Origin of the sequence: Amycolatopsis orientalis DSM 40040 = KCTC 9412 (assembly GCF_000478275.1) — a bacterium.
GTDB classification, from domain to species: domain Bacteria; phylum Actinomycetota; class Actinomycetes; order Mycobacteriales; family Pseudonocardiaceae; genus Amycolatopsis; species Amycolatopsis orientalis.
In genome coordinates, this window is the sequence record NZ_ASJB01000009.1 from 57,672 (window position 1) to 172,051 (window position 114,380).

Annotated in this window: 107 protein-coding genes and 1 pseudogene (2 of these 108 cut by a window edge); 36 read left to right on the forward strand and 72 right to left on the reverse strand. The window is 69.4% G+C overall.

Going from position 1 to position 114,380, the window contains the following annotated elements:
- The 13 genes from L324_RS01535 to L324_RS01595 all read right to left on the reverse strand — a co-directional run.
- Positions 1 to 284: the 5' portion of a DUF2469 domain-containing protein gene (locus tag L324_RS01535; RefSeq protein WP_037303500.1), read on the reverse strand. 40 nt of this gene lie to the left of the window's left edge; the window shows 284 of its 324 coding nt (coding positions 1-284); the start codon lies at positions 282 to 284; the stop codon falls past the left edge of the window.
- Positions 281 to 1,060: a ribonuclease HII gene (locus tag L324_RS01540; protein WP_037303502.1), complete on the reverse strand. Its 780-nt coding sequence runs from the start codon at positions 1,058 to 1,060 to the stop codon at positions 281 to 283. Before L324_RS01540 ends, L324_RS01535 begins: the two co-directional genes overlap by 4 nt.
- A gap of 59 nt (positions 1,061 to 1,119) precedes the next feature.
- A complete protein-coding gene (gene lepB / locus L324_RS01545; RefSeq protein WP_037303504.1) occupies positions 1,120 to 2,049 on the reverse strand; it encodes a signal peptidase I in 930 nt (309 codons plus the stop codon).
- A gap of 31 nt (positions 2,050 to 2,080) precedes the next feature.
- Positions 2,081 to 2,449, reverse strand: a complete 369-nt coding sequence (gene rplS / locus L324_RS01550) for a 50S ribosomal protein L19 (RefSeq protein ID WP_005154717.1) — start codon at positions 2,447 to 2,449, stop codon at positions 2,081 to 2,083.
- 183 nt (positions 2,450 to 2,632) lie between these two features.
- Positions 2,633 to 3,397, reverse strand: a complete 765-nt coding sequence (trmD, locus tag L324_RS01555) for a tRNA (guanosine(37)-N1)-methyltransferase TrmD (protein WP_037303505.1) — start codon at positions 3,395 to 3,397, stop codon at positions 2,633 to 2,635.
- Positions 3,397 to 3,909, reverse strand: coding sequence for a ribosome maturation factor RimM (gene rimM, locus L324_RS01560; protein WP_037303506.1), 513 nt, complete (start codon positions 3,907 to 3,909; stop codon positions 3,397 to 3,399). Before rimM ends, trmD begins: the two co-directional genes overlap by 1 nt.
- A gap of 16 nt (positions 3,910 to 3,925) precedes the next feature.
- Positions 3,926 to 4,165 carry an RNA-binding protein gene (locus tag L324_RS01565; protein ID WP_003103110.1) on the reverse strand — a complete coding sequence of 80 codons (240 nt, stop codon included), beginning with the start codon at positions 4,163 to 4,165 and terminating at the stop codon, positions 3,926 to 3,928.
- Positions 4,162 to 4,608, reverse strand: a complete 447-nt coding sequence (gene rpsP, locus L324_RS01570; RefSeq protein ID WP_037303508.1) for a 30S ribosomal protein S16 — start codon at positions 4,606 to 4,608, stop codon at positions 4,162 to 4,164. The genes L324_RS01565 and rpsP overlap by 4 nt, the downstream gene beginning before the upstream one ends.
- 158 nt (positions 4,609 to 4,766) lie before the next feature.
- Positions 4,767 to 5,573: a CPBP family intramembrane glutamic endopeptidase gene (locus L324_RS01575; protein ID WP_037303509.1), complete on the reverse strand. Its 807-nt coding sequence runs from the start codon at positions 5,571 to 5,573 to the stop codon at positions 4,767 to 4,769.
- 57 nt (positions 5,574 to 5,630) lie between these two features.
- Positions 5,631 to 6,380, reverse strand: coding sequence for a CPBP family intramembrane glutamic endopeptidase (locus tag L324_RS01580; protein ID WP_081736163.1), 750 nt, complete (start codon positions 6,378 to 6,380; stop codon positions 5,631 to 5,633).
- 130 nt (positions 6,381 to 6,510) lie between these two features.
- On the reverse strand, positions 6,511 to 7,584 hold the full coding sequence (locus tag L324_RS01585; protein WP_037303511.1) for an amidohydrolase family protein: 1,074 nt from the start codon (positions 7,582 to 7,584) through the stop codon (positions 6,511 to 6,513).
- A gap of 2 nt (positions 7,585 to 7,586) precedes the next feature.
- Positions 7,587 to 9,131 (reverse strand): signal recognition particle protein, encoded by a 1,545-nt coding sequence (gene ffh, locus L324_RS01590; RefSeq protein ID WP_037303512.1) that lies wholly within the window; start codon positions 9,129 to 9,131, stop codon positions 7,587 to 7,589.
- A gap of 111 nt (positions 9,132 to 9,242) precedes the next feature.
- Positions 9,243 to 10,160 (reverse strand): hypothetical protein, encoded by a 918-nt coding sequence (locus L324_RS01595; protein ID WP_235783378.1) that lies wholly within the window; start codon positions 10,158 to 10,160, stop codon positions 9,243 to 9,245.
- 188 nt (positions 10,161 to 10,348) lie between these two features.
- On the opposite strand from L324_RS01595, the gene L324_RS01600 reads away from it, so the two are divergent.
- From L324_RS01600 to L324_RS01615, 4 genes are read left to right on the forward strand one after another with little or no spacing between them, the layout of a single operon-like run.
- Positions 10,349 to 12,748 (forward strand): HAMP domain-containing protein, encoded by a 2,400-nt coding sequence (locus L324_RS01600; protein ID WP_037303513.1) that lies wholly within the window; start codon positions 10,349 to 10,351, stop codon positions 12,746 to 12,748.
- The gene (gene pgsB / locus L324_RS01605; protein WP_037303514.1) at positions 12,745 to 13,926 is read left to right on the forward strand and encodes a poly-gamma-glutamate synthase PgsB; all 1,182 of its coding nucleotides are present in this window, start codon (positions 12,745 to 12,747) and stop codon (positions 13,924 to 13,926) included. Before L324_RS01600 ends, pgsB begins: the two co-directional genes overlap by 4 nt.
- Complete coding sequence (locus tag L324_RS01610; protein ID WP_037303515.1) at positions 13,926 to 14,408, forward strand: poly-gamma-glutamate biosynthesis protein PgsC/CapC; 483 nt, start codon at positions 13,926 to 13,928, stop codon at positions 14,406 to 14,408. Before pgsB ends, L324_RS01610 begins: the two co-directional genes overlap by 1 nt.
- 8 nt (positions 14,409 to 14,416) lie before the next feature.
- Positions 14,417 to 15,421 carry an NlpC/P60 family protein gene (locus L324_RS01615; protein ID WP_037303516.1) on the forward strand — a complete coding sequence of 335 codons (1,005 nt, stop codon included), beginning with the start codon at positions 14,417 to 14,419 and terminating at the stop codon, positions 15,419 to 15,421.
- A gap of 257 nt (positions 15,422 to 15,678) precedes the next feature.
- Here L324_RS01615 and ku read toward each other — a convergent pair whose 3' ends face one another.
- The 5 genes from ku to L324_RS01640 form a co-directional block, all read right to left on the reverse strand.
- Positions 15,679 to 16,551: a non-homologous end joining protein Ku gene (ku, locus tag L324_RS01620; protein ID WP_037303517.1), complete on the reverse strand. Its 873-nt coding sequence runs from the start codon at positions 16,549 to 16,551 to the stop codon at positions 15,679 to 15,681.
- Between the two features lie 50 nt (positions 16,552 to 16,601).
- Positions 16,602 to 16,994 carry a hypothetical protein gene (locus L324_RS01625; protein WP_051173562.1) on the reverse strand — a complete coding sequence of 131 codons (393 nt, stop codon included), beginning with the start codon at positions 16,992 to 16,994 and terminating at the stop codon, positions 16,602 to 16,604.
- A 147-nt stretch (positions 16,995 to 17,141) separates the two neighbouring features.
- Entirely contained in the window at positions 17,142 to 19,457 is a 2,316-nt protein-coding gene (locus tag L324_RS01630; protein WP_037303518.1) for a [protein-PII] uridylyltransferase, read from the reverse strand.
- Positions 19,458 to 19,466: 9 nt separating this feature from the next.
- Entirely contained in the window at positions 19,467 to 19,805 is a 339-nt protein-coding gene (locus tag L324_RS01635; RefSeq protein ID WP_037303519.1) for a P-II family nitrogen regulator, read from the reverse strand.
- Complete coding sequence (locus L324_RS01640; protein WP_037303520.1) at positions 19,802 to 21,196, reverse strand: ammonium transporter; 1,395 nt, start codon at positions 21,194 to 21,196, stop codon at positions 19,802 to 19,804. The genes L324_RS01635 and L324_RS01640 overlap by 4 nt, the downstream gene beginning before the upstream one ends.
- A 175-nt stretch (positions 21,197 to 21,371) precedes the next feature.
- Between L324_RS01640 and L324_RS01645 the strand changes: the two genes are divergently transcribed.
- Both L324_RS01645 and L324_RS01650 read left to right on the forward strand, forming a co-directional pair.
- On the forward strand, positions 21,372 to 22,232 hold the full coding sequence (locus L324_RS01645) for a putative RNA methyltransferase (protein WP_037303521.1): 861 nt from the start codon (positions 21,372 to 21,374) through the stop codon (positions 22,230 to 22,232).
- Positions 22,232 to 22,849: a (2Fe-2S)-binding protein gene (locus L324_RS01650; protein WP_037303522.1), complete on the forward strand. Its 618-nt coding sequence runs from the start codon at positions 22,232 to 22,234 to the stop codon at positions 22,847 to 22,849. The genes L324_RS01645 and L324_RS01650 overlap by 1 nt, the downstream gene beginning before the upstream one ends.
- A gap of 279 nt (positions 22,850 to 23,128) precedes the next feature.
- On the opposite strand, the gene L324_RS01655 is transcribed toward L324_RS01650, so the two are convergent.
- Positions 23,129 to 23,527 carry a response regulator transcription factor gene (locus tag L324_RS01655; protein WP_235783379.1) on the reverse strand — a complete coding sequence of 133 codons (399 nt, stop codon included), beginning with the start codon at positions 23,525 to 23,527 and terminating at the stop codon, positions 23,129 to 23,131.
- 359 nt (positions 23,528 to 23,886) lie between these two features.
- Between L324_RS01655 and L324_RS41240 the strand changes: the two are divergent.
- Positions 23,887 to 24,117 (forward strand): annotated as a pseudogene (locus L324_RS41240) (CoA-binding protein); the annotation flags it as partial.
- Positions 24,118 to 24,121: 4 nt separating this feature from the next.
- Here L324_RS41240 and L324_RS01665 read toward each other — a convergent pair.
- Positions 24,122 to 26,239, reverse strand: a complete 2,118-nt coding sequence (locus L324_RS01665; RefSeq protein WP_161780814.1) for an RICIN domain-containing protein — start codon at positions 26,237 to 26,239, stop codon at positions 24,122 to 24,124.
- A gap of 111 nt (positions 26,240 to 26,350) precedes the next feature.
- On the opposite strand from L324_RS01665, the gene L324_RS43025 reads away from it, so the two are divergent.
- Complete coding sequence (locus L324_RS43025) at positions 26,351 to 26,527, forward strand: hypothetical protein (RefSeq protein ID WP_162835848.1); 177 nt, start codon at positions 26,351 to 26,353, stop codon at positions 26,525 to 26,527.
- Between the two features lie 69 nt (positions 26,528 to 26,596).
- Here L324_RS43025 and alc read toward each other — a convergent pair whose 3' ends face one another.
- Positions 26,597 to 27,613 (reverse strand): allantoicase, encoded by a 1,017-nt coding sequence (gene alc / locus L324_RS01670; protein WP_037303524.1) that lies wholly within the window; start codon positions 27,611 to 27,613, stop codon positions 26,597 to 26,599.
- 1 nt (position 27,614) lies between these two features.
- Positions 27,615 to 28,943 (reverse strand): allantoinase AllB, encoded by a 1,329-nt coding sequence (gene allB, locus L324_RS01675; protein WP_037303525.1) that lies wholly within the window; start codon positions 28,941 to 28,943, stop codon positions 27,615 to 27,617.
- A gap of 103 nt (positions 28,944 to 29,046) precedes the next feature.
- On the opposite strand from allB, the gene L324_RS01680 reads away from it, so the two are divergent.
- The 4 genes from L324_RS01680 to pucL are packed head-to-tail and all read left to right on the forward strand — an operon-like array spanning position 29,047 to position 31,272.
- A complete protein-coding gene (locus L324_RS01680; RefSeq protein WP_037303675.1) occupies positions 29,047 to 29,523 on the forward strand; it encodes a helix-turn-helix domain-containing protein in 477 nt (158 codons plus the stop codon).
- A 58-nt stretch (positions 29,524 to 29,581) separates the two neighbouring features.
- Positions 29,582 to 30,073, forward strand: coding sequence for a 2-oxo-4-hydroxy-4-carboxy-5-ureidoimidazoline decarboxylase (gene uraD, locus L324_RS01685; RefSeq protein ID WP_037303526.1), 492 nt, complete (start codon positions 29,582 to 29,584; stop codon positions 30,071 to 30,073).
- Entirely contained in the window at positions 30,070 to 30,387 is a 318-nt protein-coding gene (gene uraH, locus L324_RS01690; protein WP_037303527.1) for a hydroxyisourate hydrolase, read from the forward strand. The genes uraD and uraH overlap by 4 nt, the downstream gene beginning before the upstream one ends.
- Positions 30,388 to 30,393: 6 nt before the next feature.
- The gene (gene pucL / locus L324_RS01695) at positions 30,394 to 31,272 is read left to right on the forward strand and encodes a factor-independent urate hydroxylase (protein ID WP_037303528.1); all 879 of its coding nucleotides are present in this window, start codon (positions 30,394 to 30,396) and stop codon (positions 31,270 to 31,272) included.
- On the opposite strand, the gene L324_RS01700 is transcribed toward pucL, so the two are convergent.
- The gene (locus L324_RS01700) at positions 31,269 to 32,762 is read right to left on the reverse strand and encodes an alpha/beta hydrolase (RefSeq protein ID WP_037303529.1); all 1,494 of its coding nucleotides are present in this window, start codon (positions 32,760 to 32,762) and stop codon (positions 31,269 to 31,271) included. The genes pucL and L324_RS01700 overlap by 4 nt on opposite strands.
- A 113-nt stretch (positions 32,763 to 32,875) precedes the next feature.
- The gene (locus tag L324_RS01705; protein ID WP_037303676.1) at positions 32,876 to 33,874 is read right to left on the reverse strand and encodes an SGNH/GDSL hydrolase family protein; all 999 of its coding nucleotides are present in this window, start codon (positions 33,872 to 33,874) and stop codon (positions 32,876 to 32,878) included.
- A gap of 133 nt (positions 33,875 to 34,007) precedes the next feature.
- Here L324_RS01705 and L324_RS01710 point away from each other — a divergent pair, with 133 nt between their 5' ends.
- Complete coding sequence (locus L324_RS01710; protein WP_037303530.1) at positions 34,008 to 34,577, forward strand: TetR/AcrR family transcriptional regulator; 570 nt, start codon at positions 34,008 to 34,010, stop codon at positions 34,575 to 34,577.
- Between the two features lie 259 nt (positions 34,578 to 34,836).
- On the opposite strand, the gene L324_RS01715 is transcribed toward L324_RS01710, so the two are convergent.
- The 7 genes from L324_RS01715 to L324_RS01745 are packed head-to-tail and all read right to left on the reverse strand — an operon-like array spanning position 34,837 to position 42,163.
- A complete protein-coding gene (locus L324_RS01715) occupies positions 34,837 to 35,208 on the reverse strand; it encodes an allophanate hydrolase-related protein (RefSeq protein WP_037303531.1) in 372 nt (123 codons plus the stop codon).
- On the reverse strand, positions 35,199 to 36,641 hold the full coding sequence (locus L324_RS01720; RefSeq protein ID WP_037303533.1) for an NCS2 family permease: 1,443 nt from the start codon (positions 36,639 to 36,641) through the stop codon (positions 35,199 to 35,201). Before L324_RS01720 ends, L324_RS01715 begins: the two co-directional genes overlap by 10 nt.
- Before the next feature lie 34 nt (positions 36,642 to 36,675).
- The gene (locus L324_RS01725) at positions 36,676 to 37,170 is read right to left on the reverse strand and encodes a nucleoside deaminase (RefSeq protein WP_081736164.1); all 495 of its coding nucleotides are present in this window, start codon (positions 37,168 to 37,170) and stop codon (positions 36,676 to 36,678) included.
- Between the two features lie 34 nt (positions 37,171 to 37,204).
- Positions 37,205 to 39,490: a xanthine dehydrogenase subunit D gene (pucD, locus tag L324_RS01730; protein ID WP_037303534.1), complete on the reverse strand. Its 2,286-nt coding sequence runs from the start codon at positions 39,488 to 39,490 to the stop codon at positions 37,205 to 37,207.
- Entirely contained in the window at positions 39,487 to 40,836 is a 1,350-nt protein-coding gene (locus L324_RS01735; protein ID WP_037303535.1) for an 8-oxoguanine deaminase, read from the reverse strand. Before L324_RS01735 ends, pucD begins: the two co-directional genes overlap by 4 nt.
- The gene (locus tag L324_RS01740) at positions 40,833 to 41,303 is read right to left on the reverse strand and encodes a (2Fe-2S)-binding protein (RefSeq protein WP_037303536.1); all 471 of its coding nucleotides are present in this window, start codon (positions 41,301 to 41,303) and stop codon (positions 40,833 to 40,835) included. The genes L324_RS01735 and L324_RS01740 overlap by 4 nt, the downstream gene beginning before the upstream one ends.
- Complete coding sequence (locus L324_RS01745; protein ID WP_037303537.1) at positions 41,294 to 42,163, reverse strand: FAD binding domain-containing protein; 870 nt, start codon at positions 42,161 to 42,163, stop codon at positions 41,294 to 41,296. The genes L324_RS01740 and L324_RS01745 overlap by 10 nt, the downstream gene beginning before the upstream one ends.
- Before the next feature lie 136 nt (positions 42,164 to 42,299).
- Here L324_RS01745 and L324_RS01750 point away from each other — a divergent pair, with 136 nt between their 5' ends.
- Both L324_RS01750 and L324_RS01755 read left to right on the forward strand, forming a co-directional pair.
- Positions 42,300 to 43,721 carry a PucR family transcriptional regulator gene (locus tag L324_RS01750; RefSeq protein WP_037303538.1) on the forward strand — a complete coding sequence of 474 codons (1,422 nt, stop codon included), beginning with the start codon at positions 42,300 to 42,302 and terminating at the stop codon, positions 43,719 to 43,721.
- A 1-nt stretch (position 43,722) separates the two neighbouring features.
- The gene (locus tag L324_RS01755; protein WP_037303539.1) at positions 43,723 to 44,205 is read left to right on the forward strand and encodes a MarR family winged helix-turn-helix transcriptional regulator; all 483 of its coding nucleotides are present in this window, start codon (positions 43,723 to 43,725) and stop codon (positions 44,203 to 44,205) included.
- A 2-nt stretch (positions 44,206 to 44,207) separates the two neighbouring features.
- Here L324_RS01755 and dctA read toward each other — a convergent pair whose 3' ends face one another.
- Complete coding sequence (gene dctA, locus L324_RS01760; protein ID WP_037303540.1) at positions 44,208 to 45,485, reverse strand: C4-dicarboxylate transporter DctA; 1,278 nt, start codon at positions 45,483 to 45,485, stop codon at positions 44,208 to 44,210.
- A 92-nt stretch (positions 45,486 to 45,577) separates the two neighbouring features.
- Here dctA and L324_RS01765 point away from each other — a divergent pair, with 92 nt between their 5' ends.
- Positions 45,578 to 46,063 carry a GNAT family N-acetyltransferase gene (locus tag L324_RS01765; protein WP_037303541.1) on the forward strand — a complete coding sequence of 162 codons (486 nt, stop codon included), beginning with the start codon at positions 45,578 to 45,580 and terminating at the stop codon, positions 46,061 to 46,063.
- Positions 46,064 to 46,171: 108 nt separating this feature from the next.
- Here the strand turns inward: L324_RS01765 and L324_RS01770 are convergent, their stop codons facing one another.
- Entirely contained in the window at positions 46,172 to 46,807 is a 636-nt protein-coding gene (locus tag L324_RS01770; RefSeq protein ID WP_037303678.1) for a TetR/AcrR family transcriptional regulator, read from the reverse strand.
- A 105-nt stretch (positions 46,808 to 46,912) separates the two neighbouring features.
- On the opposite strand from L324_RS01770, the gene wzt reads away from it, so the two are divergent.
- Positions 46,913 to 47,659: a galactan export ABC transporter ATP-binding subunit Wzt/RfbE gene (gene wzt, locus L324_RS01775; RefSeq protein ID WP_037303542.1), complete on the forward strand. Its 747-nt coding sequence runs from the start codon at positions 46,913 to 46,915 to the stop codon at positions 47,657 to 47,659.
- Here wzt and L324_RS01780 read toward each other — a convergent pair.
- Positions 47,638 to 48,834 carry a DUF6986 family protein gene (locus L324_RS01780; RefSeq protein WP_037303543.1) on the reverse strand — a complete coding sequence of 399 codons (1,197 nt, stop codon included), beginning with the start codon at positions 48,832 to 48,834 and terminating at the stop codon, positions 47,638 to 47,640. The genes wzt and L324_RS01780 overlap by 22 nt on opposite strands.
- Positions 48,835 to 48,838: 4 nt before the next feature.
- Positions 48,839 to 50,416 (reverse strand): malate synthase A, encoded by a 1,578-nt coding sequence (gene aceB, locus L324_RS01785; protein WP_037303544.1) that lies wholly within the window; start codon positions 50,414 to 50,416, stop codon positions 48,839 to 48,841.
- A 103-nt stretch (positions 50,417 to 50,519) separates the two neighbouring features.
- On the opposite strand from aceB, the gene L324_RS01790 reads away from it, so the two are divergent.
- Positions 50,520 to 51,296, forward strand: coding sequence for an IclR family transcriptional regulator (locus L324_RS01790; protein WP_037303545.1), 777 nt, complete (start codon positions 50,520 to 50,522; stop codon positions 51,294 to 51,296).
- Here L324_RS01790 and L324_RS01795 read toward each other — a convergent pair.
- A complete protein-coding gene (locus L324_RS01795; protein WP_037303546.1) occupies positions 51,286 to 52,011 on the reverse strand; it encodes a TetR/AcrR family transcriptional regulator in 726 nt (241 codons plus the stop codon). The genes L324_RS01790 and L324_RS01795 overlap by 11 nt on opposite strands.
- Positions 52,012 to 52,117: 106 nt before the next feature.
- Here L324_RS01795 and L324_RS01800 point away from each other — a divergent pair, with 106 nt between their 5' ends.
- Positions 52,118 to 53,611 (forward strand): MFS transporter, encoded by a 1,494-nt coding sequence (locus tag L324_RS01800; RefSeq protein WP_037303548.1) that lies wholly within the window; start codon positions 52,118 to 52,120, stop codon positions 53,609 to 53,611.
- A gap of 90 nt (positions 53,612 to 53,701) precedes the next feature.
- A complete protein-coding gene (locus L324_RS01805; protein ID WP_037303549.1) occupies positions 53,702 to 54,277 on the forward strand; it encodes a hypothetical protein in 576 nt (191 codons plus the stop codon).
- On the opposite strand, the gene ftsY is transcribed toward L324_RS01805, so the two are convergent.
- Positions 54,274 to 55,611: a signal recognition particle-docking protein FtsY gene (gene ftsY / locus L324_RS01810; RefSeq protein WP_037303550.1), complete on the reverse strand. Its 1,338-nt coding sequence runs from the start codon at positions 55,609 to 55,611 to the stop codon at positions 54,274 to 54,276. The two genes, L324_RS01805 and ftsY, sit on opposite strands and share 4 nt — an antisense overlap.
- Before the next feature lie 152 nt (positions 55,612 to 55,763).
- Here ftsY and L324_RS01815 point away from each other — a divergent pair, with 152 nt between their 5' ends.
- The 3 genes from L324_RS01815 to L324_RS01825 all read left to right on the forward strand — a co-directional run bounded on the left by L324_RS01815 (position 55,764) and on the right by L324_RS01825 (position 59,189).
- Positions 55,764 to 56,972 carry an anhydro-N-acetylmuramic acid kinase gene (locus L324_RS01815; protein ID WP_051173566.1) on the forward strand — a complete coding sequence of 403 codons (1,209 nt, stop codon included), beginning with the start codon at positions 55,764 to 55,766 and terminating at the stop codon, positions 56,970 to 56,972.
- 9 nt (positions 56,973 to 56,981) lie between these two features.
- A complete protein-coding gene (locus L324_RS01820) occupies positions 56,982 to 58,565 on the forward strand; it encodes a sodium:solute symporter (protein WP_037303551.1) in 1,584 nt (527 codons plus the stop codon).
- Positions 58,566 to 58,655: 90 nt separating this feature from the next.
- Positions 58,656 to 59,189 (forward strand): DUF3455 domain-containing protein, encoded by a 534-nt coding sequence (locus L324_RS01825; protein ID WP_037303552.1) that lies wholly within the window; start codon positions 58,656 to 58,658, stop codon positions 59,187 to 59,189.
- Between the two features lie 212 nt (positions 59,190 to 59,401).
- On the opposite strand, the gene smc is transcribed toward L324_RS01825, so the two are convergent.
- Together smc and L324_RS41245 are read right to left on the reverse strand one after the other, a co-directional pair.
- Positions 59,402 to 63,001, reverse strand: a complete 3,600-nt coding sequence (smc, locus tag L324_RS01830; RefSeq protein ID WP_037303553.1) for a chromosome segregation protein SMC — start codon at positions 62,999 to 63,001, stop codon at positions 59,402 to 59,404.
- Between the two features lie 88 nt (positions 63,002 to 63,089).
- Positions 63,090 to 63,377, reverse strand: coding sequence for an acylphosphatase (locus tag L324_RS41245; protein WP_081736165.1), 288 nt, complete (start codon positions 63,375 to 63,377; stop codon positions 63,090 to 63,092).
- A 166-nt stretch (positions 63,378 to 63,543) separates the two neighbouring features.
- Here L324_RS41245 and L324_RS42665 point away from each other — a divergent pair, with 166 nt between their 5' ends.
- Entirely contained in the window at positions 63,544 to 64,185 is a 642-nt protein-coding gene (locus tag L324_RS42665; RefSeq protein ID WP_161780815.1) for a hypothetical protein, read from the forward strand.
- A 207-nt stretch (positions 64,186 to 64,392) separates the two neighbouring features.
- Here the strand turns inward: L324_RS42665 and L324_RS01840 are convergent, their stop codons facing one another.
- From L324_RS01840 to kdpF, 6 genes are read right to left on the reverse strand one after another with little or no spacing between them, the layout of a single operon-like run.
- Positions 64,393 to 65,094, reverse strand: a complete 702-nt coding sequence (locus L324_RS01840) for a response regulator (RefSeq protein WP_037303555.1) — start codon at positions 65,092 to 65,094, stop codon at positions 64,393 to 64,395.
- Positions 65,091 to 67,676, reverse strand: a complete 2,586-nt coding sequence (locus tag L324_RS01845) for a DUF4118 domain-containing protein (protein WP_063624564.1) — start codon at positions 67,674 to 67,676, stop codon at positions 65,091 to 65,093. Before L324_RS01845 ends, L324_RS01840 begins: the two co-directional genes overlap by 4 nt.
- A 5-nt stretch (positions 67,677 to 67,681) precedes the next feature.
- Positions 67,682 to 68,293 (reverse strand): potassium-transporting ATPase subunit C, encoded by a 612-nt coding sequence (locus tag L324_RS01850; protein ID WP_037303556.1) that lies wholly within the window; start codon positions 68,291 to 68,293, stop codon positions 67,682 to 67,684.
- Positions 68,294 to 68,298: 5 nt separating this feature from the next.
- Positions 68,299 to 70,392, reverse strand: a complete 2,094-nt coding sequence (gene kdpB / locus L324_RS01855; protein ID WP_037303557.1) for a potassium-transporting ATPase subunit KdpB — start codon at positions 70,390 to 70,392, stop codon at positions 68,299 to 68,301.
- On the reverse strand, positions 70,389 to 72,059 hold the full coding sequence (kdpA, locus tag L324_RS01860; RefSeq protein WP_037303558.1) for a potassium-transporting ATPase subunit KdpA: 1,671 nt from the start codon (positions 72,057 to 72,059) through the stop codon (positions 70,389 to 70,391). The genes kdpB and kdpA overlap by 4 nt, the downstream gene beginning before the upstream one ends.
- 37 nt (positions 72,060 to 72,096) lie before the next feature.
- The gene (gene kdpF, locus L324_RS01865) at positions 72,097 to 72,198 is read right to left on the reverse strand and encodes a K(+)-transporting ATPase subunit F (protein WP_037303559.1); all 102 of its coding nucleotides are present in this window, start codon (positions 72,196 to 72,198) and stop codon (positions 72,097 to 72,099) included.
- Between the two features lie 340 nt (positions 72,199 to 72,538).
- Between kdpF and asnB the strand changes: the two genes are divergently transcribed.
- Positions 72,539 to 74,371 (forward strand): asparagine synthase (glutamine-hydrolyzing), encoded by a 1,833-nt coding sequence (gene asnB / locus L324_RS01870; RefSeq protein WP_037303560.1) that lies wholly within the window; start codon positions 72,539 to 72,541, stop codon positions 74,369 to 74,371.
- 42 nt (positions 74,372 to 74,413) lie between these two features.
- Here asnB and L324_RS43395 read toward each other — a convergent pair whose 3' ends face one another.
- Genes L324_RS43395 through L324_RS01890 form a run of 5 tightly spaced genes read right to left on the reverse strand, consistent with a single transcriptional unit; the run spans position 74,414 to position 77,435 of the window.
- Positions 74,414 to 74,641, reverse strand: a complete 228-nt coding sequence (locus L324_RS43395; protein ID WP_235783380.1) for a hypothetical protein — start codon at positions 74,639 to 74,641, stop codon at positions 74,414 to 74,416.
- A complete protein-coding gene (locus L324_RS01875) occupies positions 74,622 to 75,335 on the reverse strand; it encodes an ABC-2 membrane transporter-related protein (protein WP_235783381.1) in 714 nt (237 codons plus the stop codon). Before L324_RS01875 ends, L324_RS43395 begins: the two co-directional genes overlap by 20 nt.
- 28 nt (positions 75,336 to 75,363) lie before the next feature.
- A complete protein-coding gene (locus L324_RS01880) occupies positions 75,364 to 76,170 on the reverse strand; it encodes an ABC-2 membrane transporter-related protein (protein ID WP_037303561.1) in 807 nt (268 codons plus the stop codon).
- Positions 76,171 to 76,179: 9 nt separating this feature from the next.
- Positions 76,180 to 77,043 carry an ABC transporter ATP-binding protein gene (locus L324_RS01885; RefSeq protein WP_037303562.1) on the reverse strand — a complete coding sequence of 288 codons (864 nt, stop codon included), beginning with the start codon at positions 77,041 to 77,043 and terminating at the stop codon, positions 76,180 to 76,182.
- Positions 77,040 to 77,435: a GntR family transcriptional regulator gene (locus L324_RS01890; protein WP_037303563.1), complete on the reverse strand. Its 396-nt coding sequence runs from the start codon at positions 77,433 to 77,435 to the stop codon at positions 77,040 to 77,042. Before L324_RS01890 ends, L324_RS01885 begins: the two co-directional genes overlap by 4 nt.
- 455 nt (positions 77,436 to 77,890) lie before the next feature.
- Between L324_RS01890 and L324_RS01895 the strand changes: the two genes are divergently transcribed.
- On the forward strand, positions 77,891 to 80,878 hold the full coding sequence (locus tag L324_RS01895; RefSeq protein WP_037303564.1) for an AfsR/SARP family transcriptional regulator: 2,988 nt from the start codon (positions 77,891 to 77,893) through the stop codon (positions 80,876 to 80,878).
- 225 nt (positions 80,879 to 81,103) lie between these two features.
- Here L324_RS01895 and L324_RS01900 read toward each other — a convergent pair whose 3' ends face one another.
- The 3 genes from L324_RS01900 to L324_RS01910 form a co-directional block, all read right to left on the reverse strand.
- Positions 81,104 to 81,583, reverse strand: coding sequence for a hypothetical protein (locus L324_RS01900; RefSeq protein ID WP_037303565.1), 480 nt, complete (start codon positions 81,581 to 81,583; stop codon positions 81,104 to 81,106).
- A gap of 407 nt (positions 81,584 to 81,990) precedes the next feature.
- On the reverse strand, positions 81,991 to 82,992 hold the full coding sequence (locus tag L324_RS01905; protein ID WP_037303567.1) for a Gfo/Idh/MocA family protein: 1,002 nt from the start codon (positions 82,990 to 82,992) through the stop codon (positions 81,991 to 81,993).
- 13 nt (positions 82,993 to 83,005) lie between these two features.
- Positions 83,006 to 84,004, reverse strand: coding sequence for a LacI family DNA-binding transcriptional regulator (locus tag L324_RS01910; protein ID WP_037303570.1), 999 nt, complete (start codon positions 84,002 to 84,004; stop codon positions 83,006 to 83,008).
- Between the two features lie 106 nt (positions 84,005 to 84,110).
- Between L324_RS01910 and L324_RS01915 the strand changes: the two genes are divergently transcribed.
- The 7 genes from L324_RS01915 to iolD are packed head-to-tail and all read left to right on the forward strand — an operon-like array spanning position 84,111 to position 91,482.
- Entirely contained in the window at positions 84,111 to 85,001 is an 891-nt protein-coding gene (locus L324_RS01915) for a sugar phosphate isomerase/epimerase family protein (RefSeq protein WP_037303572.1), read from the forward strand.
- Positions 85,002 to 85,025: 24 nt separating this feature from the next.
- The gene (locus L324_RS01920) at positions 85,026 to 86,012 is read left to right on the forward strand and encodes a sugar ABC transporter substrate-binding protein (RefSeq protein ID WP_037303574.1); all 987 of its coding nucleotides are present in this window, start codon (positions 85,026 to 85,028) and stop codon (positions 86,010 to 86,012) included.
- Positions 86,009 to 87,043: an ABC transporter permease gene (locus L324_RS01925; protein WP_037303575.1), complete on the forward strand. Its 1,035-nt coding sequence runs from the start codon at positions 86,009 to 86,011 to the stop codon at positions 87,041 to 87,043. Before L324_RS01920 ends, L324_RS01925 begins: the two co-directional genes overlap by 4 nt.
- Complete coding sequence (locus L324_RS01930) at positions 87,040 to 87,825, forward strand: ATP-binding cassette domain-containing protein (protein ID WP_037303576.1); 786 nt, start codon at positions 87,040 to 87,042, stop codon at positions 87,823 to 87,825. Before L324_RS01925 ends, L324_RS01930 begins: the two co-directional genes overlap by 4 nt.
- Positions 87,822 to 88,754: a 5-dehydro-2-deoxygluconokinase gene (gene iolC / locus L324_RS01935; protein ID WP_037303578.1), complete on the forward strand. Its 933-nt coding sequence runs from the start codon at positions 87,822 to 87,824 to the stop codon at positions 88,752 to 88,754. The genes L324_RS01930 and iolC overlap by 4 nt, the downstream gene beginning before the upstream one ends.
- Positions 88,751 to 89,641, forward strand: coding sequence for a 5-deoxy-glucuronate isomerase (gene iolB / locus L324_RS01940; protein ID WP_037303579.1), 891 nt, complete (start codon positions 88,751 to 88,753; stop codon positions 89,639 to 89,641). The genes iolC and iolB overlap by 4 nt, the downstream gene beginning before the upstream one ends.
- Positions 89,638 to 91,482, forward strand: a complete 1,845-nt coding sequence (iolD, locus tag L324_RS01945) for a 3D-(3,5/4)-trihydroxycyclohexane-1,2-dione acylhydrolase (decyclizing) (protein ID WP_173426336.1) — start codon at positions 89,638 to 89,640, stop codon at positions 91,480 to 91,482. Before iolB ends, iolD begins: the two co-directional genes overlap by 4 nt.
- A gap of 13 nt (positions 91,483 to 91,495) precedes the next feature.
- On the opposite strand, the gene L324_RS01950 is transcribed toward iolD, so the two are convergent.
- The 4 genes from L324_RS01950 to L324_RS01965 all read right to left on the reverse strand — a co-directional run bounded on the left by L324_RS01950 (position 91,496) and on the right by L324_RS01965 (position 97,673).
- On the reverse strand, positions 91,496 to 92,353 hold the full coding sequence (locus L324_RS01950) for an NAD(P)-dependent oxidoreductase (protein WP_037303580.1): 858 nt from the start codon (positions 92,351 to 92,353) through the stop codon (positions 91,496 to 91,498).
- Between the two features lie 122 nt (positions 92,354 to 92,475).
- Positions 92,476 to 93,054, reverse strand: coding sequence for a TetR/AcrR family transcriptional regulator (locus L324_RS01955; RefSeq protein ID WP_037303581.1), 579 nt, complete (start codon positions 93,052 to 93,054; stop codon positions 92,476 to 92,478).
- 49 nt (positions 93,055 to 93,103) lie between these two features.
- Complete coding sequence (locus L324_RS01960) at positions 93,104 to 93,850, reverse strand: maleate cis-trans isomerase family protein (protein ID WP_037303582.1); 747 nt, start codon at positions 93,848 to 93,850, stop codon at positions 93,104 to 93,106.
- A gap of 22 nt (positions 93,851 to 93,872) precedes the next feature.
- Positions 93,873 to 97,673, reverse strand: coding sequence for a non-ribosomal peptide synthetase family protein (locus L324_RS01965; protein WP_037303585.1), 3,801 nt, complete (start codon positions 97,671 to 97,673; stop codon positions 93,873 to 93,875).
- Positions 97,674 to 97,850: 177 nt separating this feature from the next.
- Here L324_RS01965 and L324_RS01970 point away from each other — a divergent pair, with 177 nt between their 5' ends.
- The gene (locus tag L324_RS01970; protein ID WP_037303586.1) at positions 97,851 to 98,717 is read left to right on the forward strand and encodes an alpha/beta hydrolase; all 867 of its coding nucleotides are present in this window, start codon (positions 97,851 to 97,853) and stop codon (positions 98,715 to 98,717) included.
- Here L324_RS01970 and L324_RS01975 read toward each other — a convergent pair.
- The 6 genes from L324_RS01975 to L324_RS02000 all read right to left on the reverse strand — a co-directional run bounded on the left by L324_RS01975 (position 98,686) and on the right by L324_RS02000 (position 105,420).
- Positions 98,686 to 99,744 carry an NAD(P)-binding domain-containing protein gene (locus L324_RS01975; protein ID WP_037303587.1) on the reverse strand — a complete coding sequence of 353 codons (1,059 nt, stop codon included), beginning with the start codon at positions 99,742 to 99,744 and terminating at the stop codon, positions 98,686 to 98,688. The two genes, L324_RS01970 and L324_RS01975, sit on opposite strands and share 32 nt — an antisense overlap.
- A gap of 65 nt (positions 99,745 to 99,809) precedes the next feature.
- On the reverse strand, positions 99,810 to 100,442 hold the full coding sequence (locus L324_RS01980; RefSeq protein ID WP_037303588.1) for an SRPBCC family protein: 633 nt from the start codon (positions 100,440 to 100,442) through the stop codon (positions 99,810 to 99,812).
- A gap of 22 nt (positions 100,443 to 100,464) precedes the next feature.
- Positions 100,465 to 101,319: an FAD binding domain-containing protein gene (locus L324_RS01985; RefSeq protein ID WP_037303589.1), complete on the reverse strand. Its 855-nt coding sequence runs from the start codon at positions 101,317 to 101,319 to the stop codon at positions 100,465 to 100,467.
- Positions 101,316 to 103,754, reverse strand: a complete 2,439-nt coding sequence (locus tag L324_RS01990; RefSeq protein WP_037303590.1) for a xanthine dehydrogenase family protein molybdopterin-binding subunit — start codon at positions 103,752 to 103,754, stop codon at positions 101,316 to 101,318. The genes L324_RS01985 and L324_RS01990 overlap by 4 nt, the downstream gene beginning before the upstream one ends.
- On the reverse strand, positions 103,754 to 104,284 hold the full coding sequence (locus tag L324_RS01995; protein ID WP_037303592.1) for a (2Fe-2S)-binding protein: 531 nt from the start codon (positions 104,282 to 104,284) through the stop codon (positions 103,754 to 103,756). Before L324_RS01995 ends, L324_RS01990 begins: the two co-directional genes overlap by 1 nt.
- Before the next feature lie 197 nt (positions 104,285 to 104,481).
- Positions 104,482 to 105,420: a threonine ammonia-lyase gene (locus tag L324_RS02000; protein ID WP_037303594.1), complete on the reverse strand. Its 939-nt coding sequence runs from the start codon at positions 105,418 to 105,420 to the stop codon at positions 104,482 to 104,484.
- A gap of 70 nt (positions 105,421 to 105,490) precedes the next feature.
- Between L324_RS02000 and L324_RS02005 the strand changes: the two genes are divergently transcribed.
- Positions 105,491 to 105,970: an Lrp/AsnC family transcriptional regulator gene (locus L324_RS02005; protein ID WP_037303597.1), complete on the forward strand. Its 480-nt coding sequence runs from the start codon at positions 105,491 to 105,493 to the stop codon at positions 105,968 to 105,970.
- On the opposite strand, the gene L324_RS02010 is transcribed toward L324_RS02005, so the two are convergent.
- From L324_RS02010 to L324_RS02020, 3 genes are all read right to left on the reverse strand, one after another.
- Complete coding sequence (locus tag L324_RS02010; RefSeq protein WP_037303598.1) at positions 105,948 to 107,060, reverse strand: XdhC family protein; 1,113 nt, start codon at positions 107,058 to 107,060, stop codon at positions 105,948 to 105,950. The genes L324_RS02005 and L324_RS02010 overlap by 23 nt on opposite strands.
- Positions 107,053 to 108,156, reverse strand: a complete 1,104-nt coding sequence (locus L324_RS02015; protein WP_037303600.1) for a vWA domain-containing protein — start codon at positions 108,154 to 108,156, stop codon at positions 107,053 to 107,055. Before L324_RS02015 ends, L324_RS02010 begins: the two co-directional genes overlap by 8 nt.
- 81 nt (positions 108,157 to 108,237) lie before the next feature.
- On the reverse strand, positions 108,238 to 109,449 hold the full coding sequence (locus L324_RS02020) for an FAD-dependent oxidoreductase (RefSeq protein ID WP_081736166.1): 1,212 nt from the start codon (positions 109,447 to 109,449) through the stop codon (positions 108,238 to 108,240).
- Positions 109,450 to 109,549: 100 nt separating this feature from the next.
- Here L324_RS02020 and L324_RS02025 point away from each other — a divergent pair, with 100 nt between their 5' ends.
- Positions 109,550 to 110,584: a nucleoside hydrolase gene (locus L324_RS02025; RefSeq protein WP_037303684.1), complete on the forward strand. Its 1,035-nt coding sequence runs from the start codon at positions 109,550 to 109,552 to the stop codon at positions 110,582 to 110,584.
- Here the strand turns inward: L324_RS02025 and L324_RS02030 are convergent.
- From L324_RS02030 to pcaD, 6 genes are all read right to left on the reverse strand, one after another.
- The gene (locus L324_RS02030; RefSeq protein WP_201769629.1) at positions 110,581 to 111,165 is read right to left on the reverse strand and encodes a TetR/AcrR family transcriptional regulator; all 585 of its coding nucleotides are present in this window, start codon (positions 111,163 to 111,165) and stop codon (positions 110,581 to 110,583) included. The two genes, L324_RS02025 and L324_RS02030, sit on opposite strands and share 4 nt — an antisense overlap.
- Before the next feature lie 73 nt (positions 111,166 to 111,238).
- Positions 111,239 to 112,111, reverse strand: a complete 873-nt coding sequence (locus tag L324_RS02035; RefSeq protein WP_037303606.1) for an AAA family ATPase — start codon at positions 112,109 to 112,111, stop codon at positions 111,239 to 111,241.
- Positions 112,112 to 112,142: 31 nt separating this feature from the next.
- Positions 112,143 to 112,712 (reverse strand): nucleotidyltransferase family protein, encoded by a 570-nt coding sequence (locus L324_RS02040; RefSeq protein ID WP_037303609.1) that lies wholly within the window; start codon positions 112,710 to 112,712, stop codon positions 112,143 to 112,145.
- Positions 112,705 to 113,511: an IclR family transcriptional regulator domain-containing protein gene (locus L324_RS02045; protein ID WP_037303611.1), complete on the reverse strand. Its 807-nt coding sequence runs from the start codon at positions 113,509 to 113,511 to the stop codon at positions 112,705 to 112,707. The genes L324_RS02040 and L324_RS02045 overlap by 8 nt, the downstream gene beginning before the upstream one ends.
- Before the next feature lie 94 nt (positions 113,512 to 113,605).
- On the reverse strand, positions 113,606 to 114,010 hold the full coding sequence (gene pcaC, locus L324_RS02050) for a 4-carboxymuconolactone decarboxylase (protein WP_037303613.1): 405 nt from the start codon (positions 114,008 to 114,010) through the stop codon (positions 113,606 to 113,608).
- On the reverse strand, positions 114,007 to 114,380 hold the end of the coding sequence (gene pcaD / locus L324_RS02055) for a 3-oxoadipate enol-lactonase (protein WP_037303616.1). The gene runs 406 nt beyond the window's last position; 374 of the gene's 780 nt are visible here — the last part of the coding sequence; its start codon lies beyond the right edge, outside the window — the gene reads right to left on this strand; its stop codon occupies positions 114,007 to 114,009. Before pcaD ends, pcaC begins: the two co-directional genes overlap by 4 nt.

Here is a 114,380-nt window from a genome sequence, read left to right on the forward strand (position 1 = left end):
GGTTTGTCGAGTTCCTCGACGTTGACGTCCTTGAACGTGATGACCCGTACGTGCTTGACGAACCTGGCCGGCCGGTACATGTCCCAGACCCACGAGTCGGACATGCGGACCTCGAAGTACACCTCACCGCCGCCGTCGCGCACCTGCACGTCGACGGCGTTGGCCAGATAGAACCGCCGCTCGGTCTCCACCACGTACGAGAACTGGCCGACGATGTCGCGATACTCGCGGTAAAGCGAGAGCTCCATCTCGGTCTCGTACTTCTCGAGATCCTCTGCGCTCATGAAATCCGCGCCCCTCCTCGCGATTCTGCTGCTACTCCAGCGGCGGAGCGTTCATTGTTACCCACGTAGGGGCTGAGGGCACGTATCGGCACGCTCGGGTTTTCCAGGGCGGCGACGGTCAGCACCACCGGGTGAGGCGGTCGCGCTCGATGCGCGGCGGCCGCGGTGGCCACATTCGCGTACGACCAGCGGTGCACCGGACTCGGACCGTGCGTGGTCAGCGCCGCGCTGTGCTCGGTGGTGCTGTACCCCTTGTGCACGTCGAAGCCGTAATGCGGGTGCACGTCGTGCAGGTCGCCCATGATCCGGTCGCGGGTGACCTTGGCCAGCACCGACGCGGCCGCCACGCACGCGACGGCCTTGTCCCCCTTGATCACCGGCACGCTCGGCGCGGGCAGTCCGGAGACGCGGAATCCGTCGGTCAGGACGTAGCCAGGGGTCTTCCTCAGCGCCGAGACGGCGCGCCGCATGCCTTCGAGGTTCATCACGTGGATACCGAAGAGGTCGACCTCGGCCGCGGAGATCACGATGACCGAATAGTCGAGCGCACGCTGGACGACCCGGTCGTAGACGCGATCGCGGGCCTTGGCCGTGAGCACCTTCGAATCGGTGAGTTCGGGCAGCCGGGCGGCGTCTCCGGGACGCAGGACGCACGCGGCCACGACGAGCGGGCCGGCGCAAGCACCGCGCCCTGCCTCGTCGACTCCGGCGACGGGCCCGAGGCCCCGCCGGTCCAGCGCACCCTGCAACCCCCAGAAGAGGTCACCACGCACCACAGCTCTCGGCGGCCGAAGCGGCTCAGCCGGTGTGAGCGGTACAGGAACTCTCAAGGCCTTTACCGCCTCCGGTCGACCGCCTTGCGCACTCCGGACGACATTCGCCTGCCGAGGAAGACCACGGGCCACGCGGCGGCGATGCCGACGCCCAGGGGAAGCCCCTGCTGCCACGCGGGCGCGCCCAGCGCCAGCGGCTGGGCGTTCGCCTGCGGGTTGTGGTCCGAAACGCCACCCCAGCGGCCGGGCGGGAGCACGATGACGCGCGCCTTCCCGATGATGTTGTCGACCGGGACCGCGCCGTTCACGCCGCCGCCGCCCTGGAACCGGGAGTCGCTCGAGTTGTTGCGGTTGTCGCCCATCACCCAGACGTATCCGGCGGGCACCTTGACCGGCTCGAACGGCTTCTCGGTGGGGGCCATGCCCTCTTCCCAGTGCACGTACGGCTCGTCGAGTGCTTTGCCGTCCACGACCACACGGTTGTTGTCGCAACACTGCACCGTCTGGCCGCCGACCGCGATGATCCGCTTGACGAAGTCGCGCTCGTCCGGCGGCGCGAATCCGATCAGGGAACCCAGCGCGCGGAAGCCGCTGACGAAGATGTTGCTGGACTCCGGCGTGTCGATCTCGCCCGCCCACGCCGGCGGTCCCTTGAAGACCACCACGTCGCCCGGGCCGGGATCGGTGAAGTCGTACGTGATCCGGTCGACCAGGATCCGGTCGCCCGTGCACCCCGCGCAGCCGTGCAAGGTGGTCTCCATCGATCCCGAGGGGATCATGTAGACCTTGGCGAGGAACTGCTGGATCAAGATCGTCAGCACGAGTGCGACGACGATCAGGATCGGCAGTTCCTTCCAGAACGACCGCTTCTTGTTGACCTTGCCGAATTTCTTGGAGCCGGACCGGCCCCGTCGAGAGGCCCGGGTGGGACGCTCTTCTTCGGGGCGATCGGGCTCGTCTTCGGAGGTGTTCTGGGACACGGGTTCGACCACGACGCCAGGTTACCTGTAACCGTGTGACTACCTACTTGGCGGAGGTCGTCTCGCGGTTTTCGCGGCGTTCCTTGATCTTGGCGGCCTTGCCGCGCAGCTCGCGGAGGTAGTACAGCTTCGCCCGGCGGACGTCGCCGCGCTTGAAGACCTCGACCTCGGCGATGTTCGGCGAGTGCACCGGGAAGGTGCGCTCCACGCCGATGCCGAACGACACCTTGCGGACCGTGAAGGTCTCGCGGATGCCGCCGCCCTGGCGACGCAGCACGACGCCCTGGAAGATCTGGTTACGCTCGCGGTTGCCCTCGATGACGCGGACGTGAACCTTGAGCGTGTCGCCCGGTCGGAAGTCCGGGATGTCGGAACGCAGTGACTGCGCGTCCAGCGCGTCCAGGGTGTTCATCGGTGGTCCGTCCTCGTCTTCGTATGGCTTACGTGCAGCTTGGGCGCGCAGTGTCGGGCACTGCGACCTACCCGGGGGCTGATGGCGTTCCGGCCGACCTCGCGCATCTGACTCCGGCCAATGTCCGGAGTACAAATTCGCGCGTCCGCTCACGCCAACCTGTCAAGTATTGCAGACCAGGACTCAGGTGCTTGACCCGGCCTGGCCGGTGCCCTCGTCCAACCGTTCGAGGACCTTGAGATCGTGCTTGTCGAGACTACCTTCCGGCAGTTGCCCGATCAGTTCGGGCCTGCGCCGCACGGTCCGCTCCAGCGCCTGGTCACGGCGCCAGCGGTCGATCAGCGCGTGGTTGCCGGAACGCAGGACGTCCGGCACGGCCAGGTCCCGCCAGACCTCCGGCCGCGTGTAGCTGGGGCCTTCGAGAAGACCGTCGGAGAACGAGTCCTCCTCGGCGGAACGGGCGTTCCCGAGCACCCCGGGCAGCAGCCGGACGACGGCCTCGACCATCACCAGCACCGCCGCCTCGCCGCCGACCAGCACGTAGTCGCCGATCGAGACCTCGTCGACGGGCATCCGCCGCGCGGCGTCGTCGATCACCCGCTGGTCGATGCCCTCGTAGCGGCCGCACGCGAACACCAGGTGCTCCTCGGCGGCGTACTGATGCGCCATGGCCTGGGTGAACGGCCGTCCGGCCGGTGTGGGGACCACGAGGCGGGTGTTCTCGCCGCAGACGTCGTCCAGGGCGGGGCCCCAGATCTGCGGTTTCATCACCATGCCGGGCCCGCCGCCGTACGGGGCGTCGTCGACCGCGCGGTGGACGTCGTGCGTCCAGTCCCGGAGGTCGTGCACGCCGACCTCGATGAGGCCGCGGTCGATCGCGCGCCCGAGCAGAGCGGCGCGGAGCGGGTCGAGGTATTCGGGGAAGATCGTGACGACGTCGAGGCGCATCAGGCGTCCAGCAGACCTTCCGGCGGGTCGAGGACCACGCGTCCGCCCGCGACGTCGACGGCCGGGACGATCGCCTTCACGAACGGCACGAGCACCTCACGGCCGTCGTGCTCGATCGACAGCAGCTCGCCGGCCGGCGAGTGCACGACTTCGATCACCTTGCCGATGACCGTTCCGTCGCCGAGTTCGGCGCTCAGTCCTTCGAGTTCGTGGTCGTAGAACTCGTCGGGGTCTTCGGTCGGCGGCAGCGTCGAGGTGTCGGCGATCAGCAGGGCGCCGCGGAGGGTCTCCGCGACATCCCTGGTCAGCACCTCTTCGAAACGCACCAGCAGCCGCCCGCTGTGTTCGCGGGCGGCTGCGATGGTGAGGTTTCTGCTGCTGCCGTCACGCAGCTTCGTCGTGACGGCCGAACCGACCGCGAACCGCTGTTCCGGCGAGTCCGTGCGCACGTCCACCGCGAGTTCCCCGCGGATTCCGTGCGCCTTGGCGATCCGGCCGACTACGACGTCCATCCCGTTGTGTCCCTGGTCAGCGATCGGTGTCGACGACGTCCACGCGGACGCCGCGGCCACCGATGCCGCCCATGACGGTGCGCAGGGCGGTCGCCGTGCGACCGCCCCGGCCGATCACCTTGCCGAGATCGTCGGGGTGCACATGCACCTCGAGCGTGCGGCCACGACGCGTGGTCAGCAGCTCGACCCGGACCTCGTCCGGGTTGTCGACGATCCCGCGCACCAGGTGTTCGAGGGAGTCAGCGAGGAAACTCACGCCTCGGCCTTGTCACCCTCGGCGGCCTCGGCCTTGTCGGCTTCGGCCTTCTTCGGGGCGGACTTCTTCTTCGGGGTGGTGGCCTCGGTGGAGGGAGCGTCACCGGCGGCGGCGAGCGCGGCGTTGAAGAGGTCCTGCTTCGACGGCTTCGGCTCGGCGACCTTCAGGGTGCCCTCGGCGCCCGGCAGGCCCTTGAACTTCTGCCAGTCACCGGTGATCTCGAGGATGCGCTGGACCGGCTCGGTCGGCTGGGCGCCGACGGACAGCCAGTGCTGGGCGCGGTCGGAGTTCACCTCGATGAGGCTGGGCTCCTCCTTGGGGTGGTACTTGCCGATCGTCTCGATGGCCTTGCCATCACGGCGGGTGCGCGCATCGGCGACGATGATCCGGTAGTACGGCGCACGGATCTTGCCGAGACGCTGCAGCTTGATCTTGACGGCCACGGGTGTGGGTACTCCTCAGTTCTCTCTGATGCAGGTGGAAGGCGCACGCCAGCCGAGTGGGGAACGGCTGCGCGCACCCGAAGGTCCGAAGCTTGGGCACGGTGAGAGGGTCCGGCCAAAGCAGGCAAGCGTACATTCTGCCAGACGCCGACCGGCCGTCAGAACGCGGCTATCCCGAGCGAGGCGAGCAGGATCGTCACGGCCGGGAGGAAGTTGTTCACCTGGTGGGCGACGACGCTGCCGAGCAGCCGTCCGGTGAACACCCTGGCCAGCCCGATCGGGATCGCGATCACCAGGAGCAGCGTGGTGCGCAGCGGTTCGAGGTGGCTCGCCGCGAAAACGGCCGTCGAGACCAGGAACGCCGCGATCCTCCCCCAGCGCTCGGTGCGCCACGTCAACCGCTCCACGGCGCCCCACAGGAGGCCGCGGTAGATGATCTCCTCGCAGATCGGCCCGATCAGCCACAGGTAGATGAACATGACGACGGCCGCCGAGACCGACATCCGCCGGTCCTCCACGAGCGCGCTGATCGCCGAGGTCGCGTTCGCGTCGCCGACGATCTGTGTCCACACGTAGGCGGCGAGCGAGGTGAACCCGAGCCCGACCACGCCCAGCTTGAGCCCGATCTTGACGTCGGCCCAGCACCAGCCGATCCGGAGGTCGGTGAACGGGCCGTTGCCGCGGAGCCGGGTGATCAGCAGCGCGACCCCGGCGGCGATCATCGTCGGCACCATCGTGCCCAGCAGCACCACGCGCATCGGCAGGGGCTGGCCGGGCTGGACGTCGCCGAGCAGGACGCTGACGAATGCCGCGGTCGCGAGGAGGACGGCCTCCACCAGCAGAAAGGCCCCGAACCCCCAGCGATGCGGCGGTGGCGTGTCGGGTACGGCCACCGCACCTCCGGCAGTGAGTTCGTCGGGCGGCGCGGCCTCGGGGATCGGCTCCCTTGGCTGAGATACGGTCACGCCGATCCTCCGGTGATCGTTCGGTTACTCAAAGACTCTAACCGCCCGGCCCGGCGATCACCTCGCTGCGAAGAGCAATACCGCCGGTGGGAGGTTGTTGGCGGCGTGCGCGATGACGGCCGCGCTCACCCGGCCGGAAAGATACCGGGCGAGTCCGATGGCGATGCCCTGGCCGAACAGCGCGATCGTGCGCGCGGCCTCCCCGTGCAGCTGGGCGAACACCAGCGCGGTGACCAGCAGGATCACCCACGAGGGCAGGCGGTGGAAGCCCATCGCGTTCCAGAGGGTGCCGCGGAAGAGCAGTTCTTCGGTGACCGGGGCGGCGAAGACGACGATGGCCGCGGCCACCACCAGCCAGACAGTGTCGCCTTCGGTGGTGCCGGACAGTTCGGTGATCGGGCCGGGCGAGACGTCGGAGATGGTCCTGTCGGTGCTGTCGGTCCCGTAGACGGCGAGCAGCAGCAGGTTGAGGAGGTAGCCGGCGGCGAGCGCGGCCGCTCCGCAGGCGAGCCCGATCCGGACGTCGCGCCAGGTGGGCTTGAGCCCGAAATCCGCGCGGAGTCCCTGTCCCCAGACCCGGGAGCCGGCCACGGGGCCGAGGCCGAGCACGAGGGTCGGCAGGAACGCGAGGATCAGCAGCGGGCCGACGTCACGGAGTTCGAGCGGGTCGTAGCCGCCGAAGCGACCCGACAGCACGAAGCTCATGACGAGCGTGACGAGGTGGTATCCGGCGATACCCGCGAAGAACGCTACGAATCCCCAGTGCGCTCCGAGCACCAGACGCTCGCGAGCCTGCCCGTCGTCCACCACGCCTCCACGCTAAGTGCCGCTCCGGTCACAGGTGGAGTCGGGTCAGGGGGCTGAAGGACGCTTTCCCCGCATGCGATGGGGGTAAAGCGTCCTTCACCTAGTGAGATGCGGGGAAAGTCCCCTTCAGCTACGCGTAGATCTTGCCACGCAGGACGATGTGGCTCGGATGCCGCAGCACCGCGAGGTCCTCACGCGGATCGGACGGGTAGACCAGCAGATCGGCCGAGGCGCCGTCGATGATTCCCGGCACGCCCAGCCAGTCGCGGGCCGCCCACGAAGCCGAAGCCAGCGCCTGCTCGGCGGACATGCCCGCCTTGTGCAGCGCCTCGATCTCGTCGACGAGCCTGCCGTGCTCGACCATGCCGCCCGCGTCGCTCCCCGCATACACCGCGACCCCGGCCTCGATCGCCGTCGAGACCATCGTCCCGACGCCGGCGTGCAGCGCCCGCATGTGTTCGGCGTACACCGGGTACTTGCCCGCCTTTTCGGCGATACCGGGGAAGTTCTCGATGTTGATCAGCGTCGGCACGAGCGCGATCCCGCGTTCGGCGAGCACCCCCAGCTGGTCGGCCGAAAGTTCGGTGCCGTGTTCGAGGCAGTCGATCCCCGCGCCGATCAACCCGGGCAGCGCGGCCTGGCCGAACACGTGCGCGGTCACCCTGGCGCCCTCGGCGTGCGCGACCGCGATGGCCTCGGCGAGGACGTCGTCGGGCCAGAGCGGCGCGAGATCGCCGATCCCGCGGTCGATCCAGTCGCCGACGAGCTTGACCCACCCGTCGCCGTCCCTGGCCTGCTCGGCGACCGCCTTCGGGAGTTCGGCCGGGTCTTCGAGCTCGATGCCGAGACCGGGGATGTAGCGCTTGCGCAGGGCCAGGTGCCGTCCGGCGCGGATGATCCGCGGCAGGTCGGCGCGTTCCTGCAGCGGCCGGACGTCGATCGGCAGCCCGCAGTCGCGGATCAGCAAGGTCCCGGCGTCGCGACCGGTGATCGCCTGCGCTGCGGCCTCTTCGAGGGTGGTCGCGCCGCCGACCCCGATCCCGGGATGGCAATGCGCGTCGACCAGTCCGGGAACGAGAAAGCCTTCCCGGACAACGGTTTCCGCCCCGGCGACCGGTTCACCCGTGATCCGGCCGCCGGTGATCCACAGCTCGCGGTGCTCGCCGTCCGGCAGGACGACCCCCGCCAGGTGCAGAGCCTCCACGGCTACTTGTCCTTCGGGAACTTGAACTTCTTGGGGTCGAAGCCGGGTACGTCGTTCATCCCGCCGAGCTGGGAGAGGTCCGGCATCCCGCCGCCAGGGCCACCGGGCATCCCGCCCGGGGGCAGCATCGGCATGCCACCGGGGAACCCGCCGCGGATCTTGGGCTGCGTCGGGCCGCGCCCCTTGCCCTTCTTCCCCTTCTTGCCCTTGCGGTTCTTGCTGCCGCCGCCTCCGCCGCCGAAGCCGAAGCGGCCCGCCATCTGCGCCATCATCTTGCGCGCTTCGAAGAACCGGTTGACCAGGTCGTTGACGTCGCGGACGGCGACGCCGGACCCCTTCGCGATCCGCAGGCGGCGCGAAGCGTTGATCATCTTCGGGTCGTCGCGTTCGGCGGGGGTCATCCCGCGGATGATCGCCTGCAGCTTGTCGAGGTGCTTGTCGTCGACCTGCGCGAGCTGGTCCTTCATCTGCCCGGCGCCGGGCAGCATGCCGAGCAGGTTGCCGATCGGGCCCATCTTGCGGACCGCGAGCATCTGCTCGAGGAAGTCCTCCAGGGTGAGCTGGCCGCTGCCGAGCTTGGCCGCGGTCTGCTCGGCCTTCTCCTGGTCGAAATGCTGTTCGGCCTGCTCGATGAGGCTGAGCACGTCACCCATGCCGAGGATCCGGCTGGCCATCCGGTCCGGGTGGAAGAGGTCGAAGTCCTCGAGCTTCTCACCGTTCGACGCGAACAGGATCGGCTGGCCGGTGACCTGGCGGACCGACAGCGCGGCACCACCGCGGGCGTCACCGTCGAGCTTGGTGAGCACGACGCCGGTGAATCCGACGCCGTCGCGGAACGCCTCGGCCGTGGTGACCGCGTCCTGACCGATCATCGCGTCGACGACGAACAGCGTCTCGTCCGGCGTCACGGCGTCGCGGATGTCCGCGGCCTGCTTCATCAGCTCTTCGTCGACACCGAGACGGCCGGCGGTGTCGACGAGGACGATGTCGTGCTGGGCGCGCTTGGCCTCGTCGATGGCACGGCGGGCCACGTCGACCGGGTCGCCGACGCCGTTGCCGGGTTCGGGCGCGAACGTGGTGACGCCCGCGCGCTCGCCGACCACCTGCAGCTGCGTGACGGCGTTGGGGCGCTGGAGGTCACAGGCGACCAGCAGCGGCGCGTGGCCCTGCTTCTTCAGCCACAGCGCGAGCTTGCCGGCGAGGGTGGTCTTACCGGCACCCTGCAGACCCGCGAGCATGATGACCGTCGGCGGGTTCTTCGCGAACGTGAGCCGCCTGGTCTCGCCGCCGAGGATGGTGACGAGTTCCTCGTTGACGATCTTGATGACCTGCTGCGCCGGGTTCAGCGCGCCGTGCACCTCGGCGCCCTTGGCGCGCTCCTTGATCCGGGCGATGAAGTCCTTGACCACCGACAGCGCGACGTCCGCCTCGAGCAGCGCGATCCGGATCTCACGCGCGGTGGCGTCGATGTCGGCGTCGGAGAGCCTGCCCTTGCGCGACAGGGTCTGCAGGGCGGACGTGAGCCGATCGGAGAGGGTGTCGAACACGGGTGTGCACGCTCCAGCTGGGTCGTTGTGGCGTGCCGGTACGGACCGGCGGCTTCCCAGGGTAGTCGGTGTGCGGGGCAGGCGTTTGACGCGGTTGCGGCCGCCCGCGGCTCAGGGCTTGCGGAGGTCGGCTTCGGTGAAGGCCCGGATCACGTCGGCGCGGGCGGTGCCGGACTCGCGGACGGTACGGCTCATCTCCACGTGCAAGAAGGCCGTGCCTTCCTCGGCCGCGGCCTTGCCCTGGACGTTCTTCATCCCTTCCAGCGCACCGCACGACGAAACCCACGCCCGGCAAACGGAGAATCCGCCGTCGGCGAGCCGGTCCGCCGCGCGCCGGACGGGATCCCCGGCCGCCGACATGCCCGACGACAGCACGATGTCGTCGTCCGGCATGTTCTGGTCGTCGAAGCCGTGCAGCTGTACCTGTGTCATCCCGCGTCCGGCGAGGGACGCCGCCACGACGTGGAACACGGAGTCCACTTCGTGCGCGACGTCGGCGTGCCCGTCGTCGGCCTTCCGGTGCGCGCCCGCGATCAGCAGGACCGCGCCCGGCACCCGCTGGAAGTAGTCGAGGCCGAACAACTCCGTCCGCAGGTCCGACGCCGGGTGCGGAACCTCGATGACCAGTGACGGCGGCGCGGAGCGGTCGATCAGGTACATCCCCCAGGTCCGCTCGGTGCCGGGCTCGTTCGTCGCGATCGTGTACGGCCGCCCGGTGTCCGCGTCCACCCCGTCCCGCACCGAAAACCCGAGCTTCTCGAGATCGGACGGCGTCGTGCGCCCGGCGTCCAGCAGGGTGGTGAAACCGGCCGCCGCTTCCCGACGTTCGTCGGCTTTCGGCGAACGGTAGTCCTGCTCGGCGGACAGCTCCGAGGTGAACCCGGCGATCAGGGAACGCAGGCTCCCGTCCGGCGCCGGGACGGGCTTGGGTGACTCGTCGTCACCAAGGATCAGCACGAAGGTCAACACCAAGGCCAGTGCGACGGCGATACCGGTCACACTCAGCAACATTTGCTTGCGGCTGATCACCACCCGAAGCCTACTGGCTCACCCGAATAGGTAGCCTTATCCGCGCTTTGGCCCCTTTGAGGTGAGTTGTAACGTCACTGAGGGCAAATTTGATATCCGCGTGTAACCCGATTGGGTGCGGGTTGCGCTAGTGGCCGACCAGGGCCGCGATCACCCCCGATCTTCGAACTGAAAGGCCTGGGGGCCAGGTGAATCGGCAGAAGGACCAGCTCGACTCGGTGGCGCGGCTTCGCGACCAGATCCCCGAGGCGGGCTTTCCGCGTGGCGTGGGAGTGGCGTCCGCCACGGGTTTCGTCCTGCTGTTGCTGATCACCGCCTTCACCGCCCTTTATCTGTCCACCTCCGGTCCGCTTTCGGCGATCGGCGGGAAATCCGGTGACCTCGTCCCGGACGAGGTCACCGAGGGCCAGCGGCGCGCGACCGTCGCCCTCGCGCAGGCGCTGGCCACCTCCGCCACCACCGCCGCCGGCGATCTGCAGGTCAGCACCGGTTCCGGGGTGTTCGACAACGCCGATGACGACGCCGTCCTCAACCGCCTCGGCGAGACCTACCCGGACTGGCGCGGCATCGTCGTCTTCGACCCCGCCGCCCGGAAGGTCCTGGCCACGCACGGCGAACCGGTGGCCGTCGAGAACCTCCGCGACGTCGCCGTCTCCAACCTCACGGTCCGCCCGATCGCCCGGCCCGGCGACTCCCCGCTCGTCCTCACGGCGCTCCCGCTCACCGGTGCCCGCGCCGGCAAACTCCTCGTCGTCTCGACCGCGCTGCGCGGAGTCCAGCCGGAGCTCGACAAGGAGGCCAAACAGCAGATCCGGCTGGTCACCCCGGACGGTGCCCTGCTTTATTCCTACGGCGCCGAAGTACCCGAGAACGACCGGACGGCACAGGAGCTCCTCACCCGCGCCGCCGCCGCCGGGGCAGCCGGGGAGTCGGGCGCCTTCACCGGTGACGCCACGGCCGAGCCTGCCGAACCGGACCGGCGGATCGCGCCGGTCGTGTCCTTCGCCCCCATCACCTCCGACGGCACCGCGGGCAGTCTCGGGCTGACCGCCGTCACCATCAGCCGTTTCCCGGTCGAACCGGTACCCGCGCGACGGCCGGGCCTGATCCCGGCGGCCGCGCTGCTGGTTCTCGCCATCGGCGGTTTCGTGCTGCTGCGGCGCACGGTCGTCGCGCCGATCCTGCGCCTGCGCGCCGACGCGCTCGCTGTCGCGGCGGGGGTGCTCGACCGGCCGGTCCGCCAATCCCGCGTCCACGAGGTGAACCGGCTGACCCGCGCCGTCGAGCGATACCGGTCGAAGCTCAGGCGGCGCAAGATCGGCGCCAAGGTCAAGCCGTTCATCTCCGCACAGGCCGTCGTCGCGCTCGTTTCCTTGGCGCTGCTCGGCTGGTCGGTCACCATCGCCGCGACCCTCGGCCGCCAGAACGCCGCCGTCTCGCCTACCGTGCTGAGCGAGTACAACGGCCGCGTCACGCACTCCGCCGACACTCTGCGCCGAAGCCTCTCCCAGGGCCTCGGCGACCTGCGGGCCGTCGCGAGGCTCAGCGCGGGTAAACAACCGGAGCAGCTACGCGGCATGCTCGAGCAGCTCGCCATGAACGAAAGCCGGTTCCGCAGCGTCTATCTGACCGACGCCGACGGCGGAGTGCTCCAGTCCGCGGGGCGTGAGGCACTGCGCGATCCGGGCAAGCTGCCCGACGGCGCGGGCCTGCGCCAGCACAACACCAGTGGCCGGGTGCCCGTGGTCTACGCCTTCACGCGTCTGCCGGATTCGGCACAGGTCCTGGTCGGCGAATACGACGTGCCGCGGATGGCTTCGATGCTCGGCTCGGCGGGCGGCCGGGTCCGCGTGGTCGACGAGGGCAAGCGCACCATCGCCGACACCGAGGGCTACTTCGCCTTCTCTCAGCTCACCGACCCCGTCCTGGTCAAGAACGTCACCACCGCGCAGACCGGTGAAGACGCCCGCGAAACGACGCCGACGACCCTGGTCGCGGCGGAGCGCCTCGCCGACGAGGGCAGCGTGGCCGAGCTGAAGTGGGTCGTCGTCGCCGAGCAGCCGATCGGCTCGCTCGGCGTCGCGGACAACACCGTGCGGGCGGGGGCCCGCGTGGCCGCGCTCCTCACCGCCGTCGTCGCGCTGATGTTGTTCGCCTGGCATCTGCTCGTCGTCATCCGGCCGCTGCGCCGCGTCGCGGAATCCGCCGTGCCGATCGCCAAGGGCGTCGGGATGGGTGCCGTGGTCTATCCGCAGCGCCAGGACGAGATCGGCAGTATCGCCTCCTGCGTCGAGATCTGCCGCCAGGCATTGACCGAGGGCAAGGCCCGCCTCGGCGAGGTCCGCCGTCCGGCCGGCGCGGCGACCGACGAGACGGCGCTGCTCCAGCGGGTGAAGGACGCGCCCGAGACCGAACGGCGGCCGGAACCCCGGGTCGCGCCCCGTCGTCCGGCGCGGTCGCGCCCCGTCGTCCCCCGGGTCGCCCGCGACGAACCCCGGCCGGAACAGCCACGGGCCCCACGGCGGCAGCGGGGGCCGGGCGAAGGCCGGCAACCACACCTGGCCGAACGGGGCCGGAGCCCGAAGTGACGTTCCTTTACCTCGTGCTGCTCACCGCGTCGGCGGCGATGCTGGCCGCCGGGATCGCCGAGCAACGCAATCACTACCGGAACCTGCACAGCATCCCGACTCGGGTGCTGGTCAACGGCATCCGCGGGAAGTCGTCGATCACCCGGCTCTGCGCGGGCGCGCTCCGCGGCGGCGGGCTGGTGACGACCGCGAAGACCACCGGCACCGCGGCCCGGTTCATCCACCCCGACGGCAGCGAAGAGCCAGTCTACCGCAAGTTCGGCATCGCCAACGTCGTCGAGCAGATCGGCATCGTGCGCCGCGCCGCCGCGTACCGGCCGGACGCGCTGGTGATCGAGTGCATGGCCGTGATGCCGGACCTCCAGGAGATCAACCAGAGCAAGCTGATCCGGTCCACCATCGGCGTGCTCTGCAACGTCCGCGAGGACCACCTCGCCGAGATGGGCCCGACGCTGGACGACGTGGCGCGCTCGCTGAGCCGCTCGATGCCGATCGGCGGGATCTGCCTCACCGCGGAGAAGGACCGGCTGGCGATCCTCCAGGAAGAGGCGGACAAGCGGAACTGCCGTCTGATCGCCGTCGACCCCGAAACCGTCACCGACGAGGAGATGCGCGGGTTCAGCTGGATCACGTTCAAGGAGAACGTCGCCATCGCGCTGGCCGTCGCCGACCTGCTCAAGGTCAACCGGCGGCTGGCGCTCGAAGGCATGTGGGCCGCACCGCCGGACCCCGGCGTCCTCCAGGTCCACCACTACCGCGCGGGACGGCGGAGGCTCCGCTTCGCGAACGTCTTCGCCGCGAACGACCCCGAATCGACACTGATGAACATCGACCAGCTCCGCGCGCAGGGCGCGATCGCCGATCCGCTCCACGTGATCATCAACTGCCGCCCCGACCGGGTCGAGCGCAACGGTCAGATGGGCGCGCTGATCCCGCGGATCGCCCCGGAACGGGTGGTGCTGATCGGCGACCCGACGCGCAGCGCGCGGAACGCGATCCCGAGCGAATGGCAGGACCGGGTCCTCGACCTCGGTGGCTCACGGCCACCCGAGGAGCTGCTGCGCAAGATCGTCGGCGGTATCGACCGGCAGGCGTCGCTGGTCGCCATCGGCAACATCCACGGTCAAGGCGAACTCCTCATCGACGAACTCGCCAAACTGGAAGCGGTCGCCTCCTGATGCTCACCACGTCCCTCTCTCCCGAGGTCGCCACCATCGGTCTCGCCATCGGGCTGCTGTTGTCGCTGGTCTGCTACCTGACCACGAACCTGTCACCCGGCGGCATGATCACCCCCGGCTGGATCGCCTTGACCATCGTCGAGGACTTCCGGCGGGCGGCGATCATCGTGCTGATGACCGCGCTGACCTACGCGGGCACGAAAGTCCTGCAGCGCGTGGTGATCCTGTACGGCAAAAGACTGTTCGCCGCGGTCGTGCTGCTCGGCGTCGTGCTGCAGACGACCTTGCTGCTCTTCCTCCAGGCCGACTTCCCGCTGTTGTTCGTGCACCAGACCCTGGGTTTTGTGGTGCCCGGCCTGGTGGCCTACCAGCTGGTCCGGCAACCCCCGGCGGCGACCGTCCTCGCCACCGGAGGGGTGAGCCTCGGCTGTTACGCGATCCTGATCAGCGGAGTGCTGGTCGGGCTGGTCCCCGAAGTGTGAGGTCAGCGATGCGCAGGGCGATCCGGATCGGCGTACTGGCCGCGGTCATCGGCGTGTCCGGAACCGCCGCGGTCTACGTCGCGACGCAGGAAAAGCAGGACATCACCGCCATGTCGGCGTCCTTGGTCACGCCGGGTGCCGCGGCGACCGGCGAATATTCGTACGAGCGGCTCGCCGCCCCCGGCCGGACCATCGTGCGCGATTCCGCCGGAACCCAGCTGGCGTCCTTCACCGACGGCTCGCGCACGGTCATGCTGACCGGCCGGAGCCGGACCTTCACCGAACCGAAGTTCACCACGGTCACGGTCACCTCGTCGGCCTGGATCCGGTTCGCGCCGCAGGCATGGAAAGAGGGCGCGGAGAAGGAACCGTGGTTCCGCGACTGGCTGCCCAAGGCCGTCGGCGACACCTCGCCGGACCTTCTCGCCATCGCACTCCAGTACACCGACGGCTCGGCGCCTCAGATGGCCAAGAAGCTCCGGATAGGGGGCGACGCCAGCTTCGGTCCCGACAGCGCCGAAGGACGGCTTGAGAAGTCGGACTTCTACGACTACCTCGGCGTCGACTGGGATTTCCCCGACAAGCACGAAAAGGCGGAACCGGCACGGTTCGGTTCGCTCGACTGCTCCGGTTTCGTGCGGATGGTCTACGGCTACCGCGCGGGCTACCCGATGCTCGGCAGCAACACGAAGGGGCCGGGACTACCGCGACGCGCCTGGGCGATGTCCGAACTCGGTCCCGGGACGCAAGTGATCGCGGACACCAAGAAGCAGGCCAGGGACTACTCGGCGCTGCAGCCCGGTGACATCCTCTTCTTCAATCTGGAGCCGAATCTCGGGCCGCAGGTGTCGCACACCGGGATCTACCTCGGCATCGACGGCGACGGGAGGCGGCGGGTGCTGTCCAGCCGCAAGGTCGCCAACGGGCCGACGTTCGGTGACGCCGGTGGCGTGTCGCTGATCGACGGCGAAGGCACCTACGCCAAGGCGTTCCGCGCCGCCAAACGACTCTGAAGCAGGCTTCCGGCAAAGAAGGGCTCCGAGACCGGCCGCCCCTCGCAAGCCGGTATCGGAGCCCCTACGGAAGGCTCGCCTCCCCGCGAGCCGACCGTGAGCACACTTGGCGAGGTTCGCGGGAAATCGGCTCGCCGGACCCCCAGTACCAGGCGATTCGTATCCCCGCGCGCTCGCCGCGCGATGGCATAACCATGCCCGGTCACCATGGGGTCACGGCAGCGTGAAGACCCCCAACTCTCCCTGGGTAGAACTACTCAACTGGTCTTGGCGCGTGATTTGGCCGACGACGAAGCCTTCTTCGCCCGCGTACGCGCCTCTCGCGCCTTACCTGCCGCTTCCTTGGCCTTCCCGACCGGAGCACGGTCGGCCTCGACCGCACTCTGCTGCAGCGCCGCCAGCAACCGCGTCACGCCCTCGGCCTGTTCGGCGGCGGTGGGCTGGAGGACGTCGTCACCGTCCAGCTTGGCCTGGATGAGCGCTTCCAGCGCCTCCCGGTAGCGGTCGGTGTAGCGCCCGGGTTCGAAGTCCTGGGTGAGATCCTCGATGAGCGAGACCGCGTTCCGCAGTTCCCCGCGCCGCAGGTCGACGTCTTCGTGGAGGAACGGGAAGTCGGGCCGCCGGATCTCGTCCGGCCACAGCATCGTCTCGAGCACGATCACCTGATCCCGCACGCGGAGCGCGCCCAGCGTCTCGCGCTGCCGCAGGGTCACCTTCACGATCGCGATCCGCCCGGACTGCTGCAGCGCCTCGCTCAGGAGTACGTACGGCTTGGTGCCCGCCGGCTCCGGTTCGAGGTAGTAGCTGCGCGCGAAGTACATCGAGTCGACCTGCTCGGCCGGGGTGAATCCGACGACGTCCATCGACTGGGTGGTCGGCGCGAGCAGCGACGCGAAGTCGCGGCTGGTCAGCAGAACGGTGTCACCACCGGGAAGGAGGTGTCCCTTGGCGATCTCGGCCGGGGGCACCTCGGCGCCGTCGACCTCGCAGACCCATTTCACCCGCACCCGGCCGCCGTCCGGCTCGTGCACCTGGTGGAGGGGGACGTTGTGCTCTTCGGTCGCGCTGTACGCCTTCACCGGGATGGCGTAGGTGCCGAATCCGATCGTGCCTCTCCACACCGCCCTCATGGCCCACCTCCGCCTGATCAGCGTATCCACGCACCGAAGCGGCGGAACAGCTACAAACGGGTGTCAGGGGCCACTGATTCGCTCACACATTCGAATGACGGGCCCGCTTCGGCGAGCGCGTCGGCCGAACAGCCGACAGCGGTGGCGGCCGCTCGGAGTACTTCCGCGACGACCTCGACGTCGACCTCCCGGGCGGCGGCCAAGGTGCCTTCACCGCCCTCGTCGACCCGGCTCGCCAGGCCTTCGAGCGCGACGGCCAGCGCCTGCTGCCCGGCGACGAGGTGCTCGACCACCTGGAGCAGTTCGGGCACGGTCGCGGCGGTGCCCGACGCGGTCAGGGAAGTGGCGAGGTCGTCCGCGCAGCTTCGGAGATGAGAGGCGACGACTGTCGGCGGCAGCGTGAGCCGCTGCGGTCCCGGCGGGTTCTGCTCGTGTCCCAGCACGCGCTCACCCCTCCGGATCCTTCGGTCCCGACGGCGCACATCCTGCCACCGCTACCCTCCGCGACCCGCGCGACACCCCGGTCCAGCGCGTGAAGGACTCCTTCCCTCTGCTGAGCCGAGGGAAGGAGTCCTTCACGCGCGGCCAGGTCAGGAAGCGGCGGCCAGCAACGCGGCTTCGATCTTCGACCGCCAGGCCTGGTCGACCCTGCCTGTCCGCGGAGCGACGGCGAACGAGTCGACGACGGCACCACCGAGCGTGGCCACCTTCGCCCAGCGCACCTCGGCCTCACACCGCCGCAGCGCGCCCGCGACCCGGTACAGCAGCCCGATCCGGTTCGCGGCCCGCAGTTCGACCACGACCGTGTCCTGCCCGCTGGTCTCGTCGTCGAACCAGATCACCTTCGCCCCGGCAGACGGGGTCCCGTCCCCGCCGTAGTCCCGTTCCTTCGCCGCGAGCCGCTGCGTGAGCGGCAGCGTCCCGGCCACCGCCCGCGCGAACTGCTCGCGCAGCAAGGTGACGTCGGGCAGCGAGCCGAACTTCGGCGACGCCGTGAACACCCCCGCCCGTCCCCCGTCGTGCCCGCGCAGCACCGCCGCGTGGACCTCCAGGGAGTTCAGCGCGAGCACGCCGGCGGCGGGGGCCAGCAGTTCCGCGCGCGCCGGGACCGCGAGCACCACGGTCACGACCTTGCCCGCGGCGGTGATCCGTACCTCGCCACGGCCGGAAGCCACGGCCTCGGCGACGAGTTCCCGTTGTTCGGCGCCCATCGGCTCCGGCGGCACGAAACCCTTGCCGTGCAACGCCTCCTCGCAACCGGACACGAGTTCGGCGAGCAACCTGGCCTTCCAGTCGGTCCACACGCCAGGACCGGTGGCCAGTGAATCGGCCGTCGTCAGGGCGTGCAGCAGCTCCAGCAGGACCAGGTTGTCGTCGAGGGTCTTCGTCACCCGCTGGATCGTGGCCGGATCGCTGATGTCCCGCCGCGTCGCGGTGTGCGGCAGCAACAGGTGATGCCGCACCATCGCCGCCACCAGCGCCGAATCGGCTTCCGGCAGCCCGAGCCGGGCGGCCACCTGGGCACTGATCTTCGCGCCGAGTTCGGAATGGTCCGCGTCTCGGCCCTTGCCGATGTCGTGCAGCAGCGCGCCGATCAGCAGCAGGTCCGGCCGCGAAACGGTGGTCGTCAGTTTCGACGCCTCCACCGCGGCCCGCACGAGATGCCGGTCGACGGTCCACGAATGCACCGGCGACCTCGGCGGGAGATCGCGCACCGAACCCCATTCGGGGAACAGCCGCGCCCACAGTCCGGTCCGGTCGAGCGCCTCGACGGCGTCGATCAGCCCCTCGCCCGCGCCGAGCAGCTCCACCAGCGCCTTGAGGGCGTCGGCGGGCCACGGCGCGCGCAGTTCCGGCGCCGTCTCGGCGAGCGCGCGGAGGGTCCCGTGCGCGATGGGCTTCCGGATCCGGGCCGACGCCGCGGCGACCCGCAGCAGCAGCGCCGGATCCTTGGCGGGAACCGCGTCCCGCGCCAGCGCGACCTCGTTCCCGTGCAGGACGACGCCTTCGTCGAGCGGTGTCCGCGACGGACGGCGGCCGAACCGCGCCTTCGGTGGTTCCACAGTGGACCGAAGCGCCACGTCGACCGCGTAGGCGATCGTCCGTCCCGCGCCGGAAAGCTTGCGCGCCAAGGTGAACCGGTCGCCGAACCCGAGTTCACCGGCCACCGTCTCGGCTTCCGGCGCGCTGAGGATGTCCCGCTCCCGGCGCAGTTCACGCCGGAGTTCCGTCCGGACGTCGAGCAGCAGCCCCTTGGCCGCCAGCAATTCCTCGCCGGGCCTCGCGGTCAGCTGCGCCGCGGCCATCGCCTCAAGGACGGCGAAGTCGCGAAGCCCGCCTCGGCCGTGCTTGAGATCCGGTTCGGCGGACTGCGCGATCTCGCCACTGCGGGCCCAGCGCTGACGCACCGCGTCCGACAGCTCGCCGACCCGTTTCCTGGCCGTCCGCCGCCACTGGTCCCGTGCCGCGGCCGCCAGTCGGGCGGTGATGTCGGCGTCCCCGGCGATATGCCGGATGTCGAGCAGTCCCATCGCGGTCCGCAGGTCCTCGGACGCCACCTTCAGCGCCTCACCCGGCGTGCGGACCGAGTGGTCGAGGCCGATCTTGGCGTCCCACAACGGGTACCAGATCGCGTCGGCGATCTTGCCGACCTCGCCGTTGCCGTTGTGCAGCAACAGCAGGTCGAGGTCGGAGAAGGGCACCAGTTCACTGCGCCCCAGGCCGCCGACAGCGGCCAGCGCGACACCGGGATCGGCGGTGTCGACGCCGGCCGCCGCGGCGCCCTTGCCCAACCAGAATTCGTAGAGGTCGACCAGGGCCGCCCGCAACGCGGCCGACCCCAGCCTCCCGTGCCTGCCCTCGAGCAATCGCTCGGTGGCCTTGACCAGCTCACCCCCGTCGGCCATCCGTGACGCCTATAGAGCGTCCGAGCCGCGTTCGCCGGTCCGTACCCGGATGACCGTCTCGACCGGCGTCACCCAGATCTTCCCGTCGCCGATCTTGCCGGTGTGGGCGGCGGTGGTGATCGCCTCGAGGACCTTCTCCACGTTGGAGTCGTCGGTGACGACCTCCAGCCTCAGCTTCGCCACGAAGTCCACGGAGTACTCCGCACCCCGGTAGACCTCGGTGTGGCCCTTCTGCCTGCCGTAGCCCTGCACCTCGCTGACCGTCATGCCGAGCACACCCAGCTGTTCCAGCGCGGAGCGGACGTCGTCGAGCGTGAACGGCTTGACGATCGCGGTGATCAGCTTCATGCCTTGCTCTCCTCGAGTTTCGTGGCCGCGTTACCGGTGGGCGCCTTGACCTGGATCGAGCTCGGCTGGCCGAGGCCGCCGCCCGAACCGGTGAAGTCGTACGCGCTCTCCGCGTGCTGGGCCTCATCGATACCACTGACCTCGTCCTCCGCGCTGAGGCGGAACCCACCGAGCTTCTTGATCACCCAGCCGATGACGAAGGTGAGCACGAACGAGTACACGAGGACGGCTCCCGCCGCCGCGGCCTGCTTGCCGAGCTGACCGAGGCCGCCGCCGTAGAAGAGGCCGTCGACGCCGAGCGAGTTGACGCTGGTGGTGCCGAAGAAACCGATGAGCAGCGTACCGACGAGACCACCGACGAGGTGGACACCGACGACGTCGAGGGAGTCGTCGAAACCGAAGCGGAACTTGAGGCTGATCGCCAGTGCGCAGAGAGCGCCGGCGATGACGCCGATGGCGATGGCGCCCAGCGGGCTCACGAACCCGGCGGCAGGGGTGATCGCGACGAGACCCGCGACGGCACCGGAAGCGGCGCCGAGGGTGGTCGGCTTGCCGACCTTGATCTGCTCGATGATCAGCCAGCCGAGTACCGCCGCCGCGGTGGCGACGGTGGTGTTGGTGAACGCCACGGCGGCGAGGTCGTTGGCGGCCAGCGACGAACCGGCGTTGAAGCCGTACCAGCCGAACCACAGGAGCGAAGCACCCAGCAGGACGAAGGGCACATTGTGCGGACGTCCCGTGCCCTTGGGCCAGCCCTTGCGCTTCCCGAGCACGATCGCGAGCGCCAGGCCCGCCGCACCGGCGTTGATGTGGACCGCCGTACCGCCCGCGAAGTCGAGTGCCTTGAGCTGGTTGGCGATCCAGCCGCCGACCGCGTCGGCGCCGACGAAACCGTTGAACGAGAACACCCAGTGCGCGACCGGGAAGTACACGATGGTCACCCAGATCGCGACGAACAGCGTCCAGCCCCAGAACTTGGCGCGGTCGGCGATGGCACCGGAGATCAGCGCGGGCGTGATGATCGCGAACATCAGCTGGAACATCACGAAGGCGAACAGCGGCAGCGCGTCCGCGCCGGGCCAGGCGACCTCGGGCGTGGTGCTGGTCGCGGCCGTGGTGAACCCGGCGAGCTTGCCGGAGATGTTCGAGAGACCGGCGAAGTCGAAGTTACCGAGCAGACCGCCGCCCACGTCGTTGCCGAACGCCATCGTGAAGCCGTACAGCGTCCAGAGGACACCGACGACGGCCAGCGCGATGAAGTTCATCATCAGCATGTTCAGGACGCTCTTCGCGCGGACCATACCGCCATAGAAGAACGCGAGTCCTGGTGTCATGAGCATGACCAGCGCGGCGCTGATCAGTACCCATGCCGTATCTCCTGCGTTCAGCACAATCTTCCTCCCGTGCCTGGGGTGTACTGCGCAGGAATTTTTGGTCGGCGGTGTTTCCTCGAACGGCGATTCAGGTTTCACCCGCGTGAACTGTCGGTGCGCCGTTGTTACGTCCAGGTTTCCGGAGACCTGGTGCGTTCTGTCCGGTTACGAAACGTCGTGGTCGAATATCCCCATGAACACGCCCGGCCCCGGTAATGACCCACTGCCACCGGAGATCGTCCGATCACTGCGGTGCTCGGTCTGCGGTGCCCCGGTCGGCTCAACCGGCCGCACGGTGCGTTGCGCCCACGGTCACTCGTTCGACGTAGCGAAGCAGGGTTACGTCAACCTCCTGCACGCGCGCATCCCGGCCGGCACGGCGGACACCGCACCGATGGTCGCCGCTCGCGTCGACCTCCTCTCTTCGGGCGTCTATCTCCCCCTCGCCGACGCGCTCGCGAAGGTGGCTTCGGAACACGTCGAGGGCGGGCTGATCATCGACGCCGGCGCGGGTACGGGGTACTACCTCGCGCACGTGCTCGACGCCGTCCCCGCCGCGTACGGACTGGCGCTCGACGTCTCCGCCGTCGCCCTGCGCCGGGCCGCTCGCGCGCACACGCGCGCGGGCGCGGCCGTGTGGAACCTGTGGGAGCCCTGGCCGGTGGCCAACTCGAGCGCCTCGCTGGTCCTCAACGTCTTCGCACCTCGTAATGCGGCACAGTTCCGTCGCGTCCTGACCGCGGACGGGCTGCTGGTCGTCGCGACGCCGAATCCCGGGCACCTCGGTGAACTCGGCGATCTGGTGATCTCCGTCGACGGCGGCAAGGACGCGCGGCTGGAGGAGACCCTCGGCGAACGCTTCAGCAGGGTGGAGCGGCGCGAAGTCACCCAGCGGGTGACGTTGTCGCCCGCGCAGATCCGCCAGGTCGTCGAGATGGGCCCGAGCGCGCATCACCTCCACCGCGACGGACGCCGCGAACGCCTCGACGCCGTCACCCGATCGGTGGACGTCACCACCTCGTTCAGCGTCACGCTGTACCGGCCGGTGCCCTGATGGAGGCACCCGCGACCCTGCTCGCCGACGCCGCCTGGGTCAGCGCCCGCATCGGCGGCGCCGCGAAACTCTACGGCTGCTCGCGGCCCGAGGTACTCGGCACGATCTGGTGGTACTCGCTGTCTTCGGTGCTGGTCGCCCCCTCGGTGGAGTCCCTCGTGCGCGACGGCGAACCACTGGACCCGTCACTCGACGCGGTCACCATCGACCTCGTGCCGGACGGCCGCTTCACCGGCGCCCGGTCGTCCCGCGTCCTTCGCGGCGGCCTCGCCGAACTCGGCGCGGCGTTCGCGGGGACACTGGGCACCGCGATCGGCACCATCGCGGCCGTCACCGGGGCGAATCCGCGGGCGCTGGGCGCGATCGCGACGGATTCGATCGGCAACCGCCTGCTGTGGACCGGCGACACCGACCGAGCGGTCGCGCTGGCGGGGCCGCTCGTGGCCGCGATCGGCCTCGGGATGCCGGAACCGCGGTTCTCCCGGGTCGGGCGGAACACCGTGGTGCGCCGCGCTTCCTGCTGCCTGATCTACGAGGCGGGGAATCCGAAGTGCACCAGCTGCCCGCGGCAGACTCCGGAGGAACGGGACCGTCGCCTTCGGGCGGCCCTCGGATAGTCCTCGTGAGCGATGGCGGTTATCGAGGGATAACCCAACGTCTCAAGCGCGGCGCTCGCGACTCGATGATCGCCACATGTGGCACATCAGTGCCAGCAGTCACCACAGCTGCGCGTGAAGGCCCCCTTCCCTCGGCTCAGCCGAGGAAACTCGACCTTCACACCTTGCCCAGTACATGAAGGACCCCTTCCTTGCGCCAGGCACAAGGAAGGGGTCCTTCATGTACTCACGCGGGCCCAAGTCACCTGCGCGCTCAAACGGCGGCGAGGTTCTCCTTGGTCAACGCGGCCACCATCGCGGCGCGGGAACCGACCCCAGTTTGGTGAAGATCCGCCGCATATGCGCGGAAACCGTGTTCAGGCTGATTTCCAGCACGCCGGCGATCTGCTTGTTCGTATAGCCCCGGCCCACCATGCGCGCCACTTCGTGCTCACGCGGGCTGAGCAGGTCGTGTGCCTCCGGTGTCACCGGTACGAGCAGGCATCTGACGCCTTGCTCGGTCAGGTCGAGCAACGGTCTCCGCAGCGCGGTGTCGCCGTCGCTCAGTTCCGTGACCCGCCGGACGAGTGATCTCGCCAGGCTTCGCACGGTTTCGTCCTCCGAAACGACCTTCGTCCGCTGGCGGGCGATGTCGTGTATCGGTGCCGCAGGAAATCCCACCGCCGGGCTCGTGGACATATTGAGAGGTAAGGCGAACATGGCTGGGTCGTGCGCCCTGGGCCGGGTGGGGTTTTCGTGTCCTGCGGTGTCCTGAAGGCCCCCTTTCGGACGTGGAGCGTCTCGAAGGTTCCCTTCAGAACGGGATCCGGGCCCGTGTTTCGGAGCCGGCGTCCCCAATGTGCCATTGGAGACGTTCAAGGTCTCCAATGGCACATTGGGGACACATTTGCCCTACCCCTCAAAATAGACCGGCCCCCCTCTTGGTTTCCCTCCCTCTCTAGCAAGCGATCCAAGCCGACCTCGGCGCCGTCACCGGCGGCCATGCCTCGCTCGCGGCGAGGGCCAGGAGCACGGTCAAGGACGCGCTGGCACTGCTCGGCGAGGTCGATCTGGTCAGTGTCTTCCGCAAGCACGACGACCTCCCCGGCGTCGCCGAGGAGGTCGTCAAGGCCGGAGCGCGCACGCTCTGGCTGCAACTGGGCCTGTGGCACGAGCCCGTCGCCGATCAGGCCAAGGAGGCCGGACTGGACGTCGTGATGAACCGCTGCGTCAAGATCGAGCACGCCAACACCGGCGTGATCAGCTCACGACGCCAGTCCGCCCCCTGAGACGTCACTCCGCCGCGGTGCTCACCGTGAACGGCAGCCACTGCACCGTGACGCCGTTCGCCGGGGAAACCGGCATCCGCCAGTTCTGGCAACCGCGACCGGGGATCCGGTCCCAGATGAACAGCGGCGCCCCCTGGCCGGCGGTGCAGCCCTGGTCCAGCAGCTTGCCCGCGTTCTGGACGGCGAACCGGTACACCCCCGTGCCGACGGTCTGCGGTTCGATCGTCCACTTCTGACACGCGCCCGCCACCCGGTCGTAGGTGGTCACCGGGTTCCCGCTGGCCGTACTGCAGCCGGTGTTGTCCAGCACCTGCCCGGAATGCTTGGCGCGGAACTGGTAGTAGCCGTCACCGGTGCCCCACGGGAAGAACTTCTGGCAGTCCGCGCCGTTCGACGGCCACTGCTGCACCTTGGTCCCGTTGTTCCAGCCGCACGCGGCGACGTCGGCGTAGAGCCCGCTCGACACCGCTTGCAGCGAGACCCACGCGTCGTCGCCGAACTCCCCGCCGGGGTCGAACGTGGTGGCCCGGAACCGGTAGCTGTGGTTGTCCTGCAACAGTCCCGGCGGCACCGTCCACGTCGCCGCGGTACCGGACGGGACGTCCCACGCCCAGTAGTCCGCGATCATCGTTTCGCCCTCGTAGACGTAGAAGACCGCGGTCACGTTGCCGCCGTCAGGGTCCGTCGGCGTGAAGCGCAGCGTCGGGGTGAGCGACTTCGTGTGGGTGACCCCGCCGATGTCGACGCGGTCCGAGATGTCGTGACCGGCGGCGGGATTCGGCCGCTGGTTCCGGTAGGTGACCTCGATGTACGGCGACTTGCCGCCCTCACTGGACGAGAACTTCTTCCAGCCGAACGAATCCGCCTCGTTCTCCGCCTTCAGCAGCATCGAACCGGTCGTGACCCCCGCGCCTGCCCAGGCGCCGATCAGGTTCCCGATCGGGGTCCGGACCCAGTCGGCCGGGCAGGCCGCGCTGTAGCCGCGGGTCGCGTCCGTCGTCGCCCACCGGGTGAGGGGCTGCGGCTGGTTCGCCCAGCGGGTGCCCGTGCCGACCAGCGCGGTGTCCCAGATCTCCCAGTTCCGGGGCGAGCACGAGTAGGAATGGTTGCCCCACAACGACAACGTGGCCGATTCGATCTCGGCGCCGCGGAACCGCGACACGTCGAAGTGCAGGTAGGACCGGGCTTTCGTGACTCCGCCGTCATAGGTGCCGATGCGGAGTTCGGTGGCGGCCGACTGGTCGGTGCTCACGATGTTCGACTGCGTGAACGTGTCGAAGTTCGTCCACACCGAGACACCGGGGTCGACGGTGACCGGGTAAGACCGCGCCGGATCGGCGAAGTAGCCGGCGTCCGGCGTCACGTCGAGGCCGACGGTACCCCGTTCCTTGGCGGTCACCGCCTTCCCGACCTTCACCTTGGCGGCCGGGTCGCCGCTGCGCTGATCGACCCGCGAGTCCCACATCTCGGCGGCGGGCACGCTGCCGACCACCGCGCCGGAGGCCGTGACGAGTTGCGTGTTCCCGTCCGCGTCGGTGCGCGGCGTGAGCCCCGTGGCCCGGAGCGGAAGGGTGAACGTCAGCGCGCGATCAGGCCGACGCTTGACGACGAAGAACTGCTCGAACCCGGTTCGCGTGGCCTTGACCTGCAGGTCGACGCCGGGCTGGACCTCCGGATAGGTGGCGACCTCACCGGTCAGGACCGGTTCCGGCAACGCGCCCGGATACTGAAGGGCGACCTTCCCGTCCCGGCTCCGCACGGTGGCGAGGTCCCCGCTCTTGCCGCTCGCGCCCGCCAGGACGAGGTCCCTGGGATGCGCCTTCGGCCGGACAAGGCCGTCGGCGCCCTTTTCGAGCGTCAGATCGACCGGTACCCAGTCGCCACCACGGCGGACGTGGACCGGGCCGCCGTGCACCTGGGTGGTGCGGGAACCGTCGGGATTGGCGAAGGTGGCCGAGTTCTCGGTGCGTTCCGAGAGCATTTCGACCGGTTTGTTCTGCGAGCGCGCCACGGATTCGGGCGTCGTCGCCTGCGCGGGAGCGGCGAACACGGCGCTCCCGGCCAGACACGCGGCGAACAGCACGAGACCCCGCCGCGGGCTTCTTCGGGTTTGGGCTTGCACTTCGATCTCCCCCTGGGTGTGGGTGAAGTGTTGACACATCGCTTACGCATGTCACACCCAGGAGGGTTGCCCGCCGCCAGGAAAAATCCCTACGCGTGAGAGGGTGGCGGTATGGCCAAACCGACTCCGCTGCAGCTCAGGAACATCGTCATGGCAGTGCTCATGGCGGGTGCCCTGGTGTGGAACCTGTCCATCAGCGGCGCTTGGTGGCTCACCGCGATCTTCTCGGTCGGTATCGTCCTCTCGCTCTTCTCCGCGTACCTGAACCGGCCGGGTGCCCGCTCCTGACACCCCGCGTTTCGTCCTCTGGATGCGGTAGTTGCACGCGCAAGGACCGCATCCAGAGGACGAAACGCATCAGGGGCGCGAGGCCTCGAAGCGCGAAGTGACGTCGGCGCGGCCCCGGTCGGTCAGGGCGCCGAAGAGCCGTAGGCGCGCCATGCCGCCATCGGGATAGATGTCGAGACGCACCTCGGTCACCTCAGGCCCCTCGGCGAGCGCGAACCGGTGCCGGGTGTCCGGCTGCAGGCGCGTCTTGGGCAGCAACTCCACCCACTCGCCGTCGCCGTCCCGGCCGCTCAACGCCGCCCAGCCCGGCGCGTTGCCCTTGAGGTTGCTGTTGTCCAGTTCGGCGAACCGGACGACGCCCGCGCCGGCGAGCCGCACGGTGACCCAGTCGTTCCCGTCGTCCCGGCGCCGCGCCGTCTCCCAGCCTTCGGCCTGATGCGCGGCCAGACCGGGCGAGAACAGGTTGTTGGGCGACGAATAGAACATGTTGCTGCACCCGGTGACCACCGCGCCGTTTTCCAGTGCCGCGAGATCGAGCGCGCCGAGGTCCAGCAGGCGCGGATCCGGGATCGGCGTGCCGTGCACCCTCAGCCGGGCCACCCCGCCGTCGGGATGCATGGTCAGCCGGACGTGCGTGTAGCGCTTGCTCCCGCCGATCTCGAAGAAGTTCTCCGTATGCCCGGCGGCCGGACCGCGCTTGACCAGGACGTCCCAGTCCACTTCGGACAGTTCGGCGGCGCTGGGATAGCCCTCGACGGCGCAAGCCTCGACCGAGACGAACGGCGGGTAGTTCCCCTTGAAGAACGCGGTGTCGACGATGACACCGGCGATCGCGCCCGCCAGGCCGAGCCGGACGATGGCCTGATCGTCACCGGGCTCACGGTGCCGCCGGGTCTCCCAGCCGTCGTAGACCTGCCCCTTCGGCCCGAAGGTCTCCGCCCGGTGCTCGGGCGTCCAGGGGTTGACCAGGTTCTCCTTCTCGGCGAACAACTCGTCCGTCGCCCACATCACGGTCCCGCCGAACTTGCGCGAGGCCAGGTCGGGCTTGTTTGTCCATTCAGGACGGTCGTTCACGTTCTCCTCCATCTCAGCACTCGCCCCGGGCCAGCAGGACGCCCGCCGGGTCGTCACCGGTGATCTCCTTGCCCCGCAACCACGTACTCCGGACGACACCGGCGAGCGGACGTCCGTGGTAGGCACTGACCGGGTTGCGGTGTTTCAGTTTCGCGACGTCGACGACGAACGCCTCGTCGGGCGCGAACACGCTGAAGTCGGCGTCGTACCCGGTCGCCAAGTGCCCCTTGCGGCGCATTCCCGCCTGCGCGGCCGGGTTTTCGGCCATCCAGCGGACGACGTCGGTGAGCCCGAAGCCACGCTGCCGCGCCTGCGTCCAGACCGCGGGCAGGCCGAGCTGCAGTCCGGCGATCCCGCCCCAGGCGAGGCCGAAGTCACCGCTGTCGAAGCGTTTCAGCTCGGGCGTGCACGGCGAGTGGTCGGTCACCACGCAGTCGATGACGCCGTCCGCGAGCCCCCGCCACAGCAGTTCACGGTTGGCCGCCTCGCGGATCGGCGGACAGCATTTGAACTGCGTCGCGCCATCGCCGATCTCCTCCGCGGTGAAACTCAGGTAGTGCGGACAGGTCTCGGCTGTCAGCCGGACGCCGTCGCGCCGCGCGCTTTCGACCATCGGCAACGCGTCCGAAGAGGACAGATGCAGGATGTGCGCGCGCACGCCGGTCTTCCTGGCGAGTTCGATGACCTGGGCGATCGCCACGTTCTCCGCGCCGCGGGGGCGCGAACGCAGGAAATCGTCGTACTTCTCGCCGTGCGGGTCGGGCGCGTGATCGATCGCGTCGGAGTCCTCCGCGTGCACGATGATCATGCCGTCGAAGGTCCGCAGTTCGGTCATCGCCTCTTCGAGCCCGCGCGCGTCGAGCGGCGGGAACTCGTCGACGCCGGAATGCAGCAGGAAGGATTTGAAGCCGAACACCCCCGCCTCGTGCAGCCCGCGCAGATCCGCCAGGTTGCCGGGGATGGCGCCGCCCCAGAAGCCGACGTCGACGTGCACGCGGCCCTCGGCGGTCTTGCGCTTCACCTCCAGCGCCGCGACGTCGACCGTCGGCGGCAGGCTGTTCAGCGGCATGTCCACGATCGTGGTGACCCCGCCCGCCGCGGCTGCGCGTGTCGCCGAAGCGAACCCCTCCCACTCGGTGCGGCCCGGGTCGTTGACGTGCACGTGCGTGTCCACCAGCCCCGGGAGAAGGACGACGTCCTCGCCGAGCTCGAGTACCCGATCACCGTCCAGCGCGGCACCCGCCGGTTCCACCGCGACGATGCGGCCGCCCTCGACCCCGATCGTCGCGGGCACCTCGCCGGCGGCCGTCACGGCTCGGGGGGCCTTGATCACCAGGTCCATATAATCCTCCAATTTCCACTGAGTGGAATCGAGGTTTCGCACTCCGACATTAACTTCGGCCACTGTGCTCGTCAATGAGCCCGGGCGGCGCTACCTTCGCTTGGTGCAGTTAGAAGCCGAGTTCACCAGCGAACCGTTCCACGGCGAGGGTCCGCCACCCGAGCATGCCGTCAAAGCGCGCGACACGGCGGAAGACGCGGGCCTGTCCACCGACTTCGGGCCGCTCGGCACCCTCGTCCGGGGCGACGCCGACGCCCTGCTCGACGCGCTCCCCGCCATCGCCAGGGCGGCACTGGACGGCGGCGCGACCCGCGTGACGCTGCAGCTCCGACAGGTCGGCGACGACACGGGCGAAACCGCCGTCGAACTGCACAGCGCCCTCGCCCGCCTCATCGGCGACGTCGAACGCGAACTCGGCGGCAGGCTCGACACCCTCGACCGCGCCGCCAAGCAGCGCGCGGTGCGGCTGCTCAAGGAACGCGGCGCGTTCGGCCTCCGCAAATCGGTGTCGACCGTCGCCGAGGCACTGGGGGTCACGAGGTTCACGGTCTACAACTACCTCAACCGCGACCAAGACTGAAGAGCCGTTTCAACAAAATGTTGACGACGACGGATCCGCCGCCGTACCGTCGGTTCCCGTGCCGCTCACCTTTCGAGAGTTCAACCAGGCGCCCGCACAGGACGTCCGGCCGGTTCTGACGGCCTGCCTCGACGTCCCTCGCTGGGTGGAAACCCTGCTGGCCAGGCGCCCCTACCCCGACCTGGCGGCGCTGCTCGCCGCGGCCGAGGCGCTCACCCCCCTGCGCCCCGACGAGGTCCGGCAGGCGATGGCCGCCCATCCCCGGATCGGGGAGAAAGCGGGTGGCGAGAGTACCGAGGCGAGCTGGTCGCGGTCGGAACAGTCCGGTGTGGACAGTGCGACCGCTCGCGAGTTCGCGGCGGCCAACGCCGAGTACGAAGCGGCGTTCGGGCATGTCTTCCTGGTGTGCGCGAGCGGCCGGAGCGGCACGGAACTGCTGGAAAACCTGCGTTCGAGGCTTTCGAACGACCCCGAGAAGGAACTCGAAGTGGCCGGGCGAGAACTGGCCGCGATCGCCGCGCTGCGGCTGGAGAAGGCGGTGACGGCATGAGTCTCGTGACCACGCACATCCTCGACACCGCCGCGGGACGGCCGGCGGCGGGCGTCGGGGTCCGGCTCGAAACCGGCGCGGGCGAACCCGTCGCCGACGGCCGGACCGACGCCGACGGCCGGATCCGCGACCTCGGCCCGGAAACCCTGGAACCCGGGGTGTACCGGCTGGTCTTCGACACCGGTGCCCACCTCGGCCCGGACGCGTTCTTCCCCGAGATCACCCTGACCTTCCGCATCGCCGACGGGACCGAGCACCACCATGTGCCGTTGCTGCTGAGCCCGTTCGCCTATTCCACCTATCGAGGGAGCTGATCGCCCGTGGCCATCACCCTGGGCCCCAACCAGTACGGCAAGGCCGAAGTCCGGCTCGTCACCGTCCGGCGCGAAGGCACCGTCCACCATCTCAAGGACCTCACCGTTTCGACGTCACTGCGCGGCGACCTCGCGGCAACGCACCTCACCGGCGACAACGCCGACGTCGTCGCGACCGACACCCAGAAGAACACCGTCTACGCCTTCGCCAAAGAGGCCCCGGTCGGCGAGATCGAGGACTTCGCCCTGCGCCTCGGACGGCATTTCGTCGACTCGTTCGACCACATCTCCGGCGCCCGGATCCTCATCGACGAGCACGGCTGGAACCGCATCTCCGGCCACGATCACGCGTTCTCCCAGGCGGGCAGCGAAAAGCGCACGACCGCGGTGACCGTTCAGGACGGGCAGGCCTGGGTGGTGTCCGGTTTGGACGATCTCGTCGTCCTCAAGTCGACCGGCTCCGAGTTCCACGGCTTCCCGCGCGACAAGTACACGACGCTGGCCGAGACGACCGACCGGATCCTCGCGACCGCGGTGACCGCGCGCTGGCGCTACCAGGGCGACGGGATCGACTGGGCCACCAGCCATGCCGAAGTCCGGCGGATCCTGCTGGAGACCTTCGCGGACAAGCACAGCCTCTCCCTGCAGCAAACGCTGTACGCGATGGGAGAGGCTGTGCTCAAGGAACGCGAGGAGGTCGCCGAAGTCCGGCTCTCGCTGCCGAACAAGCATCACTTCCTGGTGGACCTGTCTCCGTTCGGACTGAAGAACGACAACGAGGTCTTCTACGCTGCGGACCGGCCGTACGGCCTGATCGAGGGTGTGGTCCTCCGCGACGACGCCGAGGACGCCGGTCTGGCCTGGCACACCCTCGCCGCGTTCTAGGGCACGGGCAGCGGCATCCCGGGAACGCTCTGGTCGGCGGGGACGACCCCGTCGACCAGGAAGGCGTTCACGATCTCGTCCACCGCGGGATTCCCGTCCGCGTAGAGCCCGTGGTCACCCTCACCGGTCACGGTCAGCATGCGCGAATTCGCGAATCCCGCGTGTGCCCGCCTCGCGCCCTCGATCGCCGTGGCCGGATCGTGTTCGGAGTGGACGATCAGCACCGGCGGGACGCCCTTGCCGTCCAGCTTCGGCAACGGCCTCGGTTCCTTGTCCCAGAACAGGCACACCGACGCGTTCAACGTGCCGCCACCGGCCAGGAGCAGCCCACGGTCGAGGTTCCGCTGCGAATCGCGGATCAGCGACTCACGGGTGCCCTTGAACCGGCCTTCGCCGCAAACGGTGTTCCAGAAGGTGGCGTCCTGCGCGTCGTGGAAGTCACCCGCGGCCCCGACGGCGGCCTTCGCCCGCGGGTTCTCCATCGCGTCCCGGACCTTGACCAGCAGATCGGCCAGCGCCGGGAAGGTCGCCTTCTTGTAGAGCATGTAGATGATGGCGGTGTCGAGCTCCATCGGCCCCTTTCCGTCGATCGGCTTACGCGACAGCGCGTACCGGACCCGCTCGTAGGTCTGCCGGACGTCCTCGCCGCTGGTGCCGAAGTGGTACTTGGCGTCGTAGCGCGCCATCCACGGCAAGAAGTCCTGCCGCCAGCGGCGCTCGAAGCCGACCGGCTGCCGGTCGAACGTCTTCTGCCAGTCCGTGGTGAACTCCGTCGAGGAGTCCAGCACGAAACGCCCCGTCCGCTGCGGGAACTGCTGCGCGTAGTGCGCCCCCAGCCAGGTGCCGCCCGAATAGCCGACCCAGTTGATCTTGTCCCGGCCGAGCAGCGCCCGGAGCAGGTCGTAGTCCCTGATCGTCTGATACGTGGTGATCAGCGGCCCGAGTTCGCCACCGGCGCTCTGGCAGGACCTGGCGGCGTGCTCGGCGTTGGCCAGGATCTGGTTCAGGTTGCGCGGGTCGCGGTCGCGCGGGTCGAGCTTCCGGATGCCGTCGACCGCGCCCCGGCAGGTGACATTGGTGCTCTTGCCGGTCCCACGTACGTCGATGCCGATGATGTCCTGGTGTTCGCGCAGTTTCCCCTGCCCGCGGAACATGGTCGGCTGCCAGCGGCCCGCCCCGCCCGGCCCACCCGGGTTGGTGAGCAGTGAAGCCGTCGACGGCCCGGTCGACTTCAGCCTGCTGATCGCGATCGTCAGGTCCTGCCGCTCGTCCGGCCGGTCCCAGTCGCGAGGCGTGCGGTAGGTCGCGCATTCGAGGCCGCCGATATCGGTGCCCGGCGGCAACGAGATCAGCTCCTCCTCGGCGCAGGGGTGCCAAGCCAGCTTCTGGCCGGCGTAGTGAGCCGGGATGCCCGCCGAAGCCGGTGTGGCTCCGGCGAGCAGCCCGCCCACGATCACCGGGAGCATTCCGGCGATCAGTAGCCGTTTCATCCGATTCCCCGTTCTTTCCTTGGTTCCCAACGGTTCCCGACGCTAGGGCCGGGCACCGCCCGCGGACATCGACCGCGGGTAGCGCCGGATGGTGAACCAAGGTTTGAGGGGGCCTAGGACTTCGGCACGAGTCCGGCCGCCGCGGCCTTGTGCCGGAGTTCGTCCGGAGTGCTCGCGTTCCGCGCGTCCGGCGCCTTCGTCGAGGCCGCGGTCGTTCCGCCGAGGGCCTGGAAGATCAGGTCGGCTTCGGCCTTCATCCCGGCCGCGTACGGGTGGTAGGCCACCGCGCGGAAGAGGTCGGTGTCCTTGCCGCTCACCCAAGCCGCGTCACCGGCGCAAGCGTCGTGACCGAGGCTGGGCCCGTAGGTGTCGACGTAGCGGGCACCCTGCTTGCGAGCGGCGGTGGACACGGCCTTGTTGAGAGCACGCTCGACCTCGTCGGTCCAGGCGTAGTCACCGTCGGCGAACGGGACGACGCCGGGACAGTAGCCCTTCGGCGGCACGATCCGCGGATAGCCGACCAGCACGATGGTGGCGGCGGGAGATCGCTCGCGGACTCCCTTGACGACCCGTTCGAGGTTCCGCTGGGTGTTCTTGATCGCCGCCAGCAGCGTGTCGGTCCCGTTGATCGTGAAATGGTCCTTGCACGGCGAGCCCGTCGGGTCGGCGTCGCGCAGGCCGGGGCAGGTGTAGACCAAACTGCCGAACACGCCGTAGTCGTTGCCGCCGATGCCGATGGTCACCAGATCGGTGTCCAGGGTCAGTGCTTCGAACTGCGGGGGCACGCTGCCGAGCGCGAGGCTCGGCGAGGGCACCGTCTGCGGGCTGGTCATGTTCGTGGTGTCCGCCGACGAGCAGCTGACGTCGGTGAACGCGCCGGACTTGTAGTAGAGCCCGAGCTTCGTGGCGAGCCACGCCGGGTAGTTGTTGTTCGACCGGAAGCACCAGCTCGCCTGCTGCCACGGGATCAGCGGGCCCGCGGTGTACGAGTCGCCGAGGGCGACGTACTTGCGGAAGGACGGGGTTCCGGCGGCGCTCGCCGGTGTCCCGAAACTCGCCAGGGAGATGACGGCCAGCAGGGTGGCGACGGCAAGGCGGGCGGTACGGCGCATGGCGACCTCGTGATCCTCCGTTGGATACTCCGCCGATCCTGACAAGATCTCACCGCCGTCCACAATAGAAGTGAGCATCTTTCACGTTTCAGGGGTGAGAACGCCAGTTGATAGAACGCTCTATCATGAGGGTGTGACTGGGACCAGGGAACGCATCGTCACCGCCGGCGCCGAACTGCTCCGGCGGAACGGGTACACCGGCACGGGCGTGAAGCAGATCGTCGAGGCCGCGAAGGCGCCTTTCGGCTCGTTGTACCACTTCTTCCCGGGCGGCAAGGAACAACTCGGCGAAGAGGTCATCCGGACCTCCGGGATGATGTACCTCGCGCTGTTCGACATCTTCTTCGCCGACGAGCCGGACCTGATCCACGGGATCGAGGCGTGCTTCGCCAGCGCGGCCGAAACGCTCCGCGCGACCGACTACGCCGACGCCTGCCCGATCGCGACGGTCGCCCTGGAGGTCGCGAGCACCAACGAAAAACTGCGGGTCGCCACCGCCGACGTCTTCACGGCGTGGATCGACGCGGGCACCGAGAAACTGGGGAAGTACGGCCTCGAACCCGCGGCCGCGCGGCGACTCACCATCGCGCTGGTCAACAGTCTCGAAGGCGCGTTCGTGCTGAGCCGATCGCTGCGGAACACCGAAGCGCTCGACGTCGCCGGGATCTCGACCGTCGCCCTGGCGCGCACCCTGCTCCCGTGAATGCCTCTTTCCCTACTCTGAGGGCCAGGGCTCCGGCAAAGTGAGCCTTTTCATCCTGGTTGTGACTCGGGGGCTGAAGGGCGCTTTCCCCGCATCGCATGCCGGGAAAGCGCCCTTCGCCGCGTGAGATGAGGCGAAGGGCCCCTTCGGCCCCCGGCGCCCGGCGCCAGGTCGCGGGTGGCGTTCACCCTTCGGCAGCGTGCGAGGTCAGGGGGTCGTGAGTGGTAAGTGTCGTTCTAACGACACTTACCACTCACGACTAGCGGGAAGCGAGGTACGCCCGCCAGTCCCCCAGGGACGTGATGTCGGTCAGATCCGGTGAGTCCACATAGGACGAACGCAGGACTGTCGCGAGGCAGGCCGCGCCGTCCTCCAGTTCGACGACGCCCAGCTCCAGTTCCGGCGGCTCCGCCGGGACGAGGTGGTCGCGCAGGACGGCGAGCGGCAGGTCGTAGACCTCCCCGACCACGGCCCCGGAACCACCCTCGTACATCGCCGGGAACCGGTCGCCCACCGAGAAATACCGGTACTTCGGCGCCGAACGCGCCACACAGCACAGCGGCGCGCCCTGCAACTGCTCGTGCAGCGGTCCGCCGCGCATCCCACCGCCGTTGAGGAACATCAGAACCACGACATGATCCCTTCGATCCCGAAGTACACCCCGAACACGGCGGCGAGAATCCCGAGGATCCAGCCGATCTCGCGGATCTCGCCCTTGCAGACCTTGATCAGCACGTAGGCGACCAGTCCGGCGCCGATCCCGTTGGTGATCGAGTAGGTGAACGGGATCAGCGCGATGGTCAGGAACACCGGGATCGCGAAATCCAGGTCCCGCCAGGGAATCCGCGCGCACTGGGCCATCATCATCCCGCCGATGACCACCAGCGCGGGCGCCGCGGCCTGCGCCGGGACGACCGCCGCGATCGGGGTCAGGAACAGCGTCGCGGTGAACAGGCCGCCGGTGACGATACTCGCCAGCCCGGTCCGCGCGCCTTCGCCGACACCGGCCGCCGACTCCAGGAAGACCGTGTTCGGGGCCGACCCGGTCACGCCGCCCGCGAGCGCGCCGGCGCCGTCGACCAGCAGGATCCGGCCCATTCCCTCGACCTTGCCGTCCTTCGTCAGCCCCGCTTCCTCGGAGACGCTGGTGATCGTGCCCATCGCGTCGAAGAATCCGGAAAGCACCAGGGTGAACAGGAACACCGCCGCGGTCACCGCGCCCGCCGACCCGAAGCCGCCGAAGAGATCGATGTCCCCCAGCAGGCTGAAATCGGGATGCGCCACGACCTGGTCGGGCACCTTGGGTTCGACCAGTCCCCAGCCTTCGACGTGGAACACGCTGTTGACGAGCACCGCGAGCCCGGTCGCGACCGCGATGCTGATCAGCACCGCCCCCGGCACGCCACGGCTCACCAGCACGATCATCAGCAGCAGCCCGAGGCAGAAGATCGCGATCGGCCAGCCCTCCAGATGCCCGCCGATCCCCATCCGCACCGGCACCGTCGACTGCGCGGCGTCGGGGGTCCGCGTGACGAACCCCGCGCTGACCAGGCCGACCAGCGCGATGTAGAGCCCGATGCCGACGGTGATCGCGACCTTGAGCGGCATCGGGATGGCGTTGATGATCCGTTCCCGGATCCCGGAAACGGCCATGAACACGATGCAGACGCCTTCGAGGACGACGAGTCCGAAGGCCTGCGCCCACGTCATGGTGGGTGCCATCTGGAAGGCGACGACGCCGTTGACGCCGAGGCCCGCCGCGAGCGCCAGCGGCGCGTTGCCCACGAGGCCCATCAGGATGGTGGTGACCCCGGCCGCCAGCGCGGTCGCGGTGGTGATCGCCTCGGTGCTCAGCCGCGCGCCGGTGATGTCGGCCGAGGCGCCGAGGATGAGCGGGTTGAGCAGCACGATGTAGCACATCGCGACGAAAGTGGTGATCCCGCCGCGCACCTCGCGGCCGATCGTGCTGCCGCGGTGGGAGATCTTGAACCAGCGGTCGAGCCCGGACAGCCGCCTCGGCTCGGGCGCGGGCAGGTGGGGACGCTCGGTACCTAATTGGGTCATGCCTACTCCACAACGTTGTGGGGCGGGAAGAAAATCAGTAAGCCTTCTTGTCGGGTTTCGACAGCCAGGCCTGGAAAGGCGCGAAAGAGTCCGGAAGGGACAGTCGGCCGACGGGTAGCGGCCAGGTCTCACGCGGGCGGGAAAAGAGGTCGTAGAACTCGCGGTCGTCGAAGCCCGCCTTGGCCGCGTCGTGGCGATCCGCAGCGTAGACGACCTTGCCGACACGCGCCCAGAGCGCGGCGGAGAGACAGAGCGGGCAAGGCTCGCACGAGGTCACGAGGACGCAGCCGTCGAGTTTGTAGTCGCCGATCGCCTGGCAGGCGGCGCGGATCGCGACCACCTCGGCGTGCGCTGTCGGGTCCAGGGTCGGGGTCACCTGGTTGGTCCCGGTGGCCAGCACCGAACCGTCCCGGACGATCATCGCGCCGAACGGGCCACCGCCGCTTGCGACGTTCGCGGTGGCCAGCTGGACGGCTTCGGCGAGCCACTTCTGCTGCTCGGACTCCGAAAAGGACAGAGGGGTACCCACGAAAGGTCTCCTAGCTCGAAAAGTTCGGTTCTTGTCAGGTGCCGGTGAGGTGTTCGGGGCGCACCGGAACGCGGGTGAGCGCGAGCCCGGTGGCCGCGCGGATGGCCGCGACGATCGCCGGGGTGGACGAGATCGTCGGCGGCTCGCCGACCCCGCGCAGACCATACGGCGCGTTGGGGTCCGGGCGTTCCAGGACGTCGATGTCCATCGGCGGCATGTCCAGCACGGTCGGGATCAGGTAGTCGGTGAACGACGGGTTGCGGATCTTCCCGCCGGCGGTCTGGATCTCCTCCATCACCGCGAGCCCGAGGCCCTGCGCCGATCCGCCCTGGATCTGGCCGAGTACCGCCTGCGGGTTGAGGGCCTTGCCGACGTCCTGCGCGCAGTCGAGCGCGACGACCTTGATCAGCCCGAGTTCGGTGTCGACGTCCACGACCGCGCGGTGCGCCGCGAAGCCGTATTGGACATGCGCGTCGCCCTGTCCCGTCTCCGGATCGATGGGCACGGTCGGGCGGTGCCGCCATTCGACGGTCTCGTCGAAGACCTCGTCGCCGAGGACGTCGGCGAGGTCCGCCAGCACGCTGCCGTCCGCCGAGACGACCTTGTTCCCGACGACGTTCAGCTTCCCGTCGGCGTCGAGCCTGCCCGCCAGATGCTTGTGCAGCCCCGAACGCACCGCGACGCACGCGGCCTGGACGGCGCCTCCGGTGACGTAACTCTGCCGGGAGGCCGACGTCGAGCCGCCGTTGCCGATGGTGGTGTCCATCGGCAGGATCGTCACCTGCTCGATGCCGAGCTCGGTCCGCACGATCTGCTGCATGATCGTCACCAGACCCTGGCCGACCTCGCAGGCCGCGGTGTGCACGGTCGCCGCGGGTTCGCCGCCGACGAGCTGCAGCCGCACGCGGGCCGTCGAGTAGTCGTCGAAGCCTTCGGAGAAGCAGATGTTCTTGATCCCGACCGCGTAGCCGACCCCGCGGACGACGCCTTCGCCGTGCGTGGTGTTCGAGACGCCGCCGGGCATCCGGCGCAGGTCGAGTTCCTCGTGCGCGACCGGCAAGGGCTTGGCGCGCAGGCGTTCCAGCAGTTCGGCGACGGGAGCGGCCGAGTCGACCACCTGACCGGTCGGCATGACACTGCCCTCGGCCATCGCGTTGCGGATCCGGAGGTCGACCGGGTCGATGCCACAGGCCTCGGCGAGTTTGTCCATTTGGGACTCGTAGGCGAAGCCCGCCTGCACCGCACCGAATCCGCGCATCGCGCCACAGGGCGGGTTGTTGGTGTACACGCCCCAGCAGTCGACCGAGACACTGTCCACATTGTACGGACCCACACCGAGCGTGGCGGCGTTCGCGACCACCGCGCCGGTGGACGACGCGTACGCCCCGCCGTCCAGGTACAGCTTCGCCTTCACATAGACGAGCCGGCCGTCCTTGTCGGCCCCGTGCTCGTAGTACATCTTCGCCGGGTGGCGGTGCACGTGGCCGTAGAAGGATTCCTCGCGGTTGTAGACCATCTTGACCGGTTTGCCGGTGTGCAGCGCGAGCAGGCAGGCGTGGACCTGGATCGAAAGGTCCTCGCGGCCGCCGAACGCGCCACCGACCCCGCCGAGGGTCAGCCGCACCTTGTCCTTGGGCAGGCCCAGCGCGGCGACGATCTGCTGCTGGTCGACGTGAAGCCATTGCGTGGCCACGTAAAGATCGACGCCGCCCTCGGTGTCCGGGATCGCCATTCCCGACTCGGGGCCGAGGAAGGCCTGGTCCTGCATGCCGACCTCGTAGACCCCGGACACCACGACGTCGGCCTTGACCGACTGGTCGCCCCGGCGGATCTTGGCGTACCGCACGACATTCCCGCCGGGATGCAGCTCGGCGCCCTCACCCGCGGCCGCCTTCTCGGAGTCGGTCACCGGTTCGAGGACGTCGTAGGAGACCTTGATCCGCTTCATCGCCCGGCGCGCGGTCTCGGGGTGGTCCGCGGCGACGAGCGCGACGGGCTCGCCCTGGTAGCGCACGACGTCGACGGCGAGCACCGGCTGGTCGGTGTGCTCCAGGCCGTACTTGTTCACCCCGGGCACGTCTTCGTGCGTCAGCACCGCGTAAACCCCTTGCACCGCGAGGGCTTCGGCGATGTCGATGCCGGTGATCCGCGCGTAGGGATGCGGGCTGCGCAAGGTGGCGCCCCACAGCATGTCCTCGTGCCACAGGTCCGAGGAGTAGGCGAATTCACCGCGCACCTTGACCGTGCCGTCCGGGCGCCGCGGACTCGTCCCCACCCCGTTGCCGGTGGTGGTCTGCTGGGACGTCTCAGTCGAGGTCATACCGTCTCCCTCAGCCGGGCGCTGGCCACGGCCAGCTCGCGGGCGATCTCGTCTTCGGATTCTTCGCGCGGCGCCCCGTCGGTCACCACGGTCGCGCCGCCGACGAACAGCCGCGCGATCGGCGGGGTGGCGCCGAGCACCAGCGCGGCGACCGGATCGGTGATCCCGGCGTAGTTCAGGCCGGTCAGATCCCAGACGGCGAGGTCGGCCAGCTTGCCGACCTCGATCGAGCCCAGGTCCTTCGCCCGGCCGAGGCAGCGTGCGCCGCCCATCGTGCCCATCCACAGTGCCTCACGCGTGGTCAGCGCCCGCGGTCCGCCACGCTGCCGCGCCTGCAGCAGCGACTGGTGCAGTTCCTCGCCCAGCCCACCGGATTCGTTGGACGCGGCGCCGTCGGCGCCCAGCCCGACCGGCACCCCGGCGTCGAGCAGCTGCCGGACCGGGGCGATCCCCGCGCCGATCCGCCCGTTGGACGTCGGGCAGTGCGCCGCGCCCGTGCCCGTGGCGCCCATCCGCCGGATCGCCTCCGGGGCGAGATGGATGGAGTGCGCGAGCCAGACGTCGTCGCCGAGCCAGCCGAGCTTGTCGGCGTACTCGGCTGGTGTGCAGCCCGCCTCCGCGAGGCACTGCTTCTCCTCGTCGATCGTCTCGGCGAGATGCGTGTGCAGCCGGACTCCCTTGCGCCGCGCGAGTTCCGCCGCACCGGTCATCAGCCGCTCGCTCACCGAGAACGGCGAGCACGGCCCGGCCGCGATCTGGAGATGCGCGCCCGCGGAGTCGTCGTGGAACCGGTTGATCGCCGCCTCGGTGCCGAGCAGCGCGGCCTCGGTCTCCTCGACGAGGTTGTCCGGCGGGAGCCCGCCCTGCGACTCGCCGCGGTCCATCGAGCCGCGGACCACGTGCAGCCGCACGCCGACGCGGATCCGGGCGGCGGCGAGGGCTTCGACCTGGTCGCCCCCGTCACGCGGGAAGACGTAGTGGTGGTCGGCGACGGTGGTGCAGCCGGTGGTGGCGAGCCGGGTGAGCCCCGCCGTGGCCGCCGCGTGCGTGATGTCTGCGTCGAGCCTGCTCCAGACCGGGTAGAGCGCGACGAGCCACTCGAACAGCGTGTGGTCGGCGGCGAGACCACGCGTGGCCCACTGGTAGAGGTGGTGGTGGGTGTTGATCAGGCCGGGCGTCACCAGGTACCCGGAGCCGTCGATCCGCTCGTCGTACTCGTCTTCGGGCGCCCTGCCGCCGCCGACCGCCGCGATGCGGTCGTTTTCGATGACGACGTGGCCCGAGGCGTGCTCGGTGCCCGCTCCGTCGACGGTGGCGATGGCGGCGTTCTCGATGACGGTCTTCACGTGCTCGCTCCCCTGGTCGCGGCCAACCGGACGGCGTCGAGGATCTTCTCGTATCCGGTACACCGGCACAGGTTCCCCGCCAGCGCCTCGCGAATCTCCTCGTCGGCGGGATTCTCGACCCGGTTGAGCAGATCGTGCGCGGCCACGACGAGGCCGGGGGTGCAGAAGCCGCACTGGACGGCGCCCGCGTCCACAAAGGACTGCTGGACCCGGTCCAGCTCGTCGCCGTCGGCGAGCCCTTCGACCGTGCGGACCTCGCGGCCCTCGACCTGACCGGCCGCGACCAGGCACGAACACACCGGGACGTCGTCGAGGTACACCGTGCAGGAGCCGCATTCGCCCTGTTCACAGGCGTTCTTGGAGCCCGGGAGACCGAGTCGCTCGCGGAGCACGTACAGCAGGCTCTCGCCTTCCCAGACGTCGTCGGCCTGGCGGGCTTCGCCGTTGATCGTCACGTTCACGCGCACTCGCGTTCACCCTTCTGGAAGTCGTTCCACGCCCAGGTCAGCGTCCGCCGCGCCAGGACGGACAACGCGTGCTTGCGGTAGTCGGCGCTGCCGCGGACGTCGTCGATCGGCGACGACGCCTGCGAGACCAGCTCGCCGAACCGGCGTTTGACCGAATCCGCGATGGACGCCTTGGTGGACCAGGGAAGTTCGGCGGACAGGAACTCTTCGGCGGCGGTCGCCCGGCGCGGGGTCGGCGCCGCCGAGCCGACGGCCGCGCGGATCCCGCGGGTGTCCAGGTGCAGGGCCAGCGCGAACGAGCAGACCGCGATGACCATCGCGTTGCGGGTCCCGACCTTGGCGAACTGCTGCGGCCCGACGCCGGCGGGCAGGTGCACGGCGGTGATCAGCTCGTCCGGCTCGAGGGCGTTGCGCTTGACGCCGAGGTAGAAGTCCTCCGCCGGGATCAGCCGGGTTCCGCGGACGGAAGCGACTTCGACTTCGGCGCCGAGCACGAGCAGCACGGGGTGCGTGTCACCGGCGGGCGACGCGGCGCCGAGGTTGCCGCCGACGGTGCCGCGGTTGCGGATCTGCGGCGAGCCGACGGTGCGCGAAGCCATCGCCAGCGCGGGCAGAACTTCACCCAGCTCAGCGATCACCCGGACGTAGGGCACGGACGCGCCGAGCCGGATCCTGCCGTCGGTCTCGGTCCACTCGGCGAGTTCGGTGACGCGGTTGAGATCGAGCAGGGCGCCGGGACGGCGGTGGTCGAAATTGAGCTCCACCATGACGTCCGTGCCGCCCGCGATGGGTACCGCGTCTGGCCGCTCGGCCTTGACGGCGAGCGCCTCGGTCAGCGAGCTGGGGCGCAGGAAATCCACTCTCGGGCTCCTCGGTTCGGCGGCGGGCTGTGACGGCTGACTCAGTAGACGCCCTGCGCCCGTACGGCGGCAACGGTGCCGAAGCATGAAATCTCCCCAGCACAAGCCGGTGGATTTGTGGTTTCCTACAAACCTGATGACGACCGTGAAAACTCTGCTCGCGCTGCCCGGGTTGCGCTTGCGCGTGCGCGCCGGGACGGCTCTGCTCGACCGCCCGGTGTCCCGGATCTACGTCACCGAACTGCCCGACCCCGGGCGGTACGTGTCGGCGGGCGAACTCGTCCTGAGCGGGTTGCTGTGGTGGCGCGGACCGGGTGATTCCGAGGCTTTCGTCGCCGCGCTGGCGAAGGCCGGGGCCGCGGCGCTCGCGGCTTCCGGAGCGGATTCCGACGGGATTCCCGAAGACCTCGTCGAAGCCTGCACGCGGCACGGGATCCCGTTGCTGGAGGTACCGGCGGATCTGTCGTTCTCGGTCGTCACAGAGCGGGTCGTGCTGGCGCTCGCGGCGGCCGCGGAAGGCGCCCGCAAACGTTTGCTTTCAGCGGCGACCGAGGACGTGCCGCTGGAGACGCTGCTGGACCGGGCCCGCGCGGAGATCGGCCTTCCCTGTTGGGTGGTGCCCGCGACCGCGCCGACGGAGCTGGTGCGGCGCTTCGTCGCCGCGGGCGGCCGCTCGCTGGAAGCGGACGACGTCACCGTCCGGACGGTCGGCGGAAGGCACGCGGTGCCGTGGTTGCTCGCGATCGGCGGCAGGCTCACCGCGGCGCAAGCGGAGATCGCCGAAGAACTCGCCGGGCTGATCGGGCTCGCGCGCACGCGGGCGGACGAGGTCCGCGCGGTCACCGACCGGGTGGTCGAACCGTTGCTGGCCGCCCTCGACGAGGGAAGCGATCCGCACGCGCCGCTGACCGCGACCGGGCTGCGTGGCGATCTGCGTGTCGTCGTCGCCCGTGCCGAGGGATCCGAAGCGGCGCGCGGGATCCTGACCGAGTTGCTGCCGCCGGGCGCCCTCGTCGGCATGGGCGGCGAAACGACCTGGGCGGTGGCCGAGGACGACGGCGAGTGGCCGGACGACTGGCCCGCCACCGTGGCCGCGGCCTTGGCGGGAGTGGAACCGCTGCTGCCGTGCCGTCGGGTGCTGATCGGGATCAGCGACCGTTCCCCGGTTTCCGCGCTGCGGGGCGCGAAAGAGGTCGCGCGCTACGCGCTGGCCGTCGCGGCGGAACGGCCGGGCACGATCGAGGTCGTCCCCGGCGGTGAGATCGGCATGCACCGGCTGCTGCTGGCGGGCGCGTCCGACGACCTGCGGGCGGCGTTGCGGCGGCGGGTACTGGGCCCACTGCTGGACTACGACGCCGAGCAGGGCACCGATCTGGTGCACACCCTGCGCGTCTTCCTCGAATGCTCCGGCTCGCCGACGCGAGCGGCGCGGACCCTGCACGTCCACGTCAACACGTTGCGGTACCGGATCGGGCGGGCGAGCGAACTGCTCGGCGTCGATCTCACCGAGTTCACCGAGCAGCTGGACGTCTATCTGGCGTTGTCGGCAGGGAGCTGAAATGCGCATCACCACGGCGAAGGAAGCCGCCTACGACCCGCGGGTGGTCGCGTTCGGGCGGATGATGGGCGCGGCGAACCGGCTCGAATACCTCCTCGGCCGCGCGCTGGAGACCGAATGCGGGATCTCGCATCTGATGTTCGAGGTCCTGCTGATCGTCGGCCGGAAGGGTGAGGCCGGGATGAGCATGCGCGCGATCGCCCAGGAGCAGGTGCTGACCACCGGCGGCGCGACCCGGCTGGTCGACCGGATGACGACGCTCGGCCTGGTGGTCCGCACCGCCGATCCCGACGACCGCCGCGTGCAACTCGTCCGGCTGACCGAGGCGGGCGAGGAGAAGACCGTGCGGGCGGCGCGGGTGCACGTCGAGAACATCCAGCGGTTCTTCCTCGACCCGCTGCCCGCCGACCACCGCGAGCAGTTCGCGCGGGATCTGCGGACACTGAGCCATTTCGCCCGCGACGCGCTCCCCCGGCTCCGCTAGGGTCACTCGGCTCTGACCGGCTTTTCCAGTGCCGCCAGCATCTTCTCGCGGTCCAGCTGCTTCTCCGACTTCGCCACCACGAACGTCGCGACGCAGTTTCCCAGCAGGTTCACGAAAACGCGCATCGAGTCCATCAGCCGGTCCGCGCCGAGCAGCAACGCGACCCCGGCGACCGGGAACGCGCCGATCGCGGCGGCCGTCGCCGACAGGGCGAGGAACGACGAACCCGGAACGCCCGCCATCCCCTTCGAAGTGAGCATCAGGATCCCGACCGCGAGCAACTGCTGCCCGATCGACATGTCGACTCCGAACGCCTGCGCCAGGAACACCGTGCAGATCGACAGGTAGATCGTCGCGCCGTCGAGGTTGAACGAATACCCGGTCGGCACCACGAGGCCGGTCGCCGCACGTGAGCAGCCGGCGTCGGTCAGCTTCGTCATGATCCGCGGCATCACGGATTCGGTCGACGCCGTGCCGAGGGCCAGCAGGAACTCTTCACGGGCGTACCGGAGGAACCGCCAGATCGAAACCCCGGCGTAGAACCGGGAAATCAAGGCGAGGATCAGGACGAACAGCACACCCGCGCCATAGCAGGCGGCGATCAGTTTCGCGTACGTGCCGAGCGTGGAAATCCCGTACTGGCCGATGATGAACGCCATCGCGCCGAACGCGCCCAGCGGTGCCACGCGCATGATCCAGCCCATCACCTTGAAGATGATCTGCTGCACCTGATCGACGAACCCGAGTACCAGCGGCGCCCGTTCCCGGCCGATGGCCGCCAGTGCGACGCCGAAGAACACCGCGAACACCAGCACCTGCAACAACTGGTTCTCCGCGAACGCGTTGACGACACTGTCCGGAATGGTGTGGAGGAGGAAGTCGCCGATGGACGGCAAGTGTCCGCCGTTGGTCTTCTTGTCCACCGCGGCCGGATCGAGCGTCGCCGGATCGATGTCGAGCCCGCTGCCCGGCCGGAACACGTTGGCGACCAGGAGACCGAAGACCAGCGCGAAGGTCGTGACGATCTCGAAGTACAGGATCGCCTTGAACCCGATCCGGCCGACGGCCTTGATGTCACCGACCGCCGCGATCCCGGTCACCACGACACAGAAGATCAGCGGCGCGATGATCATCTTGATCAGCCGGATGAACCCGTCGCCGACCGGTTTCAGCTGCGCGCCCAGCGATGGCCAGAAATGTCCGATCAGGACACCGGCCACCACGGCGACCAGTAGTTGCACGAACAGTGATGTGTACCAACGCCCACCGGACTTCGCCATGGGCGGAACCTAAGGGCCGGATGTTCCGCACGTGTTACGCCGCGTTGTGAGAGGAACCACCCTCGGCCGCGGCCGTCACTAGACTCCAGGTCATGTCCACTCCTGTCACGCTCCGGCGGGCGACCCCCGCGGACTCCGACGCCGTCGCCGAAATCTGGTACCACGGCTGGAAAGACGGCCACCTCGGCAACGTGCCCGACACCCTCGTGCGGATCCGTACCCGCGAGTCCTTCTGGGAACGCGCCAAGGAGCGCGTCGGCGATACCACCGTCGCGGTGGCGCGCGGAGAAGTGGCGGGATTCGTGATGGTCGTCGGCGACGAGGTCGAACAGGTCTACGTCTCCTCGGCCCATCGCGGGAGCGGGGTCGCCGGGACACTGCTCACGGAAGCCGAACGGCTCGTGGGCGAGGACGGGCATTCCCGTGCCTGGCTCGCGGTCGCGCCGGGGAACGCGCGGGCGCGGCGGTTCTATGAGCGGTGCGGATGGGTTGATGAAGGCGAGTTCGAGAATCAGGTCGCCGGGCCGGATGGGCCGGTTTCGGTTCCCTGTCGGCGTTATGTGAAGGCGCTCGCCTAAGGGCGCGCGCTGACCGCATTTAGCCGACTAAACGCGGTCACCGGCCCACCACCGGAACGCGCGCTGGGTCAGGGTGGTCGTGAGTGGTAAGTGTCGTTAGAACGACACTTACCACTCACGACCACCCCGCCCCAGGTAGGCCAAAGTCATCTCGGTCATTTCGCTCGCCCAGACCTCCCAGCTCAAGCCGTCGGACCAGTAGCGACCGGTGGCCGCGCGGTGCACGCAGGAACCGATGACGGTGCGCGCCAGCATGCCGATGGCCTGCTCGCGATCCGTACGCCGGATCTCCTCGAACCAAGGCCGCGCGGCTTCGACGAAAGCGGTCTGGATCGCGGCCAAGGCCTGGAGCCCGCGTTCGCGTCCGTCGGCGCGCTGACCGTCGAGCAGCTCCGGGAAGATCCGGTCGTGACGGGCGAAGGTGTCCGCCAGAGCCCGGGTGAACGCGCCGACGATCCCGGCCAGTCCGGGAGGCGCCGCCCGAAGCGCTTCACTGACGCCACTTTCCAATTGGCCGAGCAACTGGTCCTTCACGGCGTACAGCAACTGGTTCTTGCCCACGAACCGGCGATAGATCGCGCCCACCGACATGCCCGCCCGCTCGGCGACCGCCGCGACGGTGAACTCCTCGATGCCCTGTTCGGCCAGGACATGCTCGGCGGCGGCCAGCACCTTGTGCAGGGACTCCCGGCTGCGGGCTTGTTGCGGCGGGCGAAAACCCTGCTCGACGGATCGCTGACTCACCGGGCGCACGTTACCTCCCGTCGGCGGGTGCCCGAACCTCGACTGAATGCGAATGATAACTTCCGTTCGCATCTGGCGAGACCGAGCAGCACGGAGGGCGGCACGATGGTGAGCATCGAGGTACAGGGCGCCTACGTCGATTTCCCGATCTTCGACGCCAAGACCAGGTCGCTCAAGAAGGAAGTGCTCGGCAAGGTCGGCGGCAAGATCGGCACCGGCGCGAAGATCCCCATCGTCGAGGCGCTCAGGAACATCACCCTGTCACTGAGTGACGGCGACCGAGTCGGCTTGGTCGAGCACAACGGTGCCGGGAAGTCCACTCTCCTGCGGCTGCTGTCCGGCATCTACGAACCGACGCGGGGCACCTCGCGGGTCGTCGGCCGGATCGCGCCGGTCTTCGATCTCGGCGTCGGACTGGATCCCGAGGTTTCCGGCTACGAGAACATCCTCATCCGGGGCCTGTTCCTCGGCATGAGCCGCAGGCAGATGGAGAAGCGGGTCGACGACATCGCGGAGTTCACCGAACTCGGCGACTATCTGCGCATGCCCTTGCGCACCTACTCCGCCGGCATGCGCGTGCGGCTCGCGCTCGGCGTGGTGACCACCATCGACCCCGAGATCCTCATCCTCGACGAGGGCCTCGGCGCGATCGACGCCGCGTTCCTCACCAAGGCACGCGAACGACTGGTCGACCTCGCCCGCCGCTCGGGCGTACTGGTGTTCGCCTCACACGCCGACGAACTGCTGCGCGAACTGTGCACCACCGCACTCTGGATGGAAGAGGGCCGGATTCGCGCACACGGCTCATTGGACGACGTTCTCGCCGAGTATCACGGAGTTCTGCGCGCGTAACCGTCCAATTCGGACCGCGAGAACGAAAGCTCCCCTTCGTCCACCGCGCCGCAATCCAGCCCTCGCAACAGGAAACCCGCCAGCGCCTGGGCGGTCGCGGGCTCGTCCAGCACCCCGCGTCCGGTCTGGTCCGCGTAATCCCGCAGCCGCCCCAAAGCCGCCGGGAAGCCCTCGCGGAAGAACGCGTACGTCGCGGCGAACCGGGTCGGCAGCTGGTGCGGATGCAGATCCCAGCCCTGGTAGAAACCACGCTCCAGCGAACGCCGCACCAGGCGCAGATGTTCGCGCCAGGCCGGAAGGATCGCGTCGCCGACAGGCAGCTTGTTCGTCGAGCCGTCGGAAAGCCGGACACCGGTACCGGCGGCCGAAACCTGCATGAGCTGCTTGGCGAAGTCGGCGGCCGGGTGTTCCATGCTCTGGTACTCGGCACCGATGCCGAGGCCGGCGCTGTAGTCGTAAGTCCCGTAGTGCAGCCCCGAACACCGGCCGCGCGCGGCTTCGATGATCCGCGGCACCGCGACCGTCCCATCGACGTCCACAATGGACTGAGCGGTCTCGATCTGGACCTCGAACCGTAGGGCGCCACTGGGCAGGCCGTACGCGGATTCGAGGCGCTCCAGGACATCCGCCGCCACCTCGACCTGCTCTACGGCGGTCACCTTCGGCAGCGTGACGACGAACCCTTCCGGCAGCGGCCCGCTTTCCAGCAGCCCTGCCAGAAACAGGTCCAGGGTACGGATACCGCGACGCCGGGTCGCCTGTTCGAAGCTCTTGAACCGGATGCCGACGAACGGCGTGCCGCCGGTGATGGCCAGCGTCCGTCCCGCGGCGAGCGCGGTGGCGTCCTCCTCGTCATCGCCGGGCCTGCCGTAGCCGTCTTCGAAATCGATCCGCAGATCCTCGATCGGCTCGGTGAGCAGTTTGGTCCGGACGCGGTCGGCGACATCCGCGTCCAGGCCCAGCTGGTCGGCGTGTTCGCCGAAGACCCGCAGGGCCTGCTTTCCCCAATCCGCCACCAGCCGCGTCTTGTACCGCGACGCGGGCACGTACACGGTGTGCACGGGCTGGCGGCCGGGCGGCTCGCCGGGGTATTTCGCCGCGACGCGCGCGTCGGCCTCGGCGAGGCGCGCGTCGGCGGCGGTGTAGACGTCCTCGGTGAGCCGCCCGTTCCCCATCTGTCTACTTGATCCGTTCGTAGGCGGGCAGCGTCAGGAAGTCCGGGAACTCGTCGGCGAGCGCGACCTGCTCGAACAGTTCGACGGCGGGCTCCAGCAGCTCCGGCTTGATCTCGGCGGCCAGTTCGCCGCGGACCTCGGCCAGCACGCCCCGCACCAGTTCCTCGGTCACCTTGTCGCCCGTGTCCAGCTGGGTGCCGTTGCGCACCCACTGCCACACCTGCGAACGCGAGATCTCCGCGGTGGCCGCGTCCTCCATCAGGTTGTGGATCGCCGCCGCGCCGTTCCCGCTCAGCCAAGAGGCGAGGTAGCGGATACCGACGTCGACCGCGGCACGCAGACCGGCCGCGGTGGCGCCACCCGGCGTCGAAGCCGCGTCGAGCAGCTGGTCGGCGGTCACCGACACCTCGTCGCGGGTGCGGTCGAGCTGGTTCGGCTTGTCGCCGAGGACCTTGTCGAACTCCTCGCGGCAGATGTCGACCATGCCCGGATGCGCGACCCAGGAACCGTCGAAGCCGTCGCCGGCCTCGCGGCTCTTGTCCGCGCGGACCTTGTCGAGCGCCGCGGCGGTGACTTCCGGGTCCTTGCGGTTCGGGATGAACGCGGCCATGCCGCCGATCGCGAACGCGCCGCGCTTGTGGCAGGTGCGCACCAGCAGTTCGGTGTAGGCGCGCATGAACGGCGCGGTCATGGTGACCGAGTTGCGGTCCGGCAGCACGAACTTCTCGCCCGCGTCACGGAAGTACTTGATCACACTGAACAGGTAGTCCCAGCGGCCCGCGTTGAGGCCGGAGGCGTGCTCGCGCAGTTCGTAGAGGATCTCCTCCATCTCGAACGCGGCCGGGATGGTCTCGATCAGCACGGTCGCGCGGACGGTGCCGTGGTCGATGCCGAGGGTCTTCTCCGCGTGGGTGAAGACGTCGTTCCAGAGCCGGGCTTCGAGGTGGCTCTCCATCTTCGGCAGGTAGAAGTACGGGCCCTTGCCGCGGTTGAGCAGCTCCTGGGCGTTGTGGAAGAAGTGCAGGCCGAAGTCGACCAGCGCGCCGACGGCCTGGCGCCCGCCGAAGGACAGGCCCCGCTCGTCGAGGTGCCAGCCGCGCGGGCGGACGACGATGGTCGCGTGCTCGACGTCGTCCTTCAGCGCGTAGCTCTTGCCGCCGCTCTCCAGCGTGATGGTCTCGCGGACGGCGTCGTACAGGTTGACCTGGCCGGAGATGACGTTCGCCCAGTGCGGCGTGTTGGCGTCCTCGAGGTCGGCGAGCCAGACCTTGGCGCCGGAGTTCAGCGCGTTGATGGTCATCTTGCGATCGGTCGGGCCGGTGATCTCGACGCGGCGGTCACGCAGCGCGGGCGGGGCCTCGGCCACCTTCCAGTCGCCCTCGCGGATCTCCTTGGTCTCGGGCAGGAAGTCGAGTTTGCCGGTGGTCCTGGCCTCCTCGCGGCGCTTGCTCCTGGCCTGCAGCAGCTCGTCGCGGCGGGCGGCGAAGGCCTCGTGCAGGCCGGCGAGGAAGGCGAGCGCCTCCGGCGTGAGGATTTCGTCCCCGCGCTCGACCGGATCGCCGAGCACCTGAGCTTCAGACATGAGTAACACCCCGAGTTCGGATAAATAACGTCCCTACGGTTTTACATGACGGACTATAGTTTCTGCATAGCGGAACATCAACGCCGACGTAAGGAGTACCACGGTGGCAGCGGAGAAGAACGGACGCGATGGCGGCGTCCAGTCACTTCAGCGGGCCTTCGAGCTCCTCGAGCATCTCGCGGACACCGGCGGCGAGGCCAGCCTTTCGGAGCTGGCCACCCTTTCCGGGCTGCCGATGCCGACCATCCACCGGCTGATCAGGACGCTGGTGGACCTGGGTTACGTCCGGCAGAACACCAACCGCCGGTACGCGCTGGGCGCCCGGCTCATCCGGCTGGGCGAGAACGCGAGCATGCAGTTCGGCTCGTGGGCGCGGCCGCTGCTCGCGGAGCTGGTCGACGAGGTCGGCGAGACCGCGAACCTCGCGGTACTGGAGCGGGACGAGGTCGTCTACGTCGCCCAGGTGCCGTCGAAGCATTCGATGCGGATGTTCACCGAGGTCGGACGGCGTCTCCTGCCGCACGGCACCGGCGTGGGCAAGGCGATGCTGGCGCATCTGCCGTCCGAAGACGTCACGGCACTGCTCGCGCGGACCGGCATGCCCTCGTACACCGAACACACCTTCACCGACCAGGACGCCCTCCTGCGCGAGCTGGCGAAGATCGCCCAGCAGGGTTACGCACTGGACGAGGCCGAGCAGGAGCTGGGCGTCCGCTGCGTGGCCGTCGCGGTCCCGGGCGCGCCGGTGCCGGCCGCGGTCTCGGTGTCCGGACCTTCGGGACGGCTCACCATGGAGGCCGTCGAGCGGATCGCGCCCGCCGTCCAGCGGATCGCGACCGCGCTCGGTTCGACCCTTTCGCGTGACGGGGTCACCGTTTGAGGCGGGTCTCCAAGCCGTCGAGCATCCTGTCCAGGCCGTAGCGGAACTTCTCGTCGCGAAGCCGCTCCGGGTCGGTTTCGACGTCGTCCCGGACAAGCCTGTCCCGCTGGTGCGGGTACTCCCGTGCCGCCTCCTCGACGGCGGGGCGCAGGTGCTCCGCCCATTCACGCTCGCTCCGGCCGCTTTTCGCGACCGTCGTGAGCCATGCCGCCTCGGTGGTCCCCATGCCGATGACGTACGAGATCACCGCGCTGATCGCCTGATCCGCCTCGTCGTCGGGGAATCCCGCGGCCACGAAGACGGCCAGCAGCCGCTCGTTGAGCCGCATGACGTTCGGCCCCAGGTAGGACAGGCCGACCGAGCCGAGCAGTGACGCGATCCAGGGGTGCCGCAGGATCATGGCGCGCACACTTTGCGCCCCCACGACGGCCGCTTCGCGCCACCGAGTGTCCCCATCCGGCACGGTGATCTCGCCGTAGACCTCGTCGACGACCAGCTCGATCAGCTCGTCGCGGTTGGCCACGTGCCGGTAGAGCGACGTGGCGCCCGCGTTCAGCGCCGTACCGAGCCTTCGCATGCTCAGCGCGTCGACACCTTCGACGTCCAGAAGCCGGACGGCCTCGGCGACGATCTGGGCCTGGCTCAGCGCGGGCTGATTCTGCTTGCGGCGGGGACGGGTCCACACCGACTGGATCGGCTGTTCCTCGACTGACATGCCGCCACTCTAGCGCACGAAGTACCCCATTGCGAACGCTGTTGGCTTGTGCGTACAGTGTGCGCAACAACGGAACGACGTACGCAACTACTTCAAGGGGTATCCGATGAACGCGGTGGAAGGGCGCGATCCGCGCCGCTGGTGGATCTTGATCGTGCTGTGCCTGAGCACGCTCGTGCTGGTCGTGGACAACATGGTGCTGACGGTCGCGGTGCCGCCACTGGCCGAGGACCTCGGCGCGAGCGCCCAGGACACGCAGTGGATCCTCGACTCCTACATCCTGGTGTTCGCCGGTCTGCTGCTCACCTCGGGAAGCCTCGGGGACCGCTTCGGCCGCCGGAAGGTGATGATCATCGGCCTCGCCCTCTTCGGGGCGGCCTCACTTGTCGCCGCGTTCGCCGCGAACCCGCTCGAATTGATCGTGGCCCGAGCGGTGATGGGGGTCGGTGGCGCGCTGATCATGCCGAGCACCCTGTCGATCCTGATCACCGTCTTCGACGACGAGGAGCGCCGGAAGGCGATGGCGGCGTGGAGCGCGGTCGCGATGCTCGGCCTGATCGGCGGCCCGGTGCTGGGCGGCGTGCTGATCGCGTGGTTCTGGTGGGGCGCGGTGTTCCTGATCAACGTGCCGATCGTCGTCATCGCGGTGATCGCCGCGCTCACGCTGATGCCGGAATCGCGGGGCCCGTGGCAGAAGCCGGACCCGCTCGGCGCGATCCTGTCCGCGACCGGCATGGTCGCGCTGGTCTGGACGATCATCGAACTGCCCAAACACGGCATCACCCAGGCCGGCACCCTGATCCCGCTGGCGATCGCGGTCGTGAGCCTGATCGGCTTCGTGCTGTGGGAGCGGCACACGCCGTCGCCGATGGTCCCGCTCAAGCTGTTCCGCAAGCGCAACTTCAGCGGCGGCAGCCTGTCGCTCACGCTGGTGCAGATCGGCAACGGCGGACTGCTGCTGCTCCTGACCCAGTACCTGCAGTTCGTCCTCGGCTACACCCCGACCGAGGCGGGGCTGGCCTTCATCCCGATGGCCATCGCGTCGCTGCTCTGCAACACCCTGGGCGCCACGCTGGGCCAGAAGATCGGCAACCGCGCGCTGGCCACGGCCGGGATGACGGTGATGGCCGCCGGGTTCGGCCTGCTCGCGACCCTGTCGACGAACGACGGTTTCCTGCTGCCCGCCGTCGCGCTGTTCGTACTCGGTGCCGGGGGCGGACTGGCGATGCCGGCGGCGATCGCGGCGCTGATGGGCGAGGTCCCGGAGGAGCAGGCCGGGGTCGGCTCCGCGCTCAACGACACCATCCAGCAGCTGGGCGCCGCACTCGGCATCGCGATCCTGGGCAGCGTCGTGTCCGGTCTGTTCACGTCGCAGATGCCCGCGTCCGCTCCGGAGCGAGCGCGGCTTTCGATCAGCGACGCCTTCGCCACCGGTGACGGCGGGCTGATCACCGCGGCCCGCGAGGCGTTCACCTCGGCGATGTCGACGACGTTCCTGGTGAGCGCGGTCGGTGTGCTGGCGGCGGCGGTGGTCGCGTTCCTGGTGATGCGGGACAAGAAGACCGCGCCGGCCGAGGACGACGCTCCGGTCTCCGTCTGACCGCGAAGTCCGCGAAGGCCCCTCTTTCGGCTGAGCCGGGAGAGGGGCCTTCGCCGTAACCTCGAAAGGGGCCGAGCGAGGGGATGTCCGATGGTCGAACCGGTGATCGCCTGGGTGGGGCAGAAACTCGCGGAAAAGGCGCTCGACCGGGCGATGGCAACGGACGGCCGGAAGCCGCGGCGGCACGATCTCAGCGTCCAAGGCGCCGAAGCGACCAGCGACCTCGACATAACCGTGAAGTACGTTCTGCCGTACTGCCGGGGCGCGAAGGCGCCTGTCGTCCTGACCCTGCGGAGGCTCGACGAGTCCGCCGAAAACCTGACCTTGCCCATGGTGCTCGGGGAAACCGCACGCGTACGGCTGAAACGAGGCCGGTACCGGATCACGGCGGCGATCCTCGAACTGTCCCCCCGGCACGACGCGGCGCCGACCTTGCACGCCTTCGGAGCACAGCTGCTGTGGCTGGGCGGCAACGGCACGGCGAAAGCCTGTATCCGCCCGGCTCCGGTGATCGTCCTACCGCCCGAGGCTCCTCGGCCCGGCACCTTCGTCGACTTCATGCGATGCCGGATGTGCGCTTCGCCGGTGATGATGTTCGGGCTCTGCCGGGTCCACACCGACCAGGTCGTCCGCTACGTGCGGGAGAAGTTCGCCCCCGCGGCCTAGTTGCTGAGCAGGGCCTCGACGAACGCGCCCGGCTCGAAGGGCGCCAGGTCGTCCGGCCCCTCACCGAGACCGACCAGCTTCACCGGCACCCCGAGTTCACGCTGCACCTGGAAGACGATGCCGCCCTTCGCCGTTCCGTCCAGTTTGGTCAGCACGATGCCGGTGACGTCGATGACCTCCGAAAACACCCGGGCCTGCATCAGCCCGTTCTGCCCGGTGGTGGCGTCGAGCACCAGCAACACCTCGTCGACCTTCGCCTGCTTCTCGACGACTCGCTTGACCTTGCCCAGCTCGTCCATCAGACCGGTCTTCGTGTGCAGACGGCCGGCGGTGTCGATCAGGACCGCGTCCACCCCCGCCTCGGCGCCGCGTTTGACCGCGTCGAACGCGACCGCCGCCGGGTCCGCGCCCTCCTTGCCGCGCACGACCTCCGCGCCCACCCGCTCGGCCCAGGTCTGGAGCTGGTCCGCCGCGGCGGCGCGGAAGGTGTCGGCCGCGCCGAGCACCACGGTGCTCCCCTGCGCGACGAGCACCCGGGCGAGTTTGCCGGTGGTGGTGGTCTTGCCGGTGCCGTTGACCCCGGCGACCAGTACGACGGCGGGCTGCTTCACGCCGTCGACGGTGTGCGGCAGCGCGCGGACGGCCCGGACCGCGTCGGTCGACAAGGCGGCCGTGAGTACTTCCTGCAGCACCGCGCGCGCGTCCTCGGACGTCCGCACGGCGCGGCGCTTCAGCTCGTCACGCAGGCGCTCGACGATCTCGGTGGTCGTCGCGGCGCCCAGATCCGCCATGAGCAGCGTGTCTTCGACGTCCTGCCAGGAGTCCTCGTCCAGATCGCCGGCACCCAGCAGGCCAAGCAGACTCTGCCCGAACACCGAACGCGACTTCGAAAGCCTGCCGCGCAGCCGCTCCATCCGCCCCGCCGCCGGGGCGATCTCCTCCTCAGGAGCGGGAGCGGGCGCGGTCTCCTCGGCGGGTTCGGGGAGTTCGACGTCGCGCACCGTGCGCTGCGCGGAATCCCTCGGCACCGCCGCGTCGTCCCCGACCGCGGGCTGGCCGTCGGTCTCGGGGCGATCCTCGACCGGATGCTCCGGTTCGACGGGTTCCTCGGTCTCTTCGGCCTCTTCGGTCTTTTCACCGCCCGGAGCGAGCGCGATCCCGCCGGTCGCGGTATACCCGCCGCCCTTCGGCTTCGCGCGCTCGACGGCCTCGGCAGCCTTGGACTCGTCCAGGCTGATCCGGCGGCGGCGCGCGATGAACAGCCCGGCCACCAGTACGGCGACCAGGACCACGACGGCAACGACAACGATCCAGAACCAGGGGGTGCTCGACACGGCGCCATCTTCGCATCCGCACGCGGCCCGGCTCAGACGCCCCACTGGGAGGAAGCGGATCTTGTGAGGCACCCACTGGATAGGACTCATTTCGGACAAGAAGAAACAGTGTCGCTTGCGCGCCCTCCGGATCGAGGGCTAGACCACTCCGAATGACGGTTTTCTCCGGCACTGGGGTCCGGGTGATCGGACTCATCTCCGGCACGTCGATCGACGGGATCGACGTGGCGGCCGCCGAACTGCGCGCCCGTGGCGACACCGTGGAGCTTTCCCCGCTCGGTCAGCTCGAAGTCCCTTATCCGGAAGCGCTCCGCGAAGCCCTGCTCGGCGCGCTGCCGCCGAATCCGTGCAGCGCCGGACAGCTCACGAAACTCGACACCCTGGTGGGCCAGGCGTTCGGCGAGGCGGCCGCGCGCGGCGTCGAGGAACTGGCCGGCGGCGAGGCCGACCTCGTCGCTTCGCTGGGCCAGACGGTGTTCCACTGGGTCGAGGACGGTGCCGCGCGCGGCACCCTGCAACTGGGGAACGCGGCGTGGATCGCCGAGCGCACCGGTTTGCCCGTGGTGGCCGACCTGCGCGTGCGCGACGTCGCCGCCGGCGGCCACGGCGCACCGCTCGCCAGCACCTTCGACGCGTTGTGGCTCCGGGACCTGGCCGATTCCGGCCCGGTCGCGGCGCTGAACATCGGCGGCATCGCGAACATCACCGTGGTCCCCGCCGACGGCGATGTCCTCGCCTACGACACCGGGCCCGGCAACGCCCTGATGGACATCGCCGCGCACCGCACCACCGGCCGTCGTGCCGACATCGACGGAGCGCTCGCCCTGCGCGGGAACGTCCGGCCCGATCTGCTGGCGAAACTCCTGCTTGATCCGTACTACGCGGCCGCGCCGCCGAAGTCGACCGGCAAGGAACTGTTCCACGGCGGGTATCTCGACACCGCGCTCGACGGCCTCCCGCCTGTCGGGGCGGAAGACCTTCTGGCGACTCTGACCGAACTCACCGCGGTGACGATCGCCGCGGAATGCCGTCGCCACGCCATCACGACCCTGATCGTCTCCGGCGGCGGAGCGGACAATCCCGCGCTGATGGCCGCGCTCGCCAGGAATCTTCCGGGTGCGGCGCTGAAAACCAGCGACGACCACGGGCTGCCGAGTGCGGGCAAAGAGGCGTACCTGACCATTCTGCTCGGCTGGCTGACCTGGTCCGGTGTCCCGGGAAACCTCCCGTCGGCGACCGGCGCCCGGGGCGGCCGGCTGCTCGGCAGCATCACCCCGGGCTCGGGCCCCCTGCGGCTTCCCGCCCCACTTACCTCAACCGTGACCCGGCTACGGGTAGCGGCGACGACCGGCGAGCGATAGGAGATACGGATGCGCGCACTTGACCTCGCGATCATCGGGCTTTTTCTGGTCGGCATGCCCCTGCTGGGCATCTGGATCGGCGGCAAACAGAAATCCGGCTCCGACTACTTCGTCGGCGAAGGCAAGATCTCCTGGTGGGTGGCCTGCCTGTCGGTGGTCTCCGCGGAGACGTCCACCCTCACCGTGCTCTCCGTACCGACGGTGGCCTACATCGCCACCCCCGGCGAAGGCGGGATGACCTACCTCGCGTTGGCCATCGGCTACATCGCCGGCCGGATCGTCGTGTCGATGGTGCTGTTGCCGCGCTACGTGGCGGGCAACCTGGTCACCGCGTACGCCTTCCTGGGCAAGCGGTTCGGCAACGGGTTGCAGGGCACCGCGTCGGTGACCTTCCTGCTCACCCGCACGCTGGCCGACGGCATCCGGCTGTTCGCCACCGCGATCCCGATCAAGGTGGTGCTCGCCGCCTACGGCCTGACCGTCTCCTACTGGACCATCGTGGTCGGGCTCGGCATCGCGATGGTGATCTACAGCTTCTTCGGCGGGGTGCGCGCGGTCGTCTGGGTCGACGCGATCCAGATGCTCTGGTACATCCTCGGCGCGGTCGTGGTCATCTGGGTGATCGCCGGGCGGCTGCCGGACGGCTGGTTCGGCAAGGCCGTCGACGCCAACAAGTTCCAGCTCTTCGACTTCTCCTCCAACATGCTCACCGGGCAGTACGCGTTCTTCACCGCCGTGATCGGTGGCGCGGTGCTCTCGATGGCGTCGCACGGTTCGGACCAGCTGATCGTGCAGCGCCTGCAGGCCACCAACGATCTGCGCGCCGCGCGGAAGGCCCTGGTCGCCAGCGGTTTCGTGGTCTTCCTGCAGTTCGCGCTGTTCCTGTTCATCGGCGTGCTGCTGTGGGCGCTGTACAACGGCCTGAACCCGACCAAGCCGAAGCCGGAAGGCCTCGGGCTCGCCAACAAGGACGAACTGTTCGCGAACTTCATCGTGAACGACCTGCCGAGCGGCCTCTCCGGCTTCGTGATCGCCGGGATCCTCGCCGCCGCACTGAGTTCGTCGCTCGGCGCGCTGGCCTCGTCCACGGTGACCGACGTCTACGAACGGGTGATCGGCAGGCAACTGCCGGAAGCCGACCGGCTCAAGCACGGCCGGATCTGGACGATCGTCTGGGCGGGCGCGCTGATCCTGTGCGCGGGTTTCTTCGCCTCGTCGAACAAGACGTCGGCCGATCCGATCGTGGTGCAGGCGCTCGGTATCACCGGCTACACCTACGGCGCGCTGCTCGGCGCGTTCCTGCTGGGGCTGCTGTTCAAGCGGGCGAGGCAGTCGGACGCGATCGTCGCGTTCGTGTCGACGGTGATCGTGATGGCGTTCCTCATCCTCGGCGTCAAGTTCAACAAACCGGACGGCAGCCTGATCGGCATCGACTTCGGCCGGGCCGCCGGGACCAAGGTGGCGCTGGCGTGGCCTTGGTACACGTTGTGCGGCGTGGTGATCACGCTCGTCGTGGGCGGGCTTCTGTCGCTGCGGCACGGGAGCGAGGACCCGCTCGCGGAGCCGGACGTGAAGGAAACCGAGAAAGTGTGATCTGAGTCACATCTTCGAACGTTCTCTATCTCTCCTCCGTGTCGGCTGCGGGACCTGCCTGAAGACGGCGGGCGAGGAGAGGTAGAGACGATGAAGCGTGCGACTGTCACCATCGCGATCGGCGCCCTGTTGCTCGGGAGCGGCGCGAGCGCCTACGCCGCGACCAACCCGATCGACGTCCAGGCCGGCGGGAAGCAGCGGCCCGTTCCGGAAGCCGTCAAGGTTCCGGACGGGAACACCCGCGTCGCCACCTACCGTGGCGAGGGCGTGCAGATCTACGGCTGCGCCAACGGGGCGTGGACCCTGATCCAGCCCGCCGCGACGCTGAGCCACCACGGGCGGGCGATCGCGCTGCACAGCAAGGGTCCGGTGTGGACGTCCACTGTGGACGGCAGCACGGTCGGCGCGGCGGCGGTGCCCGGTGCGTCCAGCCCCCGGCCGAACGCGGTACCGGAAGTGCTGCTGAAGGCGAACCTGAACAGTGGCGACGGGATCTTCGGCAAGATCACCTACGTCCAGCGGCTCGACACCCGGGGCGGCCTCGCTCCGGCGGGCGCGTGCACGGCCGGCGCGCAGACGGCGAGCCGGTACTCCGCGGACTACGCCTTCTGGGCGGCCAAGTAGCGCCCGGCGGCCTCACCACCGCGCAAGTAGTCGGCTAATTGCGCCGTCCTTCACGACCCGCCACCAGGATCCGCCCGCACCCCAGGCGAGAAGCCTCCGGGAATCAGGGTGGAGGGGGCTGAAGGGGCCCTTCGCCTCATCTCACGCGGCGAAGGGCGCTTTCCCGGCATGCGATGCGGGGAAAGCGCCCTTCAGCCCGTTCATGGCACGCGCTAGGCCGGAACCGGGTCCTCTTCGGCGGTCCGCAGCCGCTGCGAGATCACCTTCGTGATGCCGTCGCCCTGCATCGAAACGCCGTACAGGGCGTCGGCGATCTCCATGGTCGGCTTCTGGTGGGTGATGATGATCAGCTGCGAAGAATCACGCAGCTGTTCCAGCAGCCCGATCAGCCGTCGCATGTTGGTGTCGTCGAGCGCCGCCTCGACCTCGTCCATGACGTAGAAGGGCGAAGGCCGGGCACGGAAGATCGCCACCAGCATGCCGACGGCGACCAGCGACTTCTCACCACCGGAGAGCAGCGAGAGCCGCTTGACCTTCTTGCCCGGCGGGCGCGCTTCGACGTCGACGCCGGTGGAGAGCAGGTCGTTGGGCTGCGTGAGCACCATGCGCCCCTCGCCGCCGGGGAACAGCACGCTGAACACGGTCTCGAATTCGCGCGCGACATCCTCGTACGCCGACGCGAAGACCTCGAGGATCTTTTCGTCGACCTGCTTGATGACGGCTTCGAGGTCCTTGCGGGTGTCCTTGAGGTCTTCGAGCTGGGTCGAGAGGAACTTGTACCGCTCCTCCAGCGCCGCGAACTCCTCCAGCGCCAGCGGGTTGACCTTGCCCAGCAGGCTCAGGTCCTTCTCCGCGCGCTTCGCCCGGCGGGCCTGGGTGTCGCGGTCGAACGGCATGGGCGGCGGCGGGGTGACGTCCTCGCCGCGTTCCTTGGCCGCCTCGTACTCGGCCATCTCCCCCGCGCTCGGCGGCACGGGGACGTCCGGGCCGTATTCGGCCACGAGATCTTCGAGGCCGATGCCGAAGTCTTCGGCGATTTTGGTTTCGAGCTGTTCCAGCCGCAACCGCTGCTCGGCGCGCAGCACCTCGTCGCGGTGGACGGCGTCGGTGAGCTTCTCCAGCTCGCCGGTCAGCTCGCGGACCTTGCTGCGGACCTGCGTCAGCGCCGTCTCCCTCGACTGCCGCTGCGCCTGCGCCTCGTCCCGTTCGTGGGCGGCGCGCTGCACGGAGACCTCGATGCGCTCCAGCGCGATCTCGCCGCCGTTGACCACCGCGTTGGCGATCTCGGCGCCGCGTTTCCGCGCGGCCCTGGACTTTTCGGCGCGTTCGCGGGCCTGCCGTTCGGCGTGCGCGGCGCGGCGGAGCGATTCGGCCTTGCCCTGGATACTCCGCGCGCGCTCCTCGGCGGTGCGCAGCGCGAGCCGGGACTCCATCTCCTCCTGGCGGACGGTGCCGAGGTCTTCGGCGGCCTGGTCGCGTTCGGCGGTGTCCGGATCCTCGTCGACCTCCTGGTCGGCGACGGCCGCCAGCCGCTCTTCGAGTTCGGCGAGCTGCCGCAGCGCCTCTTCCCGGCTCTGCTCGACCTTGGCACGCTGATTGCTCAGCCGGTCCATCTCGGCCTGCGCGGCGCGGGCGGCCTGCTGCATCCGGTTCAACCGCTCGGACGACCGGGCTTTACGCACCTTCGCGTCACCCAGCGCGTCCTTGGCCCTGCTGACCTCTTCACGCCGGGCCTGCTGCCCGGCGCGGGCGCCTTCGAGTTCCGCGGCGGTGCGTTCCAGCGCCCGCTCGGCGGCCTGGAGCCTGTCGCCCGCCTCGTCGACGGCGGCCTGCACCTCGATGACGCTCTCACTGCGGGCCGAACCGCCGACCGCCCAGCGGGCACCGAAGACATCGCCCTCGCGTGTGACCGTGCTGACTTCGGGGTAAACCTCCACCAGGCGGCGCGCGGTCTCCAGTCCGTCCACAATGGCCACCCGGTCGAGCGCGTGCTCGACGGCGGATCGCAGCGCGGGCGGCGCCGAGACCACTTCGCGGGCCCAGCGCGCACCTTCGGGCAGCGACGGCCAGGCACTGGTGTCCACAGTGGATTCCAGACCGCCGAGCAGGATGCCCGCACGGCCGGAGTCGTTGTCCTTCAAGAACTTCAGCGCGGCGAGCGCGTCTTCGCCGCCGTTGACCGCGACCGCGTCGGCGACCGGGCCGAGCGCCGCGGCCAGCGCGACCTCGTGGCCGGGTTCGACGGTGAGCAGCGCGGCCACCGAGCCGAGCAATCCCGGCAGCTCGTGCTGCGCGCCGAGCAGCGCACCCGCGCCGTCCTTGCGGCGCAAGCCCATCGACAGCGCCTCGACCCGGGCCCGCTCCGAAGCGATCTCGCGCTCGGCGGCCCGCTCGGCCTTGACCAGTTCCTCGACCCGCGCCTTGGCGGCGTTGTTCGCTTCCACCGCGCGGTCGTGATGGGCCTGCAGTTCGGAGTCGTCGGATTCCTCGACACCACCCGCGGCCTTGGCCTCTTCAAGCTCCTCGACGGCGATCTCGGCGCGCTCGGCCGCCTCTTCGAGCGAAACGGTGAGCCTGTCGATCTCGTCGGAGGTGGCACCGTTCTTGCTGCGCAAGGCCTCGACCTGTCCGGCGAGCTTCGCCAGCCCCTCGCGGCGGTCGGCGATCGCGCGGACGGCGGCCATATGCGCGCGCTCGGCGGCCTGGACGAGGTGTTCGAGCTGCTCGCGCCGCTGGACGGTCTCCGAAAGCACCATCCGCGCCTCGGCGACGGCCTCGTTCAGCTCCTGCTCCCGCTCGGCGACCTGCTCGGCCTCGGCGAGCAGCTCTTCGGGGTCGCGGCCGGTGCTCGCCTGCTGCACGTCGGACGAAAGGTGGCGTTGACGCTCCAGCGCGAGCCGCACGGTGCCGCGCAGCCGTTCCGTCAGCGCGGAAAGCTTGTACCAGGTCTCCTGGGCCGCGGCCAGCCGCGGCGCGTCCTCGGCGAGCGAGGCTTCGAGTTCGGTTTCCTCGGCGGCGACGATCTCCAGCGCCTGCTCGACCTCGGCGCGGCGCTGCCGGGCGACGCGCTCGTCGGCCTCTTCCTTCGCGATGCCCTCGCGCTGGGTGACCAGGTCGTGGGCGAACAGCCGCAGCCGCGCGTCGCGAAGTTCGGACTGCACCCACTGCGCCTTGCGCGCGATCTCGGCCTGCTTGCCCAGCGGTTTGAGCTGGCGGCGCAGCTCGGTGGTGAGGTCGCCGAGGCGGTCGAGGTTGCCCTGCATGTTGGCGAGCTTGCGCAGGGTCTGTTCCTTGCGCTTGCGGTGCTTGAGGACGCCGGCGGCCTCTTCGATGAAGGCGCGGCGCTCCTCCGGCTTGGATTCGAGGATCGCCGACAGCTGGCCCTGCCCGACGATGACGTGCATCTCGCGGCCGATACCGGAGTCCGACAGCAGTTCCTGCACGTCCATCAGGCGGCAGCGGTCACCGTTGATCTCGTACTCGCTCGCCCCGTCGCGGAACATCCGGCGGGTGATCGACACCTCGGAGTACTCGATGGGCAGCGCGCCGTCGGCGTTGTCGATGGTGAGGGTGACCTCGGCGCGCCCGAGCGGGGCGCGGCCGGCGGTCCCGGCGAAGATGACGTCCTCCATCTTGCCGCCGCGCAGGTCCTTCGCGCCTTGGGTGCCCATGACCCAGCGGAGCGCGTCGAGGACGTTCGACTTGCCGGAGCCGTTCGGTCCGACCACGCAGGTGATGCCCGGCTCGAAACGCAACGTCGTCGCCGAGGCGAAGGACTTGAAGCCCTTGAGCGTCAGGCTCTTCAGGTGCACGGCGTGCTGACCCCTCTTGCTGCGGGAACTCCTCGTTCAATCGGCCAAGGCTACCTGTGTGCCCACGGTGATCGTGGGACGCGGGGCCTCAGCGCTCCACGAACCCCCGCAGCCCACCTTTCGCGGGCGACCAGCGCTCGACGACGTGATCCACACTTCCGGGTGATTCCCCGGACCGCAAAGCCGCCAAAAGCCGCTCACAGTGTTCACGAACACCCTCCGCTACCACCTCGACACGTCCGTCGGCCAGATTGCCCGCGCTGCCGACCAACCCCAGCTCAAGCGCCCTGCTGCGGGTCCACCAGCGGAAACCGACACCCTGGACGCGGCCGTGCACCCACGCGGTCAGCCTGATGTGCGTTAATTCTTCACTCACGACCCCTATCGTGCACCATGCGGACGAACGCGGAGGGTGAACAGGACGTTCGCTGTAGTTCGCAGACGGTGAAGTGGCGGTGATAATCTCCGCGCCGGGTCCCCACTTGGGCTACCTCACCCGGGTAGCCGAACTCCCCGAAGTCCCCCATCCGAGGAGCCAGCACATGCCCCGTCCCGACGGGTCTGATCCGAGCGCACGCGTGTCCGTGGCGCCCCCGCGCGGCGCCACCGGCAAGTTCAACCGCACCGGCTACGCCGTACTCGGCGTGAGCGGCCTCGTGGTGGCGACGGCCTTCGCCGCGATCGCCGAACTGGCGGGTCCTGGTGTCTCGGCCACCGCCGGTGGCACCGGCATCCCCGGCGGCCAGGGCACCCCCGCCGGCGTCCAGCTGGTCCCGGGCAACGCCGTCCCCGGCGGCCCGATGACCGTCAGCGGTTCGCCGACCCCCGGCGCGCCCTCCAGCTCGACGACGCCGCCGACCACGGTGACGTCGGTCGGCCCGGACGGCAAGGAGACGACCAGCATCGTCACTCCTCCTCCGCCGCCGCCTCCGCCGAACCCGGGCGGCGGGGAGCCGCCGCACACGGTCCTGCCGCCCACGACCCCGACGACTCCGAAGCCCACCACGCCGAAGCCGACGACGTCGAACCCGCCGACCACCACGACGCCGCCTGCCACCACGCCGACCTCTCCCACGGGTGAGACCCCGCCGGGCGGCGGCTCCAGCTCCAGCGGCGCCCCGAGCGAGTCGACTCCGGGCCGGTCCAGCACCTCGGGCACCGGTACGAGCACCCAGGCGCAGTAAGGCCCCCGCCGCACGCGCTGAAGGGCCCTTTCCCCACATCTCACGCGGCGAAGGGCCCTTTCACCACATCTCACGCGGCGAAGGGCCCTTTCACCACATCTCACGCGGCGAAGGGCCTTTCACCACATCTCACGCGGCGAAGGGCGCTTTCACCGCATGCGATGCGGGGAAAGCGCCCTTCAGCCCCGGCCGGACACGGACCGCGGTTCACATTTCGAAGCGGTACCCCATGCCCGGTTCCGTCAGCAGGTGCCGCGGCCGCGAGGGTTCCGGTTCCAGTTTCCGCCGCAGCTGCGCCAGGTACACCCGCAGGTAGTGCGACTCGGTCTCGTAGGTCGGTCCCCACACCTCGTGCAGCAGCTGTTTCTGCGCCACCAGCCTGCCCCGGTTGCGCACCAACAACTCCAGCACGCCCCATTCGGTCTTGGTGAGGTGCACTTCCTTGCCGTCGCGGCGGACCTTCTTCGCCGCCAGGTCGACGCGGAACGATCCGGTGTCCACCACCGCGTCCGCACCGTCCACACTGGACGTCGCCGAGCGCCGCACCGCCGCGCGCAGTCGCGCCAGTAGTTCGTCCATGCCGAACGGTTTGGTGACGTAGTCGTCGGCGCCCGCGTCGAGTGCCTGCACCTTGTCGGCGGAGTCGCCGCGCGCCGACAGCACGATGATCGGCACCGTCGTCCAGCCGCGCAGCCCGGCGATCACCTCGGTGCCGTCGAGATCGGGCAGGCCGAGGTCGAGGACGACGACGTCGGGTTTGGTCTCGGCGACGGCCTTCAGCGCGGCCGTCCCGTCGTGCGCGGTGATCACCTTGTAGCCGCGGGCGGAAAGGTTGATCCGCAGGGCTCGCACGATCTGCGGTTCGTCGTCGACGACCAGTACGGTCGCCGACGCGGTTTCGGCGCTCATCGCACTCGCTCCTCCTCTTCGTTTTCAAGGCCCTCGTCGTCGAAAGCGAGGAGGTTCTTTTCCGGATCCTGACCAACATATGCGGGCAGCGAGATGACGACGGTGAGCCCGCCGCCGGGCGTGTCCTCCGCCCGGATCCGCCCGCCCATCGCCTCGGTGAACCCCTTGGCGACCGACAGCCCCAGTCCTACCCCCGGCACGCTGTCGCGGTCTCCGCCCAGCCGCTGGAACGGCGCGAACGCCGAATCCGCGGTGCCCTTCTTGAGCCCGCGCCCGTGGTCGACGATACGCAGTTCGACGTGGTCGGAATGGGTGCTCGCGCGGGCCGAGACCGGCTCGCCGGACTTCCCGTGCCGCAGCGCGTTGTCGATCACGTTCGCCACGACCCGTTCCAGCAGGCCGGGATCGGCGCAGACCGACGGCAGCCGGGAGTCGATCGCGACCACGACCGACTCCGAGTTGTCCACATTGGACAGGGCGTGCGAGACGACCTCGTCGTAGCCGACCGGGCGCAGATGCGGCCGGACGGCGCCGGTCGCCAGGCGGGAGGAGTCGAGCAGGTTGTCGATCAGCCCGGCGAGCCGGTCGGCCGATTCTTCGATCGCTTCGAGCAGTTCGTCGGTGTCCTCTTCGGACAGTGAGATGTCGGTCGCGCGGAGGCTGCCGATGGACGCCTTGATCGACGTCAGCGGCGTGCGGAGGTCGTGCCCCACGGCCGAAAGCAGAGCCGTGCGCAGTTCGGTCGCCTCGGCCTTGCGCTCGGCGCGGACAGCGGCCTTCGCCGTCCGCTGCTGCCGGAGGGAAAGCAGTGCCTGCCCGGCGACGGCTTCCAGCACCCCGCGGTCGGACGCGGGCAGGGTGCGGCCGCGCAGGGTGAGATGGACGTCGGCGGTCACCGCGATGTCGGCGTCGGCCTGATCCGGATCGGCGCAGGGATCCGTCCCCGCGTTCGCGACCCGCTTCCATTTCCCGTCCCGCTTCTCCAGCAGGGTCACCGAAGTCATCCCGAAGTTCTCGCGGACCTTCTCCAGCAGCCGCTCGATCGGGTTGGTGTGCGTGAGCACGGTCCGCGCGTAGGACGCCAGCAGGGCCGCCTCCGTCCGTGCCCGTGCGGCCTGGGTGGCCCGCCGCGCGGCGGTGTCGACGACCGCCGCGACGAGGATCGCCACCAGGACCATCGCGACCAGGGTGATCACGTTCCGCGGCTCGTGGACGGTCAGCGTGTACAGCGGCGGGGTGAAGAAGAAGTTCAGCAGCCCCGCCGAGAACACCGCCGCCACCAGGGCGGGCCCGAGTCCGCCGACGAGCGCGACCAGCACCGTGGCGAGCACGTAGTCGACCACGTCGGTGGAGAAGTCGAGTTGATCCTTCAGCAGGACACCGATCAGCGTCGCCAGCGCCGGAAGGACCAGCGAAAGCGCCCAGCCGACCAGTCGTCGCGACGGTGTCAGCGGGCTCCGGCTGAACCGGGCGCGCAGCCGTCCGCCCGCCTGGGCGTGCGTGACCATGTGGACGTCGATGGGGCCGGATCGCTGGACCACGGCCGCGCCGATGCCCTCGTCGAACAGCCGCGCCACCCGGGACCGCCGTGAGGTCCCCACCACCAGCTGGGTGGCGTTCACTCCCCGCGCGAAATCGAGCAGCGCCGTCGGCACGTCGTCGCCGACGACGGTGTGGAAGGTCGCGCCGACCTCGTCGGCCAGCTTCCGGTACTTCCCGACCGCCGTCGGCCCCATCCCGGCCAGCCCGTCGCCGCGCAGGATGTGCAGCACCTGCAGTTCGGCGCCCGCGCGGTTCGCGATACGGCTCGCCCGGCGGATCAGCGTCTCGCTCTCCGGGCCGCCGGTGATGGACACGACCACCCGTTCGCGGGCTTCCCACGTGTCGGTGATCTTCTGCTCGGCCCGGTACCGCTGCAGGGCGACGTCCACCTGGTCGGCGACCCACAGCAGCGCGAGTTCCCGCAGCGCGGTGAGGTTGCCGGGCCGGAAGTAGTTGCCCAGCGCGGCGTCGATCCGCTCGGCCGGGTAGACGTTGCCGTGCGCCAGCCGCCGTCGCAGGGCCTCCGGGGTGATGTCGACCAGCTCCAGCTGCCCGGCCCGCCGCACAACCTCGTCCGGCACGGTCTCCTGCTGGGTGACGCCGGTGATCCGCTCGACGACGTCGTTGAGGCTCTGCAGATGCTGCACGTTGACCGTGGAGAGGACGTCGATCCCGGCGTCGAGCAGCTCGTCGATGTCCTGCCAGCGCTTCTCGTTGCGCGACCCCGGCACGTTGGTGTGGGCGAGTTCGTCGACCACGGCGACCTCGGGCGCGCGGGCGAGCAGCGCGTCGAGGTCCATCTCGTCGAATTCGTGGTCCCGGTGCGCGGACCGGCGGCGCGGCACGATCTCCAGGCCCTCGACGAGTTCCGCGGTCTTCCGGCGCCCGTGCGTCTCGACCAGGCCGATGACCACGTCGGTGCCCCGGTCGAGGCGGCGGCGCGCCTCACCGAGCATCGCGTACGTCTTCCCGACGCCCGGGGCCGCGCCGAGGTAGATCCTCAGCTCACCCCGGCGCGGCTTGGTCGTGTTCTCGTCCACGTCAGTCAGTGTGCTCCTCCGGCCGCGTCCCGCACGGCCAAGTTGACCTTCAGCACATTGACGCCCGGCACACCGATCCCGGCGCCGCCGGTGTTCTCGGCCACGAGCTGCCGGACCTTGTCCTCGGACAGGCCCGTGTTCCTGGCCACCCGCGCGATCTGGAGGTCGGCGTAGGCGACGCTGATCGACGGGTCCATCCCGGAGCTCGACGCCGTCACCGCGTCGGCGGGGACCTGCGACTCCTGGACACCTTCGCGGGCGGCGATCAGCTTCTTGCGCTCGCCGATCGCGGCGACCAGGTCCTCGTTGTACGTGCCCTTGTTCGAGGCGCCGGACGACGACGGATCGCCGGGGCCGAGCACGTCCTTCGACCCCGCGGACGGGCGGTTGTGGAACCACGGGTCCCTGGCCGGGTTGGCGGCCACCGGATCGACCCCGATCAGCGACGAGCCGACGGCCTGCCCGTTCTGCGTGACGATCGAGCCCTCGGCGTTGCCTTCGAGCCCGGGGACGCGGGCGATCGCCCAGACGCCCAGCGGATAGACGACACCCAGCAGGACGGTGAAGACGAGCAGGACACGAAGCCCGGCGAGGGTCTGCTTGAACAGCGGTTTCACTTCAGTCACCCGATTCCAGGGATGAGACGGACGAGCAGGTCGATCAGCCAGATCCCGAGGAACGGGCTGACGATGCCGCCGAGGCCGTAGACCAGCAGGTTCCGGCGCAGCAGCGCCGAGGCCGACGACGGCCTGTACCGGACGCCGCGCAGGGCGAGCGGGATCAGCCCGACGATGATCAGGGCGTTGAAGATGACCGCCGACAGGATCGCCGACTTCGGCGTGGCCAGCTGCATGATGTTGAGCGCGCCGAGCTGGGCGAAGATGCCGGTGAACATCGCGGGCAGGATGGCGAAGTACTTCGCGAGGTCGTTGGCCACGCTGAATGTGGTCAGCGCGCCACGGGTGATCAGCAGCTGCTTGCCGATCTCCACGATCTCGATCAGCTTCGTCGGGTCGGAGTCGAGGTCCACCATGTTCCCCGCCTCCTTGGCGGCGGAGGTCCCGGTGTTCATCGCGACGCCGACGTCGGACTGCGCCAGCGCGGGGGCGTCGTTGGTGCCGTCGCCGGTCATCGCGACCAGCCGCCCGCCCTCCTGCTCCTTGCGGATCAGCGCCATCTTGTCTTCGGGTTTGGCCTCGGCGAGGTAGTCGTCGACACCCGCGTCCTCGGCGATGGCCTTGGCCGTCAGCGGGTTGTCCCCGGTGATCATGACGGTTTTGATGCCCATCGCGCGGAGCTGGACGAAGCGTTCCTTCATCCCCGGTTTGACCACATCGGACAGCCGGATCACGCCGCGCACGAAGGCCTTCGCACCGTCGTACTCCGCGACCACCAGCGGGGTCCCGCCCTGCTGGCTGATCTCGTCGACGACGCGTTCGGTCTCGTCCGGCATGTCGCCGCCGCGGTCGCGGACCCATTCGCGGACGGCGGCCGTGGCGCCCTTACGGACCTGGCGCTCGCCGATGTCGATGCCGCTCATCCGGGTCTGTGCGGTGAACGCGACGAACTCCGCGAGCTTCTCGTCGTCGGACGCGGTCTCCGCGAGCCCGTGTTCCCTCGCGACGAGTTCGACGATGCTGCGCCCTTCCGGGGTGCCGTCGGCGAGGCTGGACAGCCGCGCCGCCTTGACGATGTCGTCCATAGTGGACGCACCGACCGGGATCAGCTCGGTCGCCTTGCGGTTGCCGAAGGTGATGGTGCCGGTCTTGTCCAGCAGCAGGGTCGAGACGTCGCCCGCGGCCTCCACCGCGCGGCCGCTGGTCGCGAGCACGTTGCGCTGCACCAGCCGGTCCATCCCGGCGATGCCGATCGCGGACAGCAGCGCGCCGATCGTCGTCGGGATCAGGCAGACCAGCAACGCGGTCAGCACGATCACGGACTGCTGGCTGCCCGAGTACCCCGCCATCGGTTGCAGGGCCACGACGGCGAGCAGGAAGATGATGGTGAGCGTCGACAGCAGGATCGTCAGCGCGATCTCGTTCGGCGTCTTCTGCCGGGAAGCGCCCTCCACCAAGGCGATCATGCGGTCCACAAAGGACTCGCCGGGTTTGGTGGTGATCTTCACGACGACGCGGTCCGAGAGCACCGTGGTGCCGCCGGTGACCGCGCACCGGTCGCCGCCCGACTCGCGGATGACCGGGGCGGATTCGCCGGTGATGGCCGATTCGTCGACGGTCGCGATGCCTTCGACGACGTCGCCGTCGCCGGGGATGACCTGCCCGGCTTCGACGACCACGAGATCGCCGACGCGCAGGTCGGCACCCGGCACGCTCTCCTCGTCGCCGTCCTCGGTGAGACGGCGCGCGATGGTCTCCTTCTTGCTGCGGCGCAGGGTTTCCGCCTGCGCCTTGCCCCGGCCCTCCGCGACCGCCTCGGCCAGGTTCGCGAACAGGACGGTGAACCACAGCCAGATGGTGATGAGGATGGTGAACACGCTCGGGTCGGTGATCGCGAAGACCGTGGTCAGCGCCGAGCCGATCCACACCACGAACATGACGGGGTTGCCGAGCTGGTGTTTGGGGTTGAGCTTGCGCAGCGCCTCCGGCAGCGAGGTCAGCAGCTGGCGGGGGCTGAAGATCCCCGCCCCGACCCGGCCGGTGTTCTCCACGTGGTGCTGCGTTGTCTCTTCAGGGGTGCGTTGCTCTGTGACGGTCATGCGAGTGCCTCTGCGATGGGCCCGAGCGCGAGCGCCGGGATGAAGGTGAGGGCCGCGACGAGCACGATCGTGCCCGCGAGCATCGTGCCGAACAGCGGTCCGGTGGTGGGCAGCGTGCCGGCGGTCTCCGGGACCTTCCGTTGCGAGGCAAGGGATCCCGCCAGGCACAGCACGGCGAGGATCGGGATGAACCGGCCGAGCAGCATGGCGACACCGAGCGAGGACTGGAACCAGTCGTTGGTGACGGTGATCCCGCCGAACGCGCTGCCGTTGTTGTTGCCCGCCGACGCGTAGGCGTAAAGCACCTCGGAAAGCCCATGGGCGCCAGGGTTGTTCAACGCGGCCAGGTTGCCGGAGTTCATCAGCGCGATCCCGGCGCCGAGCAGCACCACGGCAGGCATGGCGAGCATCGAGACCGCCGCGCAGGTGACCTCGCGTTTGCCGAGCTTCTTCCCCAGGTACTCCGGTGTCCGGCCGACCATCAGCCCGGCGAGGAACATCGCGATCACGGCCATCACGAGGATGCCGTAGAGACCGGTGCCCACCCCGCCCGGCGAGATCTCGCCCAGCAGCATGTTGAGCAGGGCTCCGCCGCCGCCGAGTCCGCTGTAGCTGTCGTGCATGCTGTTGACCGCGCCGGTGGACGTGCCGGTGGTGGCGTTGGCGAACAGCGAACTCAGGCCGATGCCGAACCGCTGTTCCTTGCCCTCGAGGTTCGCCCCGGCGGCCAGTGGCGCGGGCCCGCCCGCGTGGGCTTCGGCGAGCCAGGTCACCGCGAGCATCGCGGTGAACAGCCCGGCCATCACCGACAGCAGGACGTAACCCTGTTTGGTGTTGCCGACGAGCTTGCCGAAGGTCCGGGTGAGCGAGACCGGGATGACCAGGATCAGGAAGATCTCGATCAGGTTGGTCCAGGCGTTCGGGTTCTCGAACGGATGCGAGGAGTTGGCGTTGAAGATGCCGCCGCCGTTGGTGCCGAGTTCCTTGATCGCCTCCTGGCTCGCGGCCGGGGCGAGCGCGATCTTGCTCGTGCTCCCGTCCGGGTTGAGGACGTCGACGCCGCTCTTGAGGCTCTGGACGACGCCGAGCGCGATCAGCAGGAGCGCCGCCACGAACGCCATCGGCAGCAGGATCCGCATCGTGCCGCGGGTCAGGTCCACCCAGAAGTTGCCGAGGCGGTCGGTCTTCGAGCGGACGAATCCGCGCACCACCGCGACGGCGACCGCGAGCCCGACGGCGGCGGACAGGAAGTTCTGCACGGTCAGCCCGGCCATCTGCACGAAGTGACCCATGGTCGCTTCGGGGCTGTAGGACTGCCAGTTCGTGTTGGTCACGAAGCTGACGGCGGTGTTGAAGGCGACCGCCGGGGAGACCGCTTCCTTGCCGAGGCTCCACGGCAGGATCGGCTGAAGCCGCTGAAGCAGGTACAGGAAGACGACGGAGACGAACGAGAAGCCGATCACGGCGGACGCGTAGGTCTTCCAATGCTGTTCCGATCCGGGGTTCACCCGGAACAGGCGGTACAGGCCGCGTTCGACCTTGGTGTGCTTCTCCGTGGAGGACACAGAGAAGACGCGCGCCATGTAGTCGCCGAGTGGCCGGTAGACCACGGCGAGCGCGACGAGGAGGAGGCCGGCCTGCAGAAGGCCGGCCGTGGTGTCGGTCATTCCAGTCCCTCCGCGGGAACAAGTACGTCGGGACGCATCAGAATTTCTCCGGCCTGACCAGTGCGATGAACAAATAGACGATCAGCCCCAGCGCCAGCAGTCCGCCGACGACGTTGGCGGTGGTCCCCGTGCCGGTCACAGCTTCTCCAGACCGCGCAGGGTCAGGGCGAGAACCACGAATACGCCGATCAGGAGCACGGCGTAGAGCAAGTCGGCCACTAGGCACCTCTCAGGAAAGGTCACCCCATCGGCGACCAGGACCCCGCAACAGTGCGCTTGGTACAGACCATCGAGACCAGGGACTGATGGTGTCTTGATGCCCCGATCGGGTGCCTTTACGACTTCTTGATGCCCGGTGATGTGTCCCACAGCCTGTGACGTAGTGCGGACGGAGCGTGCAATTCGGGCAGACAACCGCGGCGAAGCGTGTTACACCGGTGTTACAGATAGTTGTATGTGCTAAGCAACAGGAGGTAGCGATGTGCGGAATCGCAGGGTGGGTCTCCTTCGGCACCGACCTGACGCAGCGCCGCGAGGTCATCGACGCGATGACCGAGACCATGGCCTGCCGGGGTCCTGACGACTCGGGCACCTGGGTCCGGCCGAACGTGGCGCTGGGCCACCGGCGGCTGGCGATCATCGACCTGCCGGGCGGCAGGCAGCCGATGGCCGAAGCCGGGCTGGCCGCGATGGTCTACAGCGGTGAGGCGTACAACTTCACCGAGTTGCGCGCGGAACTTTCCCGGCGGGGCCACAGGTTCGAGACCGACAGCGACACCGAGGTGGTGCTGCACGGCTACCTGGAGTGGGGCGACGAGGTCGTCGATCACCTCAACGGGATGTACGCCTTCGCGATCTGGGACGAGCGCGACGAGAAGCTCGTGATGATCCGCGACCGCATGGGCATCAAGCCGTTCTACTACTACCCGACCCCGGACGGCGTCCTCTTCGGTTCCGAGCCGAAGGCGATCCTCGCGAACCCCTTGGCGCGCAAGGTGGTCGACACCGACGGCCTGCGTGAGCTGATGGCCATGACCAAGGCCCCCGGCTGGTCGCTGTGGAAGGGCATGCACGAGGTCGGGCCGGGCACCATCGTCACCGTCGACCGCTCCGGGATCCGCACGCGGACCTACTGGAAGCTCGACGCGAAGCAGCACACCGACGACCAGGAGACCACGGTCGAACGGGTCCGTGAGCTGATGACCGACATCGTGCACCGCCAGCTGATCGCCGACGTGCCCCGCTGCGTCCTGCTGTCGGGCGGGCTCGACTCCAGCGCCGTCACCGGCCTCGCCGCGGCCCGGCTGGCCGAGCAGGGCGAACGACTGCGCACGTTCTCGGTCGATTTCCTCGGCCAGGAGGACAACTTCAAACCGGACGAGGTGCGGGACACCCCGGACTCGCCCTATATCCGCGATGTCGCGAATCTCGTCGGCTCCGCCCACCAGGACGTCGTGCTGAACCCGGCGGAGCTGAGCGATCCCGACGTCCGGCGCAAGGTGCTGACCGCCCGGGACATCCCGGCCGGGCTCGGCGACATGGACACCTCGTTGTACCTGCTGTTCAAGGCGATCCGGGCCGAATCCACGGTGGCGTTGTCCGGAGAGTCGGCCGACGAGGTGTTCGGCGGGTACCGCTGGTTCCACGACGAGGCCGCCGTGAACTCGGGGACCTTCCCCTGGCTCGCCTTCCGCATGGGGCTCACCGATGAGCGGGAAACCCTGCTGCGCGAGGACGTCCGGCAGAAGCTGGACCTTCCGGGCTACATCGCCGACCAGTACAGCTCCGCCGTTGCCCAGGTCGAGTATCTGGACGGCGAGAGCGAGCAGGACCGGAAGATGCGGACGGTCTGCAACCTCCACCTGACCCGGTTCGTGCGGATGCTGCTGGACCGCAAGGACCGGGCGTCGATGGCCGTCGGGCTCGAGGTGCGCGTGCCGTTCTGCGACCACCGGCTCGTCGAGTACGTCTACAACACGCCGTGGTCCTTGAAGACGTTCGACGGGAGGGAGAAGAGCCTGCTGCGGCACGCCACCGAGCACGTGCTGCCCGCGTCGGTGCGTGACCGGGTCAAGAGCCCGTATCCGTCCACTCAGGACCCCGGTTACGCGGCGGCGTTGCAGCAGCAGGTCAAGGAGGCACTGACCGAACGGGACAACCCGGTGTTCTCCCTGGTGGACCGCGACTGGCTGCACCGGGTGTCCGAAGTGGACCCGGTGACGATGTCCTCGGCCCAGCGCACCGGGCTCGACCGGGCGCTGGACCTCTACCACTGGTTCGACCTGTACTCCCCGGAGCTGCAGCTCGACTGAGTTCTTCCAGCACCGGAGGGATGGTCCGCCGCCGTCGCTTGCTCAGCGACGGCGGCGGACCGTTCCCCCTGCCGCGATGCCCCCGAGCACCGCCGTCGCGGCGAGCAGGATGCCCGCCTCGGTCCACTGGAACCGCCAGAACCGGGTGGCGGGCTGGTACACGGTGAAGTCGCGGTAGCCCGCTGCTTCGGCACAGGCGTTCATCCCCCTGCCGCGCGGGCATTCGGGCACGTCGTCCAGCAACCGCAGCTCACGCCCGTCCGGCGCCACCCGGCCCGCGTCGACGATCAGCCCGTCCCTGGGCGGACGGATCGGCGCCGATCGTGCGTACCGGTTCGGCGTAGTGCGGCCGCAGGATCAGCAGGGCGATCGAAGCCGCGACGAACACCCCGACCGTGATCGCGATGGCGGGCAAGGTCTTGCGCACCAGCACCCCGGCCGCGGTGCCGAGCGCGAAGGCGAACAGCCACCACGCCGCGGGCGCGATGCCGACGGCGCCGAAGTACGAGGTTTCGGCGAGCGTCTCCGCCTTGCCGGGGAAGATCTCCAGCCACCGGCCGAACATCTGCCCCGAGGCGAGCCCGGCCAGCGCCGCGCACAGGGCGAGGACACCGAACTTGACGCCCAGCCAGCGGCCGCGGCTCACCGACTGCGTCCAGGCCAGCTGATGGGTGTTGCGTTCGTACTCCCTGGCGAGCAGCGGCGCACCCCAGAAGACGCCCGCCAGCAACGGGACGAACGGCAGGATCACGATCATCGGGTAGATCGTCTGGTAGAGATCCTCCAGTCCGGCGTCGCGTTCGCGGCACGGCACGCCGCCCCCGTAGCAGTACGAGGAGATATGGCCGTTCGCCGCGTCGAGGGCGATCCGCCCGGACACGAGCAGGACCCCGCCGAGCACGGCCAGGAATCCCAGGGTGACGAGCAGCTGAGTACGGTGCTGCCGCCAGGTGAGCCAGAGCAAGGACTTGTCCCTTTCCAGGAGCGTCTTTCTAGGAGCGTCGCCGGATGGCGAAGGCCGCGGTGGCGGTGAGCAGGAGCGAGACGGCCAGCAGGATCGCGGCTTCGGTCCATTGGAAACGCCAGTAGAAGTCCTGCGGCAGGATCTTGAGCGCGGTGACCTCACCGGCGGCGTCCATGACCATCTCGACCACCCGGCCGCCGGGATCGTGCCCGGTGGGGCCCGCGCCGCCCAGGTCGACGAGTTTCGGTTCGGCGTAGAAGTCGCGGACGCTGGTGACGCCGATCATCAGGCCCACGGTCACCGCGATGGTGGCGGCGATGGCCGGGAGCGTCTTGCGGATGAGCGCGCCGGCGGCGGTGCCGAGGACGAACCCGAAGAGCCACCACGCGCCCGGTGCGACGCCGGTCATCGCGAACAGGACGGGATTGTCGAAGCGATTGGTGAAGTCCGTGTCCCCGCGATCGGTCGGGAAGACCTCCAGCCATCGCTGCATCATCGCGCCGAACGCGAGTCCGGCCAGCGTGGCGAGCACGGCGAGGAACCCCAGTTTCACGCCCAGCCAGCGGAACCGCGAGATCGACTGGGTCCAGACGAGTTTAGTGGTGCCCCGCTCGTATTCGACCGCGAGCAGCGGGGCGCCCCAGAACACCCCGATCGCGACCGGGACGACCTGCAGCCAGGACAGATAGGTGTAGAGGTCGGCGAAGTGCTTCGCCGGATTCGCGCTGTCCGCCGCGGTGTTCCCGTTGACCAGCAACAGGATCCCGACCACGACGAGGAGACCCGCGGTGACTGTCAGCTGCATGCGGTGCTGACGATAGGTGAGCCAGAACATCGTTCCCCCTTACGCCGAGGCCAGTGTCGGGCGCGGCAGGGCCGCGGAGTCGGGGCGCCGGAGGTAGGCGAGCACCAGCTGCTCCAGGTTCGCCGGCCGGTCGGTCCACTGTGGACCCAGTGGGACCGGGCCGGTGCGGGCGAAGACGGTCGCCTGCCTGCCCGCCCGGGTCTCGTCCACGAACGCGACGCGTCCGGCCAGCGCGTCGGCCTCGTCCGCCGGTCCGGAAAGGATCCGGTGCCCGGCGACGAGTTCGTCGATGTCGCCGCTGACCTGCACGCGGCCGCCGTTGAGGACGATCAGCCAGTCACAGGTGTTCTCCAGGTCGGAGACGACGTGGGAGGAGAGCAGAACGGTCATCCCGGTTTCGGCGACCGCTTCCATCAGCCCGCGCATGACCTCGTGGCGGGCCAGCGGATCGAGGTTCGCGAGCGGCTCGTCGAGCACCAGGAGATCCGGGCGTTTCGCGAGCGCGACGGTGAGCGCGACCTGCGCGCGCTGTCCGCCGGACAGCTTGCCGACCTTGTGTTTCAAGGGAAGCCCGAGCGAGTCGATGCGCTTGAGCGCGAACTCGTCGTCCCAGCCGGGGTTCAGGCGCCTGCCGAACTTGAGCATCTCGGCGATGCTGAAGCCGGGGTACAACGGTTTGTCCTGCGCCAGGAACGCGGCGGTGCCTTGGATCGAGACCGAGCCGAGCGTCGCGTCGAGCAGCCCGACCGCCAAGTGCAGGAAAGTCGTCTTGCCCGCGCCGTTGGGCCCGACGAGTGCGACGACGCGTCCTTTCGGGACGGCCAGGGAACAGTCGCGCAGCGCCCACTTGCGGCGGTAACGCTTGCCGAGGCCGGTGGCCTCGATGACGGGTTTCTCATTCACGCGGTTCGCTCCCCTCGAAAGCCATCGGCCACCACGGAGGTGAACAACGCCTCGACGTCTTCCTGGTCCAGTCCCGATTCCCGGGCGTCGCGGACCCAGCCGCCCAGGCTCTTCCGCAACCGCGCGTGCTCCGCGAACGAAGCGCCTCCGAGCGTCTTCTGCACGAAGGTGCCGAGACCCGGCCGCCCTTCGACGAGCCCTTCGCGCTCTAGCTCGCGGTAGGCCTTGAGGACGGTGTTGGGGTTGATCGCCAGCTCGGCGACCACTTCCTTCGCCGTCGGCAGCCGGTCGCCCGGCTCCAGCAAGCCCAGCCGGAGGGCGTGTTTGACCTGCTGGACGAGCTGGACGTAGGTGGCGACGCCCGACCCTTTGTCCAGGTGGAAGGTGACCACTGGCAACACCCTTTCACTAATTAAGTAGTGAAAGGGTGTAGGCAGCAGGGTGCCCTTGTCAAGGCGACGAACGCATTTCGTCCTCTGAATGCGGGAAACCTGGGCGTGGGCGAGCCGCACCCCGGCCCGCCCAGCCCTCCCCAGGACGTCGCCGAGAGACGGCGACGAGAAAAACCCCAGCCCCAGTCACGAAGAGCGCCAGGTCGACGGCACGAGGGCTCACGTCGAGCTGGCACTACCCCCAACCCCCACCGCCGTCAGAAGGCGGTGTCTGTGCAAGTTGAAGGTGTCCACCGTCGTACCGGAACCGAATGGGGGGTCCTGCCCGTCTTGTTGGTTGGGCACGGTTCCGGCGACGGGTCCTCGGTGGACACCACCAAAGGATCACGGCGTCCGGATGCAGGGCGCTTGCACTACGCTTGCAGGCTCTGACGAGGGTGAGCGGAGGTGGCCGCGTGGAGTTCCGCGTCCTCGGCGCCGTCGAGGCGTGGGCCGATGGCGGCCCGGTGGATCTCGGTTCGCCCAAACAACGGCTCGTGCTGGCGGTACTGCTGCTGGAGGCGGGCAAGCCGGTACCGCGCGACCGGATCATCGACCTGCTCTGGCCCGAACGACCGCCGGCGAGTGCCCGGAACACCGTTCAAGCGCTGGTGTCCAGGCTGCGCGCGGTGTTCCGCGGCGCGGGCGGTCCGGAGATCGTCTCCGAAGGAACGCGGTACCTGCTGAAGGTCGATCCCCGCCAGGTCGACCTGCACCGCTTCACCGAGCTGACCGCGCGGGCCCGCAAGGCCGACGACGAGACCGCCGTCGAACTCCTGGACGAGGCGCTCGGCTTGTGGCGCGGCGAGGCGTTGTCCGACGTCGTGAGCGGCGAGGTCGCCCAGCGGCTCCGCGGCGGTATCAGCGAAGCGCGCTGGACGGCACTGGAGGATCGCGCCGAGGCCCAGTTGCGGCTCGGCCGCGGCCGGGAGGTGCTCGCGGAGCTGACCGGGCTGGTCGCCGCGCATCCCCTGCGTCAGCGGTTCGTCGGGCAGCTCATGCTCACCCTGCACCGCGAAGGCCGCACCGACGACGCGCTCGAAGCCTTCCGATCCCTGCGCGACAGGCTCGCTACCGAACTGGGCCTCGACCCGTCCCCGGAGCTGCGCAAACTCGAAGCCGCCATCCTCGCGGCGGACCCGGCTCTCGAACCGGTGCGGAACGCGGTCAAACCCGAACCGGTCCGCCCGGCGCAGTTGCCGCACGACGTCCGGGGCTTCGCCGGACGCGCGGCCGAACTGGACCGGCTCGACGAGGCGACCCGGCCCACGGGCGAGGGCACCGACATCTGGGTGATCAGCGGGACCGCCGGGGTCGGCAAGACCGCGCTCGCGGTCCGCTGGGCCCACCGCGTCCGCGACGCGTTCCCCGACGGCCAGCTCTACCTCGACCTGCGGGGATTCGACCCCGACCACGAGCCGCTCACCCCGGCGGTCGCGCTCACCCAGCTGCTGCAGGCACTCGGCACCGCACCGAAGGCGATCCCGCCGGACACCGACACGCGGGCCGCGCTCCTCCGTTCCCTGCTCGCCGACAAGAGGGTCCTTCTCGTCCTCGACAACGTGCGCGACACCGGTCAGGTCATGCCGCTGCTGCCGCCGTCGGGCACCGTCCTGGTCACCAGCCGCCAGCGGCTCGGCGATCTCATCGCCCGCACCGGCGCCCGCGCGCTCCCGCTGTCCGTGCTGCCCGCCGAAGACGCGCGGCACCTGCTGGAAGCCGTGCTCGGCAGCGAAACCGTCGCGGCCGAGGCGGGCGCGGCGGCGGAACTGGCCCGGCTGTGCGGGCATCTCCCGCTCGCCCTGCGGATCGCGGCGGCCAATCTCGGCGCGAGCGGTGAACCCGAGATCGCCGAACTCGCCCGTGAACTGGCAGGCGGTGACCCGCTCGCGGAACTGACCGTCGACGGCGCCGAGGAAAGCGCGGTGACCACCGCGTTCGGAGTCTCCTACCGGGCACTGCCCGAGGAGCACCGCCTGCTGTTCCGCAGGCTCGCGCTCGTCCCCGGCCAGACTTTCACCGCGCCCGCCGCGCAGGCCCTGACCGGTGCCCCGCTTTCCCGGGCGAACCAGCAGCTCAAGGCGCTCGCGGCGGCACACCTCGTCGAGCGCTACACACCCGGCCGCTACCGGTTCCACGACCTTCTCCGCAGTTTCGCGGCAGGCCGCACGCTGTCCGAGGACCCGAAGACCGAACGCGACACGGCGGAGAGGCGGCTCTTCGAGAGCTATCTGACCACCGCCGACGCCGCCGGCCGCGTACTCATCCCCCACTTCCTGCGGCTGCCACGCGAAGAGCCGGGCGTGAAACCCTTCGCCGACACCGACGAGGCGCTGACCTGGCTGGACGCCGAGTGGCCGAACCTCGCCGCCGCCGTCGAGCACAGCGCCGAACACGGCCCGCCCGAGTTCTCGTGGCATCTCGCCGACGCGCTCCGCGCCTTCTTCCACCAGCGCGGCCATCACGCGGAATGGATCGACACCGCGTCGACGGCGCTCAAGGCCGCCCGCCGCGACGGGGCCGGGCAGGCCCAGGCCGCGATGCACCTGAGCATCGCGCTCGCCTGCGTCAACAGCGGCCGCTACGACGAGGCACGCGAACACCTCACCAGCGCCCTGCGCGGAGACCTCCTCGAAGGCTGGGACGCGGGCCGCGCGGCCGTGCTGAACAACCTGAGCGCGGTGCACCAGCGCCTCGGCGATCCGCAGGAGGCGATCCGCTGCGGGCTGGAATCCCTGCGGCTGTGCGAAGAACTCAACATGCCCGGCGTCTCGATGGCGCTCGCGAACCTCGGTTTCCCGTACTGGCAGACCGGTCAGCTCGACGAGGCACTCGCCAACTTCACCCGCGCGCTCGCGGTGTCCGAACGGGACGGTGCGCGGTTCAGCGTCGCCGTCCTGCTGGTCGACCTCGGCAACGTGCACCGTGATCTCGGCCTGCTCGACGAGGCCTACGACTTCTACACCCGCGCTCTCGCGGCCAACCGCGAACTCGGCTACACCTACGGCGAAGCCACGGCCCTCTCCGGCAGGGCCGTACTCGAAAGCAGGCAAGACCCGAGCGAGCAGAACCGCACGGACGCGCTCGAAGCGGTCGAACTCACCCGCAAGATCGGCGACCGGGGCACCGAGGCCTGGACGCTCGTCGGACTCGGCGAGGTGTGCCTGCGGCTCGGCCGCCCCGAAGAGGCGGCCGAACACCACCGGCTCGCGTTGTCGATCGCGCGTACGACGAGTTTCTTCTGGTGCGAGGCCGCCGCGCGCACCGGGCTCGCGGAAACCCTGCGCGAACTGGGAAAGCTCGCCGAAGCCAGGACGCACGGCGAACTGGCGCTGGAACTCGCCACGCGCTCCGGCTACCGGCTCGTCGAGGAACGCGCGAAGCTGATCCTGGACGAGCTTTAGTACCGGGCAAGGTGGTCGCGAGTGGTAAGTGTCGTTCTATTTTGAGGGGTAAGGCAAAGATGTCGTGCCCCGGCGAGCGTCCGGACAGGCTGGCAGAAGCAGGGCCGCGGCTCCGCGAGACACTCTTCTGAAGACAAGTGTCCGGCTTGGGTCGTTTGTGCGGTTTCACGGGTGGTCGTGAGTGGCAAGGAGCGTTAGAACGCTCTTTACCACTCACGACCCCGTTCAGCCGCGCGACTTCACGCTGCCCGCGATCGCCGCCGTGATCGCCGTCAGGATCCCGAGGATGACCACCAGCGCGATCGCGACACCGTTGCTCTTGTGGAAGCCGAAGATCCATTCGAGGTGGGTGTTGAAGGGCGTGCCCCACACCACCGGCGTCACCACGAGGATCGCCACCAGAGAGAACACGCAGAATCCGCACAACGTCCACGCACCGGGAATCCTGCGGGCGAACGTGAATCCCGCCGCGACCGTCATCGCCACGGCGGCGATGACGCCACCGAACACGTTCTGCACCACCTGGCCGGACCAGCCGCCCTCCGGCTTACTGGCGTAGACGACGTTATAGAGCACGAACCAGACGAGTACGCCCGTGATGAGCAGCGCCAGGATCCCGGCGGTCACCGCGGCCGCGGTGTTCGCCCTCGGCTTGGGCCGCGTCCCGTACTGAGGTAAGCCGTGCTGGGGCGGATTCGGCTGCATCGCACTCCTCGCGCGTTCCGGCGACACGAAAACCGCCGCCCGTCATGGTCCGCGGTCACTGTAGCGAGGGGTCACCGAGGGCGGCCGCCGGTGGCAGCAAGCTGCCCTCTGCTTCAGAGGTAAGGCAACCGTGGCGTGCCTCTGGCGCGTTCGTGCCTCCAATGTGGCATTGGGGACGTTGAACGTCCCCAATGCCACATTGGAGGCATCCGGAGCCTTGGTGCAGGGCCAAGCCAGTGTCGTGAGTGGTAATGACGGTTAGAACCGTCATTACCACTCACGACCCGCCTGACCCCACCCCCGCCGCGAACCGCACACCCGACCTGAAGGGGACTTTCCCGCACGCCATGCGGGGAAAGTCCCCTTCGTTCACCCGACACGCCGGCTTTGCCTTATCCCTCAACACTTCAGACGCGTACCTCCTCCACGCGGACCGGGCGGCGTTCGCGGCGCGAGACCTCGCAGGCCTCGGCGATGTAGAACGCTTCCAGCGCGTCCGCCGCTCCGCACGGGCTCGGCGCGCGACCGGCGGCGACGTCGAGGAACGCTTTCAGCTCACTGACGTACGCGGGACGGAAACGTTCCATGAACCCGGGGTACGCCGGGCCGGGCAACGGCTGGACCCCGGGTTCCACCGAAGTCAGCGGCGTACGCTCGTCCAGGCCCACCACGGCGTTCCCGGCCGAGCCGAGCACTTCCAGCCGTACGTCATAGCCGGCGCCGTTGTAGCGGGTCAGCGAGACGACCGCCAGCGTGCCGTCGTCCAGGGTCAGGGTCGCGGCCGCGGTGTCGACGTCACCGGCGTCGACGAAGAACCGCTCGCCCTTGTTCGCCCCGACCGCGTACACCTCGACGACCTCGCGGCCGCTGACGAACCGGACGACGTCGAAGTCGTGCACCCCGCAGTCACGGAACAGGCCGCCGGAATGCGCGACGTACTCCGCGGGAGGCGGGGCCGGGTCCAAGGTGGTCGCGCGCAAGGTGTGCAGCCAGCCCAGGTCACCCGACGCCACCGCGGCCCGGGCGGCCGCGTAGCCGTCGTCGAACCGGCGCTGGAAACCGATCTGCACCGGGACGTCCGAGGCGGAGATCTTGTCGATCACCGCGAGCGTGCCGGGGATGTCGGCGGCGACGGGCTTCTCGCAGAACACCGGGATCCCCGCGTCCACGGCCCTGAGGATCAGTTCCGGATGCGCGTCCGTGGCTGCCGTGATCACGAGTCCGTCCAAAGAGGACGCGAAGAGCGCGGAGAGGTCGTCCGCCGCCTCGACGCCGAGCTTGGCCGCGGCCGACCGGGCACGTCCGGCATCGACATCGGCCACGATCACGGACGAAACCTCGCCGAAACCCTTCAAGGTTTCGGCGTGCGAAGTGCCGATCCGGCCGGTGCCGGCGAGTCCCAACCTCATTCTCGTGACCTTTCTAAAGCGGAGCGGTGGTGGAGCGGACCACCAGCGACGGATGCAGCAGATGGCGGACCGGTTCGGTGCGTTCGCCCCGGATCCGTTCGAGCAGGGCCTCGACGGCCAGCCGCCCCATTTCGGTGCGCGGCTGGTCCACGGTGGTCAGGGAGAGATGGCGCAGCGCGGCGAGCGAGGTGTTGTCGTAGCCGACGACCGAAACGTCCTCCGGCACCCGCAGCCCCGCCTCTTCCAGCGCGGAGATCGCGCCGACGGCGTTGAAGTCGTTGCCCGCCACCAAGGCCGTCGGCAGCGTCTCCCGGGTGTGGTCGCCGAGCAGTTCGTGCACGGCCTTCTCCCCTGCGGTGTCGGTGTGTTCACTGCGCACGATGAGCGGATGCAGCAGATGCCGCCGCATCGCCCGCTGATATCCCCGCCGCCGGGCCGCCGCACCGGCCGCGACCCCGCCGTCCAGATGGGCGATCCGCCGGTGCCCCAAGGAGACCAGATGCTCGACGGCCAGCGCGGACCCCGCCTCGCCGTCGTCGTTCACCGTGTCCACTCCTCGTACGCGTGAGCTGCGCGAGACGAGGACGACGGGACCTTGTCCGGCCGCTTCCTCGATCGCCGCCGCGGGCAGCACCGGCGACAGCAGGATCACCCCGGCGGGCCGGAAGGAGAGCAGGTTCCGCAGCGCGGCCCGTTCGCGGGCGGGACTGCGGCCACCGGTGTTGAGGATGAGGTTGAAGCCCGCCGCCTCGGCCGCCGCGTCGAGCCCTTCGACGACGTCGGCGAAGAACGCGTTGCGCAGATCGGAGACCATCACGCCGAGGACGGTCGAGGTCCGGCTGGCCAGCGACCTGGCCATCGCGTGCGGCTCGTAGCCGAGTTCGTGCGCCGCGCACAGCACCCGCGTCCGCCGTTCGTCGGAGACGTTCGGCGCGTTCCGCATCACCAGTGACACGAGCGCACGGGAAACCCCTGCTTTCGCGGCGACGTCCTCCATCGTCGGTCGTGCCATTTCCCAGTGTCCTCCCCGCCCTTGACTTTACTGTGACGGACGCTACATGATTAGAGCGCTCTAATCAATAGAGCGCTCTAATCCACTCCCCTACCGGAGGTCGCCGATGACATCCCGGATCCGAATCGCCGCCGCCCCGATCTCCTGGGGTGTCTGCGAAGTCCCCGGCTGGGGCCGCGTTCTCGACGCGGGGACCGTACTGGGCGAGATGGCGGAACTGGGGGTCCGCGCCACCGAACTCGGCCCTCCCGGGTATCTCCCGCGCGACCCGGCCGCGCTGCGCACGCTGCTCGGCGGGCACCGGCTGGAACTGGTCGGCGGTTTCCTCGCCGTCGTCCTGCACGAGAATCCCGCGGCCGCCTTGGCGGAGGCGGAGGAGTCCGCGGCGTTGTTCGCCGCGTGCGGTGGCGACATGCTCGTGCTCGCCGCCGCCACGGGCCTCGACGGATACGACGACCGGCCGGAGCTGACCGCCGCCGAATGGGCGACCCTGATCGAAACCTCGGGTGAGATCGCGAAGATCGGCGCACGCCATGGACTCCGCACCGTGCTGCATCCGCATGTCGGGACCCACGTGGAGACCGAGGACGAGGTCGAACGCTTCCTCGCCGATTCCGACCTCCCGCTGTGCCTGGACACCGGACATCTCCTGATCGGCGGCACCGATCCGGTCGCGCTGGCCGGCCGCCATCCCGGCCGGGTCGGTCACCTGCACCTCAAGGACGTCCGCGGCGAACTCGCCGAAGACGTCCGCGCCGGAAGGCTTCCCTACGCCGAAGCGGTGGGTAAAGGTTTGTACGTCCCGCTGGGCGAAGGGGACGTCGACATCGAAGCGATGGTCAGGTCCGTCCACGAGGCGGGCTATGCCGGGTGGTACGTCCTCGAACAGGACACCGCGCTGGGCGAGAGGAGCCCGGAAGACCTGCCGAAACGGGATGTGACCAGGAGCCTGGCCCATCTCGGCGAGATCGTCAGCCGGCTCCCGGCTGTCAGCTAACGGAAGAAGCGAGGAGAGACGACGATGTCCCATCGCTTGAAAATGGTGCTGGTGGCCGCGGCGGGGCTGTTGCTCCTGTCCGCGTGCACCGGCCCGAAGGCCGAGGAGAAACGCGCCGAGGGCGCCGCCCCGGTGACGACCCAGCCGGCCGGGCCGCTGCGGGTCGCGGTCATCTCGCACGGTACCGCCGGTGACGCGTTCTGGAACGTGGTCAAGAACGGCGCCGAGGAGGCGGGCAGGCAGCTCGGGGTCCAGGTCGAGTACAACTCCGACGGGGATCCCGGAAACCAGGCCAAACTGGTCGACAACGCGGTCGCCCAGCGGGTCGGCGGGCTGGTGGTGTCCATGGCGAACCCCGAGGCGCTCAAGACCTCGATCGAGAACGCGGTCCGCGCGGGCATCCCGGTCATCACCATCAACTCCGGCGAGGACAAGAGCGCCGCCTACGGCGCGCTCACCCACGTCGGGCAGAACGAGTCCATCGCCGGCGAGGAGGCCGGGAAGAAGTTCAGGGAACTCGGCAAGAAGAAACTGCTCTGCGTGATCCACGAGGCGGGCAACATCGGGCAGGCTCAGCGCTGTGACGGCGCCAAGACCGGGTTCGCGGGCGACGTGCAGACGCTCCAGGTCGACATCAGCAACCCGGCCGACGCGGAATCCCGGATCCGGGGCGCGGTGCAGACCGATTCCTCACTCGACGCGGTGCTGACGCTGAACTCGCAGGTCGCCGCGCGGGCGGTGAGCGCGATCAAGGCGGTCGGCTCGCGGGCGCAGGTCGGCACGTTCGACCTCAACACCGACGTGGTGGGCGCCATCAAGTCCGGCGACGTGGTCTTCGCGGTCGATCAGCAGCAGTACGAGCAGGGCTACCTCCCGGTGCAGTTCCTCAAGCTCTACCGGGACAACGCGAACATCGTCGGCGGCGGGAAGCCGGTCCTCACCGGCCCCGACCTGGTCGACAAATCCATTGTGGACACCGTCGGCCAGTACGTGCAAAGGGGCACGCGATGACAAGCACCACCCTCGACGAACGGATCGCGAAACCGCGGCTGCTCGACCGGCTGGTCGTCCGGCCCGAGATCGGCGCGCTGCTCGGCGCCGTCGTGGTCTTCCTGTTCTTCACCCTCGTCACGGACCAGTTCTTCAGCGGCAGCGGGGTGGCGACCTGGCTCGACGACGCCTCGACGCTCGGCATCATGGCGGTCGCCGTCTCCCTGCTGATGATCGGCGGCGAGTTCGACCTCTCGGCCGGTGTCATGACGGCGTCCACCGCGCTCGTCACCGCCACTCTGGCGACGCAGGCGGGCTGGAACGTCTGGCTCGGGTTGCTCGCCTCGCTGGTCTTCGCGCTCGCGGTCGGCGCGTTCAACGGCTGGCTGGTGCTGCGCACCGGACTGCCCAGCTTCATCGTCACCCTGGGCACGTTCCTGGCGTTGCAAGGGCTCAACCTCGGCATCACGCGGCTGGTCACCGGCACCGTCCAGGTCTCCGGGATGCGCGCGACCGACGGCTACGAGTCCGCCGGTTTCGTCTTCGCGTCCACAGTGGACATCGGCGGGACGGCGTTCCAGATCTCGATCGTCTGGTGGATCGGGTTCGCGCTGGTGGCGGCCTGGCTGCTGGTCCGGACCCGGCTCGGCAACTGGGTCTTCGCCGTCGGCGGCTCCGCGCCGAGTGCGCGCGCGGTCGGCGTTCCGGTGGTGCGTACCAAGATCATGCTGTTCATGACCACCGCGCTCGCCGCGTGGCTGGTCGGGTCGATCAACATCCTGCGGTTCGCGAGCGTCCAGGCGAACCAGGGCATCGGACTGGAGTTCCAGTACATCATCGCGGCCGTGATCGGCGGCTGCCTGCTGACCGGCGGCTTCGGTTCGGCGCTCGGCGCAGCGATCGGCGCGCTGATCTTCGGCATGGCACGGCAGGGCATCGTGTTCGCCCGCTGGGACAGCGACTGGTTCATGCTGTTCCTCGGCGTGATGCTGCTGTCCGCGGTCCTGGTCAACAACGCCTTCCGGCGGCGCGCGGAAAGGGTACGACGATGAGTCATCTCCTCGAGGTCAAGGACGTCGGCAAGACCTACGGCAGCGTGATCGCCTTGCGGGACGTGTCCACCGTGGTCAACGCGGGCGAGGTCACCTGCGTGCTCGGCGACAACGGGGCGGGCAAGTCCACTTTGATCAAGATCCTCTCCGGGGTCCACCAGCACGACAAGGGCGAGTTCCTGGTCGAGGGCGAGCCGGTCAGGTTCACCTCGCCCCGTGAGGCGCTCGACAGCGGTATCGCGACGGTGTACCAGGATCTGGCCGTCGTGCCGCTGATGAGCGTGTGGCGGAACTTCTTCCTCGGCTCCGAACCGACGGTCGGCTTCGGCCCGTTCCGGGCGCTGGACCGGAAGAAGGGCCGTGAGACGACCAAGAAGGCGTTGTCCGACATGGGTATCGACCTGCGTGACGTCGAGCAGCCGGTCGGCACGCTGTCCGGCGGGGAGCGGCAGTGCGTCGCCATCGCGCGGGCGGTGCACTTCGGGGCGAAGGTACTCATCCTCGACGAGCCGACGGCGGCGCTGGGCGTGAAACAGGCCGGTGTCGTCCTCAAGTACGTCGCACAGGCCCGCGACCGCGGCCTCGGCGTCGTGCTGATCACGCACAACCCGCATCACGCCTATCCGGTGGCCGACAGGTTCCTGCTGCTCAAACGGGGTGCGCCGCTCGGCACCTACGAGAAGTCCGAGATCGACCTCCCCGAACTGACCCGGCAGATGGCGGGCGGCGCGGAACTGGAAGCCCTCGAACACGAATTGCGAGCCGTGGAGTCCCCTTCATGACCACTCTCGAAGCACTGACCGTCGGCCGGGTCGGGGTGGATCTCTACCCCGAGCAGAGCGGCGTGCCGCTGGCCGGGGTCAGCACCTTCGCCAAGTCGCTCGGCGGGACCGCGACCAACGTCGCGGTCGCCGCCGCGCGGCTCGGCCGGTCGACGTCGGTCCTGACGAAGGTCGGTCCGGACGGGTTCGGTGACTACGTACGGCAGGCGCTGCGGGAGTTCGGCGTGTCGCCCGACCACGTCGGGACCTCGGCGGGCCTGCAGACACCGGTGGTGTTCTGCGAACTGAACCCGCCGTCGGATCCGCCGCTGCTCTTCTACCGCGCCCCGATCGCGCCGGATCTGACCCTCGGCGAGGCCGACGTGCCCTGGGACGTCGTGGAAACGGTGCCCCTGTTGTGGGTCACCGGGACCGGCGTGTCCGCCGAACCGGCACGCGGCACGCAGCGCGAGATGCTCCGGCGGCGCGGACGCCGGTCGCATACCGTGCTGGACCTCGACTTCCGGCCGATGTTCTGGCCCGACACCACGACAGCGCGCGAAGAGATCGGCTGGATGCTCGACCACGTCACGGTCGCCGTCGGCAACCGCGCCGAGGCGGAGGTCGCCGTCGGCACGGCGGATCCCGACGAGGCCGCGTCCCGGATGCTGGCCAGGGGAGTCGGACTGGCGGTGATCAAGAAGGGGGCCGAGGGTGTTCTGGTGGCCACCGCCGAGGGACGCTGGACGGTGCCGCCGCAGCGGGTCGACGTCGTCTGCGGCCTCGGCGCCGGTGACGGATTCGGTGGCGCGCTGATCCACGGTCTGCTGTCCGGCTGGGATCCGGTGCGCATCGCCGCCTACGCCAACGCGGCGGGCGCGCTCGTCGCAGCACGGCTCGCCTGCGCCGACGCCATGCCCACCGCCGACGAGATCGAGGAGTTGCTGTGAGCAAGCTTCACCGTCCACTCGGGACACTTTCGGACGAGCGGGACCCGGTCCGGCTCACCCCGGACTCGGCGGGCTGGGACTACAGCGGCCTGAGAGTCCTCTCGCTGGCCGCCGGGGAGTCCCGGGTGGTGCGCACGGGCGAGTACGAAGCGTTCGTCCTGCCCCTGTCCGGGGCCTGCACGGTCCGCGTCGACGGCGCTGTCTTCGAACTCACCGGACGCGACTCGGTGTTCACCCGGGTCACGGACTTCGCCTACGTGCCGCGCGACGCCGAAGTCGAGTTTTCGACGGTCGGCGGCATCGAGCTGGCGCTGCCGATGGCACGCTGCACCCGCCGTCTCGAACCCCGCTACGGACCGGCGGAGAACGTGCCGGTGGAGGTGCGCGGCGCCGGGCAGGCGACGAGGCAGGTCACCAACTTCGGCGTGCCCGGGGTGTGGGACCACGCCGACAAACTCAACGCGTGCGAGCTGATCACCCCCGCCGGCAACTGGTCGTCCTATCCGCCGCACAAACACGACGAGGTGTCCGAATGCGAGGTCGTCAACGAGGAGATCTACTACTTCCGCATCGCCGGCCGTGACGGCGTGACCCCTTCACGCGAGGGCTTCGGTCTCCATCGGACGTACACTTCGGACGGTGCGCTGGACGAGGACGTCGCGGTCCGCGACGGCGACGTCTTTCTGATCCCGCGTGGCTATCACGGCCCTTGTGTCGCCGCCCCTGGGTATCCGATGTACTACCTGAACGTCCTGGCCGGGCCCGCCGCCGAACGGTCGATGGCCTTCTGCGACGACCCCGCGCACGGCTGGGTCCGCGAGACCTGGGACGGCCAGGAAACCGACCCGCGCTGCCCGGTCACGAGCCACGAAGGACGGGTGTCATGAAGCTGACCACCGCACAGGCGCTGGTGCGCTGGCTGCTCGCCCAGCGGTCGGAGACCCTGGACGGCCGGGAAGTGCCGCTGTTCCCCGGGGTGTTCGCGATCTTCGGGCACGGCAACGTCCTGGGCCTCGGTACCGCGCTGGAGGAGCACCGCGACGAGCTGCCGGTGTGGCGTGGCCAGACCGAACAGGGCATGGCGCTCGCGGCCGTCGGCTACGCCAAGGCCACGCACCGGCGCCAGGTGGGCGTGGTGACCTCGTCGATCGGGCCGGGCGCGCTGAACATGGTGACCGCGGCCGGGGTCGCGCACGCCAACCGGCTGCCGCTGCTGCTGCTCCCCGGCGACACCTTCACCGGCCGCGCGCCGGATCCGGTGCTTCAGCAGGTCGAGCATTTCGGCGATCCGACGGCCACGGTCAACGACGCCTTCCGCGCGGTGAGCCGGTATTTCGACCGGATCACCCGGCCTGAGCAACTGCTTTCGACGCTGCCGCAGGTCGCCAGGGTGCTGACCGATCCGGCGGACGCGGGTCCGGTGACGCTGGCGCTGCCCCAGGACGTCCAGGTGGAGACCTACGACTTCCCGGACGCGCTGTTCGCACCGGTGACCCATCGCCCGCAGCGTCCCCGCCCGGATCGCCGCGCCCTCACCGAGGCGGCGAGCGTGCTGCGGTCCGCCCGGAAACCGTTGCTGGTACTCGGGGGCGGGGTCCGGTATTCCGGTGCCGGTGCGCGAGCGATGGCCTTCGCCGAACGCCACGGCGTCCCGGTCACCGAAACCACGGCCGGGCGCACCCTGGTCCCCCACGACCATCCTCTGCACGCCGGTCCGCTGGGCGTCACCGGCTCGACGTCCGCGAACGTGCTGGCCGCCGAGGCCGACGTCGTCCTGGCCGTCGGGACCCGGTTGCAGGACTTCACCACGGCGTCGTGGACGATCTTCTCCCCCGGTGTCCGGCTGATCACCCTGAACGCCGCCCGGTTCGACGCGGTCAAGCACGGCGCGATGGCCGTCGTGGGCGACGCCGACGCGAGCCTCGCGGAACTGGCGGCGCAGCTGGAAAGCTGGCAGGTCGATACTTCGTGGACCGAGCGCGCCGCGACGGAACGCGGCCGGTGGGACGCGCATATCGACTCCCTGCGCGACGTCTCCGGCGAGGTCCCGACTTACGCCCAGGTCGTCGGCGTGGTCAACGACCTCTCCGAACCGCGGGACTACGTGATGACCGCGTCCGGCGGGATGCCGGGAGAGCTGATCGGCGGCTGGCGCGGATCGGGCTCGATCAGCATGGACGTCGAGTACGGGTTCTCCTGTATGGGCTACGAACTCGCGGGCGCCTGGGGCGCGGCGATGGCGCATACCGGTGGCCTGGTGACCACGATGCTCGGTGACGGCTCGTATCTGATGCTGAACTCGGAACTGTTTTCGGCCGCCTTCGCCGGCCATCCGTTCGTGGCAGTGGTCTGCGACAACGACGGTTACGCGGTCATCGCCCGGTTGCAGGAGGGGCAAGGAGGCAAGCCGTTCAACAACCTCCTCGCCGACTGCCGGACAGCGCATTCGTCACCACCGCGGGTCGACTTCGCGCGGCACGCGGAATCACTGGGGTGCGCGGTGTTCACGGCGTCCTCTGTGGACGATGTGCGGGCGGCCTACACGAAGGCACGGGAAGCCGCGGTGGCCGAGAAGCGACCGGCGGTGGTCGTCGTGCGGACCCAACCGAACTCGTGGACCGAGGCCGGCGCCTGGTGGGAGGTCGGCGTCCCGGAGCATCTTTCGGGCCGGGAAGGCTACGACGAGAGAAAGGCCGCCCAGGTGAGGTACCTGGAGGGCCGCATCTAGAGGACTGAACGCGCTATTCGAAGCTGGCGAAGTAACCGGCGGCCATGTCCTCGTCGCCGTGCCCGGCCTGGGACGCGCGGGCGAAGCGGGCGCGGCCTGCTTCGATGACGTCCATCCGGATACCCGCGCGGGCCGCGGCTTCGAGCACCAGCCGGGCGTCCTTCTCCGCGTTGTCGACGGAGAAGGCGGTGGTGTAGTCGTTCTTGAGGATCGCGGCGGATTTGCCCTGGAAGTAGTCGTTGTCCATCGGGCTGCCGGTGACGACGTCGACGAAGTGCCGCGGGTCGACGCCGAGGCCTTCGGCCAGGGCGAGTGCCTCGCCGACGCCGTGGGTCAGCGCGAGCACCCAGGTGTTCAGCACCAGCTTCAGCCGGCTCGCGGCGCCGGAGCGGCCGTCCTCGCCGACCCACAGCGTGCGCTTGCCGATCGCGTCGAACAGCGGCTGGACGGTGTCGCGCGCCTCGGCCGCGCCCGCCGCCATCACGATCAGCTGGCCTTGTTCGGCGGGCTGGCGGGTTCCCTGCACCGGCGCGTCGACGAAGACGAGGCCCTGCTCGTCGGCGTGGGCGACCAGTTCGCCGACGGCCTCGCCCACGGTGCTGAGCTGCACCCAGATCGTGCCGGGGGCGGGGGCGGCCGCGCGGATCGCTTCGAGCACCGCCGCGCCGTCCGTGAGGACGGTGATCACGACCGCCGCGCCCTCGACGGCTTCCGCCGGACTCGCGAAAGCCTGGACACCGTCCCCGGACAGGGCTTCGGCCTTGGCCGCGGTGCGGTTCCAGGCACGTACGGTGAATCCGGCCGCGCTCAGGTTGCGGGCCACCGGGGCGCCGATGATGCCGGTGCCGAGCACCGCGACGGATTCCGTCATGTCCTGCCTTCACTCCTTGTCCAGGGCCAGGGATCGGCCCGGCCTTGATGGAACGTTCGTTAAAGAACGCTTTCACGGGAAATCCGCGCTGAGGCGGGGCGGGGGTTACGAGACCTGGAACATCAGAACGCCTGGATGGTGGTTTCGACGACCTGGGCGAGCGCCCGCCGGTCCGCGGTCTTCCCCAGTACCCGCAGGCCGTACATCGCGGCGAGGGTGAACCGCGCCAGCGCCCGCGGATCACGTTCCGCGCCGATCTCGCCCTCCCGCCGTGCGGCGGCGAACTCGGCTTGGAACGCGTCTTCCACTCTTTCGAAGTTGTGACGGACGCGGGCGGTGACCTCGTCGTCGATCCCGCCGAGTTCGAGGGCGGCGTTGACGGCGAGACAGCCACGGTGCCCGTCCGAGGAGCCCGTCTCGTCCTCGACCACGTCCATCAGCACGCGCCGGATCCGCTCCCGGATGGTGCCGGGGGCGGTCAGCATCTCCTCCACCCGGGTGGCCGACGTTTCCTCGTACCGGCGCAGCGCCTCCTTGAACAGCCGCTGCTTGCTCGAAAACGAGTGGTACAGGCTTCCCCGGCCGAGGCCGGTACCTTCGACCAGGTCCTGGGCCGAAGTAGCCGCGTACCCCTTGCGCCAGAACGTGCCGACGGCGGCGTCGAGCACCTCGGTGGGATCGAATCCCTTGGGACGGGGCATACCGCCAGCATGGCACGTTCTGTAATGCCCGGTCAAATACCCGCCCGGCTCAGTGCTCCGCCAGCAGGGAGCCGAAGCCGCGGATCCGGTCGCCGATCCCGTTCTGGCGCAGCGCGTGCCAGTACAGGACGGTGTTGTTCGAAAGGACCGGTTTGCCGAGCCAGAATTCCGCGGCCGCGGCCAGCCGAGACATCGCGACATTGGTCCCGACCTGGACGATCGCTTCGACGTCGGCGCTGTCGATCTCCTTGACCGCGTCCCGGAGTCCGGTCTCGGAGACGTGGGAGATCTTGGCCGGGCTCGGCATTCCGAGGCCCTGGACGCTCAGCAGGTCGTAGCCGCTGTCGGTGAAGAACCGGCTCACCGAATCGTCGCCGACCGGCAGGTACGGCGTGATGACCGCGATCCGGCGGACGTCGTGGGCGGACAGCGCCGCCTTGATCGCGTCCGGGCTCATCGTCACCGGCCTGCCACCCGCGGCCTCCCGCATCGACGCCAGCACGCGGCCCTGCGTTTCCGTTCCCTCCCAATAACTTTCCGGGGAGACCCCGATGATCACGCAGCCGGGATCGCAGCAGGCGACACTCCGGATCGCCGGATGTGTCGAGGACCGGATGCCGCGCATGACCCGGTCGAAACCGGGCTCGTCGACCATCGGGTCGTCGTCGATGAGCATCCGGCCCGTGTGGTTGGTGACGCCGTCGGGGCGCATCGCGTCCAGTTCCGGCTGGGCCGAGGTGTTGGTGGACGGGACGACGACACCGACCTTGAGGCGGGGACCGAGTGAGTCGGTCACTGCTGGTTCTCCCTTCGTCGGTTCAGCATGCGGTCCGGGCACGGATCGCCGAGACCAGTTCGGCGACCCCGTGCTGCTTCAAAACGCTGTAGTGATCGCCGTCGAGCGTGATCACCTCCGGTGGCGTGGCCGAATACCCGGAGCTGTTCTCGACGAACGAGTAGTCGTCGCCTTCGGCTTTGAAGAGGGTCACCGGAGCCTCGATCCGCCGCCGCGCCAGTTCGCGGAAGCCGTAGTCGAACTCGTAGGTCTCCTCGACGATCCGGATGATCCGCCGGATCAGCCGTTCGTCGAGGCCGGGCAGCAGGTCCGCCACGAAAGCCACGAAACCTTCTTCGTCGCGGACGGTTTCCCGGCAGGCCAGCGGTTCCGGCCCGGAGATCGACCCGATGAAGACCGAGAGCAGGATCGTCAGGTACGCCGGGTTCGTGTAACTCGCCACCCGTTCGCCGCCGCCCCCGACTTCGGGGTTGCCGGGGCAGATCAGCAGCAGGTCGTCCACGCGCTGCCCCTGCTGTTCCAGCTGCCACGCCGCTTCGAAGGCGACACGGGCGCCGAACGAGTAGCCCCACAAAGTGTAAGGCCCCTCCGGCTGGACTCGCCGGATCTCGGCGACGTCGGCCTTCGCCATCTCCTCGACGGTGGCGTAGGGCGTCTCGTCCGCGTTGACGCCGTGGGCCTGCACTCCGTAGAACGGCCGTCCCAGGCCGTTTTCCGTGGCCAGCGGCCGCAGGTTCATCGGGTAGCCGCCGAGTCCCGGCCAGCAGAACACCGGACTGCCACCGCCGGCCGCCAGCGGGACCAGCCGCGAAGACGGCGTGGCGGAGTCCTCGCCGATGCGGGCGGCGAGATCGGCCAGCTTCGGGCACTCGAAGACGACCTGGAGCGGCAGCCGGATGCCGTACTCGCGATTGATCCGGTTCACCAGGGAAACCGCGATCAGCGAGTTGCCACCGGCGGCGAAGAAGTCGTCGCGCACCGAGACGTCGTCGTACTTCAGCGCCTTGCCCCACACCTCGGCCAGCCACCGCTCGTGGTCCGTCGACGGCGCGACGTACGGCGTGTCACCGCTCGCGGAGCGGACGGCGCCGGACTCCGCCAGCGCCTTGGCGTCGACCTTTCCGTTGGCGGTCAACGGCAACTCGTCCAGCACCAGGACGCGGTTGGGGACCAGGTAGTCCGGCAGGGTCTGGGCCAGCTCGTCCCGGATGATCTCCGCCGGGCCCTTCATGTGCACGGCGTCCTCACGCATTCCCTCACTGCGCAGCTGCTCCTGGCTCACCTTGCCACCGAGGAAGAAGTACGACGGGCCGGGCGCGATCCCCTGTCCGGCGAGGATGTCGTCGATCCGCCGGGCGGCGGGCAACGGGTTGCCGCTCTTCGAGCTGTAACCCGAGGACATGAGGCCCAGCGCCGAACCGTTGCGCTGCAGGTGATGCAGCTTCGTGCCGAGACCGAGGTACTCGAGCCGTTCGTCGTTCGCGCGGCTGACGGCGGTGATCCCGAAGGCCGCGCGACCGTACACCTGCTGGTTGATCGCGATCACGTGTCTGGCCTCGATCAGCTTGCCGGAAAGCCGCTCGAAATCTCCGTCCCGCCACCGGTAGGTACCGGCGGGCAGCCCCTCGACCCGGTCCGGATGGGCCTGGACGAACAGTTCGGTGTCGTCCCGTCGCGGCCTGCCGTCGTTGGCGTGCCAGGAGAACGTGCCGAGGTAGTGGTCGTCGTCGGCGGCGCCGAGGCGTGCGGCCACCCCGGGGTCGTCCGCCGAAGGGCTGATCGTGAGGCCGTATCCGGGCAGGATCTCCTCGAAGACGCCGACCATGTGGCCGGCCTCGAATTCAAGGACCTCACGGATGTTGTTCTTGTAGACCGGTTCGATGGCCGCGGTGCGGCCGATGAAGTGCACCGAGTGCCCGGCGCGCGTGCTCGGCCCGACGTGGACCAGCGTGTGGTCGATCGGGTGGTAGTAGTGGATCCCGGCGCCGATCCCGCCGAGGCCGCTGGTCTCCAGGTACACCTGCGTCGCGTACAACGCGCCGGGCGAGGCGTAGGCGTACTTCGGCAGCAAGCGCTCGTCGCTGCGGAACTCGCCGAACCACCGCAGCAGTTCGCCCAGTTCGGCGAACGAGAGGTCGCCGGGTGCCCGGGAATACGAGCTGACCGGGCCCGGCGTCAGGAGCGCGGCGAGGTCGTCGCGGGTGACCGTGCCGCCCTCGTAGTACCGGTAGGTCTTGCGCGCGAAGACCTCTCGCCGCTGATGGCCGGTCTCCCGCTTTCCCGGCAGCGCGAGCACCGGACGGCCGTCGAGATCGGCGGCGGAGCGCACTCCCGGATGGGACAGCTGCGCCTTGACCTGCAGTTTGCTGGCCTTGGACTGGTGATGCCCGCCATGGTTGCCCTGGTCCATCAGCGCGGCTTCCCGCGGATTCAGTTCCACGCAGGCGACGAGCGCCTTGGAGCCGGTCCGCGCGTCGTCGGTCACCACCGCCGCGGCCCGGCGCACCCAGGTGTGCTCCTCGATCGCCACGGCGATCTCGTCCAGTTCGACGCGGTGCCCGCGCAGCTTGACCTGGTTGTCGGCACGGCCGACGAACTGGAGGGTGCCGTCCGGGTTCCAGTAGACGAGATCCCCGGTGCGGTACAGCCGTTCCGTCGGCACGAACGGATTCGGCACGAACCGCTCGCGCGTCTGCTCCGGCCGGTTCAGATAACCGCGGGCCAGCTGGACCCCGCCGATGTACAGCTCACCCGTCTCCCCGATGTCGACCGGGGCGAGCCGGTCGTCGAGCACGAAGCACTGGGTGTTGTCGACCGGCACGCCGATCGAGATCGTCCCGGCGCCCTCGTCGATCGTGTCCGGATCGACGAGCTGGGCGGTCGCGTTGATCGTGCATTCGGTCGGCCCGTAGAGATTGACCAGCCGCGCCGACGGCAGCTCGCGGGTGAGTTCCTTGGCCAGCTGACGCGAAAGCGCCTCGCCGCCGGAGAACAGCTTCCGGACCGTGGTGCAGGTCGCGAGGCGTTCCGTGTCGAGCAACGCCTGCAGCAGGGTCGGAACACACTGCAGGGTGGTGACGTCGTGCTTCACCACGGTGTCGATCAGGGCTTCGGGATCCCGGAACGCTCCGGGCGCGCTCATCACCACTCTGGCGCCCGCGGCGGGCGCCAGGATCTCCCACTGCGCGGCGTCGAAGCTCATCGGTGTCTTCTGCAGCACTGTGACGCTCGCGTCCAGATGACCGCATGCCTGTAGCCAGCGCAGCTGGGAAACGACATTGCGGTGCTCGATCATCACGCCCTTCGGCTTGCCGGTGCTGCCCGAGGTGTAGATGACGTACGCGAGCGAGTCCGGCCGGGGGCCGCGCGGAACCTCACCGGTCGCGCCGCGGGCGTCGGCCACGGACACGATCCGCGTCCCGGCGGGCACCAGCCCGGCGAGCCGCCCGGCGAGATGCGGCTGCGTGACGACGACGCCCGCGCGGCTGTCGTCGAGCATGTAGCGCAGCCGCTCTTCCGGGTATTCCGGGGACAACGGCAGATAGGCGGCGCCCGCGGTGAGAATTCCCCACGCGCCGATCATCAGGTCCGCGGAAGGCTCGACGTGCAGGCCGACGAGATCGTCCGTGCCGATCCCCAGACCGGCGAGATGGACGGCGAGTTCCCGGCTCTTTTCTTCGAGCAGGCGAAAGGTCAGTTCCCGGTCACCGCCGACCACGGCCGAAGCCTCCGGCCGCGTTGCCGACCACTGCCGGAGCATATCCGGAAGGCAGGTCCCGGCCCGGATACCGGGCAAAGGCGCGGCGTTCTCGGTAGACGTCATGAAGCATCCCCCAGTGCGAATTCCGTCGTTTCTGTTTCCCCGGTCAAAGGAGTGGCGGAGAGCGGCCCGGGATACCGGCCGATAATCGCGAATCCGGAATACGCCCGGCCGACCATTCTTCCCCGCCCTTTGGGGCGACGGGTCTCTCAAGGGACGGAAATACGCCACACTCTAAGCATGATTCCCACTTTTGTCTTCGTGCACGGTTCGGGAAGTTCGGCGCACTCCTGGTCGGCCACCCAGCGGGAGATGGCGTCCCGCGGGCATCGGACGCTCGCGCTCGACCTCCCCGGTAGGGGCGCGGGTTTCACCAGGGCTTACCACGAACAGGACCTCGAAACCTTCGCCGCCGAGCCGTCGGTGATGAAAGACCTGACCGTGGACGACTTCACCGGGGCGGTCGTCGACGCCGTACAGCGGGTGCGCCACCACGGCCCGGTAGTCCTCGTCGCGCACAGCTTCGGCGGGCTGCCGGTCACCGCCGCCGCCAACGCGATCCCCGAACTGATCGACCGGCTCGTCTACGTCGCCGCCCAGTGCCCGGTGGACCGCGCGCCCGGGGACTACCCGGCGCTGCCCGAATGGGCGTCCGCCGGTCTCTTCACCGCGCTGGCCCCCCTTTTCGTCGGTGACCCGTCGCGCCAGGGATTCATCCGGATCAACTGGCGTGGCGCCGATCGCGCGGGACGGGCAGCTCTGCGCGACGCCGTCGCCGGTGAACTCACCGAGGAGGAGTTCCTCCAGGTCGTCGTGACGAGCCAGCCGGACGAGGTCTTCTGGCTGACCGACCCGGCGTGGGACGTGCGCGCCGACAAGGATTCGTGGGGCCGGATCCCGCGTACGTTCGTCCGGCTGACCGAGGATCGTTCGATGCCGCTCGCCGCGCAGGACCGCTACATCGCCGAGGGCGACGCGCTCACCCCGGACAATCCGTTCGACGTCCGTGACCTCGAGAGCAGTCACGCGGGTTTCCTCCGGAAGCCCGCCGGCCTGGCCGGGATCCTCGACGACCTCAGCGTCCGAGCAGCCGCCGGATCTCGGTGACGGCGGCGCGGCCCGCGCGGTTCGCGCCGACGGTGCTGGCGGACGGGCCGTAGCCGATCAGGTGCAGTCTCGGTTCGGCGACGACACGGGTGCCGTCCATCCGGATGCCGCCCCCGGACGCGCGCAGGCGCAGGGGCGCGAGATGGTCGATGGCGGCGCGGAATCCGGTTGCCCACAGGATGATGTCGGCGGGCTCGAAGGTGCCGTCCGCCCACACCACGCCGTCCGCGGTGATCCGCTCGAACATCGGGCGGCGGTCGAGGATCCCGGCGGCCAGCCCCGCCCGTACCTCGGGTGTCACCGCCAGATCGGTCACGCTGACGACGCTCTCCGGCGGCAGGCCCGCCCGGACCCGCCGGTCGACCTTGGCGACGGCCTCGCGGCCCCAGTCCTCGCTGAACGGCTCGTCGCGCCAGACCGGCGGGCGCCGGGTCACCCAGCGTGTCGACCGGGCATGGGGCGCGATCTCCAGCAGCAGCTGGACCGCCGACGCCCCGCCGCCGACCACGACGACGCGTTTGTTCCGGAAGTCACCGACACCGGTGTAGTCGGCCGTGTGCACCTGGCGGCCGCGGAAGGTCTCCTGCCCCGGATAGTACGGCCAGAACGGCCGGTCCCAGGTGCCGGTCGCGCTGATCACCGCACGGGCGGCCCACGTCTCGGCCGCGCTCGCGACGACCAGCCTGTCGCCCTCGGCGTTCACCGACAGGACGTCGACGGGGCGGTGGACCGGGAGGTCGTAGGTGCGTTCGAAACGGCCGAAGTAGTCGGAAACGACTTCGGCGGCGGGCAGTTTCGGATCCGGGACGCCGAAGGCCATGCCGGGGAGGTCGTAGACGCCGTGGACCTTCTCCATCACCAGCGAAGGCCAGCGGTACTGCCACGCGCCACCGGGTCGTTTGCCGTGGTCGAGCACGACGAAGCCCGCCTCGTTGGCGAATCCCGCCCGGCGCAGGTGATACGCCGCCGACAGACCGGCCTGGCCCGCCCCGATCACCGCCACGTCGACTTCGTGATCCGCCTTCATACCGGGTTCAACGGTGGCGGGTCCCGGATATTTCTCTTTGTGTCACAGCGCCGCCCAGGTCACATTCAGCGTTTCAGCGCCCGCACGATCGCGACGATCAGGAGCACCCCGGCGAGGGCGATCAGCACCGGCGCGGCCCGTCTGGCCACCGATTCGCCCGCGTACTCCATGAGGTCGATGGCCTCGCCCTCGGGCACCGGCTTGACCGCTTGCAACGGCGGGCGTTCCTCGGGCTTTTCCGGTTCGGGCTCGGGCGTGGTGGTGAGCTTGCCGGACAGACACTCCGCGAACGAGTCGAGGATCTTGCCGCCGACCTCGGAGATCATCCCGCGCCCGAACTGCGCCGGTTTGCCGGTGACCGAAAGATCCGTGGCGACGGCGCCATGGGTGACGCCTTCCTTCTCCGTCAAGGTGAGCGTCACCGTCGCCGAGGCCGTACCCGCGCCGCGGGCGTCCTTGCCGGACGCCTTGATCACCACCCGTTTCGCGTCCGCGTCCTTCTCGACGAACTCGCCGGACCCCTTGTAGAGCAGGGAGATCGGCCCGAGCTTGACCTTCACCGTGCCTTTGAAGGTGTCGCCTTCGACCCCGGTGACGGTGGCACCCGGCATGCACGGCGCTACCCGCTCCGGGTCGACGACGGCCCGCCAGACCTCGTCGGCCGGGGCCGGGACGGTGAATTCGTGGTCGAGCCGCACGGGCCGACCTCCCTTCTCTTCGTCAGGAACCCGCAGCGGCGAGAACCGCCCGTCCGGTCAGCACCCTGGCGAGGTGCTGCCGGTATTCGACGTCGGAATCGCCGTCGGCCGTGGGATTCGTGCCCTCGGCCGCGCGTTCGGCCGCGCCGCGGATCGCCTCGGCGGTGGCCGCGCAGCCGACCAGCGCCGCCTCGACCCCGGCCGCCCGCACCGGTGTCGAGCCCATGTTGGTGAGCGCGACCCGCGCCTCCTCGATGGTGCCCGCCTCGGTGCGGACACAGGCCGCGACCGCGACCATCGACCACGCCTGCGCGACCCGGTTGAACTTCTCGTAGTGGGCACGCCAGCCGGTGTGCTTCGGCACGCGGACCTCGACCAGGATCTCGTCCGCGGCGAGCGCGGTGGTGAACATGTCCTGGAAGAAGTCCGCCGCGGCCACCGTCCGCCGCCCGCCCGGCCCGGCGACGACGAGTTCGCAGCCGAGCGCGAGCACGGGGGCGAGCAGGTCACCGGCGGGATCGGCGTGCGCGATGGCACCGCCGAACGTGCCGCGGTGGCGGATCTGCGGATCGGCCACCGTGTCGGTGGCGGATTTGAGCAGCGCGGCGTGCTCGGCGACCAGCGCGTCCCGCTGGACGTCGTAATGCGTGGTCATCGAGCCGATGACCAGTGCGTCACCCTCCTCGCGGACACCGCGCAGCTCGCCGATCTTGCCGAGGTCGATCAGCGTGGTCGGCGTCGCGAGCCGCATCCGCAGCACCGGCAGCAGGCTTTGCCCGCCCGCCAGCACCTTGGCGTCCTCGCCCGCCTCGGCGAGCGCGCTGATCGCCTCGTCCACTGTGGACGGAGCGACGTAGTCGAACGGGGCGGGGATCACTGGGCACCTCCGGAAGCGTCGATCGAACCGAGACCGCCACCGGCTTCGGAGCCCAGCCCGCCCGCCGACGCCGTCCGGTGCTGGATGGCGTGCCAGACCCGCATCGGGGTCAGCGGCATTTCGATGTCGTTCACGCCGAAGTGGCGGACGGCGTCGATCACGGCGTTGACCACGGCCGGGGTCGAGGCGATCGTGCCTGCCTCGCCGACCCCCTTGGCGCCCAACGGGTTCGTCGTCGACGGGGTCTCGGTGCGGTCGGTGGTGAAGGAGGGCAGATCGGCCGCCGACGGGAGCAGGTAGTCGGCGAACGTCCCGGTGGTCAGCGTCCCGCCCTCGTCGTGGACGGCCTCCTCGAACAGCGCCTGCGCGATGCCCTGCGCGAGCCCGCCGTGCACCTGGCCTTCGACGATCAGCGGGTTGACGGCCACCCCGACGTCGTCGACGCAGACGTAGGACCGCAACCGCACCCGTCCGGTCTCGGTGTCGACCTCGGCCGCGCACAGATGCGTGCCGTGCGGGAAGGAGAAGTTCTCCGGATCGAACGTGTCCGCCGAATCCAGCGAGGGCTCGACCCCGTCCGGCAGGTTGTGCGCCGAGAACACGGCCCACGCGATGTCCTGGATCGACGTCGACGAATCCGTGCCCTTGACGGAGAACTTGCCCGCGTCGAACTCGAGGTCGTCTTCGGAGCATTCCATCAGGTGCGCGGCGATCGGCTTCGCCTTGGCGAGCACCTTGTCCGCCGCCTTCATCACCGCGATCCCGCCGACGACCAGCGACCGCGACCCGTAGGTGTCCATGCCCTTGTGCGAGGACTGGGTGTCGCCATGGATGACCTCGACGTCCTCGAACGGGACGCCGAGTTTGTCGGCGACGATCTGGCTCCACGCCGTCTCGTGCCCCTGTCCGTGCGCGGAGGCGCCGGTGACCACCTCGATCTTGCCGGTCGGCAGTACCCGGATCTCCGCGTGTTCCCAGCCGCCCGCCGCGTAGTCCAGCGAACCGAGCACCCGCGACGGCGCCAGCCCGCACATCTCGGTGAACGTCGAGATGCCGATACCGAGCTGGACCGGGTCGCCCGCTTCCCGCCGTTCCCGCTGTTCGCGGCGGAGGCCGTCGTAGTCGAACAGTTCCTTGGCCTTGGCGGTGGCCGCCTCGTAGTCACCCGAGTCGTAGGTCAGCCCGGCCACCGTGGTGAACGGGAACTCCTCGTGTTTGATCCAGTTCTTCTCCCGGAGTTCCAGCGGGTCCATACCCAGTTCGACGGCGAGTTCGTCCATCATCCGCTCGATTCCGAACGTGGCCTCCGGCCGCCCGGCACCGCGGTAGGCGTCGGTGAGCGTGGTGTTGGTGAACACGTTGGTGCAGGCGAAGTGGTACGCGGGGAACTTGTAGATGGCGTTGAACATGAACGCGCCGAGGATCGGCACGCCGGGGCCGACGAGGCCGAGGTACGCGCCCATGTCGGCGAGCAGTTCGACCTTGAGCCCGGTCACCGTGCCGTCGCGGTTCGCGGTGATGGTGAGGTCCTGGATCTGGTCGCGGCCGTGGTGCGCGGCGACCATCGTCTCCGAACGCGACTCGGTCCACTTGACCGGTTTGCCCAGCCGCCGCGCGATCAGCGTCGCCATCATCTCTTCGGGCAGCACGGCGATCTTGCCGCCGAACCCGCCGCCGACGTCCGGCGCGATCACCCGCACCTTGTGCTCGGGGAGGCCGAGCGTGGCCGCGGTCATCGTCTTGAGGATGTGCGGGATCTGCGTGGCCGACCACATGACCAGCTGGTTGCCGGTGGGGTCGACGACGCACGACCGCGGTTCCATGAACGCCGGGACCAGCCGTTGCTGCCGGAAGCGCCGTTTGAGCACGACCTCCGAGTTCGTGATCGCGTCCTCGACGCTCGATCCCGTTCCGGCGTCGGCGGAATCGAAGACCCAGACGGCGCTCTGGTTGGTCCCGAGTTCTTCGTGGACCAGCGGCGCGCCCTCGGCGAGCGCGTTCTCGAGCCCGAGAACGACCGGCAGTTCGTCGTAGTCGACGTCGATCGCTTCGAGCGCGTCGTGCGCTTCGGCCGATGTGCGGGCGACGACCACCGCGACGCCTTCACCGGCGAAGTTCACCGTGTCGGAGGCGAGGACGGGCCGCCTCGGCGATTTCATGTCGGGGGTGATCGGCCACGCGCACGGCATGCCGATGGCGCTTTCGGGATCGAGGTCCTTACCGGTGAACACCGCGACGACACCCGGCGCGGACTTCGCCTCGGTGACATCGATCGAGGTGATCCTGGCGTGCGCGAACGGGCTCCGGAGCACGGCGAGATGCAGCATCCCGGGCAGGGTCAGGTTGTCGGTCCAGCGGGTCCTGCCGGTGATGAGGCGCTCGTCCTCCTTGCGGCGGCGGGATTTTCCCACCTCCGGTTCGATCGTGGAGGTCATCACTCACCACCCGCGCCGACGCGGGACGCGGTGTCCGAGGCGAGCCGCTCCGCCTCGGGACCCGCACCGGGCCGCATCTGATGGGCGGCGTCGCGGACCGCGCGGACGATGTTCTGGTAGCCCGTGCAGCGGCACAGGTTGCCTTCGAGTCCTTCCCGGACGGCCTTCTCGTCCGGATCGGGATTGTCGGCGAGCAGGTCTATCGACTGCATGATCATGCCGGGCGTGCAGAAACCGCACTGGAGCGCGTGGTTCTCGTGGAAGGCCTTCTGCACCGGGTGGAGTTCGCCGTCACGGGCCAGGCCCTCGATCGTGGTGACCTCGCAGCCGTCGGCCTGGACCGCGAGTACCGAACAGGATTTCACGCTGTGCCCGTCGAGGTGGACGGTGCAGGCCCCGCAGTTGCTGGTGTCGCAACCGACCACGGTGCCTACCTTCCCGACCCGTTCGCGCAGATGGTGCACGAGGAGGGTGCGGGGCTCGACGTCGTCGGTGTAGCTGGTGCCGTCGACGGTGACGGTGATGCGCATCAGGCCTCCAAAAGCAAGAGAAACCCCGCGCTGGTCCGGGGTCGTTCGGGAGCGGCCGGTCATTCGGTTGTCACGGACCGACCCCGGAGCGACCGTGATCGGACTCACAGTCGAGCGTGCTACTTCGGGCAGGTATGGGCAACCCCCACCAGGGGGTGACTGGGTCTCGTGAGTGGTAATGACGGTTCTAACCGTCATTACCACTCACGAGGGCCGAGCACCGCCGGATCCGCGTTCGCCCCGGTGACCACGGTGGCGACCAGGTCACCCGGGAGGTCGTGCACGGTCAGCGCGGCCAGCCCGGCGGCGCCGGCGGGTTCCGGGACGACACCGAGGGTTTCCGCGCCCAGTCGCATGGCGGCACGCAGATCGTCGTCGTCGACCAGCACGAAATCGTCGACCAGTGAGCGCAGCCGCCGCACGGAGTCCGGTTGCGGTGTCCGGATCGAGATGCCGGCGGCGAACGAATTGGCCCGCTCGACGGTGACCGGCTCACCGGCCCGCCAGCTCGTCACCATGGCCTGCGCCGACTTCGCCCCGACGCCGACGATGCGGATGGCCGGGTACTTCGCCTTGAGCCAGAGCGCCACCCCGGCGATCAGCGCCCCGTCGCCGACCGGGAGCACGACCGTGTCGATCCCGCTCTCCGCCGCCAGTTCCAGGCCGATCGTGCCCGCCCCTTCCGAGATCGCGGGATCCCGCCCGTCGACCACGAAGACGCGGTCCGGGGCTTCGGCGGCGAAGGCGGCCGCGGCGTCCTTCGCCTCGCCGTCGACCCGGCGTACCCGCGCGCCCAGTGCCTTCATCCGCCGCAGTTTCACCGGCGAGACGTCGGCGGGGACGAACACTTCGGCCCGCAAGCCGCGTTTGCGGGCGGCGAACGCGATGGCCTGGCCGAAGTTGCCGCTGGTCCCGCACACCAGGGTCGTCCCCGGTTCCAGCCCGGCGGCGAAATACTCCGCGCCACGCCCTTTGAAGCTGCGCAACGGATTCAGCGTCTCGATCTTCACCAGTACCCGCCTGCCGAGCCGCTCGTTCAGCTGTTCGTCGCTGTACTGCGGGGAATTCAGGAAGACGGGATCGATCACCTTCGCCGCCTCGGCGACGTGGTCCAGCTGCAGGTCGATGTCGGTCATGAGGCCCAAACTAGGCCGGGAGCCGATCATCCCGATTGTAAATTTTCCCGCCCGCGTGCAAAAATCTTGCGTGCCTCTCGACGAGATCGACCACCTGCTGCTCGACCTCGTCCAGGTCGACGCGGCCCGGCCGCTGCACGAACTGGGTGACGCCGTCGGCCTTTCCCCGAGCGCGGTCCAGCGACGGCTGACCCGGCTGCGCGCCGCGGGCGTGATCCGCGCGCAGGTCGCCGTGCTCGATCCGGAGGCGCTGGGCGCCGGGATGGCGTCGGTCATCCTGGTCGCGCTGACCGACGACGACACGAAGAGCCACACCGCGTTCCGCGAGCGCATGCTGGCCGAGCCCCGGGTCCAGCACTGCTACAGCATCGTCGGGCAGTGGGACTACGTCGTCGTCCTGCTCACCCCGGACCTCAAGGCGAGCCGGTACCTGTCCAGGGAACTGTTCGACGAGCACGTCAAACGCTTCGAGACCCTGCCCGCCTTCGAGGTGGTCAAATCGAGTCAGTCGATCCCGGTGCCCGGCGTCAGCCGTGGATCCGGCCGGTGAGGTCGGCGAGCCGCGAACCCGACCCGCTCCACCGCAACGCGATGATCTCCGCCGCGATCGACACCGCCGTCTCCTCCGGCGTCCGCGCGCCGAGGTCGAGGCCGATCGGCGAGGACAGCCGTTCGAGTTCCGCCTCCGTGAGCCCGGCCTCGCGCAGCCGCGCGAACCGGTCGTCGTGGGTCTTGCGCGAACCCATCGCGCCGACGTAGCCGACGTCGAGGCGTAAGGCGACCTCCAGCAGCGGCACGTCGAACTTCGGGTCGTGGGTGAGCACGGCGATCGCGGTCCGGCCGTCGATCCGGCCCGCTTCCGCCTCCGCCTTGAGGTAGCGATGCGGCCAGTCGACGACGACCTCGTGCGCGTCGGGGAACCGGCTCTTCGTCGCGAAAACGGGCCGCGCGTCGCAGACCGTGACCTGATAGCCGAGGTACGCGCCCATTTTCGCCATCGCGGCCGCGAAGTCGATCGCGCCGAAGACCAGCAGGCGCGCGGGCGGCTCGAAGGAGTTGACGAAGACCGTCATCCCTTCGCCGCGACGCTGGCCGTCCGGCCCGTAGTGCAGTGTGCCGGTGCGGCCGCCGGCGAGCATGCCGCGCGCGTCGTCCACGACGGCGTCGTCCATCCGCGACGAGCCGAGCGAACCGGCGACGCGGTCCGGCCAGACGATCAGATGCTCCCCGACCAGTCCTGGCTGGTCGTGTTCGACCACCGTCACCACGGCGACCGGCTGTCCACTGTGGACCGACTCGACGACGTCGCCGAGTTCCGGCATCGAGTCGCGGTCGACGTGCTGGACGTAGATGTCGATGATCCCGCCGCAGGTCAGCCCGACGGCGAAGGCGTCGTCGTCGGTGACGCCGTAGCGCTGCAGCACGGGCGCGCGCTCGGCGACCACCTGCTGCGCGAGTTCGTAGACGGCGCCCTCGACGCAGCCGCCGGAGACACTTCCGGTGACGGTGCCGTCGGGGGCGACGAGCATCGCCGCGCCCGGGCTTCGCGGCGCCGACGAGAATGTCGCCACCACCGTGCCGACCCCCACCGCCTCGCCCGCCGCCCACCGGCGGTGCAGTTCGTCCAGTACGTCACGCATCGGCGATCTCCACAAGCAGTCGTTCCAAGGTGGCGAGGCTGTGCCCGGCCAGCAACCGGTCGAGGTACGGGAGCGCGGCCACGATGCCGGATTGCACGGGAGCGTAACCCGCCCGCCCCGCGTGCGGATTCACCCAGAATACGACGTGCGCGAGCCGCCGCAGCCTGGCGAGCTGCTCGCCGAGCAGTCCGGGGTCGCCGCGTTCCCAGCCGTCGGAGAACACGGTGACCACGGATCGCCTGGCCACACCGCGCTGCCCCCAGCGGTCGAGGAAGGCGCGCAGGGTCTCACCGAGCCGGGTCCCGCCCGCGAAATCGGGGACAGCGGCGGCCGCGGCGAGCATGGCGTGCTCGGGATCGCGCAGCCGCAGCTGGCGCGAAACCCGGGTGAGCCGGGTACCCAGGGTGAACACCTCGACCCGGCCGGGCGCGCACCGGGCCACGACGTGGGCGAACCGCAGCAGCGCGTCGGCGTACGGCCCCATCGAGCCGGAGACGTCGATCAGGAGGACGAGACGACGTGGCTTGGCGCCCCTCCGCCGGTACGCCAGCCGTACCGGTTCGCCGCCGCCTGCCAGCATCGCCCGGAGCGTACGAGACGGATCGAGGGTGCCCCGCCGGGCGGCGCGGCGTCGCGGCGACGACCGCAGGGGCAGGGCGGGGCGCAGGTTCGCGAGCAGTTCCCGCAGGTGGGCGCGTTCGGCGACGGTCAGTTCGGCGAGGTCGCGGTGCCGCAGGATCTCGTCCTCGCTCGCCGCCACGCGGAGCTGGTCGGGCTCCGCGCCGGACTCGCCCTGGCCTGGTGCCTGCACGAGGGTGGCGATCCTGGCTCGTCTCGAGGCCGCTTCCCGGCCTCGACGGCGTGGTCCGGCCTCCGTCGCGGTGAACCAGCCGTCGAACGCCGCGTCGTAGCGCGGGAGGTCGTCGGGGTCGGCGCACAGCGTCAGCCGTCCGGCCCAATACAGCTGTTCGGGATCGGCGAGGTCGACCTCGCCGACGGCCGCGAGGTACGCCTGGATCCGGTGCGCGTCGCACGGCAGGCCCGCTTCGCGCAAAGCCTCCGCGAAGCCGACGAAACCCGCCAAAGGATCGCTCACCCCCCCATTGTGCGCGCGTTTCGTCCTCTGGATGCGGTAGTTGCCCGCGCAACTACCGCATCCAGAGGACGAAACGCGGCGTCAGCGGCGGGCGAACACCGGGGTTTTCTCCCGCAGGGGGCCGATGCCGCCGAGGAAGGCGGCGACGCCGGTGAGCAGCGGGAAGCGATCCGAGAGCCGGAGCGGGAACGGCACCGTGGCGCCGGTCAGCGTCCCGTCGAGAGCGGGCTCGATGAGGATCTTGTGCTCCCCCAGTTGCTGCTTCTGGGCGAGTGAGACGGCCACGGACCGGCGGCGCTGCACCCGGGCGAGGTCACGCACGGTCAGCGTGCCGCGTAACAGGGGTGCGGCGAGGATCCGCGCGGCCGCCACCGCGTCCTGTACCGCGATGTTGACGCCCATCCCGCCGACCGGCGACATCGCGTGCGCGGCGTCGCCGAGGCACAGCACCCGGCCGGAGTACCACCGCGGGAGCCTGGTCATCCGGACCTTCAGCAGTTTGACGTCGTCCCAGTCACGGATCGCTTCCAGTTCGCCGTCTCCCCAGCCGAACAGGCCGCCGATCCGTTCACGGAACTTCTCGATCCCCTCGGCCCGCTGCGCCGCGTCCTCGCCCTTCCTGATCAGGTACGACGTCTGGTAGTAGTCACCGCGGTCCATGGTCACGCCGGCGAGCCCGCCCGCGAACCGGCCGAACACCTGGGCCTCCTTGCCGGTGTCGCGGAGTTTGGGCACCCGGACCCACCAGACGTCCATCGGTACCTCGTACTCCTCCGGCACGAGACCGGCCTCGGCGCGCACGAGGGAGTCACGGCCGTCGCAGCCGACCACGAGCGACGCGGCCACCTCCCGCTCGACGCCGTCGGAATCGCGGTAACGCACGCCGCCGCCCTCGCGCAGGCCCGTCACCTCCGCCCCCATGCGGAGGGTGAAAGTCGGTTCCTCGGCCGCGGCTTCGGCGAGCAGGTTGAGGAAGTCCCATTGCGGAACCATCGCGATGTACTTGTGCGGCCCGGGAATCCGGCTGAAGTCGGCGGCGACGACGGTCGTGTCGCCGATATGCATCCGCATCTTCTCCAGGCGCCGCGACGGCAGTTCCGCGAACCGTTCGCCGAGACCGAGTTCGTCGAGCAGCATCAACGTCGGGGGATGCACCGTGTCACCGCGGAAATCGCGGAAGAAGTCAGCGTGCTTCTCCAGGACCGTGACCTCGACTCCGGCCCGCGCCAGAAGCAGGCCGAGCACCATTCCCGCCGGACCGCCCCCCACCACACAACACTGTGTACGTTCCATAATCGAGTTGTAGCGCGCCCGGCGGTCCATCGCCATGGATTCGGCGCCGAAGAGGACCTTGGTCCTACTGGAAAACCGCGTTTCTCGCTACGGTGACGGCATGTTCTCGTCCCGTGCCCTGTTCGCCGTCCTGCTCTCGTGTGCCCTCGGCGTGGCCGCCGCCCCCGCCGCCTCCTCGGCACCGGCGTCCTCCCCGGTCCCGGTCGTCTACGACGGCGACTCCGATTTCGCCGACATCGCGACGCTCGCGTATCTGTGCCAGGCGCATAAACAGCGCCGCATCGACCTGCGCGCGGTCACCGTCACCAACAACGGCGCCGGAACCCCGGGACGCGCGCTGACCCACGTGCGGACGGCACTCGGGAAATGCGGTCTCTCCGGCATTCCGGTCGCCGACGGTTCCGACACCGGCGTGAACCCGATGCCCGCCGACGGCCGCGCCTGGACCGAGAGCATCCTCAACGGCGCGCTCGGCGACGCGGGAGTGCCGGATCGCCCGTCCCGGATCCGGGCGTCGACGCTGCTCGCCGCGACGGTGCTCAAAGCGCCGAAGCCGGTCGTCGTGATCGCGACCGGGCCGCTCACGAATGTCGCGAAGGCACTGAACGTTCCCGGTGTGGCGCAACGGATTTCGCGGCTCGCGGTGATGGGCGGCGCCTTCGACGTCCCCGGCAACCTGTTCGGTCCCGGCGCGGAGAAGTTCGACGGCACCCAAGAGGTCAACATGTGGCTGGACCCCGCGTCGGCGGACAAGGTCTTCGCCGGTGTACGCCGGGTGGACATCGTGCCACTGGACGCGACGAACGACGTCCCGATCACACCGTCCTATGTGGAGCGTCTGGGCCGGGAAGGCCGGACCGCGGAAGCGAAACTGGTGCACGCGATCGTCACCCAGCCCGATCTCACGCCGTACATCAAGGACGGGACGGCGTTCTGGTGGGACACGCTCGCCTCGTCCGAGGTGTTCGACGCGGTGAGCCCGGTGAAGCTGCGTCCGGCGAAGGTCGACGTGCGGCAGGACGGCGCCGCGGCGGGACGCACTTACGTGACACCGAAGGGAACGCCGCAGACCGTCGGCTACGACGCTGATCCCGTCGCCTACGAGAACGGCTTCCTGAAGATGCTGAACGGTTAACCGTCCTGGTGGCGCAGTCCGGCGATGAGGACTCCGACCATCCGGCGCGCGTCGTAGCGCGGATCGCTGTCCGCACCGATGCAGAGGTTCCCCACGGCGCGCAGGACCTCGATCGCCCGCAGGTCGGAGCGGATCTCACCCGCCCCGGCCGCGGCGTCGAGCAACCGGGCGCATACGGGCACGAGGGTGTCGAGGAAGTAGGTGTGCAGCGTCTCGAAACCGGCGTTGTCGGACTGCAGCACGGCGGCGAGGCCGTGCTTGGTGACCAGGAAATCGACGAAGAGGTCGATCCAGCGCCGTAGCGCCTCGTACGGGGAATCGCTCGACGCCAGTAGTTCCGGCCCGGCTTCGGCGCAGGCGTCGACCTGGTGCCGGTAGACGGCGACGATGAGATCGGCCCTGGTCGGGAAGTGCCGGTAGATGGTGCCCATCCCGACCCCCGCCTTGGCCGCGATGTCCCGGACCGGCGCCTCGACCCCCGAGGTGACGAAGACGGCGGCGGCGGCGTCGAGCAGGGTCTTCTCGTTGCGCCGGGCGTCGGCTCGTTTCGACCGGGTGGCGCCCTCGTCGGCGTTGCTCACCACGTCACTCCTCCCCCTCCCCCGCGGTTACCGGATCTTTGTTCCGCTTGGTCATGCTAACCCGGGCGGGCGATCAGGCGAGCAGTTTGTCCAGCTTGGCCCGCACCCGGTCGAGGTCTTCGCTGTACTTGAGGACCGAGCCGAGGGTGCGCGCGGCCACCGCGGCGTCCAATTCGGACTTACCCAGCGCGAGCAGTGCCTGAGCCCAGTCGATCGACTCCGCCACCCCGGGCGGCTTCAGCAACTCCATCTCCCGGAGCCGGTGCACCGCGGTCGCGACCTGGGTCGCGAGGGCCTCGCCGAGGTGCGGGACCTTGCGGCGGAGGATTTCGATCTCGCGGCCGAGGCCGGGATGTTCGAGCCAGTGGTAGAGACAGCGGCGCTTCAGCGCGTCGTGCACCTCCCGGGTCCGGTTGGAGGTGAGCACCACGAGCGGCGGATGTTCGGCCCGCACCTCGCCGAACTCCGGGATGGTCACCGCGTTCTCGTCGAGGAGTTGCAGCAGGAAGGCCTCGAACTCGTCGTCGGCCCGGTCGATCTCGTCGATCAGCAGCACACACGGCGCGGTCTGCAAGGCCTTCAGCAGCGGCCGGGAAAGCAGGAAACGTTCGGTGTAAAGGGACTGCTCCGCCGTCTCGACGTCGAGATGGCCGTTCCCGGAGGCTTCGAGCGCGCGCAGATGCAGTAGCTGGCGGGGGAAGTCCCACTCGTACAGCGCCTGTGCCGCGTCGATCCCCTCGTGACACTGGAGCCGGATGAGGGGCATGTCGAGCGCCTCGGCCAGTCCCAAGGCGAGCGAGGTCTTCCCCGTGCCCGGTTCGCCTTCGCAGAACAGCGGGCGGCCGAGCCGGAGGGCGAGGAACCCGGCCGTGGCGATGCCGTCGTCGGCGAGGTAGCCGACCGAGTCGAGGGCTTCGGCCAGTTTCTCCGGCGATGCGACGGTCACGCCCCGATCGTAAGCCTCGGGGAGCGGGAGATCAGCCTGGAAGATCCTCGCGGCGGTCCACGTCGCGACCGGTACCGAGGTCGCCGCATTCGACGAGCCGCAGGTCCGGGCGGCCCTTGAGCCAGTCACGGGCACCCTTGTCCCCGGACGCGCCCGCCACGATCTCCGGCCACCAGCGTCGGCCGAGGACGACGGGATGGCCGGGAACGCCGTCGAAGGCCGCCCGGGCGACGGTCTCCGCGTCGGCCCCGTCCGCGACCCGGCGCACGACGTCGGCGCCGACACCGGGCAGATCCACGAGGTGCACGACGACGGCTTCGGCGGTGGTCGTTTCCAGTGACCTCAGTCCCGCACGCAGCGACGCCCCCATGCCGGACTCCCAGTCGCCTGCCACGATGGCCGTCTCCGGGTCGGGCAGGAGCGCGCGGACCTCGTCGGCCGAGGCACCCAGCACCACGCGGATCGGGGCGCACCCCGCCTCAGTGAGCACGCGCAGTGCCCGGACGACGAACGGTTCGCCGTCGAGGACGGCCAGCGCCTTCGGCCCACCGAACCGGCGCCCGGCCCCGGCCGCGAGCAGCAGCCCGGCGACCTCAGCCACGTCCCGCCTTGCTCGGCGGCGCCGAGGCCAGATCGGTCTCGATGGCCCGGGCCGTCGCGAGCAGCGGCGGCAGCAGTTCGCGCTCGACCGACTCCGGTGTCGTACGGCTGGCGTGCGTGGACAGGTTGACCGCGGCCACGACCCGGCCCCGCCGGTCCCGGATCGGCGCGGCGATCGAGCGGAGGCCTTCTTCGAGTTCCTGGTCGACCATCGCGTAGCCCTGCCGGTAGACCCGCTCCAGCTCGGCGAGCAGATCCTGTTGCCTGGTCAGCGTGTGCGCGGTCAGTTTCTCGAGTTTGGCCGCGTCGAAGTAGCCGTGCAGGTCGGTGTCTTCGAGACCGGCCAGCAGGACATGCCCCATCGACGTCGCGTGGGCCGGGAAACGGGTGCCTACGTTGATGCTGACGGTCATGATCCGCGAGACGGCGACGCGGGCGACGTAGACGATGTCCATGCCTTCGAGCACCGAGACCGAGCTGGACTCGTGCACCTCGGCGGACAGCCGCTCCAGATGGGGCTGGGCGACCTCGGGCAGCGACAGGCTCGACAGGTACGAGTAGCCGAGTTCGAGGACCCGCGCGGTGAGCGAGAAGTACTTGCCGTCGGTGCGCACGTACCCCAGGTCGACGAGGGTGAGCAGGAACCGGCGGGCGGCCGCCCTGGTCAGCCCGGTGGAGCGGGCGACGTCGCTCAGTGTCAGCTCCGCCGCGTCCGCGTTGAACGCCTTGATCACCGCCAGCCCGCGTTCCAGCGACTGGACATGGTGCGCTCCGCGCTCGGTCACCTCGCCTTCGTCCATACGAGAACCCTAGGCCGTGTCCTGTGAGTCTGTTCGATGGGCTTCGAGGTCCAGGTGGTTCCTAAGACGGCGAACATGACTTGCAGGACGCGGCCTAGCGGCCACCCTCTTCCTGGGCGGCAGGCTCACCGAGTTCGGCCAGCACGCGCTGGGCGACGGCGAACGCCGCGTTGGCGGCCGGGGCGCCCGCGTAGACGGCGGTGTGCAGCAGGACCTCGGAGATCTCTTGCGCGGTGAGTCCATTGTGGACTGCTGCCCGGACGTGCATGGCGAGTTCGTCGTGGGCGTGCAACGCGGTGAGCGCGGCCAGGGTGACGCAACTGCGGGTCTTGCGGTCGAGGCCGTCACGCGACCAGACCGAACCCCACGCGCCCCGGGTGATGTAGTCCTGGAACGGGCGGCTGAACTCGGTGGTGCGGGCCACCGCGCGATCGACGTGCGCGTCTCCGAGGACTTCGCGGCGCACGCGCATCCCGGTCTCGTAGGCGTCGTCGCTCATCGGACCTGCTCCAGATGGTCGAGGATCAGCGCGGTGAAGGGTTCGGGCTTTTCGAAGTTCCCCAGGTGCGCGGCGCCTTCGACGACTTCGAGCCGGGCGTCCGCGATACCGCCCGCGATCACTTCGGCGTGCTCGACCGGGGTGGCCGGATCCTCGGATCCGGCGATGACCAGGGTCCGCGCCGCGATTTTGGGCAGGTCATCGACGAGGTCCATCTCTTCGATGGCCCGGCACGAGGCCGCGTAACCCTCGGCCGGGACCGCGGCGATCATCTCCCGCAGGTACGCCGCGCGGTCGGGATGGGCGGCCGCGTAGCCCGCCGTCACCCAGCGCCCGACTCCGGCCTCGGCGACCGCTCCGGTGCCGTGCT

Bases quoted from the DNA above. Each gene is read 5' to 3' on its own strand.
- rplS (WP_005154717.1), bottom strand. From the start codon at position 2,449: ATGAACACCCTGGACGCGCTGGACGCGCAGTCACTGCGTTCCGACATC.
- trmD (WP_037303505.1), bottom strand. From the start codon at position 3,397: ATGCGCCTCGACGTCGTCACGATCTTCCCCGAATACCTCGACCCGCTC.
- rimM (WP_037303506.1), bottom strand. From the start codon at position 3,909: ATGGACGTCGTAGTCGGCCGGATCGCCAAGGCGCACGGAATCCGCGGG.
- L324_RS01610 (WP_037303515.1), top strand. From the start codon at position 13,926: ATGCTCACCACGTCCCTCTCTCCCGAGGTCGCCACCATCGGTCTCGCC.
- L324_RS01615 (WP_037303516.1), top strand. From the start codon at position 14,417: ATGCGCAGGGCGATCCGGATCGGCGTACTGGCCGCGGTCATCGGCGTG.
- ku (WP_037303517.1), bottom strand. From the start codon at position 16,551: ATGAGGGCGGTGTGGAGAGGCACGATCGGATTCGGCACCTACGCCATC.
- L324_RS01630 (WP_037303518.1), bottom strand. From the start codon at position 19,457: ATGGCCGACGGGGGTGAGCTGGTCAAGGCCACCGAGCGATTGCTCGAG.
- L324_RS01635 (WP_037303519.1), bottom strand. From the start codon at position 19,805: ATGAAGCTGATCACCGCGATCGTCAAGCCGTTCACGCTCGACGACGTC.
- L324_RS01645 (WP_037303521.1), top strand. From the start codon at position 21,372: ATGAACACGCCCGGCCCCGGTAATGACCCACTGCCACCGGAGATCGTC.
- L324_RS01650 (WP_037303522.1), top strand. From the start codon at position 22,232: ATGGAGGCACCCGCGACCCTGCTCGCCGACGCCGCCTGGGTCAGCGCC.
- L324_RS01655 (WP_235783379.1), bottom strand. From the start codon at position 23,527: ATGTCCACGAGCCCGGCGGTGGGATTTCCTGCGGCACCGATACACGAC.
- L324_RS43025 (WP_162835848.1), top strand. From the start codon at position 26,351: ATGGCCAAACCGACTCCGCTGCAGCTCAGGAACATCGTCATGGCAGTG.
- alc (WP_037303524.1), bottom strand. From the start codon at position 27,613: ATGGAGGAGAACGTGAACGACCGTCCTGAATGGACAAACAAGCCCGAC.
- allB (WP_037303525.1), bottom strand. From the start codon at position 28,943: ATGGACCTGGTGATCAAGGCCCCCCGAGCCGTGACGGCCGCCGGCGAG.
- uraH (WP_037303527.1), top strand. From the start codon at position 30,070: ATGAGTCTCGTGACCACGCACATCCTCGACACCGCCGCGGGACGGCCG.
- L324_RS01700 (WP_037303529.1), bottom strand. From the start codon at position 32,762: ATGAAACGGCTACTGATCGCCGGAATGCTCCCGGTGATCGTGGGCGGG.
- L324_RS01705 (WP_037303676.1), bottom strand. From the start codon at position 33,874: ATGCGCCGTACCGCCCGCCTTGCCGTCGCCACCCTGCTGGCCGTCATC.
- L324_RS01720 (WP_037303533.1), bottom strand. From the start codon at position 36,641: ATGACCCAATTAGGTACCGAGCGTCCCCACCTGCCCGCGCCCGAGCCG.
- pucD (WP_037303534.1), bottom strand. From the start codon at position 39,490: ATGACCTCGACTGAGACGTCCCAGCAGACCACCACCGGCAACGGGGTG.
- L324_RS01750 (WP_037303538.1), top strand. From the start codon at position 42,300: ATGACGACCGTGAAAACTCTGCTCGCGCTGCCCGGGTTGCGCTTGCGC.
- L324_RS01755 (WP_037303539.1), top strand. From the start codon at position 43,723: ATGCGCATCACCACGGCGAAGGAAGCCGCCTACGACCCGCGGGTGGTC.
- dctA (WP_037303540.1), bottom strand. From the start codon at position 45,485: ATGGCGAAGTCCGGTGGGCGTTGGTACACATCACTGTTCGTGCAACTA.
- L324_RS01765 (WP_037303541.1), top strand. From the start codon at position 45,578: ATGTCCACTCCTGTCACGCTCCGGCGGGCGACCCCCGCGGACTCCGAC.
- wzt (WP_037303542.1), top strand. From the start codon at position 46,913: ATGGTGAGCATCGAGGTACAGGGCGCCTACGTCGATTTCCCGATCTTC.
- L324_RS01780 (WP_037303543.1), bottom strand. From the start codon at position 48,834: ATGGGGAACGGGCGGCTCACCGAGGACGTCTACACCGCCGCCGACGCG.
- aceB (WP_037303544.1), bottom strand. From the start codon at position 50,416: ATGTCTGAAGCTCAGGTGCTCGGCGATCCGGTCGAGCGCGGGGACGAA.
- L324_RS01795 (WP_037303546.1), bottom strand. From the start codon at position 52,011: ATGTCAGTCGAGGAACAGCCGATCCAGTCGGTGTGGACCCGTCCCCGC.
- L324_RS01800 (WP_037303548.1), top strand. From the start codon at position 52,118: ATGAACGCGGTGGAAGGGCGCGATCCGCGCCGCTGGTGGATCTTGATC.
- L324_RS01805 (WP_037303549.1), top strand. From the start codon at position 53,702: ATGGTCGAACCGGTGATCGCCTGGGTGGGGCAGAAACTCGCGGAAAAG.
- L324_RS01815 (WP_051173566.1), top strand. From the start codon at position 55,764: ATGACGGTTTTCTCCGGCACTGGGGTCCGGGTGATCGGACTCATCTCC.
- L324_RS01820 (WP_037303551.1), top strand. From the start codon at position 56,982: ATGCGCGCACTTGACCTCGCGATCATCGGGCTTTTTCTGGTCGGCATG.
- L324_RS01825 (WP_037303552.1), top strand. From the start codon at position 58,656: ATGAAGCGTGCGACTGTCACCATCGCGATCGGCGCCCTGTTGCTCGGG.
- L324_RS42665 (WP_161780815.1), top strand. From the start codon at position 63,544: ATGCCCCGTCCCGACGGGTCTGATCCGAGCGCACGCGTGTCCGTGGCG.
- L324_RS01840 (WP_037303555.1), bottom strand. From the start codon at position 65,094: ATGAGCGCCGAAACCGCGTCGGCGACCGTACTGGTCGTCGACGACGAA.
- kdpB (WP_037303557.1), bottom strand. From the start codon at position 70,392: ATGACCGTCACAGAGCAACGCACCCCTGAAGAGACAACGCAGCACCAC.
- kdpA (WP_037303558.1), bottom strand. From the start codon at position 72,059: ATGACCGACACCACGGCCGGCCTTCTGCAGGCCGGCCTCCTCCTCGTC.
- asnB (WP_037303560.1), top strand. From the start codon at position 72,539: ATGTGCGGAATCGCAGGGTGGGTCTCCTTCGGCACCGACCTGACGCAG.
- L324_RS01880 (WP_037303561.1), bottom strand. From the start codon at position 76,170: ATGTTCTGGCTCACCTATCGTCAGCACCGCATGCAGCTGACAGTCACC.
- L324_RS01900 (WP_037303565.1), bottom strand. From the start codon at position 81,583: ATGCAGCCGAATCCGCCCCAGCACGGCTTACCTCAGTACGGGACGCGG.
- L324_RS01905 (WP_037303567.1), bottom strand. From the start codon at position 82,992: ATGAGGTTGGGACTCGCCGGCACCGGCCGGATCGGCACTTCGCACGCC.
- L324_RS01910 (WP_037303570.1), bottom strand. From the start codon at position 84,004: ATGGCACGACCGACGATGGAGGACGTCGCCGCGAAAGCAGGGGTTTCC.
- L324_RS01915 (WP_037303572.1), top strand. From the start codon at position 84,111: ATGACATCCCGGATCCGAATCGCCGCCGCCCCGATCTCCTGGGGTGTC.
- L324_RS01920 (WP_037303574.1), top strand. From the start codon at position 85,026: ATGTCCCATCGCTTGAAAATGGTGCTGGTGGCCGCGGCGGGGCTGTTG.
- L324_RS01925 (WP_037303575.1), top strand. From the start codon at position 86,009: ATGACAAGCACCACCCTCGACGAACGGATCGCGAAACCGCGGCTGCTC.
- L324_RS01930 (WP_037303576.1), top strand. From the start codon at position 87,040: ATGAGTCATCTCCTCGAGGTCAAGGACGTCGGCAAGACCTACGGCAGC.
- iolC (WP_037303578.1), top strand. From the start codon at position 87,822: ATGACCACTCTCGAAGCACTGACCGTCGGCCGGGTCGGGGTGGATCTC.
- iolD (WP_173426336.1), top strand. From the start codon at position 89,638: ATGAAGCTGACCACCGCACAGGCGCTGGTGCGCTGGCTGCTCGCCCAG.
- L324_RS01950 (WP_037303580.1), bottom strand. From the start codon at position 92,353: ATGACGGAATCCGTCGCGGTGCTCGGCACCGGCATCATCGGCGCCCCG.
- L324_RS01955 (WP_037303581.1), bottom strand. From the start codon at position 93,054: ATGCCCCGTCCCAAGGGATTCGATCCCACCGAGGTGCTCGACGCCGCC.
- L324_RS01965 (WP_037303585.1), bottom strand. From the start codon at position 97,673: ATGACGTCTACCGAGAACGCCGCGCCTTTGCCCGGTATCCGGGCCGGG.
- L324_RS01970 (WP_037303586.1), top strand. From the start codon at position 97,851: ATGATTCCCACTTTTGTCTTCGTGCACGGTTCGGGAAGTTCGGCGCAC.
- L324_RS01975 (WP_037303587.1), bottom strand. From the start codon at position 99,744: ATGAAGGCGGATCACGAAGTCGACGTGGCGGTGATCGGGGCGGGCCAG.
- L324_RS01990 (WP_037303590.1), bottom strand. From the start codon at position 103,754: ATGACCTCCACGATCGAACCGGAGGTGGGAAAATCCCGCCGCCGCAAG.
- L324_RS01995 (WP_037303592.1), bottom strand. From the start codon at position 104,284: ATGCGCATCACCGTCACCGTCGACGGCACCAGCTACACCGACGACGTC.
- L324_RS02000 (WP_037303594.1), bottom strand. From the start codon at position 105,420: ATGACCGACATCGACCTGCAGCTGGACCACGTCGCCGAGGCGGCGAAG.
- L324_RS02010 (WP_037303598.1), bottom strand. From the start codon at position 107,060: ATGCGTGACGTACTGGACGAACTGCACCGCCGGTGGGCGGCGGGCGAG.
- L324_RS02020 (WP_081736166.1), bottom strand. From the start codon at position 109,449: ATGGAACGTACACAGTGTTGTGTGGTGGGGGGCGGTCCGGCGGGAATG.
- L324_RS02025 (WP_037303684.1), top strand. From the start codon at position 109,550: ATGTTCTCGTCCCGTGCCCTGTTCGCCGTCCTGCTCTCGTGTGCCCTC.
- L324_RS02045 (WP_037303611.1), bottom strand. From the start codon at position 113,511: ATGGACGAAGGCGAGGTGACCGAGCGCGGAGCGCACCATGTCCAGTCG.
- pcaC (WP_037303613.1), bottom strand. From the start codon at position 114,010: ATGAGCGACGACGCCTACGAGACCGGGATGCGCGTGCGCCGCGAAGTC.